The following is a 112,606-nucleotide window of genomic DNA, read 5'->3' as shown; positions in this document are numbered from 1 at the left end:
GAGGAGGGAACAAGTAGAGACAAACAAGTCCTCTACACGATCCTCTATCACTTGCTAAAGGAATGGATTGTCTTAGCGTCTACAATAATACCGTACTTCGCTGAAAAAGTATATCAGAATTTTGTAGTTTCTGATAAGAAGCTTTCGGTATCGATGGAAACTATATCAGAGCCTAAGAGAGACCTTGTTGATTATAACGTAGAGAGAACCGTTGATTTAATAAAAAGTATAGCGGAGGCTAGCTTAAACGCTAGGGCTAAAGCAAATATAAAATTGAGATGGCCTGTTCCTATATCTTATATTTTCCTCAAAGATAATGATTTAGTTAACACTTTATCTAATAACTTAGAATTAGTAAAAACACTATTAAACTCAAAAGACGTTAAGATATATGGTATGTCCAATTTTTATGAGTTCAGCGAGTTGAAGGTACAGCCTGACAGAGGTGCGATAGGGAGGCAATATAAGAGGTTATCTCCTAAGATCATAGAGTATATAGAGAGTCAGAAGGAATCTGTAGCCAAGGATATTATATTCCACGGTCGTCATAGGGTATCTATAGATGGAATTGAAGTTGAATTAAACACGTCCCATATTCACGTTATAGAGGAAGTGAAACCTGAATACGTTTCAGCCTCATTTGAAGGAGGCGCTATTATTTTACCTAGAGAGATTAGTGAAAGGGAAGAAGAGGAGGGCGTAATCAGAGATGTAATTAGAAGAATACAATATATGAGGAAATTAATGAATTTAAACGTAACTGATTATATAAACGTAAATATTGTTCCACCTGCTGACAAGCAAGCTTTAATCCAGAAATATAAGGACTACATTTCCTCTGAGACTAGGGCCAGAGAGATAATAATAGGGAAGGAAGACGGAGATAAAATAAACATCTGGGAAATTGAGGGAGAGGAGTACGTTATTGGTATTAAAAGGTCTAGTTAATGTTCCCTTTTCCAAGGACACATCCTCTAAACGTAGCGGTCTATTCTAATACTTTCGGACTCCGTAATAATTTTAGCGCATTTACTATAGAAATATCAGATTTTATTAGGAATTTAATAATATATAGAGTATCAAAAATATATTTAATAGATTCGTCTAAATCGGAAAATATTCGAATAATAAGAAAACTGATTAAGTATTCACTCAAGCCACCATACCTTAAGAAATATGTAGGTAAAGACAGAGATCTAACCAAATCGGGTTTGTTATATCCAATCAATATTCCATATCATACAGTCTCAACAGATAAGGTGGAAGGCGAGATAAGGAAAATTGAGAGAGGGGATACGGGTATAGAGGGATGCACATGTTCTGATGGAGTAGCGCTTATGATCAACTCTGAAGAATGTAAGATGACAAGGTATATTTCAATATTTTATGACGGCCCTGTATTAGAAATTATATCAGAACGAGATATTAATAACATGGAAAACGTTATAGTTTCCAGTAGATCTGGACTGAACCCTTTAGAGAACTCTAGTTTTCTCAAATCGTTATATCAAAAGAAGGGCATAACGCTTTTAATAGGTCCACCAGAAGGCGGAGTAAAAAGGAAATTTCAAAACCTTCCTGCATTTAATTTTATAACGAAACAAGGCACGTCAAATGTGAGATCTAAGGAAGCTTTGTTTTCAGCCCTCAGTATCTTAAACTCAGTTCTCAGTTAAATGACAACCAGTTAAATTCTTCAAGGAGCTTTACCTTAAGTGTATAGTGTATTATTATACATCAAATTTATTACTGGTCATTTGCGTGATGTGATAGGAGAAGGGGTAAAGGATGGGACATAGAAAGCTGTCTTCGCCAAGGAGAGGATCGGCAGGTCTTAGACCTAGAAAGAGATCTGAAGATATTTTACCGTCTCCTAGGTCGTATCCTGTTTTGAACTCGTCATCCCCTGTTATGTTGGGCTTCATTGGTTACAAAGCGGGGATGACCCACGTCTATATGATTGATGAAGACAAATCTTCTTCCATGTATGGGAAGGAGATTTATATGCCGGTAACTGTGATCGAAACTCCCCCAATTTTAGTGATGTCTCTGAGAGCTTACGCTATTGATGGAAAAGGGGAAAGCATGTCTATAGGCGAGGTTTGGGGGGATTTGAGCGACAAGTCTAAATATATCACGAGAAGGATAAAGAGTTTGAAAATACAGAAGGAAAAAACAGAGCAACAGCTTAAGAAAATAGAGTCTAATCTGGATAACATATCCTTTTTCAGGTTATTGGTTTCCACACAGCCATATTTGATTCCCTCATTAGGCAAGAAGACTCCAGATATAGCTGAAATTCAGATCGGTGGAGGTAACCCTAAGGCTCAACTCGAATTAGGTCTTAAACTCCTAGGTAATACCGTTTCAGTAAGAGATGTGTTTAATGAAGGCCAGCTAATTGATATATTAGGCGTTACGACAGGTTATGGTTTCCAAGGCGTTATAAAGAGATATGGGGTACAGGAGCTACCTAGGTGGCACAAGCATAGAAAAGGGAGCAGGAAAGTAGGGACAAAAGGTCCCTCTTTAGGAACTCCTAGTTACGTTCCACAACCTGGACAAATGGGTTATCATAGAAGGACAGAGTATAACAAGAGAATATTAAGAATTTCAGACGAAATTAATCAAATAAATCCTAAAGGAGGATTCGTCAGATACGGCTTGGTTAGGAACACGTATTTGCTAGTACAAGGTTCTACAATAGGCCCAATAAAGAGACCTCTATTTCTAAGATATCCAATCAGGCCTTACTCAAATCAGCTTCCAGTTCCCAAACTCACATATGTGGATTTGAACAGTAAGCAAGGGTGAAAATATGTTTTATATACTCCAAGAAAAAGAAATTCAGGTATTAGATTTATCTGGAAATAAAAATAAGTCAATACTTCTTCCTTCCATATTCAGCTATCCAATTAGAAAGGATCTAATAAGGAGGGTATTTCACTCCTCATTCACAAAAGGTTTACAGCCTAAGGGAAGAGATCCTATGGCTGGTAAAAGAACTACTGCAAAGAGCTTTGGTATAAACCTAGGGCTTGCAAGAGTCCCTCGTGTAAGAGGAGCGGGAGAAGGTGCTCTAGCTCCAAATACGGTAGGAGGCAGATTAGCTTTTCCTCCATCAACAATCGAAAGGATTCATGAAGAGGTAAACGAGAGAGAAAAGCGCATGGCTATTGTGAGCGCATTAGCTTCGACTACGGTAAAGGATGTGGTAACTAAAAGAGGACACAGATTTACAGGAGAACTCCCGTTAGTAGTGGTCGACGATTTAGGGAAAATCTCAAAAACCAAGGAGTTACAGGACATCTTAATAAAATTAGGACTAGAAGCTGAACTTGAGAGGGCCTCTTATAGACGAATTAGAGCAGGAAAAGGAAAGATGAGAGGGAGGAAGTACAAGAGAACTGTTGGTCCCCTTCTAGTGGTTCACGATTACAGTTTACCAGTGGTTAAGGCAGCGCTTAACTTGCCGGGCGTAGACATAGTGAGCGCTAAAGACGTAAGTGTTATTCATCTGGCTCCTGGTGGTCATCCTGGCAGGTTAGTAATTTATACCGAATCATCAATTAACATTCTGCAGAACAGATTTAAGGGGCTGATCAAATGATTCGGGAGAGTATCTCTACAGAAAAATCAGTGAGGCTCTTAGAGTCTAATAACACGCTAGTCTTAATTGTAGATAGAGACGATAACAAAACAACCGTAAAGAGAGAGGTCGAAAAGACCTTTAACGTTAAGGTAGAGAAGGTGAACATATTAATTACACCTAACGGAGAAAAGAAGGCCTACGTTAAGCTTTCTCCAGAGTTTAAAGCTTCTGATATAGCTCAGAAGCTAGGAATCTTATGAGGGGATAAGATTGGGTAAGAAGTTACTTCAACAAAGAGCTGGAAGGGGGAATATAAACTTCAGGAGCCCTAGCTGGTTAAGACTAGGGAGGGCTAGATATCCTATAATTCAAGGCCATCATATAGCAAAGATTGTAGATATACTACACAACCCAGGCATGTTAGAACCAGTAGCTAAAATAAAAATGGATGATGGTAAACAGTTCTATGTTCCAGCAGTACAAGGACTAGTCGTAGGTCAAAAGATAGAAATAGGTGAAGGGGCACCTCCCGCTCCAGGTAACATAATACCAGCTAGAGAAGCTCCAGAGGGAGCCTACGTGTGCAACTTGGAACTTCATAGGGGTGATGGAGGTAGATATGCACGTACTGCTGGCGTATACGGTATTATAACAGGTAAGACTGAGCATAAAATTGCGGTAAGAATGCCTTCAGGAAAAATAACAGAGATTGACAGCAACGCTTTGGTGACTATCGGGATAATAGCGGGTGGTGGTGTTCTGGAGAAGCCTCTACTAAAGGCTGGGAATAACTATTGGAAATACAAGGTTAGGGCATCTAAGTGGCCTAACGTTAGGGGCGTTGCAATGAATGTGGTTTCTCATCCACATGGTGGAGGTTTACATCAAAGCGTAAGTAGATCCAGCACAGTAGCTAGGAACACGCCTCCAGGAAGGAAAGTCGGTCATATCGCGGCACGTAGAACAGGAAGGAGGGATAGGAAATGAGTTTATATAATGTATTGGGGAGTGGTTTGTAGATGTCATCAGATATAATACCCGTAGAATGGAAGAAGTTTAAATATAGAGGTAAGTCTCTGGAAGAGTTACTAAACATGCCTATGGACGAGTTCATTAAACTTCTGCCTTCTAGAAAGAGAAGATCTCTTAGAAAAGGTTTCACGACAGCTGAGAGATCCTTAATAGAAAAGATAAGGAAAACAAGGAGAGACAACAGATTTGATAAGCCTATTAAGACTCATGTGAGGAGCCTGGTGATATTACCTGAGATGATAGGCTTAAAATTTGCAGTTTATAATGGGAAGCAGTTCGTTGAGTTTCAAATACTTCCAGAGATGATAGGCCATTATCTTGGTGAGTTTTCCATACCAGTGCAGAAAGTGGAGCATGGTGAACCTGGCCTTAAGGCAACCAGATCTAGCCTCTTTATGGCTATGAAAGGGTGATGTATATGGGTTCATGGATCTATCCCAATATACCTCTGGACGATAACAGAGTCGGAAAGGCTGTCATAAAAAATGCTCAAGTTTCAATAAAAGACCTTTATAACGTTTGTAAAGCAATAAGGGGAATGAACGTAAAAGAAGCTCAAGAGTTTCTACAAAGAGTACAGGAAAGAAAGGAATCACTTCCATATTGGAGATATAGTCACGGAGCATCTCATAAGTCTAATATATCTAAGAAATGGAAAGTGAAGAGCGGTAGATATCCAGATAAGGCTGTTAGATATGTTCTAAAGGCTTTAGGAAACGCAATGGCGAACGCTCAAGGTAAAGGGTTAGACGAGGATAAATTGAAAATAGTTCATATAGCTGCGCATAAAGGGTTATTAATTAAGAGGTTCCTTCCTAGAGCTTTTGGGAGGGCTACGAAGAAGTACAACAGAACCTCACATATTGAGGTTATAGTAGGTGAGGTGTGAATATGGTAGATATTAAAAAATACTTCCTGCAAAAATCAATGACAAGAGTGATGGTAGATGAGTTCTTAGCTAAAGAATATTACAACGCAGAATACGCCGGATCAGAAATAAGTAAAACGCCCATGGGGACTAGAGTGACAATATATGCAGGTAGACCGGCCATAATTATAGGGAAAGATGGTAAAACAATAAAGAGATTAGCTCAAATCTTAGAGAGATACTTTAACCTTGAAAGCCCGCAAATAACTGTAGCTCAACCAGAGAAGCCTGAACTTAACGCTAGAGTAATGGCATTTAGATTAGCAGTAACTTTAGAGAAGGGATATCATTTTAGGAGAGCCGCTTTCATAACAATAAGGAAAATAATGAACGCTGGTGCTCTAGGAGCTGAGGTAATAGTAAGCGGCAAGATAACTTCGGAGAGAGCCAAGTTTGAGAAATTGAAAGAAGGGATAGTATACAAAACGGGAAACGGATTAGATGTCATGGTGGACAGAGCAATAGCGATTGCTACTCTAAAGATGGGAATATATGGCGTCCAAGTAGTTATAACTAAACCACTTAGGACAGTAGATAAGATACTGCTTAAAGAGAAGACAGAAACTACATCAGAATCGACCGAGGCCGAAGTTAGAGTAACAAATGTAAGAATAATTGATGAGGGCGGCAATATTTCCAATACAACAGCTGGAGGGGAGGAAGTTGGGCAAAAAAATGAATGAATTAAGGAACCTTTCTGAAGAAGATCTCAGGAAGAGACTTGAGGAGCTTAAGTCCGATTTACTTAAAAGGAAAGCCGAGGCTAGACTAGGTACTTTAAAAAATACTTCGTCCATAAGGAACATAAGAAAAGATATAGCAAGAATTAATACTATATTATCTCAGAAAAAGTCAAATGAGAAAAAATAATTTTTCATTTTACGATCTTATAGGTGGACATTTAAAGATAATTGCTTATTCTGATCACTCTCTTGTTGGAAGAGAGGGGACAATTATCTACGAGTCAGAGAGAACGATAGTCATCAAGGACAAGAGAACTTTCTTTACCATAATAAAAGCAAATGGTATATATGAGATAGATTTTAAAGGACAACACATTACTATAAGTGGCGAAGCCTTAGGTGGTAAGCCTGTAAAAAGGTTGAGGTGACTACATGTCTCAAGTTAAAGTAAAGAACGTGGGGATTCCTGGGGTCAACCCTCCTTCTAGGGAGTGTGATGACAGGGATTGCCCATACCATGGGAGTTTAAAGGTAAGAGGTATAATAATAGAGGGTATATTAATTAAAAATAGAGCCCAAAAAATGGGTGTAGTTGAGAGAACGTATCTCTTCTATGATCATAAGTACAAGAGATATGAAAGGAGATCGAGTAGAATTCATGCTAAGGTCCCTTCTTGTCTAGAAGTAAAGGAAGGGGACAAGGTAGTGATAGCAGAAACTAGGCCTATTGCTAAGTCAGTTTCTTTCGTGGTTCTTGGCAAGAGGTGAAATAAATGCCGGAAAAGATGCAAGTGTTAGGCTCAAGGAAAGGTTTAACTCCAGGACTCCAAAACTACACCAGTGTTAATGTGGCAGATAACAGCGGAGGAAAGGAGGCAGTTATAATAAGCGTTTACGGCTATAGGGGCGCTCTAAGAAGGGTACCTTATGCAAACGTCGGAGATCTAGTCATGGTGTCAGTAAGGAGAGGTTCCCCGGACGTTAGGAAGCAAAAGTTTAAGGCTGTAATAATAAGGCAGAAGATGCCATTCAGGAGACCCGATGGAACTTGGATATCTTTCGAAGATAATGCTGTAGTGATAGTTAATCCAGATGGAACAGCTAAAGGGACCGAAGTGAGAGGACCGGTTGCTAGAGAGGCGGCAGAAAGGTGGCCTAAGGTGGCTAGTTTAGCCACGTTAATAGTTTAAGGTGAAGATCATGGACAAAGTAAAAGTTGTAGCTCGCCTTTCTAATGATCTGATAAAGGAGTACAACATAAAAAGGATAACGGTAAGGAAAGATGACACTGTGAGGGTGATTAGAGGAGATAACTTTGGATTTGAGGGGAAAGTGACTCAAGTTTATCACGACACAGGAAGAATAGCTATAGAAGGTTTGACTAGGAAGAAATCTGACGGAACCCCAATATACATCAGGGTTCACGCATCTAAAGTGGAAATTACGAAACTTAATACTAACGATCCAAGAAGGAGAGAGATTATAAACAGAATTAGCAGTTCAAAGAAAGGAGGTAGTAAAGAAAGATGACTCATATAACAAGATTAGAAGCGCCTTGGTTTCTCAAGGCTAGTAAGAAAGAGTATAAGTGGACAGTTAGAGCTTCTCCAGGTCCTCATCCTCTTAGGAGGAGCATTCCTCTAGGACTTCTAGTTAGGGATTACCTGTCGTTCGCCACAACTCTGAAGGAATCAAAGAAAATAATTTCTGACGGGAAAGTTTTAGTAGACGGAAGAGTTAGGAGAGATTACAAGTATCCAGTGGGCTTAATGGATGTAATCTCTATACCTCATGCAGGTCTTCATTATAGAATAGTCCCGGACAAGGCAAGGTTGTTAAAACCAATCAAGATTTCGGAGGAGGAAGCTAAGTTTAAGTTAGTTAGATTAACTGGAAAATCAATAATAAAGGGTGGCTTATACCAACTACACTTAGAAGACGGACGTAATATATTACTAGGAAATGAAAATTCTGAGCTGTCAAAGATCCCTACACTTTCGACTCTTAAGGTAAGTATCCCTGTTCAAAGTATACTTTCTGTCTATCAAATGAGAGAGGGCGCTCAGGTAATGGCTATTGGTGGTAAAAACGCAGGAGCAATAGGTCAAGTTAAGAAAATTCAAATTGCTCCATATAAAGCTAAGAAATACTCTATTGTGATAATAAGGAATCCTAGCGGAGCAGAATACGAAACTAATTTAGCTAACGCTATGGTTATTGGAGAGGAAAATGTAGAGGTGAGGGTGGAGTAGATGTCGCAAGTTAATTTGCAAGTTAATCCTATGAGGCAAATCAAAATAACTAAAGTAACTGTAAATATAGGGTTGGGCGAGTCTGGCGAAAGGTTGCAGAAGGCTTTCCAATTACTTGAAGAATTGACCGGCTCAAAACCTGTATATACTAAGGCAAGGAAATCGATAAAGGAATTTGATGTGAGGAAAGGAGCCCCAATTGGGGTGATGGTGACTCTAAGAGGCAAGAAAGCTGAAGAGTTCTTAAACAAAGTACTCGCTGCTGTAAATTATAAAATTAAATCTAGCAGCTTTGATAAACATGGAAATGTAAGCTTCGGAATATCAGAACACGTTGTGATTCCAGGAACTAGATACGATCCTGAAATTGGGATATTTGGGCTTGACGTTTGCATAACGTTTGAGAGGCCTGGATTTAGGGTAGCTAAAAGGAAGAGGCAGAGATCTAGACTACCCTCATCCGTAAGGATAAAGAAAGAAGAGTCTATGAGATACCTTACGGAAAAGTTTGGAGTGACCATAGTCTGAGGTGAATCGTATGGGTAAATATAAGCCACCTGCAGAAAAGAAATACGGTAGGGGAGTTCAGTACTGTCGTAGGTGTGGCAGTACTGATTCTGTGATCCAAAAATACGGTATATATCTATGCAGGCAGTGTTTTAGGGAGGTAGCTTATCCCCTAGGTTTTAAGAAGTTGAGGTGAAATTTCAATGACAGTAATAAACACTTTATCAAATTCGTTAAGTACTATCTATAATAATGAAAGAAGAAGGAACAACCAAGCGATATTAATGCCTTCATCAAAGCTGATAGTCAATGTATTAAGGACTATGCAAAAAGAGGGTTACATAGGAGAGTTCGAATACATAGATGATGGAAGATGGGGGAAGATCGTAGTTCAGTTGCTCGGAAGGATCAATAAGTGCGGTTCAATAACACCTAGATACTCATTAACTTATAGAGAAGTCATAAGTCTGCCTGACTATATAAGAAGATACTTACCGTCAAAGGAGATTGGCGTAATAATATTGTCAACTCCAAAAGGCGTAATGACTCATAAAGAGGCGGCAAGGCAAAGGACAGGAGGAGTAGTTTTAGGATATGTGTATTAGGTGAGGTTTATGCAAGTAGTATCAGTAAGGGAGGAAATAAGTATACCCTCAGGTGTTAGCGTTAGTATAGAAGATAAGAAAGTGGCAGTAAAGGGAAAGAAAGGAGAACTACATCGCGATTTTTCCTTTGCAAGGTTCTTAACTATTAGACAAGAGGATAGCAAGATTATATTAGAAGCAACTTTCTTAAATCGTAAGGAAAAGGCCACGCTCTATAGTATAAGGAGACATATTGAGAACATGATAGTAGGAGTTCAAAACGGATATAGATATTACCTCAAGATAATATTCACTCATTTTCCAATAACGGTGAAGGTTGTAAATGACTACGTTCAGATAACAAATCTAATAGGTGAAAAGAATATTAGAACGGCCAGAATAATGCCTGGCGTCAAAGTAACTGTTAAGGGAGAAGATATAGTAGTAGAAGGTACTGATATCGAGAAAGTATCACAAACTGCAGCTAATATAGAATTGGCCTCTAAAATTAGAGATTTTGATAGACGAATATTTTCTGATGGTATCTATATTTATAAAAAGGAGGTAATTTCATGATGTCAGTAAATAAATTAACAAGGAAAAAGATATATAAGATGAAAATAAGGCACAAAAAAATGTTACCTAAGTTTCTTAGATATGACTGGGACAAGTACTATAGGCTAGAGAGACAAGAGAGATGGAGAAGGACAAGGGGACAAGATAATAAGACAAGGTTAAGGATTAAGGGATTTCCAAAGCCGGTAATGATCGGGTTCAGGGCACCTAAATCGATAAGGTATCTTCATCCTTCTGGACTTAGGGAAGTTGTTGTTAATAATGTGGGAGACCTAGAAAAATTGAAGGATGTTAGACAAACTGTGATAGTCAGGATATCATCTAGTGTTGGCCTGAGAAAAAGATTAGATATAATTAAGAGGGCAAATGAGATAGGATTGCGTGTATGTAATGGTGAGATCAAATGACAGAACTTGAGTTACAAAAGAGGTTGGCTGCTGATATTAAGAGAGTAGGTAAAGGTAGAGTAAAGATACCACCTGAAAGTGCAGATGAAGTAGAGGGAGCTTTAACAAGGGACGAAATAAGGAATCTTATTAAAGAAGGGAAAATAGTTATCTTATCAAGTCGGAGAAATAGCAGGGGAAGGGTAAATAAAAGAAGAAAAAGTAGAAAAAGTAAAGGAGAAGGCAGAAAACGGGGTAGTAGAAAGGGAACTAAAGGTGCCAGAGAAAGTAGAAAAGATAAATGGGTATCAAAAATTAGAAAAATAAGGAGATATATTAAATGGCTAAGAGACAATGGAGTGATAGATAGAGGTACGTATAGAATGTTATATATGAAGTCCAAAGGAGGTACATTTAAGAGCTTAAGCGATGTGAAAGTTTTGCTTAAGCAGATGGGTAAGGTAAAGGAGTGATTAAGATGGCGCAAGGTCCTAATTATAAGGTCAAGTTCAGAAGGAGAAGAGAGGGAAAGACTAACTATTATAAAAGGTATACATACGTACTAAATAGGACTGATCGTATAGTAATAAGGATTACTAACAAGCACGTGATAGTACAATTTATGAGATTAAATCCAAAAGGAGATATAACTGTCTCAGCTGCTCATTCAACTGAGTTGAGGAAGTTCGGTTGGAAGGGAGATGAGAACAATTCCTCTGCTTGTTATCTAACTGGATATCTAGCAGGTATGAGAGCTAAGAAGTCTGGAATAACTAAGGCTACCGCGGATATAGGTCTTTTCACTCCTACAGTAGGAGCAAGGGTGTTCTACGCATTGAAAGGCGCAATTGATAGTGGAGTTGAAATACCTATTGGTGATGTGCAAGTTTCAAACGATAGGATTGTAGGAAAACACGTAGCAGAGTACGCAAAAAAGATTGAGCAGGAGGATCCGGAGAAATATAAACGTATTTTCTCTAGATATATCCTAAGAGGGTTAGATCCTAAGGATCTACCTTCTCATTTTAAGGATGTTCTTAGCTCGATTAAAGGTGAGAAATAATGGCAGAAGAAGTACCTGTCTCTAATGTAGAAGAGTGGAAACCGAGAACTAAAGTAGGTCAACTCGTAAAGGAGGGCAAGATTTCATCTATAAGTGAACTCTACGCACGGAACTTAAGTATCGTAGAGCCTGAGATCGTAGACGTCCTATTACCAAACATGAAATACGAAGTAATAGATATAGGAATGGTTCAGAAACAAACTGACGCGGGAGAGCTATCTAGATATAAGGTTCTAGTCGTTATGGGAAATTATGACGGTTACGTAAGTATAGGAGTAGGAAAATCGAAACAGTTGAGGGTAGCAATTCAAAAGGCTATAAGAGACGCAAAGATGCACGTTATCCCAGTTAGAAGGGGTTGCGGAAGCTGGGAGTGCACATGTGGAGAGTCACATAGCTTACCTTTTCTAGTATCTGGAAAGGCTGGGAGCACTGAGGTGGTACTTAGACCCGCTCCTAAAGGTACTGGGTTAGTAGCTGGGGGTGTACTCAAGTCGCTTCTGACATACGCTGGGATAAAAGACGTCTGGTCTTTCAGTAGAGGGGAGACAAGAACTACCGATAATTTCATTTTTGCTGGGTATAAAGCGTTGTATAATACTTACAGGTTCGTAACCCCTCTGGACTGGGCAAGAAGAAGGTGAAGGTTATGGTTTCCATTTTAGCTATAAGGATAAGAGGTAGCGCGGCAACACCTTGGCAGGCCCAAGAGACTCTTACCATGCTAAATCTATCTAAGCAATACAACGCAGTTGTCTACCCTAGGAATGATAGCATAATAGGAATGTTGAGAAAAGTTCAGTCGTATATAACGTGGGGAGAACTAAATTCAGAAGGTGCCAAAGCTCTAATTTCTAGGATCGAAACATCTCACGGTAAACTAAATGATAAAATAATCAAAGAGAAGTTCCACTCCACAGATGAGCTTATCCAGAGATTAGTTCAAGGAGAGGTAAAATTAAGTGAGATCGAAGGTGTCAAGTTACCTATAAGGCTTCACCCTCCAAAAGGAGGTTTTAAAGGGAAAACTAACGCTTTTATTGGAGCCGGTGGAGAGGTTGGTTATAGAGGAGAAAAGATAAATGAACTCGTCAAGAGGATGGTATAGATGGTAGTTAGAAGATCTAAAAGATCAAGGAAAATGAGAGGCCATAGAACAATGGGATGGGGTACAAAGGGTCAGCATAGAGATAGAGGCGCAGAAGGAGGAAGACACATTGGGATGCATAAAGAAAAATGGTCTTGGATAGTTAAATATGGAAAAGATTGGTATGGTAAACATGGATTTGTAAACCCAACTACCAAGAACATAAAAAGCATATCAATAAGGAAGCTATCAGAGCTTATAGAGTCGGGTAAAATTGAGCTTCAAAATAAAGAAAGTGTAATAGAGGTAGATCTGGAAAAGAATGGTTATAACAAGCTCTTAGGTGGAGGGAAAATTGAAAAGCCTATCATCGTGAGAGTGCCTTACGCCACCAATAAAGCAAAGGAGAAGATAGAAAAATCTGGTGGGCAAGTTATTTTAACCTCTCAAAGCTAAAAGTTTTGATTAATGTATGTCACTTACTGACGCTCTATCTAAGTTAGGTCAAGTGTTACCTGCGGTAAAGAAGCCTGTAGACAAGCCTACTTTAAATCAAAAATTGCTTTGGTCCATAGTAGGCGTTGTGGTTTATTTACTGATGTCATCTGTGCCCTTATATGGAATTCAAACCTCAGCTCTAAGCAATTTCTTGTTAGAGCAGGTTATATTCGCGTCTACAGCAGGTACATTGGCTCAGTTAGGTATAGGCCCTATAATAACGGCTGGGCTCATTATGCAAATATTAGTCGGTTCAAAGCTTCTGAACTTAAATTTGAACGATGAAGAAGATAAGGCTAAGTTCACCGAGGCACAAAAAGGTCTCGCGTTCCTCTTTATTCTGTTGGAGTCTTTCTTGTTTGGATTTGCTCTGTCCAGGTCCTCTAGCGTATTTAATTTCAATCTGGCCTTAATTGTAGCTGGTCAATTAATAGCGGCGACGTATTTCATTCTACTTCTAGACGAACTGATCCAGAAGGGTTGGGGTCTAGGATCTGGAGTCAGCCTATTTATTTTGGCTGGTACTATGAAAATAATATTCTGGTACATGTTTGGTATTGTAAATGTACAGTCTCAAAATCTACCTGTAGGGTTTTTCCCATCTCTCGTCACTACTATCGTAACTCACGGAAACTTACTTGAATTAATCGTTAACACGACCAAACCATTTCAGCCTGATTTGGTCGGACTCGTTACAACTATCAGTCTTATCTTCCTGATTATATACTTAACATCAATAAATGTACAGATTCCTATAACTTCACAAAAGTTAAGAGGAATAAGAAGAACCATACCTTTGAATTTCCTTTACGTTAGCAGTATACCTGTCATATTTGTGAGCGTCTTAGGAGCTGATATAGAACTGTTCTCTTCTATGGCGTCTTATATTTCGACATCTGCCAGTAATGTATTAAATACTATACAATCTGCCTTTATTTTCCCTCCACCTAGCTCTACAATACCTCATAGCGTTTATGCAGTAGTACTGGACCCTCTAGGAGCTGTGATATATTCGATAGTGTTTATAGTCCTGGGTATATTATTTGGGATTGTCTGGGTTGAGGTTTCAGGTTTGGATCCAGCTACGCAGGCTCAAAACCTGGTTGATGCAGGCATTGAAATTCCTGGTATGAGAAGCAATCCGAAAATGATAGAGGCTGTACTAGCAAAGTACATCTATCCGTTAGCTTTCTTTAGTTCGCTAATTGTTAGCGTAATAGCAGTAGGTGCGACGTTATTAGGAGTGTATGGTACGGGTGTGGGAATATTGTTAGCCGTGTCCATAGCAATGCAGTATTACAGTCTTTTGGCCTACGAAAGATCTATAGAGATGTATCCACTATTAAAGAGATTGATAGGTGAATGATTTGAAACTGGGTATCGTTACTGGAATACCTGGGGTCGGTAAAACCACTGTATTAAATACTATAAAAGAAATTTTATATAAAGAAAACATAAAATTTTTAATAATGAATTATGGAGATTATATGCTAAAAACTGCAATTGAAATGAAATATGTAAAGAATAGGGATGAGATGAGGAAGCTACCATTAAACATTCAGAGGGAGTTACAGTTAGAGGCCGCAAAGAATATTCATAAGGACGCCTCTTCTCTAAGCGAAGGTCTGTCATTCTTAGATACGCATGCAGTAATCAGAACACCGGGTGGATATTTACCAGGTCTTCCCAAACATATAATAGAAATTTTACAGCCGCAAGTCATATTCCTGATTGAGAGCGAGCCAGAGCTAATATTGAAAAGGCAGGAAGCTGATAAAACCAGAGCTAGGTCAGACTATTCAGATCCTAATGTAATTAAAGAGACAATGGATTTCGCTAGATTAGCTGCAATGTCCTCAGCTGTATTGGTAGGTGCATCAGTGAAAGTTATAAAGAACATTGAAGGAGATCCCTCTATTGCGGCTACACAGATAATAAGATCATTGATGTGAAATGCAAATTCAGTTATTGGAAATTTTTTTATTGTCTATGCTTCTTAATGTTGTTGTATATTTTATTTACAAACTCTTTATATACAAGAGAGTTGTTAAGTACGCCAATACGTTAGAAGAGCTTAATCAGAGGATAAACAAACTAACGTCAAAGAGGAGGGATAAGGTATATAAAAGGTTATATAAAGATATAAAGAAATATAATAATAACCTGTACCTCTTTTCAATGCTCCAGTCTTTTATATTGCTAGGATTGTACCTTGTAGGTCTTGTTTTAATTTTCTCTTTTAATTTCGCGGTATATTTACCGTATCATATTCCAGTATTAACTATTCAAGTATCAAATAAATATGAAGCGCTTGAGGGACCTATACTATTCTATATACTATCTTTTCTCCTATTTACTCCATTATCTCTAAGAAGGCCCAAAGCAAATTTAAGCTGAGTAAAGTAAGATTGCTCAGGTGCGTCTCATGAAACCTTTTCAGAGGACTGGATCAATAAGGAAGATATATAGAAGGGTCCCCTCCGGGAAAAGCAAGATATTAGTAAAGAGGGAAAGACGGAATAAATCTAACTGTGCATTATGCAAGAGACCTCTGAGAGGTGATCTGAGATCGGTGCAAAGGATCTATGGGGGTTATTTGTGTCATATATGTCTGAAAAATTTAATTAAAATGTCAATGAGAGGAAATTCATGATCATAGTAGTGAGCGGCCCGTCGGGGAGCGGAAAGACCACAATAGCTAGATCTATCTCTGCCAAATATGGTTTTAAATTTGTATCAGGAGGTTCAATTTTCAGAGAGAAGGCAAACTTAAAAGGTGTAGATATTTTACAGTTTAACAAAGAAGCCGAAAAAGATTTCTACATAGATAAAGTGATTGATAAGGAGATCCTAAGACAAGCAAATGAAGATAACGTAGTCATAGAGTCCCATATAGCTGGCTGGATACTGGTGAATAAATCATCCGTAAGTATTTACCTGTGGGCCCCGCTAGAAGAGAGGGCAAGAAGAATATCTAAGAGAGATGGAATAACTTATCAAGACGCTTTACTGAGTATAATTAAAAGGGAACAAAGTCATTATTACAGGTTTTGGAAATATTATGGGATAGATATACAAGATACGTCCTTATACGATTTGGTTATAAATACATCGAAACTCACTCAAGAGGGAGTACTTCAATTAATTGATATTTTTTTAAATTTATATCAAAAGAGATAATTTTATAATAAATTAAAATATAATACGAGTTGTAATTTAAAAGGCATGATTATACAATCATTCTAATGAATTTCGGATAACCCTCTGTACTTCATTTAGCTCTATCAAATTTGAGGATGGAATGTCAGGAGTAGAGTCGTTTGTACAACAACTAACCACACAAGTAACTGAGATCGCTTGGAGCGTTTTCATATTGGCCTGGGCCATAGGATGGGCTCTTAGGGGTTCTCCAATACCTATATTTAAGATAAAAAGAACAGGTCAAGATTTCATAGAGGATGCAATAATGGCTGCATTCTGGTTGGCTTTAGGGACGACAGTATTTACACTCATTTCTTATTTCGCAGGACAGTTCTAGGTGTATTACATGGACGTATTTGAGCTCCTGGGAATTTCTGAAGATTTAGCCGGTTTAACGTATTTTATTGGAACGTTAATAATGGCTCTACCAGTACCTATACAAGGGTTGAAGAAGTGGGGACCAAAGTTAATAACTGACGGGATTTACTCATCGATTTTGGTTAATCTTTATGAAACCTTTCTTTCATTGTTAGTCCAGATTGGAAATGTTTTAGGAACAAATTGGAATAATTTCTTCAATTGGGTTTATCAATTATTGGCTAACGAGCTAACAGTCTATACTGTTATAAGGAGTTATTACGCAGCACTCACCTCTGTTCCTTACTCTTCCATAAATCCTATGGTGGGCCCAATAAGTATGCTACTCTCTATAGTATCAGGTTTTATGAGCGTGACTGGTACTTTAATAGTGATTTCAGAGCTAATTTATAATTATGTTGGATTAATAATAGTCATTGGAATATTATTAATGTCTATGCCGTTTAGAATAGGTAGATCTTTTGGTGGCTCAATGATTGGTTTTGGCATGGTCTTTTATATCGGTTTACCCTTATTACCGTCGTTTCTATCAGATTTTAATGCAAACATACTTCAGTCGATTTCGGTTCAATCCAACTATTCTTTTTCTGTAATAGTTACTCAGATTATCCCAATTTATATCGAAGGAACTGTATTAATGCCTCTAGCATATCTTGGCATGTTGGCCTCTTTATCTCTAGGAGTTGGATATGCAATATCAGGAATGTCGTCTAGATTGCCCATACCTTTAGATTTCCTTTAGGTCGATAGCATATGAAAGCCAAAGTTATAATATCTTTAATGGTAATATATACATCTGTTGTCACATACATAGATACAAAAAATGTTATAATATTTTTAGTTTCTATTTTTATAGCAATGCTTATTTTGCTATCAGATAAGATTATTTCTGCCCTTGCGGATTAGTTTGTTTTTTCTCTTTCTTTACCTCTTTATTCATAAAAATGGTAGTCTTCTGTCTTCCACCCATTTTGATCTAAAACGTTAAAGAGTATAACATAATAAGTTTATTATGGGTTTTGAGTTCTTTGATCACACAGCAGATATAGGGATACATGCTTGGGGGGACACTCTTGAAGAAGCGTTTGTAAACTCAGCTCTAGCTGTGTTTGAAGTCATGACCGACACTTCCAAAATTCAACCTATCATCTCAATAGACATAGAACTAGACGGTTATGACTTAGAGAATCTACTTTATAAGTGGATAGAGTCTCTCCTCTATTACTATGACACTGAGATACTAGTTTTTAGCAAATTTCATGTGGAAATAAAAAATCTTCATCTTAAAGCTAAAGCGTTTGGAGAAAAGTTCGACGGGAGAAGACACGAGAGTAGAACAGTAGTGAAGGCCATGACATATCATGAAATGTCCATAAAGTTTGGTAAAAGAGTTGATATAACTTTTGTAGTCGATATATAACTTATGCCGCCGCGGGGACTTGAACCCCGGACAACCCGGTGTCTAAACTAAGTCTTCAGCCGGGTGCTCTCCCGGGCTGAGCTACGGCGGCAGTAAATGATTAGCTTGCCTAAACTTAAAACTTTCGTTATCCACTAAAGCTGTAGGGGTCCGGCGACACCCTAGGAGTACCCTTATTAGGGGGTCTGTGAATTAGGGTCTCCAGGGACCCCAACAATGAACGTTTTACTACTGAGCGGGAACAGGGTGGACAGAGTCATAATAGACGCGTTTAAAGAAGGGCTTGAATCGAGTGGCGCTAATACTCTTATGATGACTGAAATAGTTCATATAGGACTCTCAACTTACAACTGGGAAACTAACGCATTTATAGCTGAAATAATGCTTAAAGAGTTGGAGGAAAGAATAAAACAATTTCCTGGTGATCTAATTATAATTTTATTTTATCCAGAAATTGAATTTCAAGGTAAAAACATAGAATGTATAAAAAAGGGAAGATTATTACTAGTATCTCTTGAAAACATGAGAAAGAGGACTTCGCTTAAGGATTACCTTGAGCATGTAAAGTCTAGTGCTGCAAGTGTGTTAAGCACTCCAAACTTTTGTACAGAACTAAATTGAAGACAATCTAACAAAACCTATCTTTATGTCATGACGGAAAATAATTAAGAAATATCTACTTATAAAGACGGATAGCTTATATAAATAAATCTCTATTTATATCTGTTTAAACTATCATAGTTCAATTCTTATATAGAGAAATAAATGACCTAAATAGTCCAGGAAATGTTTTTAAGCCTGGAGGAATTTCATGAAATTAGACATTGAATGCGGCCGTAGTCCAGCCTGGATTAGGACGCTGGCCTCCCAAGCCAGAGATCCCGGGTTCAAATCCCGGCGGTCGCATTTTCTGAATAATATATAATATCTCCGAGAAATAATTTTCTAACTATTTTAGAATTACAATGATATTAGACTTAGGAAGGGCTATCCTCAATCTTAAGCCCTATTATGCCTCTATCATGGATTACGGAGCCCTTAATTCCAGTTGTTTCTAACATGCCTTCTAACATCTCCTTTAGGTTTTCCAGAATTTTATCGGAAATTAAAGCCGGCGAAATGACCCTTATATAATTGCCATCCTCCTTAACGTATCCAATAACTTGGAGCATAGATTTGCACATTCTCAAAAAACTCTCTTTCTCTTGTTTGAAACTCTCCCTCGAGATAACGCCTAGTCGTCTCCCCAAGTCTCTCCAGTCTCCGTTTTGATTGATAACTGAGAATGGAGCTATTGATATTATCCCTTTATAATTTTGAGCTACCTTACCTAAAACAATCATGAGTTCTTTTAAATCGTCTATTGGTACACCATTTTCTTCTATATCTAAAGCGTTTCTGACTATGTAGTTTGTGTAATCGTAAAGTGTCATCCCTTTCTTATCGGCCAATTCTTGGAGTTTCCTGTGTACATTAGCATCCATAAAACATGGACGTCTTGAAGAAACTCTCCTCTCTGGCATAGCTTAATTAGTATACATATGTATAAAAACATTTTAGATCAGTGGCTGCCCGCTTCTTTCATCGATATCAAGGTTAACTAATTCATCACAAAACTCCTAATAGGGTGTAAGGTTAGATACATTTTAATGATTTTTGCTGGAGTAGATCCAGGATCAAAGACTTATGGTGTTGCTTTCGTTGATGAAATGGGGAGATTAGTTAAATATGAGGAATTTTTAACAGAGTTAGTAGAGAAAGATGCCTACGTTATTGTTAACTATATGCTTAGATATAAACCCGTGCTCATATCCTTACCCTCAGGACATGGGTTACCTTTCATAAGAGCTAGAAATATAGGAGAATTCGAGATTTTTCTAATGACGTTGTCTCTTTCTAAAAGAGGGCCTCTTCACGAGTTTCTACGTGCTTCATATAAGACTAACGGAATTACGATACCTTCTGTAATAGAACTCAATACCGTACCATTGTACAGGAAGAAGAATACGATAGACTTAGGTACAGCCGATAAGGTGGCATCAGCCTTCTTCTATAGAACCCTCTTTGATAGTTTTGTACTCGTTGAAGCGGGTTCCAAGTTTCTCTCGGCGTTAGTCGTAATTAACGGGATAATCGTAGATGGTCTAGGAAGCTCAATCATACCTGGCTCTTCTGGTTTCGTTGATGGTGAGGCTGCATACTTAATCTCTCAATATAAACCTTTAACCAAGTCACTTATATACTGTGGAGGAGAGTTTGAGAGGGCCATTGAAATTGTAGAGATGTTTTCGGGTTATTACTCTAAAATCTATAACATTCCAATAATAGTTTCTGGCAAAAGGAAACATGATGTAAAATTTGGTTTAAAGTTCGATTTTAGATTTAAAGAAGCAGCCGTTGGAGCCGCATATATAGCGTCTGCTATAAGTGGGAACAGATATAAAGAGTATAGTGATATGCTTAATAGCTCTGGGACTCCTGTTGATTATCTGAGCGTAAAGGGATGGGACGAAATTATTTCCTGGATAAAGATGCAGTTATAGATAAAGAGGATAGGATAGGGTTTATACTAACTAATGAAAACCCCCCTGGGTATCTGTTTGGATACTATAAATATATTTATACTGGAGAGGGGATGTGGAAAGGTTATACTAGGATCCTTAAGTATTATGGAGTTCATAACTTAATGACATCACCTCAGACTTTCCTAATAGAACCGTGTTACGGTGTGGAATTCCCAGTCATTTATCGTTCTCGAATCAAATCTCATCTGATTCCAGAAGAAGGATTGAGAAAATTATTAAACAATGAAAGAAAGTCTATTTTTACAGATACGCTATTCTCTTTGGCCGGTAAGATTTCTATAACAAGACTTGGCGTTACTGGTTCGCTTTTACTTGGTATTGAGCATAAAAAGTCCGATCTGGACCTAGTTATCTACGGATGCAAAGAAGCAGAGGATTTCCTCTCAGAATTTAACGGCTTTGAGAAAGATTTAGATTGGATTAGAGAAACTTCTAGTAATTATTCTTTAGAACTAGGCAGTGTGAACACGCTATACGATGTTAGAACAAGAGGAGTGTATCGAGGAATAAGATACTCTTTTCTCTTTGTAGACGATAAACCGGCCAAATATTGTGAGGATGTCTGCAAACCTTTGGGTGTAGTCGATGTGATAGGAGAAATTAAAGGAGATTGTAGGGCCCTCTTTTATCCTAGCGTAGCCGAGCTGTATTCAAAAGAGTACTATCAGATAGTGTCCTGGGAAGGAATATATTCAATGGTTTTGTATAAGGGCGGTAGAGCAAAAATAAGGGGATTGGAATTAGAATGCTTAAATGGTAAAAAGATTCTTATTGGGGACAGAAATGTTAAAGGATATATACAATTATTGTAATGAAGTTGGCCTGAGGCTCTCCCTTGCATCCGTATTGGAATCCTCAATACCAAAGCCAGGTAACGCCAGCCCTCTTCAGGACATTGAGACTGTGAGTTATAAGAGCTTGGTGATTTCTGCACTAAAATTGTTACCGAAATATAGAGAGGCTTGCATTAGAGGATATTATCATAAGCTCCCTATCATGGATTTACTATATCAAGCGGTAGATTCATCTTTCTCACTTCTTGGCACATCTCTTCTCCTCCTCCCCTTAGCATATTCGTCGTCTCTTTCTTTAGATATTAACTCTTTATTGAGCAGAGCTTCGCAACTTATTACTGTAATGAATGAGAGAGATTGGTATTGGTTTAGTAAATCCTTATCCCTAATTTCTCCTAGTTATTTGGGTAGGGCAGAAAAAATGGATTATCGTAAGGAGAACCTAAATATGTGGGAGGTTCTTCAGTGGTCTGCAACTTTTGATTCTATATCTAGAGAGATGATTAAAGGCTATCCACTCACTATGAAGGTATTTGATATGATAAGTCGCAACGTTTGTGGCTCTTTCTATAAGTCCGTTCAGGGAGCATTCGTCCATCTACTCTCTATAGAGCCAGATAGTCTTATCTCAAGAAAATGGGGTCATAGGACTGCATTGGAAGTGTCAAAGATAGCATCAGAGATTTCAATCTGTCCATCCGATAATGAATTAGACGCGTTTAACAAGTTCTTGTTAAGTAAAAAGCTAAATCCTGGGTCTACCGCAGATATAATAGCGGCTGGAATAGGTGTGTATGAAATATATGAGCTCTTTGTTAATGGTATCAAACCTCCCATGCAAAGAAGATGTAATTGAAAGGATAAATGAAATGAGAATGCAGGTAGTAGGCTTAGGGGATGTTGAATGTCCTCAGCACATTATTAACTTTAAGGGGATATTAGGGGAGATGGAAGGTATAACGGCTAGAAAGTATTTAGAAACGAATAACTTAATTATAACAAAGCTTTTAGATTTATCAAGTGATTTTTCTACTCCCTTTGTAATAGTTCACGAGCCGCCATACGGAGTGGGGACAGGTAAGATTTTGAACGTTAATGTGGGTTCAAGATTAACCAGATCACGGATACTGGCCTATAGACCTAAGGTAGTGTTTCATGGGCATTCCGAAGTTCAACGAGAAGTTTATTTTAATGAAACAAAGGTTATATCAATAGGATCAGGCTTTTTGGGACAATTTGTAATATATCAGGGGGAAGGAAAATATATTTATATTAACTTGAATGATTAGTCATTTTGATCTAAAAAGAAGTATTATTCTAATATTTATCATATTTTATAAAATTATTTTAACGTTTATATTGCGGTTTGTCAATATCCTAATCTATGACAAAGATCTCTGATAACAAAGCTAGGAACAGGTTTGAGTTTTATGCAGCTTATTATCCCCAAATATATGCAGGGAAGAAAGCATATACAGTAGACGAATTAATTGAAGGTATCAAAAACGTTGACGGTTTCTCTATATTTTATCACGTGTTTCATCCAGTTTTTTCTAGTCATGCAATTCCCTTAGATGTCCATAACGACTTCGCTTTCTGGATAAGGGAGCAGCTTCACGACGAGTCTTTAGCATATAAGGTTTCGGATGTAGAGGGCGGAGAGCCTAGAACTGTTGAACAAGTAAGAGACGACATTCTAAAAATATTAGAAACTTCTACTAATAAAGTTAGAGCGGAGAAACCTTTTCATTTTATTACATGTAGACCTGTTATATTTAATACAATGAAGGTTGCGAGCTCTATTGATGAATTTATTGATGTACTCTCTAGTATCACAATGAGATCTATTGTATACCATTTCGTCTTCAGGAGAGTTATGGGATACGCTCCAAGGAACGATTTTTCATTATGGCTACAGCAAGAGTTCAATGCGGCTGAGCTAGCTGATGCTCTATCTAAGATAGACCCGCAGACTTATACAAACGAAGAGTCATTAAGAAAAGATATACTAATAAAAATCAGTAAGGTGATCTATTCATGATTGAAAAATATGCAGAGATAATAGGCGAAAATGAGTTAGATGCGTTATTTAAGATAAGTGAGAAGTTAAAAGGAGTGTCTGTTCTCCACGTTAATTCGACGCAAAAAGGTGGTGGTGTTGCTGAAATACTCAATAAATTGGTTCCAATAATGAATGAACTAGGAATAAAAACTGACTGGAAGGTTATACGAGGAGATAATGAGTTCTTTTCTGTAACTAAGAGCTTTCATAACGCTCTACAAAACGGAAAAGGTAACCTAGATAATGACAATTTTGCCATTTATAAAAAATGGCAAGAAATAAATTCTACAGAAGTTCCACTGGATTATGACGTGATATTCGTTCATGACCCGCAACCTGCTGGATTGGTTGAGAAGAAAGGAAAGCAGAAATGGATCTGGAGGTGTCATATAGATATTTCTAACCCTTACCCTCCAGTCTGGGACTTCCTAAAGAATTATATTCAAAAATACGATTCCATGATAGTCTCTTCCCCAGTATTTGGCAGAAGCGACATCAACGTACCGCAGTTTGTTGTACCACCTGCAATAGATCCGCTAAGCGTTAAAAATAGGGAGATATCAAGCTTTACTATAGAGAGAATATTAAGGAAGTTCGATGTAGACCCAGGGAGACCTCTAATTACTCAAATCAGCAGATTTGACAGAGCGAAGGATCCTCAAGGGGTGATAACGGCTTTTAAGGGACTTAAGAAACATATAGATGCCCAGCTGGTCTACTTAGGGAGTCCAGCTTCAGATGATCCAGAAGGAGAAATCGTGTATGAAGAAACATTAAAGGCAGCAGAGGGAGTAAAAGATGTCCATCTTCTACTCCTTCCACCAGATAGTGATTTAGAAGTTAACGCATTTCAGAGAGGAGCTAGCGTAGTTATGCAAAAATCCATCAAGGAAGGATTTGGCCTCACCGTCAGCGAGGCTATGTGGAAAGGGAAGGCTGTAATAGGAGGCAATACAGGAGGTATACCTCTACAAATACTTCATGGATACACAGGATATCTCGTTAATACCCCTGAGGAAGCCACTCATTATCTGATATATTTGCTTAGAAACGACGAAATACGTGAAAGAATAGGAAGACTAGCTAAAGAGCACGTTAGGAATAACTTTCTTATAACGAGAGAGTTAAGAGACTACCTTATGGTAATATTACTTACCATGGGTAAATCTGGCTAATTATTCATATAACAACTGAAGTTTGTCTATAGTGGGGCTCAGGCCGGGATTTGAACCCGGGACCACTGGGTCCACAGCCCAGCGCTCTAACCGAGCTGAGCTACCTGAGCCATGGATGTAGCAACTTCTATAATAAGTTCTTATTTTTAAGCTCTTCCTTGATAGTATCAATGATGTAACGAGCTACTATAGTTTTCTGTTCCTTACCAATCTTCCTTATAGTATTATCTCCTATTATTATTACTTCATTATATTCTGATGAAAACCCTATGTCTCGTCTTGCTACGTTATTTGCTATTATTACGTTAAAGCCATGTCTCTCCTTTTTTATTCTGGCTTTCTCTATTAACTCGTCATCATTATCTGCGGTTTCGGCCGAGAATCCAACTAGAAATGCCTTACCTCTAATTACAGAGGAGATTTTGACAGTCTTCTCTAGTTCTACCTTAGGAACTTCTGTGTGACTATCTATCTTTTTCGATTTAGTGTCCTTGAATTTAAAATCAGCAGGCGCAGCAGCCATGATAACTATTTTATAACCTTTCTCAACTAGTGATAAAACTGAATTTGACATCTGTTCAGTTGTTTCAACTGGTATTGATTTTTTTACAAAATTCTTAGTATTGCCACTTAGGGGACCGTGAACTAGATAAACGTCAGCTCCCCTAAAGTAAGCCTCGTTTGCTAAGCTCACGCCCATTTTACCACTACTAGGATTGCTTATGAATCTAACAGGATCCATATACTCCCTGGTGGGCCCAGCCGTAACTATCATTCTTAACCCTTTTAGATCTTTTCCTCTTAGAAGTTGAACCTCAAAATCTGATACAATGAGGTCTAGGTCTGGATAATGAGCTAGATCGCCTACTACATCCGGTTCTATTACATTTACTGACATCTCTTTCAGCCTGTTTATTGCTCTATTTACTTGAGGCGACACATACATAGGCAGGTGCATTGCTGGGACTACAGCTATTGGCTTTCCGTAACCCATGAAATTCAGTGCGGTGGAAATTATAGGATTATCTGCTATTCCCTCGGCAAGCTTAACCAAGGTGTTAGCGGTAGCCGGTGCTATTAGGAACCCATCATTTTCCTCAGCTAAGCTTACATGTTCAAGTTCCCCACTAAGTCCTATAGTGACTTGATTACCTGTAGCCCACTTTAGCATCTCTGATGAGATCAGCTTCACAGCTTCCTGGCTCATAATTACCTTCACATCGGCTCCTTTTCTCATAAGTGTTCTTGCCAGATCTATAGATTTGTAGAGTGACACACTTCCTGTCAAACCAAGTAAGATAGATTTACCTGACAATTCATTACTTAACGTTCCTACAATCTTCTTAGAAGGATGCATCAGATATCTTCACGCAGTTATATATTCCTCAATTATAAAGCATAATACATGGTCGAGTTTATCGAGGAAAAGAGGGAATATACCATAAGAAACGCTAGAGCCGATGATATAGACTCAATTATCAGAATTAATAGACTAGCTTTACCTGAGAATTATCCCTATTATTTCTTTGTCGAGCACGTTAGAGATTGGGGGGAAGCATTTTTCGTAGCAGTTGTTGATAGCGAGATAGTTGGTTATATAATGCCTAGAATAGAAACTGGTTTTAGTAATTTGAGATCATTCATTCCGCTAGTTAAGAAAGGCCATGTTGTGTCTATAGCTGTGTTAGAGGAGTTCAGGAGGAGAGGAATAGGCAAAAGGTTGCTCCTATCTTCTATGGAAAAGATGAAAGAGATATATGGAGCAGAAGAAGTGTACCTTGAAGTAAGAGTAAGCAATATACCGGCCATTTCACTTTATGAAAAACTAGGTTACAAGAAGGTCAAGCTTCTCAAGCATTACTATGCTGATGGAGAGGATGCCTATCTGATGGCTACATCACTTTGATAACGTCTTAACGCTTTTAGCCATAATCTCAACGGAGCTAAATATTTTTAAGATTTAACAGTTCGCATTAAGTTAAGATCCAAGCCTGGCTAAATAATTCATTAATAATTACTCTGTAAAATAGTGGAGGTAGGGGGAGTAGCGGCGCCTGGACTTGAACCAGGGACCTCAGGGTTTCTCAAGGATAAATTTTACCCCTTATGAGCCCTGCGGCCTACCAGGCTGGCCTACGCCGCTGATTTACCCTACCGAGATTAGGTTATAGATGTTATACTTTTAAATCTTTCCAGATAGTAGATACGAATGAGCTTCAGATGATGAGAAGAGGGTAGAAGGATCAATGAATTGCGCTGGAAATGCTGAGTCAAAAATCGTTACACGTCTAACCTGATTTATGGTACTAAATTAGTTTTAGACTCTATTATCCAAAAACTAACGTTCTTACTAAAGTATTTATAAAGAAGGAGATTTTATACTAAATATAATTTGGACGTTTTCTCACATACCATAAAGCGAGCTTGGATCGTTTTAAGGTTAGAATAATCATTGAAATAATTAAAACATAGTGGTATAAATATAAAGATAAAAACTTTTTAAACTGTACAAGTAATTTATGTTGATCTTTATGCCACCATTTAGTAGAGTACTTGTCTCCAATAGGGGCGAAATAGCTGTAAGAGTAATGAAAGCGATAAAGGAAATGGGAATGACCGCGATAGCTGTATATTCTGAGGCTGATAAATATGCACTCCATGTAAAATATGCGGACGAAGCTTATTATATTGGTCCGTCTCCGGCACTGGAAAGTTACCTGAACATACCACGTATTATAGACGCGGCAGAGAAGGCTCATGCTGACGCTATCCATCCAGGATACGGTTTCTTATCCGAAAATGCAGATTTTGTAGAGGCAGTAGAAAAGGCCGGAATTACGTACATAGGTCCTTCAGCAGACGTTATGAGAAAGATAAAAGACAAATTAGATGGAAAGAGAATAGCTGTTCAGGCAGGAGTTCCTATTGCCCCTGGCTCAGATGGTCCAGTGAGCTCTATAGACGAGGCATTGAAATTGGCAGAAAGGATAGGTTATCCGATAATGGTTAAGGCGGCAAGTGGAGGAGGAGGTGTAGGGATAACTAAAATAGATTCTCCAGATCAATTAATCGATGCATGGGAAAGAAATAAAAGATTGGCAACGCAGGCCTTTGGAAAGTCTGACCTTTATATTGAAAAAGCTGCAGTTAATCCAAGACATATAGAGTTTCAGCTAATAGGAGATAAGTATGGTAACTACGTAGTAGCATGGGAAAGGGAGTGTACAATCCAGAGAAGAAATCAGAAATTGATAGAGGAAGCCCCATCACCTGCCATTACAATGGAAGAAAGGTCAAAGATGTTCGAGCCTATAATGAAATATGGCCATATACTTAATTATTTTACATTAGGTACATTCGAAACAGTGTTTTCTGACGCTACTAGGGAATTCTATTTCCTAGAGCTAAACAAAAGATTACAGGTCGAGCATCCCACAACGGAGCTAATATTCAGAATGGACCTAGTTAAGCTCCAGATAAGACTGGCTGCTGGAGAACATCTTCCATTTACACAGGAAGAGTTAAACAAGAGAGCTAGAGGCGCTTCAATAGAATTCAGAATCAACGCAGAGGATCCTTTGAACGATTTTAGTGGAAGCTCTGGGTACATAACGTACTATAAGGAACCCTCTGGTCCAGGAGTTAGGACGGACAGCGGTGTAGTTGAAGGGAGCTGGGTACCACCTTTTTATGACTCATTAATTTCAAAACTAATAGTTTACGGCGAGAACAGACCTTATGCGATACAAACCGCAATAAGGGCTTTAGACGATTATAAGATAGGGGGAGTTAAAACCACTATCTCTTTATACAAGCTGATAATGAGGGATCCGGACTTTCAGGAGGGTAAGTTTAGTACTGCTTACATATCACAGAAAATGAATTCGTTAACTAAGAAACTTAGAACAGAGGAGGAGATGTTAGCCTCCATTGCCGTAGTTTTACAAAGTAGAGGCATGTTAAGAAAGAGGGCTCCTGTAAGTCAGGTACAGACGAAGTCTGAATCGGGCTGGAAAAGTTACGGACTGATCATGCAGAGCTCCCCTAGGGTGATGTGGAGATGAAGCTTTACAGAGTACACTCAGAGGTCGGAGATACATTCATCATAGCTCAGGACCAGGGCCAGAACAAAGATAAGGTTAAGACTGAGAATAATGAGTTTGAGATCGAGTACGTTGGACAGGGAAGGAGAGAGGGAGAAATAATTCTAAGGGTTAATGGAGAAGAACATAGGGCGGTAATAGATAATGGATGGATTGTTCTCGACAACGCCAAGATATTTAGAGCCGAAAGGATAACAGAGCTTCCTACGCAAGAGGGACAATCTCTTGAAGAAATGATAAAGGGTAAGGAAGGGGAGGTTGCATCACCTTTGCAAGGGAGAGTAGTACAGATAAGAGTAAAGGAGGGTGATGCGGTAAACAAGGGACAACCTCTTCTCTCAATAGAAGCGATGAAGTCCGAAACTGTGATATCGGCACCTATTAGCGGGATTGTGGAGAAGATACTCGTTAAGTCCGGACAAGGAGTTAAGAAGGGAGACATCCTGATAGTAATTAAATAACCTAGAACTTTTTAATCCGGAAGACTTATTGATCTCCTTTTTAATAATAAATTGATGTATTTCGCTAGTTCTCTAGAATATCCTCTTCTTCCTCCTTCTGTAATCACAAATCTGGCCTTGGAATTGTCAACGTAGTAAATAAGGTCCTCAAAGTCAGCGTGATCACTAAACGCTATACCGTAAGAGCTCTTGTCAATTCGCCTTATTGGAGTTTCAAACTCCCAACCGGATAATAGGAAGTTTGTAAACTTTGATATTCTTTTCTTAAATTGATTGAAATGAAGGAACTCAATGTACCAATTGTCTTTTATGATTCCCTGTTCTTTAGCCTGCTCTACTGAAAAAACGTCGTCTATTCTCATACCGTTAGATATCGCAACCTGAGTAATTTCCATGATTTTTCCATCGACCACAAAGGGTGCGATTATCCCATGCTCTCTAAGCCTTTTCATTATTTCTTGGATCTTGCCATGATATCCATATATTCTAACTGGTAGTTTAGTTAGAGCCTCGTTTATATAATCTGCCGTTAATTGTTCAACTTCATCCTTAAACTTCCTAGTGAACTCAGGCTTGCCATATGTAGACTCTATGATAAGAATATCAGGATCTAATATAGGTGTACCTTTTCCTGGGTTCTTAAAATCTCCAGTGTAAGCTATGGTTTCTCCGTTAAGTGTAGTGACTTCGACCTGAGCCGATCCAAAAACGTGATCTGACGGGTGCAACGTTAGTTTTTCCGACTCTATATTGATAGTTACGTTATAACCTAATTCTAATCTCTTATTTTTAGGTATAGTATAACCTAGGGTGTTTAGAACATCCAACGTGGGTTTGGTTGCGATTATCCACGAACACTCGGTCACGCTCCTATTAAGCTGAATAATATGATCGGAGTGAAAGTGCGTTACTACCCTAAAGGCTCTCTTCCAATGTCCATCCACTGTAAAGTTTTCTCCGAGTAGGATTGCCCCATTCCTTTCTACGCTTGCCCTCATTCACAAAAGTATTCTCAAGGTACTAGATATTTTCATCTACTGGTTTATCCTCGATCTTTTTGAGCTGTCTAGAATACATCTCCATGATTTCTTGGTTTGTCGTCGCATCCTCAGGGCTCTTATCATCTCTCCATCTTACGAACCTAGGAAATCTTATGGATAGGCCAGCCTTATCGTTCTTGCAGCATGTATGCAACGGTGAGATGGTTATTTCTGCTCCAATTATCTCAGCCACAATGGCAGGAGATACCCAAACGTCTGGAGACATATTGGAGATGACCCTGGGATGTTTTTCGTCTCTTTTCAGTTGTTCTATCTTTTTCTGTAATTCATCAAGTTCTTGATCACTAAATCCAGATGCTACCTTACATACTGTCTCGAATACGTCTTTCTCGGGATTGTACGCGGCCATTAGTAAAGAACTAAATTTCCCCCCTCTCTTCCCTTTTCCATAGAAAGCTCCCACAACAACTAGGTCAACAGTATCGGCCATCTCGCTCTGATAATCTCTTTTTAATTTAATCCATAGCCATCCCCTAGATCCAGCCTTATATACGGAATCAGGTGAAACGGACTTTATCATTACTCCTTCAGCTCCATCGGCTACGGCTTGATAAAAGTACTCCTTTAACTTATTCACATCATTCACCATAATGTGAGAAGCTATTCGGACCTTATCATTCTCTTTAATTATTGATTCTAAGGCAGCCCTTCTATCTAGGAGAGGCCTTGTTGTGTAATCTTGTCCGTTTAATAACATTAAATCGAAGAGGAAGAGACTAACTGGATACTCATTTATGGCTTGATAGATATCATTTTTCCTTCTACGATGCATGAGCTCCTGAAAAGGTCTCATCTCTCCACTCTCCGGGTCTATAGGTACTATTTCACCTTCTATGATGAAATTATCTCCATTTATGAATTTTTTCACATAATCCACTACATCTATGTATTGGTTAGTTATATTTTCCATTCTCCTAGAGAATATATATATATCCTCACCTTTCTTATGAATTTGTGCTCTTTCTCCGTCATATTTATAGTCGACCAAAGCGTTTCCATTCACCTTCTCCATGATCTCTGCCGGATCAGCTAGCCTTTCTGCCAGCATGGGTCTTATTGGTATTCCAGGCGTCGGAGATATAGTTTTTAGTTTCTCTATCCCGTAAGCGTCTATAATCTTAGCTATCTCCCCTAGGTCAGCTCTCAAATTATAGGCTCTCTCTACTATTGGTCTATATTCAGTAGACCCTCCAAAAGTTATAGCTAGGGCATCTAGGACTGTAGCATCGCCTATTCCAAGCCTAAGTCTTCCCTCTACGAATCTAACAAGGTATTTAGCCTCCAAAGGAGTGGCCTTACGTAGGATTCCAGCGAAAGTCCTTATTTTAACGTCTCTACTCCCTTCTCCGGAGCTGGTAGCTATTTTGACTAAGTCCTCATAAACCTCCTCCACTTCTAGTTCGGAATCATGTGTTGTATTGTTAATAAATGATAATATGTTACTAGACTTTGATTCGTTTTTTAAGGTATAGGCAACTTCTCCTAAATCTCCTATTCTTTTGTAGATTTTCTCAATTTCTTCCTCTTTTTTGCTAAATGCCATAGCAATTGATTTAATCAGGAACTTTTCACCCATGCCTATTTCTGGCATTCCTGCAAAGTCCGGCCAGAGTCTACCCTGAATGATGTAGACGACCTTACTTATTGTGTTCTTGTCTGTGTTCTTGAAGAGATCGGACAACAGAGATGTCAGCTGAATTCTAGAAGATATTTTCTCCAATTTGTCAAAATATTCAGCGATAAGCTTAAACTTCATATAACAATATTTAACAATGAAGTTAAAATAGCATTTGTAGTGATGATTCAATAAGACTGATCGATGAAGTGTCAGAGTTACGCTGAGATAGATGAGGAGCCGTATAGTTTATAACATCACTAAGATGAAGTTCCTCTAAAATGATTCTTGGCGATCGTGATCTTAGGTATTACTTAGAAAAAGGATGGATAAAAGTAGAACCTCTACTAGAGGATAGCGTGAGAGAGAACGGAATAGACATGAGAGTGGGGGAAGAGATTGCAAGGTTCAAGAACACCAATAAAGTTTTCGAAGAGGGTATGGATACAAACGATTTCTTCATAAAGGAACATGGAATAGAGTTCGTCATACATCCAAACGAACATGTCTTGATGGTTACAGAGGAGTACATTAAATTACCTCAGGACATTATGGCGTTTGTAAATATTCGATCTAGCTTCGCAAGGTTAGGTCTATTGGTACCTCCAACTATTGTAGATGCTGGATTCGAGGGACAATTGACAATAGAGATAATGGGTTCCGGCTTTCCAGTGAAGTTGAGAAAAGGATCAAGATTTTTACATCTAATTTTTGCGAAGACTCTTACGCCCGTCGAAAAACCTTATAAAGGAAAGTATCAGGGTCAAAGAGGTGTAACAGTTCCTAGATTTAATAACAATAAATTAAGTTAGGCCATTTTCCAGTGTTTATCTTTGCTATCAAAATAAATACCACCAGCTTTTCTCAACCTTTGAAACAATTCATATTCTTGGTTAGACAGGTATCTCTGCGCTTCCTTTTCATCTGATGTAGGTATCTGAGCTAATTTAGATACAAAACTTTGATAGAAAGAAGGATCAAAGGCGATCCTCTCTTCCGCTGCATATATTATTTTTGCCCCTTGAGACTCAAGTTTTTCAAAGAAGGCATCCGGATTTTTCAAGCTAGTTAGTTTGCTCTCATACATTACCCCCTGTTCTTTCAAATAGTCTATTGCACTTCTCTTAGGTTCTTGAATAGGCCTTCTTTCATCTTTTCTTTCTCTTCTTGATTCCTGCTCATGGACGTTCTTATTTACATTGGCGGCTTCCTTTGAAATAGTTAATTCTATAGAATCTACTCTCTCTGCTAACTCCCCTAATTTCTTTTTTACGTTCAGTAATTCTACTGTAATGGGATTTAACGCTTCATTGATTGATGACTCGTTTGTGTTTCTAACACTCTGACCAAATAGTTTATATTTGACGTATTCAGATATGAGGACAAATCCTTTTTCCCTAGCTTCTTCCTCAATTTTCTTGAACTCTTCATCTGTTAATTTGATAATAAGATTCTTCATCTTAAGGAATATATTATTTTCCGAAAGATAAAAGTCTAATCGTAAAAAAGGGAATCTATGATTGTTTTTCGAGCAATGTGTTAAGGAAGTTTTCCTCCTGTGGTACTCCTATGAACTCTACAGATTCATTAATCGCAACAGTGGGCACGGACATTACTTGATATTTCTCTGCTATGTCTGGATTCTCGTAGGACTCTACGACGTCAGACACTACATTGCACTTGCTAATCTTACAAGCTTCGTATGCGACCATATGTGATAAAAGTGCAGCATAAGGACAGTATGGACATGAAGGAGTTACCATAACTTCAACCTTTATATGGCCGTTTAGTTTCTCCTTAATCGTACTAATAGTCTCAGGGCTTAGACCGCTCTCTCCTTGAGAAAGCCTAACTATAGTCTCCACAAGAGCCCTTATCTCCTCTCCGAGTGGGGCTCCTGTCCATCTAATCTTACCCTCCAAGAAAGCGACCGTTGGAACTCTTGATACTCCATATTTAGCCGCCGTTTCTCTCTCCCTAGCCAAATCGTAGACTTTTATATTCAGTAGACTTTCTCCATTTTTGTTTTTAGGAGCAGCTTGTTTTACAAAATCCATGAACTTCACAGTTACGTCACAATACTGGCAGTTAGAATTGCTAGAATCAATGAATACCATACCTTCAACGCTGTTTCTCATATCCTTTAAAGCGTCTTGAAGGGCATTTTTGACATCTTCTGTAAACAGTTCAGCATATTCTTCCATCTTTATCACTCTTCATATCTAGTTTACTGGGAAATAAAAGTTTATCATAAAGGTTAGAAATTGAGGACTTTTAGTATAGAATAAATCTAATTTAGTGAGTAAAGCAACTTCATGATTTTGGCAGATATTTACATTTGACCTCAGAGGGTTTCACTATTTCAACTCCTCTTCCAGGAGACGTCTCTCTTATAATTAAACCCTGGAACCTTTTTATGCTGACTGACTTATCAAGCCAGCAGTCAGGCATGAGACCAGCCTTTATGCATGTTTCGGCTAGAAACGTTTCTGATTCCCAGCAATATTCAACAGGAACTTGAGGTAATAGGAGCCCAGCATGCGTTATTCCCTTCTCTATGATTAATCCGTCAGTCCCTATTGATATCATTGAAGGTATCTCTTCCCTTTTTAAGGCATTAATAGGTTCAGGCTTAGTAAGAATGGTTATTTCTATTAATATTTTGTCCATCTCGCTTTCAGACAAAGGGTCAAATCTAGGATCCGAAAAAGCTGCAGCTATAGCTGCCCTTGATACTACCTCCTTAATGGGAGCTACTGCTTCGATATAACCAATACAACCCCTTAATTCATAGTTTCCTCCAACGTCAGTTTCAAGGGTTACAAACGCTATCCCATATTTATCTAGTATAGGATCGTTAACGTCTAAGTTCTCGATTTGATTAATTCTTTTCAATTTATGTTCTATTGATCGTCTAGCTATTCTCAATAACTTCGTTCCTTTTTCCCTGTTTACCTCCTCTATCTTTAGTAATTCCATATGTATCTTTCATAGATCTTGCCCTTATAAGGATCTCAGTGATAGTTTCCCAGTGCTTCCCTTTCCAATATTCCTTTTTACACTTAGTGCATCTCCAACGATTTTTATCCAGTTTCTCAAGCACTCCGTTACACTCAGAACACCTAGATGAGTCAGGGTTAACCTCAAGGACAATTCCATATTTTTTTGAGAGAAGAAACAGTACTTTTTCGATTTCATCATCAGGTAAAACTACGAAGCAATCAATGGATGATTTTTCTGCCTTTTTGCACAGAGCTCTGTCACGGGTGAGGATAATTCTGTTTTCATTCTTAGCTATCTTTATTATTTTCCAGTCTTCTGAATCCTTAAAGTAGAGAGTGTCATAACCTAATATCCTTAGCCACCTTGCTAATTTTCCCAACATAGCATCTGCTATGAACTTCCTATAAGACATAGAGTTTAGACTATTATATTGTATGTTAAGATCAGTATTAAAAACCATGCAATAATGAAAGTCATGGCTCCTTTAGTATAGGAAACTCTCTTGAATCCCATCTTGAATTTGTAGGCAGCTACGAATAAGGTTACGATATAACATAGGATTAGGCTAGTCAAAGTAATAATTACATCAGGTATAAACGCGGTTATAAATCCTAGTATACTACCTGCTATTCCTCGTACGATTAATAATTTATCTTCTACATCCATAGAAACATCTTAGGAGAAATGTCTTTAAAGTTGACAAGAAAACAGACCATGAGTTATATAGACTTACTTGCGTGGTTGGTTGAGAACAGAACGAAACTAGAAGGTTGTAGAATAGACAATATTTTTTCTACAAATTTGAACGGTATATATTTATTCTCTATTCATTGTATAAATAATGATTTACAGCTTTTAATTGAGCCTGGAAAAAGAATTCATTTTACTCAATTTAATAGAGAAAAAACTCTAGATTCTAAATCTAAATCTTTAAGAGAGTTGGTAAGAGGTAAAGTAATAAAGAAAGCAGAGATAGTAAACAGAGAAAGAATTGTTAAAATGTGTCTTGATACTGAATATATATACATAGAGTTACTTCCTAAAGGAACTCTTATTATTACTGATCAAGATAACAAAATAAAATTTTCCCTTGAAAGAAGAGAGTTTAAAGATAGAACGATAAGGCCTGGAGAGATCTATAAGTTGCCTACACCTGTCTCAATATCCGCCGAGGAAGAGAAGGAGTTGCTTAAGAAAGGTTCAATCTCAAAGATACTAGGCGTGCCACAGGACTTACTTAATATTCTTTCGATACGAGTTAATACTTTAGAAGATCTGAAAGAGGCGAGAGAGAAAATAACGAAACTTATAGGTGAGATACAAAATGGCAAGATTGAACCTTGCGTTAGCCCGGAAAGCGGAACTTGGCCCATATTTTTTGAGGGATGCGTAAAAAAATCTAGCTATAATGAAGCTTTAGACGAATATTTCACTAACCTTGAAAAACATGAAATAGCTGGGTCAGTAGATCAAAGCGAAATTAAGAAATTAGAAGTTACAATATCTAAACTCTACGAAATACTAAATCAGACTAAACAAGAGGCTGATCTGAACAGAGTTAAAGGGAGGCTAATAATGGAGAATTATCCCTATGTGGAGACTATGATGTCTAACGGTCCTAGTGAAATTGAGATAAACGGAGTCAAGATAGAAATAGACCCATCTAAATCTATTGCAAAAAACGCTGCTTTATATTTCGATAAAGCGAAGGAGCTGGAGGAAAAGATTAAGAAGACCGAAGAGACTATAGTTGAGTTAGAGAGAAAAAAACAAGATTTGCTATCAAAAACTAAAGAGGAGATAGAAAGTAGCAAGGTTCTAATAAGGAAAAGAGAATGGTTTGAAAAATATCACTGGACCATAACTAAAAATGGGTACATTGTTATAGCTGGGAGAGACATAGATCAGAACGAAAGCCTAGTAAAAAAGTTCCTAGGGGACGATGACATATTTCTTCACGCTGACATCCAGGGAGCCCCTGCAACAGTAATCAAGAGTCCCAATTCGATTAGCGACGAGGACTTATTGGATGCTGCGACCTTAGCCGCCTCTTACTCTAAGGCCTGGAAATTAGGACTGGGTTCGATTGATGTGTTCTGGGTATACGGTAAGCAGGTATCTAAATCGCCTCCATCAGGTGAGTATCTACCCAAAGGATCATTCATGATCTATGGTAAGAAAAACTTCATTAAAAATGTAAAACTCGAGTTAACTGTAGGTATTAATACGAAGGAGGGTTTCAGAATCGAGGTAGGATCGTTTAACACTATATCCTCAAGATGTGATGTGTACGTATCGTTAGAACCTGGAGATTCTGATGTTGAAAAGATTGGGGAACGAATTAGTAGGATCTTTTCAAGACAAATGGGTGAAAGTGGAATAAAAGGTCTAAGGGACGAGATAATTAAAGTAATACCTGGAAAATCTAAAATTAAACGTACTAGCGAACATTTAGATCCTAATTAAATTTCTCAAAAGGATAACGTTTCATGTAACTTAAAGAACTCAGAGATTAATTAGAGTATAAATGTCAAGCAGATGGGTCCCAAAGTGGGAGATTCAGAAGATCGAGATCAATAACAGAGAGGAGAGCATATGCTATGACACTGAAACTAAGCTTTACGCTTGTCCAAAATGTGGACCTGAGTGTCTAAAGGGTGGAATTCCCAGGTCCAGCTCATATTTCTTTAATAAAGACGATTTGATAAATCATTTCTTAGCTCATAAATATTTAATATGGGAAAAGAAAAAGCCGAAAGAGATAGAAGAGGAGGAGGAAGAAGAGGAAGATGAAGAGTAGAGTAGTAATAGCGGGTGCAATAACTGTTGATGAGATTTTGAATAAAAACCAACTAATTGAAAGACCAGGAGGATCCCCCATATATTCTGGGCTAGGAGTTGCTACAGCAGGAGGGTTAGCGGGAGCTTACATCACTATAGGTGAGGATTTTAGATTTGAACTACCTAGTTACCTAACATACGTGGAGAAAGTTTCTTTCAGCAAAACAATGAGATTTACGCTTATCATTGAGGACCACAGAAGGAAGCTCATTCTTAGGTTCAAGAACGGTCCACTTATTGTGGAAGAGGAAAAGTTTAACAAGTGGGATGGTGTCATATTGAACCCAGTTTGCAATGAAATACCAATGTCAACGAAATTTTACAAGATACCTGTTGCAGTAGACATCCAGGGCTTTATTAGGAATTGTGAAGAAGGTAGAGAAATATCCTATTCAAAAAAGTTTGAATTAGAAATGAATTCGGACATATCTATTTTCCATGCAAACAAGGAAGAACTGGTTCAAAGTGATATTTCAGTTCAGCGCTTAATGGATAAGGGGTTTAAGGAGATTTTGATCTCAGATGATTTTAACGGTTTCACTTTATATGTAAAAGATGGTCAAAGTCTAAAATTAAGACCGTCTGTTAAGGGTAATAATGAAGTCGGAAATGGAGATTTCTTATTGGCAAGTTACTTTACTTTGAGGCTTAACGGTGAAGATCCGATTTCTGCGTCGAAAATGGCGCTAAAGCTTTCAGACGAGTTTAGCATTCTAGGGCTGAACGTATTGCCTCGTTTAAGCTAAGGTTCGCCCACGACCCTAATCTACCGCATTCCTTAAGGAAGTTAGGACGTTGATAATTTTTTTCACCTGAGAGAATACATTCATTAATATACTTCGTTCTTATAGAGAGTATATCATCTTGAGAAATGATTTTTGATCTCTTCAAATCTTGGACAACTCTCTCACTATCAGGTAATTGTTTTTTGCTATGGAAGCTATATACATAATATAAAGGGGAATTTTCTACATTAATAATATGGGAGAATGTAATCTCAGATTTTCCGTTTATTTGAATGTCCCAGTCAGTTATTCTGTTCTTTAATAGAATCTGAATAATTAGACACCCATAATAGTCTAATTTCTCTTCTATCCCTAAAGTCTTATTTAAGCGACGTCTTGAACCAGTATTAATAAGTTCCTTAAAACTATACACCCCTCTATTTGTAAATAATTTATCATTTACAATCTTTATCGGATATCCTCTTACAATCTTTATTTTACCTTTAATTTTTTCAAATAGTTCTGGAAAATTTCTAACTACTAGAAGCTTGCTAGGCATCAGCCACCTAGGAAAGCTAGAACAAGTGTTACAGATCTTAGATGGCAGATGTTCGTTCTCTATAATCTGTATTTTTGCGCTCAGTTCCTCAATTTGAGCTTGAGGAAAAACTTCTATGATCTCTTTTTCTCGTTCTATTATGGGAGGTAGGATCGTAAATTCTAAGCCACCTATTTTATCAGTAGAATAGAGACCTCCAATCTCGGTCTGCTCTTCAACTACTACAGCCTCTCTGTTCAGTGCTGCTATCAATCCTGTTATTCCTGCTCCTATGACTACACTCAATTTTCCCTATGAGATAAAACAAGTTAGCAGCTTATGACGCTAATGCGCCATCACTGATTACCTTATCGTCCTTTATGATCGTATGCTTATTTGATCTTTGAGGATAAAACTCTCCTCTCAGTAGCTTCATTACTTGCTCTCTAATTTCATCTTCTGTTAGATAGTCAAGGGTTATTTTCACACCTCTAAACTCAATTGTCGGCGAAAAAGAGTCATATAGAAGATCTATATCTATCTGAATGTCTAAGTTGGATACAGCATTTGACGCCTTTAGTGCGTACAATATTGGAAGTATTCCACGATCTCCATGAGTACCAAAGGTCACCTTCAGGACATTCATCATAATATCTCACTTCTGCTACGTATCGCATTTAAAGTGCTGAGTATAATATTACTCCCTAAGTTTTTGAGTGGACGGTTGAGACAACTAGCTTGTACATCTTCTAATCAATGGACTGGACGTAACGTCACAGTTTCATCTCACACAGTACCTTTTTTAAAATCTATTAATTTGTGAACGAAACAGGCAAGTATGAGCTCTATATAATAATGTTAGTCCCGGTGTTACTTTCCATATTTTTTAAAAATCCATTATTGCTACTACTTTCAGCGTTTGTATTAGCTCTTGGGGTCTATAGAGGTATATTTAAGTTTCCAAATTATCGCTTTAACTTTAGACGGGGATCACAGAGGGATCAGATATATGTGAATAAGGATGTGCTCATTTTAGATAAGGAATTTATAAGTTTCGTAATTATCGATGATGTTCCATTTGATTATAGGGACTTATCAGATTCCTCACTTAGATCTACGATTAACGCTTTTCACAAGGTTACTAATTTAAGTTCTCAAATAGATATAATCTTTAGGAAAAAATATATAGATCAAAGAGTTTACACCGAAAGATTGCTTAATAGGATACAGAATTTGAGGATAATTATAGAAAACGATCCGTCTAACGCTAAGGCGAAGAACGAGATAGAAATTCTTCAGTCGATTCTGACAAGATTAGAACAAGGGGAGAAGCCTTTCAGCTATCAGATTGCGTTACTTGTTCATGGAAAGTCTGAGCAAGAAGCCAAAAGTTTGGCCGAAATTTTGATTAGAGGGCTAGGAAGTCTTAACATAAAATCTAGGTTAGCTACAGAGAAGGAAATAAGAGATATTATTTTACTCTCTAGATGTAAGTGCAGGAAGGAGGGGCTACCTTCTCAGATTCCTTTTCTTACTCCTTTTTCCATTGAGAAGATGCCTAAACCGGATAAGTGGAGTGAAGGAATATACATTGGAAGAGATTTAGAAAAGGGAATCCCGATTTTCTGGAACATCGAAAGCTCTGAAAATCCTCATCTCCTAATCATAGGACCTACGGGTTCAGGGAAAACTGAACTATTATTATCGTTAGGTCAACTTATTGCGTTAAATTATGGAATTCCTGTAATATTTTTTGACGTTAAAGGAGATATAAAATCTAGATTGATAAAAAATGGATATAACTTTAAGATTATAAATCCATTTCTACACTCGCTTAACCTATCTAAATTAACGTATGTTTCATCTTCCGTGAAGCCATTATTCCTGGAGAAGGTAATAGGTTTCTCATTTAAATTAAGCAGAGAGGAGAGAGCTATAATTTATAGCGTGTTGAATAGGTATCTTAGGATTAATGATAGCTCCATATCTTGGAGAGATTTAATCTCAGACGAGGAAGTTTGGGAAAGATATCCCTTGAGAAGGGCATTGGAGGTTATTAGTCTATTTGACACTGGAGGTCCGTTCATCTTGGACTCGATCGTTAATGGTTTAAACGTAATCGATCTCACTCAAATAAAGGACGAGAGCCTTAGGAGATTTATCATCTATACTGTAATCTCAGAATTATATGTTAAATATTCTGATATAGTAGACCAGGGAATACGTCTAGCATTAATAGTAGATGAGGCATGGACCATATTAAAGGATGAGGACGAGTACGGAATAGTGGGCGATCTCGTAAAGCGTGGTCGAGGACATGGGATATCTCTCCTTATGGCCACACAGAACGTTCAAGATCTAGGAGAGAATGCAGACGTATTTATGGGAAACGTTGGCGTGCTATGTTTTATGAACAATGGAGATAAGGAATATTGGAGATCTATAGTAAAAAGGTACTCTAATATATTGGACAGTGACGTAGAGGATAAACTCACTTTTATGGGAAGAGGTGAGATGTTAATCAGATTTCTAGGAGATCCTAGGCCTATCTTAGTTCAACATAACCCATTAACTAGAGGCTCTCTCCAAGATTGATTGTACAGACGCTTTGATTCTATTAAGTAACAGTTCGTCTTTTACGCCTGACACCGAGATTTCTTTTAGGTCATCCTTATCTAAAACTATATTATATTCAATTTTATCTGTAATCTTAATATCTTCTAGAATCTTGCTCAATGCGTTCATATAGCTCTTTGGTAATACTAACTTCTTTTTTATAACTATTTTTAGTAACGGTGGAGTAAAGTAAAGTTCGCTAATCACCTCTCCTTTCCTATTTTTTAGGTAGTCTAAGCTAACTTTACCGCCTCTTGACCCAGGGACATATCCGGATTCAATCAAACTAAGTAAATATTCATAATATTCCAGTTCTTTCTTAAGTCCGGATATCTTTCCCTCCAAGAACTTTTTTAATTCGTCTAAGTTAGCTTCCACATCAAGACATGGTTTCAGTATTATTTATAAGCAAGGTATTAGTTATCTTGACAGATGATACGAACTGCAGTAGTAGGAGGTTCGGGCTACACAGGAGGAGAGTTACTCAGAATTCTATCTGTGCACCCAAAAGTAGAGGTTACGATGGTAACGTCTAGAGAATATGCTGGAAAGCCAATATCTTTGATCCATCCGAATCTGAAGGGATTTTTCTCTATAAATTTTACAAATTTTTCACTCGATAAAATAGGAGAAAAGGCTGACGTCGTGTTTCTAGGCCTTCCTCATGGGGTCTCTTTAAACTACGTCCCTAAACTATTGGAAATAGGGTTACAGGTAGTGGATTTAAGTGCTGACTTCAGGCTAAAGGACCCATCTATTTACAAATATTGGTATGGCATAGAGCATCCATATCCAGATCTGTTAAACAAAGCAGTATACGGTCTCCCTGAACTACACGGAGATGACCTTAGAGGAGCAAAATTGATAGCTTCTCCGGGCTGTAACGCTACCGCTACGATATTAGCCTTGGCCCCTGCAGTGAAGTGGGGCTTTACAAGTAACTTAAAGTTCGTTAGTGATGTTAAGGTATCTAGCAGCGAGGGTGGGGCTAAACCATCAGAAGGCAGTCATCATCCGGAGAGACAAAACGCAATAAGACCTTATGAGGCAGAAGGCCATAGACACGCTGCTGAGGCTGAGCAAGAACTCTCGCTAATTGGTAAAAAGGATGTGAAAATTAGTATCATACCTCACGCCATAAGCAGCGTGAGGGGTGCGATGGCATCAGCACATATGTGGCTAGATTCGCAACTGGAGGATATGGAAATCTGGAAAAAGTTAGCTGAATTTTACAGAGGGAAAAAATTTGTTAGGATAGTAAGAGGAGGAATTCATCCGTATCCGGATCCAAAATATGTTATTGGCAGTAATTTTGCTGATGTAGGATTTGCGCAAGAGAAGAGATTGATGAGACTTACTATGTTCTCTGCAATAGATAACCTCATGAAGGGGGCAGCGGGTCAAGCTGTGCAAAGTTTTAACATTTCAAGAGGTTTCGAAGAAGACGAAGGTCTAAGATTACCACCCTTGAGGCCTGCGTGATTATGATAGTAGTAAAGATAGGAGGAAGGGTAGTTAAGAACGCGTTAGATAACATAATTGATAGTATAGCGAGTTATGATGGAAAGCTAATTTTAGTTCATGGAGGTGGAGACATAGTTAACGATTACACGAAGAGGATGGGAATTGAGCCCACCTTTGTAACCTCGCCCGAAGGTATAAGGAGCAGGTACACCAGCAAAGAAGAGCTCGATATATATGTCATGGTAATGAGCTTAATTAACAAGAGAATAGTCACCCTGCTTACTACAAAGGGAAGGAAATCAATGGGCATTTCAGGTGTAGACGGAGCATCGGTTGTTGCAACTAGGAAGAAAAGGATCATGATTTTAGATGAAAGGGGGAAGAAAAGGATCATTGATGGAGGCTTCACGGGCAAGATATCATCAGTTAATACCGTGCTCATTAACACTCTAATTTCATTAGTTGATGTGTTAATAATTTCTCCAATAGCTATAGACATGGAAGAAAGAGTTCCTTTGAATGTAGATGGGGATCAGATGGCGTTTAACGTAGCTAAGGCTCTCAAGCCCGAGGCTTTAATACTTTTATCAGATGTAGACGGAGTTCTCCTCGATGGAAAAGTTGTAACTACTCTAACGAGAGATCAGGCCAAGGACATATCATCTAAGATAGGTCCTGGTATGAATAGAAAGTTGCTTATGGCATCCGAGGCTGTAGAAGCTGGCGTTAAGAGAGTAGTAATAGGATCAGGGTTAGTTCCTAACGCTATCAATTCTGCCCTATCAGGAAGGGGGACTGATATCTCATGAGCGAGAAAATAGACTCAAAGGATATCAAGATTTTAGACGTTCTAAAAAAGAACGCCAGGACCCCTTACACCTTAATCGCCAAAGACCTCAAGGTTAGCGAAGCTGCAATAAGGAAAAGGATAGAGAAGCTTACCAAGTTAGGCGTCATAAAACGATTTACGATAGATTATGAGCTGGAGAATGAAGTGAAAGCCATAGTTATGGTAAAATCAACTCCTCAGATCCCAACTCCTGAAATATCCAAGAAGATAGCTAAAACACCTGGAGTAGAAACAGTATATGAAACCACAGGGGATTACGATATCATTGTGATTGTTAGGGGGATAAACATATCGTCTATAAACAGGACGATAGATGAAATAAGAAGTATACAAGGTGTTATGGGTACAAATAGTACTATAATCCTTAGGACATGGTTTTAGATTCGAACCTTTTATTTTCATAAAAGCTTTTGAACACTAAACTATAGAATGTCTTTCGATCTACAATGGTATCATTAAAATGTCCAGTTTGTGGAGGAGAAGTCCAAGTGGATGATAATGCACTACCAGGAGAAATAGTAGAGCATGAATGTGGAGCCCAGCTGGAGGTTTTTAACGATCATAACAGGCTCTCTCTGAGGTTAGCAGAACAAATAGGAGAGGATTGGGGAGAGTGATATTAGGGATATCCTATGATCTGCTCAGATGGGAAGAACGAAATATAATAGAAGAGGGAAGGAAATCTGGCTTTAAAGTGATACCAATTTTTACAAAAGATGTAACTTTTTTGTCCAGTGAGGACGTACCATACCAAGATGTTGAAGCTATATTGCAGAGAAACACAAGCCATAGTCGTGCTGTTTCAACTTCAATGCTCTTTGAGACAAGTGGGTTTAAAGTATTTAACGATTCGTTAACCCTTTCTAAGTGTGAGAATAAGCTGATGACTACGTTTTTATTAAGAAGTAGAGGAATCCCTGTACCTAAAACTGCTATAGCTTTCTCGAGAGAGAAAGCGTTAGAGGTTGCCAAAAAGTTAGGGTATCCGGTTGTTATAAAGCCTGTAGAAGGTAGCTGGGGAAGGATGGTAGCAAGGGCTCAAGACGAGGATACTTTGAGGAGCTTAATTGAATATCAAGAATTCACAACGTTACAGTATAAGACGATTTACTACGTTCAAGAGTATGTAAATAAGCCTAATAGAGATATAAGGATATTTGCTGTTGGTGACGAGGTACCAGTAGGAATTTACAGGGAAAATGAAAAAAACTGGAAGACGAACACGGCTCTAGGAGCGATAGCGAAACCTCTAAAGATAGATGAAGAACTGAAGGAACTGACGATAAAAGTTAAAGAAGTAATAGGTGGGTTCTTCTTGGGAATAGATGTGTTTGAGGATAAGGAACGAGGATACTTAATAGGCGAAGTAAACGGAGTACCGGAGTTTAAGAACACAGTCAGAGTGAATCAATTCAATTTAAGTAATTTTATTCTACATAAGTTAAATGAGGCGATAAGGAGATGAAATTAGTAACATTTTACGGGAGTAGAGGGCTAAGGATTGTGAGGGGAGAAGGTCAGTACGTATGGGATGACCATGGGGAAAAGTATCTAGATCTGCACTCTGGTCATGGAGTCGCGTTTTTAGGACACAGGAATCCTAAAGTTGTAGAACATCTTAAAAGGCAGTTGGATAACATAATGACCCTCACAACCGCATTTGACATAGACGTTAGGGATGAGATGCTGAGGGAGATAGACGTTCTGAAACCAGACGGGATGGATAACATCTTCCTTCTTAATAGCGGCACAGAGGCGGTAGAGCTATCTCTTAAAGCGGCCAGGAAAATTACTGGAAGGAAGAAGTTCGTCGCTTTTAAGAACTCATTTCACGGAAGAACAATGGGATCTCTTTCTGTCACCTGGAATAAGAAATATAGAGATCCCTTTGAACCCTTGATATCTCCGATTGAGTTTCTAGACTTCAACGACATTGATGGATTGAAAAAATTAGATAATAGTACAGCCGCGGTCATCTTCGAACCCGTACAAGGAGAGGGAGGTGTGATACCAGCTACACAAGAATTCGCTAAAGCGCTCAGGGAGGAGACCGAGAAAAAAGGGATCTTACTCATTTCGGACGAAGTACAGTCAGGATTTGGAAGAACAGGTAAAGTATGGGCATATCAGCACTTTTCGATAAAACCTGATATTCTGACAGCAGGTAAGGCTATAGGTGGCGGGTTTCCAGTGAGCGCCGTTTTCCTTCCAGATCATATAGCAGAGAAGCTGGGAGAGGGCGATCATGGAACTACTTATGGGGGAAATCCTATGGCTCTAGCAGCCGTTAAGGCTGCCTCTGAAGTCCTTAAGGAAGAAAAGGTTCCAGAGCAGGCTGCAATTAAGGGTAATACCTTCATTAAAATGATCAAAGAAGCTCTAGTGGACTTCAGATCTGTTAGAGAGGTGAGGGGGTTAGGCTTGATGATAGGAGTTGATCTAAGGCTAAACCCTGGTACTACAATAAAAGTACTTCAGGATAATCGCGTCTTGTCTCTTAAGGCTGGGCTTTCGACTGTTAGATTCCTCTCTCCTTACGTGATATCTAATCAGGACATGGAGTGGGCTGTTGATGCACTTAGAAAAGGAATCGCTGAAACAGAAGGGAAGAAAGCTTCTTGAAGAACTTTTATCTGTATACACTCCCTCTGGGTCCGAAGATAAAGCACTAAAGGTATTCGAATGGATAGAAAAGGAATTCAACCTAAAGCTTAATGTAACAAAGTCTAACTCCTATCTTCTTGGTAGAGGTGAAATTCTTCTGGCTTCACATATAGACACTGTTCAAGGGTTTATCGAACCTTCTGTTTCCGGTGAAACTATCTCAGGGAGGGGAGCAGTTGACGCAAAGGGACCGCTTACGTCAATGATATTGGCGGGATGGATACTTAACGACTTAGGGTGTGGCGTAGAGATAGCCGCTCTATCTGATGAGGAGAACATGAGTAAGGGAGCCAAAGAACTCCTATCATCGTCTAGGAGGTTCTCTCATATTGTTATTGGAGAGCCAACAAACACGACTCACATTGCGATCGAGTATCGAGGCTTAATGCGCTTGTCTATTAAGTGTAAGGGAAACCCAGAACATTCCTCTTCGTCTCATGACAATGTTATATTGAAACGTATACCTAGCATCATGAAAGTTTCACAGTTGCATTCAGAGTATTCTTTGCCCACCATAGTTCCTACCATTTTAAGGAGCGGAAGCTCAGCTAATGTGACACCCGAGGATCTCTACGTTCATTTCGATATCAGGTTTCCGTACGAAGTCAACTACAATGATATATTATCGAAATTTAAAGAAGAATTCGACGAATGCGATATCGAGATAGGAGAGCTTATACATCCAGTTAAAGTCTCTCCATCTACCCCTTTAGTGAGATCATTGATGAGAGGATTGATAAGACAAGGTATGAGGCCCTCTCTTGTCAAAAAGTCAGGAACTAGCGATATGAACATTTTAGCATCCATAACTCCAAGCATAGCAACTTACGGTCCTGGTGATTCAAGGTTAGAACATACAGAATTTGAGAGAATAACTCTGGATGAAATATATATAGCTACAATGACTTATGTAAATTCACTAGAAGAATTATGCTCAAAGAACTAATGAGGCCTCTCTATCCGCTATACGAAAGAGTACTGTGGAGAGAAATAAGGAACGGTCCTATACCTAACCACGTTGGAATAATACCAGATGGAAACAGAAGGTGGGCTAGATACAACAACTTTTCAGTTAATGAAGCCTATATGATGGGATATAAGAAGTTAAGAGAAGTTTTAATCTGGTTGCTTGACCTGAACGTAAAGAACGTAACAGTGTTTGCTCTATCTACTGAGAACTGTACAAAAAGAACCAAAACTGAGTTAGATATAATAATGGGTTATATAAAGAAAGGTATTAAAGAAATGATATCAGAGGAATTTATAGATAAATATGAAGTCAGAGTTAGAGCTATTGGTAAATTGGAAATGACAAGCGAAGATCTCAGATCCACTGTAAATGAGGTAATGACAAGATCCTCAATTTATGATAAAAGAAAGTTAACTTTAGCCATTTGTTATGGTGGAAGGCAAGAAATATTAGACGCTGTCTCCAGAATGTTGAAAGACTTTGAAAAGGGAGACATTAATACAATAAGTGAGCAGGATTTTAGGAAATACTTCTACGATGAGGAACTAGAGGACATTGACCTTGTGATAAGGACGTCAGGTGAGATGAGAATAAGTAATTTCTTATTGTGGCATCTGGCATACTCTGAACTCTTCTTTTGTGAAGCTTACTGGCCTGATTTTAGGAAAATAGATCTCTGGCGAGCGATCAGAGCCTACCAGAAGAGGGCAAGGAGATATGGAGCTTAATTTTTTTAATCAAGTAACGAAGTAGATGGTGAAGCATAATGGGTGTATATCAGGGAAGGGATCTTAGAAAGATCACAGGTGGCAAGAAAAACATTTCAAGAGGCAAGAGGAAACATGAGATAGGGAGTCAACCAACTGAGACAAAGATATCTAACGAGGATGTAAGAGAGAAAACTAGAGGGCTAGGTGGAAACTTTAAAGTTAGGTTAACCTATGTTTCTTACGCAAACGTGCTGAATCCAGGGGACGGTTCTATTAAGAAGGTTAAAATTCAGGAGGTTTTAGAGAGTAGAGCTAATAGAGAGTACGCTAGAAGAGGCATAATAGTAAAGGGATCTATAATAAGAACTGAAATGGGTAGGGCTATAGTGACATCTAGGCCAGGTCAACACGGAGTTATAAATGCGGTTCTGATCCAGCAATGAGTATGCGAGATTATGAAGGGGAAAGACTAGTAATTTGGTTGGCCTACTTTACCGCTCCAAGCAGAGCGAAAGGAAGAAGAGCTCTGAAGGCTAAGATAGGATTGAAAGAACTAGTAGATATATGTAGGGAATTAGGCCTAGACCCTATAGAGGTCGACAAGGTTCATCCAGCTAGCAAAATAAGAGGTCTTGTTGCGGTTAGGAAAGTTAACTCTAAGGTAAAAATAATCAAGGAGATATCTAGAAAAGTTGGGCAGTTGCGTTCAGACAAACCCAGTTAAATTCCATTCCATTTTACGAGATTGATGAACTCATAAGGATGTGTCACGACAGGGCTTTAAGAGACGAGGATAATTCAGCAGAAAGCTCTTTTACTTTCGCGGTCATGTCTATTTCGTAACACACATGGTAGACGTAGTTACTGGAGGAGCAGGTTATATAGGAGGACACCTTGTAGACAAGTTAGTATCTTTAGGCAGGGACGTAATAGTTATAGACGATCTATCATATGGGAGATACTTAAACCCTTCAGTCAAGTTCGAAAAGACAGATCTACGCTATGGTCATCCTATTATTGAGGAATGCGGAACAGTTTTCCATCTAGCTGCTAACCCTGACGTTAAAACGTCAATGGAGAATGTGGAGGAACATTTTGAGAGAGACGTTAAGGTTACTCTTAACGCACTAGAGATGGCCAGAAAGTCCGACTGTAGATCTTTCTTCTTTTTCTCTTCTTCAACAGTTTACGGAGAAGCTAAAGTACCTACCCCCGAGACTGAAGAGCTGAAGCCAATATCTAACTATGGTCTATTTAAGCTGATGGGCGAGCAGATGGTACAATTTTATTCTAGAAATTATGATTTAATTTCAGTATCTCTAAGGTTAGCTAATATAACTGGTGGACGAACATCACATGGAGTAATTATTGATTTCATTAAGAAATTAATGAAAAATCCAACAGAGCTAGAAATCCTAGGAAACGGTAAGCAAAAGAAAAGTTACCTTCACGTTCAGGATCTAATAGACGCAATTCTTCTCTTAGAGGAGAGAAACAAAGAGCCTTACAACGACTTTAATGTAGGGAACGATGATTGGATTACAGTTGAAGAAATAGCGAGAACGGTGGAGAGTGAAATGAAACTGAATCCAGTACACAGGTACATTGATTCTGGTGATGGTAGAGGATGGAAAGGAGATGTAAGGTTTATGTTGTTAGACATCACTAAGATTAAGAGTTTGGGTTGGAGACCCACCTTGACGTCCAGACAAGCGGTTCAAAGGGCAACTCAAGAGGCCTTGAAATTACTCGGTTATATCTAAGGCGATGAAATAACTGACTTGTGCGCTGATCATTTAAATTATTTTATTATATATATTTAGTAATTTCTAAATCTGTAAAGTTAAAATCTTAACTCTGAAATAATAGGTATTTCTATTTTAAATCTATGTTTTTTATTTGAATATAAATTAAAAGTTCTTGACGCACTATCAGATGGAGTTCTGAACCAAGTATGGTTACGTATAGAATCCACACTGAACAAGCCTCACAGTCTTTTCCACGGATTCATTAGTGAGCTCATCAGCCCTTCTGGACAAACGTGTAACTCTCGGGATCTTAATGAAATTGCCAAATATGTTTGACCGCATTCACCTATTCAATTAAAAGCATGCAGCTAAGGACATTCAAATATCGTTCGTCTTAGGTCTCCATTGCAACAAGTCTGGAACAAGTTTTGATGCGCATAAGAGTTTTAACAAACGTTGTCTTGTTTCCGTTCCATAAGGGCTCATAATCAACAAGTTTTGAAGCCTAATGCGATCATGTTTACTATTTCGTCTGTTCTTTTCTGGTTTTTGTCCTAATGCTTCCCTTGAAGTCCCTTTAATCCTCGAACACGTTTGTCCTAGCCTATAACTGTTTTGAAAGTTCATGCTAAGCATAATAGCTATGTTCTTCCCTCTCTAACCCTGTTTCCTCAGTAATGAACATTTTCCTACTCAATGTCAAACCTTGTTAGACAGTCTCTATAGAAGATTACCACTTTAGATACTCTTTTTCCCTTGCATCTAAAGGTTTCAGAAAGTTGTTCTGTTTTCGTTAAGCCCAGCACTGTTGAAACTTGAAATATTACATAACCTTTCTCCTTAGCTTGATTTGAATGTTTCTGCTTTTCCAAGTGGCCTCCTTGAGTTAAAGATGAAACCTTTTCATGTCCTACGATAACTCTTCCCTCCTTTAAACTAGGGATACGCTTTATTTGACTTTCAGGATCCTCTTATGTCTCTCAATAGTTCTGAGACACCTAATCTCAACTTGTCTATCTAATCGGTGAGCCAAAGTTATGAACTCCAGAAAGTTTTCCCTTCTTTAATCGTATAGAATTTTTCGATAGCTAACATTGTTAAGAAATTTTATCAAAAATTAGACTTATTTACATTGAAACTGTAGCCTATGGTGTTCCTACGTTTACTTTAAATATATAGAGATGACAAAAATATTAGCTCTACTCAATGGGCTCGTAGCTTAGCCAGGTAGAGCGACGGGCTCTTAACCACTATGGGAGGTACCCGTAGGTCCCGGGTTCGAATCCCGGCGAGCCCGCCACATTATCATAATTTTTGATTTAGATCAAAATCTCCATCGTGTAAGTACTCTCATTTTCTACCTTTAGTAATTAGGTATCTAAAAAGATCTATATTAAATGGTATGCGGGGACGGGGATTTGAACCCCGGATGGCCTTCGCCAGCGGATCACCCGCAGGGTCTTGAGTCCGCCCCCTTGGACCAGCTCGGGCATCCCCGCACTAGTATATGATTGTTTTATGGGGGTTAAAAACGCTTCAGCTGACCCTGAGAGAAACATTCTACCCTTCACGTAATCACTATAAAAGAGGTTTTCTTATAATTAAAATTCATATTATTATTTCAGATTGAAAAAGAAAAGCTACTATAGGGATTATTTCCAGGGTGGTTTGATTGGTTTTCGCAAGCTAAGTCAATGCCCTTACCTTATCCCCTACTTTTATATGATTTCTAAACAAGATTAGATTTGAATCTGATGGGAACAGGATATACGTTAACGTTCAGAACGCCAAAGCTTAGGATGTTTATTTAGACATGAGGTAAGTTTAAATGTGGCGGGCCCGCCGGGATTCGAACCCGGGGCCTACGGGTTAAAAGCCCGCCGCTCTACCTAGCTGAGCTACGGGCCCCGCTCTATCTTCATGAGTCCCTCGATATAAATTTTTGGACTGGATGAGCTCAAGTTATGGTTAATAAGGCTAAAGGGAAGATGAATGTGATTCGCAAAGATAAAATCTGATAAGATTTATTCACATAAACTTTATACCAAATCCTTTGATAGGAAAGAATGAAATGGATAGAAAGAGTGTAATATACGCTTCAGTTTTCTCTGTAGCATCATTTGGCGTAGCGGCCGCGATGAGTCTCTCCGCTTCTCTTTATGTGCTGAGCGTATTTTTAGATCCAGTTTTAACTCTAACCATTCCCTTAATAATAATTTCTATAGCAATTCAGGCTATAAATCAGAAAAATGGACCTCTCTTGGTAGGATTGATTAATTCAATTCTCTATGCAGTTTTCTTCTTGTTTTTCCTTAGTGTAACTTTTCTAGTGGTCGGCATAGTAGTTGAAATGGTATCAAGAAAGATAGGTTATAGAGGGCTCAGCGCAGTGGTGATTAATACTACCCTAGCGGGAGGTTTGGCTGGTGTTCTCAGTGTTCTGTTTGGTTTTATTTTCTTAGGCATACCTAAGATTCAAGATCTTTCAATGCTTTTAGTAGTGTTTAGTATCATATATTTCTTGGAAAGCGCAATAATGGGTATAATCTCTAATAGCCTAGGAAAATTCCTAATTAATTCGGGTGTTATCAAGTGAAGTGGAAGGTTTGGTACGCGATTATCTTTGGTATCTCCATAATAGTTTCCTCCTACATATCGCCGCTTTGGAGCGTTGCGTTCAGCCTTAGTGTGCTTTATAGAAAGCGTCTATTTATAGTTGCTGAGACTGTCTCTCTGCTACTGTCCTTTTTTATAGTCTCAGCTTTCCGCGATGTAAGTATTTACGTTTATATCATGAGAGCTTTCACGTTTATCAATGTTTTCCTAGCCTTTTCAGAGCACTTAGATAGGGTATCTATAATTTCCTTACTTGGAGAGAAAGGAATTCCATTAGTAATAACTCTAAGCTACGTACCCTTTTTTTATGAATTGTCAACAAATGTCTTCTTTTACAGGAGGAGCAGAAGGAGGAGATTTAATATAGAGGAATTAGCTAGGCCAATTCTAGTTGAAATGATAAGGGTTGCAGAAAATTTGTATAAGGCGTACACTCTTAAACTATACGGAAACTTCAAGCGAAAAATAGAGATCAATCCTTCTATTCAAGATTTAGTTGCAATTGGTATAGGGGTTGTAGCGCTTTGCTTGTCATTAACCATCCCTATCTATCCGGTAAAATAGAGATTGAGGATAACGAAATAGTTGGGATTCTTGGAAGAAACGGTAGCGGCAAAACTACGCTTATAAATTCCATCTTGTGCGACAAACATAACATATTTTTGAACGGTGTGGATTTCTGTTCCATAAAGGATTACAGCATCCTTTCTGCACTATTTCAAGATCCTAATACTCAGATATTAGCTAATACGTTAGAGGACGAGCTAAAAATAATGTCGTTCTACCATAACGTTAATACGGAAATAGCTCAGAGACTCATGAAAACCTATTACTCGATTAGCTTCTTCAAGCTTTCTGATGGGTACAAGAAAAGATATGCTATCGCCTCAATTCTTTCGAGCAACCCGAAATATGTACTATTTGATGAACCGTTATCAAACTTAGATGAGGAAGGCATCAAATTAGTCTTAGACGCAATACCAAAGGGAAGTGGTGTAGCGGAGCATAGAACGAAGCAGATTATAAATCTGGTTCAAAGAGTGTACTTACTTTCAAAAGCCGTTAGAGAAGTGGAAAAGGATAAGTTACTTGATGATAATTTTTTAAGGAGAAACGGTCTAAGGGGGTTTAAACTGGAACCTAAAAGGAGCGAGAAGCTTGGGGATGACATATTAGATCTGGATATAGGAATAAGGCTAAAGTTAAGAGAAAGTGAGGTACTATGTTTATTGGGTCCTAACGGCTCAGGAAAGACAACTATTTTGCGAAAAATGGCTAAAAATAAAAAGATTTATTCTATATTTCAAAATCCAGATCTCCAGTTCTTTCAAGAAACAGTAGAGAAAGAGGTTGGAGACAATTCAGCATTAGAAATATTCGGAATTAAAGAGTTGAAAGAGAAAAGTCCATTCGTTCTTAGTGCAGGACAAAAGATGCGAGTATTGATAGCATCGGCTTACGCCTCGGGGTCTAAAGTTATCGGATTGGACGAGCCGACTACCGCAATGGACGGAGACGGACTCCTCTCATTTATGAATATGGTGGATATATTAAGAGAGGAAAAACGAGGACTGATCATAGCTACTCACGACAAAGAGGTTGTTCCGCTTTGTGACAAGATCTTAAACTTGGAGGGTTTAAATTCATAATCTGAAAAGGTGAACCAAAAATAATGTTAGGAGCTTTATTGTCTGTGCTCAACTTCGTCGGGATAATCTCCTTCTCTATCTCAGGTTCACTTAAGGCTTTTGAGAAGAGATTAGATCTTCTAGGGGTTTTAGTACTAGGATTTTCAACAGCCCTAGCTGGAGGTATAATCAGAGACGTTATGCTAGGGGTGTTTCCTCCCAGTAACTTGAGGACAATCTCCTATCCGCTTTTAGCAATTTTAGGCTCGTTTCTAACAATCGTTTTTCACAAATACATAGAAAACTTAACCAAAGCGTTGCTTATCGCAGATGCGATAGGATTAGGCACTTTCACCGCAATTGGTTCTGAAATAGCTGTTGAGCACAACCTAAACGTGATAGGTGTGGCAATAATCTCATCTGTGACTGCAGTAGGAGGCGGTGTAATAAGAGATCTCCTTTCAAATGAAATCCCGATAGTATTGAGAAAGGATTTCTATGCAACCCCCACCATTTTAGGTGGGCTGTTATTTTATCCCGTCTATTATGTTCTGGGAAGTGGGTACTCTGTGCTATGGACTTTCGTATTCGTTTCAACTCTAAGGTTAATTGCAATTTTCAGAAAATGGGAACTTCCTAAGGTAGGCTAATCCTTCTTAACGACTTTCATAGCTCAAACAAACTGTCCACAGATAGTTGGTAGCCTCAGTTATGTGTTACGGGATTCAAGAAATATTTTTAATTTGAAGTATATTTTATGTTCTTAATAATTCTTCTTAAACTATCTGACGCGTTTAATGCGATGTTGTTTATACGAGGCTATAATTTTAAAAGGAATTGAAAGCAAATAATGATAACGAAAATATTCGGGGTAAAGCTCTTTTAGGATTATTGAACATGATGCTTGATAACCATGGGAATAGACCCGAACTTCAGGACCTCAAGACAGGTAACAGGGGATCATTCCGGTCATAAAGTTTACGCCCCTGCAGATCCACCTCCAGTTCCAAAAGAGAAGGCTCTGGGTATCCACGGAACGATAGTTGGGGTAGACTTCGATTTGTGTCTTGCGGATGGATCTTGTATTACTGCCTGTCCAGTTAATGTATTTCAATGGTATGATACTCCAGGGCATCCAGCTAGTGAGAAGAAGGCCGATCCGATAAACGAACAGGCTTGTATATTCTGTATGGCATGCGTTAATGTATGCCCAGTAGCAGCTATAGATGTAAAGCCACCATGATTCTACTCTTTTTATTTCCAAAAGGTAAAATAAAGTATTATCTGTCTTATAGTTGATATACAACGGGCTATACATTAAAGCTTGTATTGATGTATATTAGTGATAAGGGATGGAAATTTATTCAAAGTAATCCTAATTTAATATTACATATTGTAAAGGTGGGTATTTCAGAAGGGAGATTAGGAGTGGAATCACCAAGTTAGTAAGGCCGATGCTATTTAAACGGCAGATTTCGATAACAAATGTATGAGAGAACTTTTAGGTGATTATGAACCAAGAGGAAAAGTAGTTCAAGGGCTGGGGAAGTTCATTGCCTTCGGTTTAGACGATCCATTTCACGTAACTACTGCAACAGGATTGGCCTTATATGGAATAGGAAAGATAATGGAGAGGAGAAGCAATTATGGATTACGAAGAGCTAAAATAGACATTGCTTTTACCACATTAGAAATGAAAGAAATAATTTCAGATTTAGCTCAAATGAGGTTAATGTGACCTCTAATTACCACGTTTTACCTAAAGATGTGAACAGTTTAAAAGTAACTTATCGTTATGTTATTTTTAGATATTCTCTTCATTTCAACAACATGATTGTAAGTCTTGTTAACCTTATGCAAAAATAAACTATGAGGTAATTATAATAGCTTATTTTACCTATAGAGAATACAGATATTCATAATAGAGTGAAAATTAGTCCACAAGGTTTAACATTTCACATGGAGATCCATTAAGTACCCTCATAATGGAGCTACAATTCTCTCTTTTACACCCGAGAAAGAACTAGTTTTAAAGACTTGAGACAAAACATAATTAATAGTTCTGAGATATAACTACAATGCTTGACGACATTATAATTTCATTGAGTATCATAGTGTCCATCTGGAGTGTCTACAATTCGTCTTTTGCGATTTATGGGTTAACATGGAAGACTGCAGAGATTAAATCAACCTCAGGCCCTACATTTTCCCTGTTAGTGCCGGTTCGCAACGAGGGAAAAGTTTTAGGGAGGCTTCTAGACAGACTTGTAAACCAGGAATACGATAGATCAAAGTATGAGATTATAGTGATCGAAGACGGATCTGTTGACAACACGTTAGAAGTGTGTAACAGATACGCTGAAATGTACAGTATTGTAAAATGTATTCACCTTGAGAAGGCTGATGTAATTAACGGGAAAAGCAAGGCCTTGAATTATGGATTAAAGATCTCTAGAGGAGATATAATAGGAGTTTTTGACGCTGATACGGTCCCAAGGCTTGACGTTCTAGGATACGTTGCGCAAAAATTCGAATCGGATGCAAGAATAGGGGCTGTTCAGGGGAGGTTGGTACCAATAAATGTAAGGGAAAGCATAATTAGTAGGTTGGCATCATTAGAGGAGCTATTCAGTGAATACTCCATCTCAGGTAGGGCTAGACTGGGACTGTTCGTCCCATTAGAGGGAACATGTAGTTTCATAAGGCGGGAGGCGTTAGATCGAGTAGGAGGATGGAATGAGAACGTATTGACTGAAGATCTCGATCTCAGCCTTAAATTGACAGCGTTAAACTACCTGATCTCATATTCACCATCAGTTCAAAGCTGGAGAGAAGTACCAACTATGTTTTCCTCATTGATCAGACAGAGATTAAGATGGTACAGAGGCAATTTCGAGCTAACTGTAAGGTTATCGAGGTTTAAGATTACTTGGAAACTATTCGACGCTATAATGTTAGTAGGAACACCTATATTCATGGTCTTAAGCTTAGCAAATTACTCGTTAGTGTTTATTTACACATTCCAGGTTCATCTGCTCATAGGATCTATACTGTCGTTTTCTTCGTTATTAACATTCTTGATTATTACAATGATATCAAGGAAGCATATGATTGAGTATATCTACGTATTTTTGTCAGCGCTTTATTTGAACTTCACTATAGCTCTACATCTGATATCAATAATCATGGAAATAGTAGGGGCTCCAAGACAGTGGTATAAGACGGATAGATCTGGGAGGATTACAGTCGATATATCAAGAACCTAGATTATACGCATTTCGTAAAGAATATCATTCAGATCCAAATAGATTAGTTTGTGATGGCTCGAAGACCTGTAGCGCTTACGATAGCCGGAAGCGATTCCGGAGGAGGAGCAGGAGTACAAGCCGATCTAAAAACCTTTACAGTTCTTGGTGTGTTCGGGACCTCCGTGATAACTGGATTAACATCACAAAATACCAGGAAAGTCTCAAGGATTATTGAGGTCCCTCCAGAATTTGTAGAATCTCAGTTTGACGCTATCATGGAGGACTTTGAAGTGAAATATGGAAAGACAGGAATGCTCTCATCAAGCAAGGTTATTAACGCAGTGGATAGGAAGGTTACACAGTATAAAATTAACCTTATTCTGGATCCAGTAATGGTCTCGAAGAGTGGTTATCCTCTAGTGTCAGATGACACAGTTAGAGATATCATATCGTTAGCAAAGAAGTCCATCCTTATAACTCCAAATAAATTTGAAGCAGAGAGACTCACTGGTTTTAGAATAAGAAATCCAGAAGATCTTAGAAATACCGCCCTTCGTCTTTACAAAGACTTAGGTGTTAACGTATTGATAAAGGGAGGTAAAGCGCTAGAAGGCTACGATTTCGCTATCATAGACGGCGATGAGATAGAGTTAAGGGGAGAACTAATAAATACAGATAACCTTCATGGAAGCGGCGACGTTTTATCCGCCTCAATTACCGCGTTCTTGAGTAAAGGTTTAAAGCTCAAGGAGGCTGTGAAAGAGGCCAAGAAAATAGTAACGGAGTCAATTAAGTTCTCCTTATCTTTGGGCTCGGGAAATGGGCCTGTTGATCCGTTCTCAGTAGTTGAAAAGATTGTTAAAATTGAAGAGGCTAGAGAATCTTTAGAGAAGTTAGTAGAATACATTGAAAAGAACAGAGATATTGTGGATCGCGTACTATATCAGGAAGATAAAATGAACCTAGGTTATTTAACAGAATATGGAGACTTTGCCACTTTAGCTGGAGGTATAATACGATATATAAGATGGATAAAAGTTGATGGTCCTATAGTGGTTAACTGGTACTCCAACATCATAGAAAAGGCCTTAAAGCTCACTGGAAAGAGAATTGGAGTGTCCTTCTCAATTACAGATAACGTGTTACACGCCTCTGAGCAGGGTGGGCTAAAGATATCAGAGAGCGGTGTTTATGGTGACCTCATTTTTATAGATGGAAAAAGCGTCCTAGTAGGAGATCACCTAGACGACATTATATCTAAATTAGAGGTATTAAGAAAATGATAACTGTTGTAGGGAGCTATAACGTTGACATGACGTTTAGGGTGGAACGTTTTCCAGTAGTTGGCGAGACCGTTTTCGCTCAGGAAATTCGTGTAGGTCATGGAGGAAAGGGATCAAATCAAGCCGTCTCATGCGCTAGACTTGGAGCTTCGGTAAAGTTTGTTGCCGCTATAGGAAATGATGTAAACGGTGCCAACGCATTAAGATTCTTTCGAGAGGAAAAGATTGACGTCTCCTGTGTTAAAGTGAAGAACACGTTCACAGGAGTAGCGTATATCTTGCTTAACGATAAAGGAGAGGTCATGATAGTGGTTAATAGGGGAGCTAACAACGAATTGTTTCCCGAGGATATAGATGATTGTCTGAAGGGCGATGTGTTACTCACTCAGTTGGAGATTAGAGAAGATGTAGTCAAGAAGGCATTATCCAACTTTCACGGATTGAGAATATTGAACCCTGCACCGGCTGAACTAAAGGATGTATCGATCTTGAATTACGTTGATATTCTTACCCCTAACGAAGTTGAGTTCAAAGAACTCAGCAACTCAGATGATATGATTTACGCAGCTGACGTGTTACTTAAGAGAGTTAGACAAGCTGTCATAGTTACAATGGGTGAGAAAGGATCTGTGATATTCACTAGAAACAAATCAGTGAGAATCCCTACCATTAGGGTAGACCCAGTTGACACAACAGGAGCTGGAGATGTGTTTAATGCAGCTCTAGCGGTATACCTGGAGAAAGGATACGATTTAGAGAGCGCAGTGGAGAAAGCAAATATTATAGCCTCAATTTCAGTTACTACATATGGAGCGCTCGGACCTAGAAAGGAAGAAATCGAAGAGAAGTTCTCGGACATCTCACTCGACTAAATGCCCAGGCTTATGCGATATAGAGGATGCAGATGAGATGAGTTGAGATGAGAGTGACTTTTTTAGGGACTGGAGCGGGAAGCACTATAGGTTCAAGTAGGTTTAAATCGGGGATACTCATAGAAGGAAAGGAAGCTAAGATAGTGTTGGATTTTGGAAGTGGAGTTCACATGAGGCTTGAAGATCTTAACGTGTATCCCGATGCCATTTTCATTACGCACCTCCACGTGGATCATTTCTCTGGAATATTTGATCATCTAGTGAGAAGGAAAATAGATAGCTCTCCAGTTGTATCCATATACTCTCCTCATGGTTTAGCCGATATCATAAACAGTTACAAGAGAACAAATGAAATAGATGCCAAAGTTAAGGAGGATAAGTTACCTGGGGCGAGCGTTGGTGACCTTGAGATATATTCGGTGGAGTCTTGCCATAAGATCTACGCGGTATCATATGTCATAACTGACGGTAATAAGAGGATTTTATATAGTGGAGACACGGCAGAACCCTGTGATCAGATCATGAAGGAATTGAACGGAATTGATATGATTATCCATGAGGCTAGTTGTATAGACGATTGTAAAATTTGGGGCCATACGTCTGTCAAGGAAGCGGTTAAACTTTTTCGATCACCTGTTTTAACTCATATTCCATCTCAAATAGAACATGAGATACAGAGGCTGAGTAATGGATTAATAGCTAAGGACGGAATGACAATCAATGTGTAGGTTTGTAGCCTTCTATGCGACAAAGAGTCTAGATCCTGAGATAATTTCAGCCCTCTTAAAGGCCTCTAGGAACGATATCCTTTCAGAGGGGTCTCATCCGCACGGATGGGGCTACGTGATTTATTCATATGACTATTCGTGGACTAAGATGCACTACTCATCGGCTAAACCTATGTTTAAGGATGAAAACGTGTCCTTTCTATACACTATCAGAGGGGAAAAGTTAGTCGGCATAATTCATGCTAGGAAAACTCTAAAGAAGTTTCTTATGGGACTCTTTCACTCTCACCCATATTACATTAGAGTGGGACCATATGACCTATTTTTTGCTCACAACGGTTCAGTCTCGAGGTCCATGTTCAGTCAACCAGACTTACCTTACACGGACAGCTACATGATATTAAGGGAGATTTCAATGATGTCTTCGGACCCAATAGATAGTTATAACTTAATAATGCAAAAATTGAAGGAAGGTAGTACAAGCCTTAATTCAAGCCTTTTGATATACAGCGAAGCAAAGGGTCCAAGGCTGTTTGTTTACTATTATTTCAACAAGAATAATATTAAAGAAAGAGAGGATTACTACAAGATGTATCGATACAATAATTACGTATTTTCTGGGACTGTAAACAGTTACTTAGGTAACAAAGGTGAAGAGGTTCAATTCGATAAAGTGATAGAACTTACAACATGATTCATCTGAGTTAGTAGGGCTAACGTTCACTGGATTTTTCCTAATTTCTTCTAGAAAATCTATGGAACAAGTTCTTAAGTTAGAAAAAGTAAAAATATGTTTATGAAAGAAGTTCTGGTTGAGGCAAAGATAATTGACTTTGGTAAGTTGAAGGAAATATACAGTGACGTTCTTTACTATACAGCTTATTATAAGACCTTGCAAAAGACGGGCGTTAAAGTTAGTGCTTCACCTCCTCCCCTATTGAAAGATCTGAATGCGGTTTACTCGGCTAATAGGCTAGGACCTCTAAAAATAACTGGAGAGGGATCATATTATAAGATAGAAAAGATAAACGCGTTAGTAAAAGCGGATATGCAGGGTTTTCCATTGCACGCTATAGTGGACTTCAATGACGGAATAAAAGTTCTGTTAGCTTATCCCGTGGATGAACCTATAGTAGGAATTGACCTGGGTATTAGACATTTATTTACAGTCGTCGCCATTGTAAAGGAAGGAAAGGTATACAAGTCAAAATATATTGGTAGTGCAAATATTCTAGATACCTTTACTAAATATATGAGCGAGACACAAAGTTTATCCTACGTTAGGGAGATTAAGAACAAGGTAAAGATAGCCCTCAAGGAACTGTTGGAGTTCTTAATGGAACTAAATCCTAGGATCGTTGTACTTGAGGATCTAAGGTTCTACGACGCGAAGATAGGTAGAGGTTTAAGGATAGTTGAAGACGAGCTGGAAAAAGAGTTGATGGAGAAAGGTATAAGATTCAGGAGAATAGACCCTAGGAATACCTCTAAAATTTGCTCGAGATGCGGATATAAAAAAGGGGAGGTCCTTGGATCCATCTTCGTTTGTCCTGCGTGTGGCTATAAGGCTGACAGGGACTTCAACGCTGCGTACAATTTGGCGCTTAAATGCTACTATACATGCTAAAATTATTTTATATACGTCGTTAAAAATTAAGCAGGTAGCAGTTTTGAAACTATGGGAGGTTATTGAATTATGATAGATTATCAGAAAAGGATAAAAAAAGTGAAAGATCTTATGAAAGAGGATTACATCATACTTGGACCCGGTAGTAACTTGTTCTATTTAACAGGGTTCACAGAAGAGCCGATGGAAAGGCCAATTTTACTCATCATTGGAGAAAACGACTACATGCTCGTACCAAAAATGTATGAGGAGCAACTAAGCTCGCTGGACCTTGAAATTAGGACCTATCAAGATGGTTCGGATCCTTACTCTTTAATTGACATTAAGCCAGGTTCATCCATAGCTGTAGATGACAGTCTATGGTCGATATTTTTGATTTCTATAATACATAGATTTTCCCCTTCTAGACTATCTTCTGCATCAACTATTCTAGGAAAGCTTAGATCAGTAAAGGACGAAAATGAAATTCAGATAATGAGCGAAGGGTTAACCATCGCTGAGAATTCGTTTCTGAAACTCCTAGAAAAGATAAAAGAGGGACAAACCGAATGTGAGATATCAAAAACCCTGGAAGTGATCTTCTTTGAATATGGAGTGAGCCCCTCGTTCTCCACCATTTTAACCTCGGGTCCTAATACTTCCATGCCTCACTTACGATGCACAGAAAGGAAAGTTAAGATAGGCGATCCCATTATAGTCGATTTTGGAATAAAATACAAAGGCTACTCAACCGATACGACTAGAGTTTTGACGATAGGGAGGCCATCAGATGAAGTGAAGAAGATTTGGGCCATTGTTGATCAGGCCGTGAGGCTAGCTGAAGAGAGTTGGTTAGGAATCACAGGAAAGGAGATAGATGATAGAGCGAGAGAACACATAAAGAAAACAGGATATGGGGATCTGTTCATACATAGAACGGGGCATGGAATAGGAATAGATGTACATGAAGAACCTTACATCTCACAGGATAACCATACGCTTATCCCAAAGAATTCAGTATTTACCATAGAGCCAGGAATATATATTCCTGGTAAATTCGGCATTAGGATAGAGAATATGGTACTGATGAGGGATAGGGTTACGGTGCTCAATAAACTAAGTGAAGAAATCTATGAGATCTGATTTAAAGCGTGTTTAAGGATCTCTACTCCTCTTTTAATTTGTTCCTCGCTAGATTTAGTTATACTCAATCTAGCCCAAGTGTCTCCTCCCCTCAAAAAGAATCCCTTAGCTGGCACAAACACTAAGCCTCTTTTCTCAGTCTCTTCAAGTACTTTAAAGGCGTTCTTCTTTAGATCCAATAATAAAAAGAAACCACATTTCGGTTCATTGAAACTGCTCAGTCCAGCATCAGTTAAGGAATCTATCAACGTCTTCATTTTTCTTTTATAGTGGTTGTAAAGCATTGTCATCCTAGAAGTTATGAAGCCTTTCCTCAGAAGAGAGGATATCACGTATTGGTTTATAGTTGACGTTGAAAAATCCAGTTGTTCTAGTAGACTAACCCTTTCGGCGATCTCATCATTAGCTACTATAAATCCTACTCTTAACCCTGGGGCTAGAATTTTACTAAAACTGCTAATATATATAACTTTCCCTGTTCTATCATGATTCTTTATTGGTGAAGGGACGTCTCCAGCGATAGGTCTGTAAGGATCGTCCTCTATTATAAAGAAGTTTCGTTCTGAGGCCATCTCGGCAAGAGCCTTCCTTCTATCTTCACACAAATTCACTCCTCCTGGGTTATGACAGTTTGGTATTACATAAACTAGTTCTGGCCTTATCACCTTGGTCATGGTATCTAGTTCTTCTATTGATATACCATTTGCGTCTATATTTACAGGCAAGACAATAGACGATCTGTGCTTTAATGAGGCAAGGGTCTCCACAAATGTCGGATTTTCTACAGCTATCACGTTATCTTCCAAGAGATACTTTGCGACCAGCTCTATAGCGTGTTGAGCCCCACTAGTTACTACGATACTACCCTTCGAATTCAGCTTTAGTGATGGAAGATACCTCTTTATCTCATCTATAAGTTCGTGTTGGCCTCCAGCGCCAGGGTAAAACAGGGAGGAAGGTCCCCTGCTTTCAATTACTTCATTATATGCATCTCGTATTTGTTGCAATGGAATGGTGTTTGGATCCGGAGATCCACTAGCCATATCTATCTCAACTTTACGCCCTAGTCTAGACCCCATCTCTACAGGTGACAGTTCTATTTCCCTACCGACTCTAGAGACCATCTTCCATCTACCTCGATTTTAGTTCCAACATCTGCTGCTTCAATTTTGTTTAAAAGACATTTCATTACGGCCACATCTTCCAGCCCTATTCCAACCGACTTAAAAACTGAAATTCCATCTCGAACTGGTTCTTTGCCCGAAACGTACTCCGCGAATCCAACTATTTTATTCCAATCTAACATGTTCATTTTTTCAGCTAGGATCAGTTCACCTGATTCTTCTTTAGCTTGCTCAATGTTTTCGACAACTATAGTTTTTGCAGCTTTTATGACTTCTGGATAAAGCTCAATCCTTTCTGGTAAATTAGAACCCATCGCGTTTACGTGGGTGTTCTTTTGAAGATATTCAAGTTTTAGAAAAGGCGAGGTAGCCGTAGTAATTGTAACAACTACATCAACTTGTGATACCAGATCTCTCATATTTTGTACTGTTCGTAATTTAATATCTAGATTAGAAAGTATTCTTTTTGCATAGGCTTCTCTATCAGTTGACCTAGTGTATCCAAGAACTGTTATTCCTTGTTTTAGCTTATGGAAAGCCTCTACCTGAGCAAGGCCTTGTTTTCCTAAGCCTATTATTCCCACAGAGGAGTAATCCTTTTTTATAACATCGGCAGCTAGGACTGAAAGCGAACCTGTTCTCAAAAGAGATAATCTATCTGCTTCTGCAAAAAGGAGCAGTTCTCCATCTTTGCTAAAAAGTAGTGAAATGAAGTTACCTCTGATGTACGTTTTAAACCCTAGATATCCCTCTAAAGCCCCCGCTTGATAGGTTAATGTAGATCCTGAAAAGGAGGTTCTAACTCTCTTAGTGTTTACTGCCTTCTTACTTTCCTCTAGTAAGAAAGCTTCTCGCAGTGTATCATACGTATCTTTAAAAGTCAGGACTTTATGAACGTCTTTCTCTTTAACGAATATCGTCAATAAGGGCCCTTGATAACATTAGCCGAATAGCTTAAAAGTAGTGATGAGCTAACTATCCTATTTATGGAATTAACGCCGAGGCTGCAAGATATTTTAAATATTATAAAAAATAAGGGAGAAATTAATGTTCAAGACATAGCTCTCATTCTTAAGGTTTCGCCTAAAACGGCTAAGGGATATATAAGGGAGCTATCCAGACTGGGTTTCGTTAGCGTGAGCGAGGAGGGTGTAGTCAAGCTAGTAATAAGAACTGATGATCCTATAGAGAAGCTCACTAAAATAATTGAGATACATGAAGGAGAAATAGAGATGCTAAGGAAACAAGTCGAAGAGCTGAGGCAAGAACTCCAAAAACTAAAGAGGAAAGGAAAATAAACTTAGGTCTTAGACTTACACATGTTCCAAACCTCGTCTCCTATCCAATGTAAACTGGTAGCAACTCTTCCCTTTCTCGAACTCAAAGCCTCAATCATCTCTCCTGTCCCCATCATTACGGCTACAGGTTGTCCCTGTCTCGCCTTTACAACTATAAGCGATCCAGGCAATAAATTACCTGAACTCTCAAGCACTCCTGGGGCATAAAGGTCAGCTCCTCTAACTATTGCCTTTACTGCCCCTTCATCTATTTTTACCCAAGGCATATTTATATCATTTTTCTGTAAAAAACATAACGTCGGAATAAGTTTATCGTCAAAGAAGCACAGTACATCATCGAGGAAGTAAAACACTCGTTTCTTATCTTTTCCAATTTCGATTTTATTAGCGTTTATATCTATATTATAAAGCATTTTTATTTTGTTTTTGAATTCTCTCATATCTTTTTGAGATAAAACATGCTTCTGCAAGTTTTATCTCCTTAAGCTAATGCTCTCTCTAGGTTTATTGGCATATAATTGAACTTCTTGCCTAGACATCTTTGAATCGCACTCATGATAACGGGAGTTCCAACTACCGCTCCGGCCTCTCCAACACCTTTAGAACCTGTGGGGTGAGGTGATAGGCCATTGACTACATATCTCCAGCTGAACTTAGGCGTTTCAACTGCAGTAGGTATGGTGTAGTCCCCAAAGTTCCCGTTCTGTAATAACCCGTCACTAAATACAGCTTCTTCGTATAGAGCTTGGCTAATTCCCTGAAGTGAACCACCGTGAATTTGTCCCTCTGCAAGAAGAGGATTTATAACGTTTCCAATGTCATCGAGCGCTACATACTTCTTTACCTTTATCATGCCAGTTTCCTTATCTACACTAATTAAAGCCATATGTACTCCGTACGGAGTTGTCGGCTTTTTCACTGGATAAACTGACGTAACGTCTAAAGGAATGCCTAACTTGTATGCCGATTTGATTGCCTCAGATAGATCGATACTCTTCCCAGTTTTCTTATGCCTTATCTTACCCTCACTGTACTCAATTTCCTCTAGATCTGCCTCCATTGACTTTGCCGCTGCCTCCATTATTCTCTTCTTTAACTCTTGAGAAGCTTGCATAACTGCAGAACCTCCAATCGTCGCAGTTCTGCTACCCCATGTACCAATACCGTCTTCAATGATATCAGTATCTCCCCACTTGACCTCAACGAGTTCCATAGGTATCTCTAGTACGTCGGCTGCTAACTGAGCAAACGCCGTGCCTTCTCCCTGGCCATGAGGTCCAGTTCCTGAAACTACCACTATTTTTCCATCATATTTGGCATAAACTCGAGCTGTTTCCCACGGGCCAAAAGCTGTTATTTCAACGTACATTCCTAACCCAACACACTCTTCACTTGGCGTAGCCTCGGACTTGAGGCTTTCGTAATAGGGTTTAGATTGGTTTAGTATCTCAACGTAGTTACCTGTATCATACGTTATATTAAATGGATTAGTGAAGGGCATATCCTCAGGTCTGACAACGTTCCTCATTCTAATCTCAAACGGATCTATCTTAAGTTCATTGGCGACCTCTTCCATAATACTCTCAATGAAGTACGTTGCTTCCGGTCTTCCTGCACCTCTATAGGACGTTGTGGGTGTTAGATTTGTATTTACACCATATGCTGTAATATAACCGTGCTTTATCTTGTAGGGGCCCGGAAGCATTCTTGCTGCACTCAATATGTTCCCACCATCATCGTCGTTCGCATCAGCGTAGGGTGCACCAAGGTTTCCTATTACTGTACCCATGAGGACCCTTATTGTACCATCTCTATTTACACCTATCTTATACCTTAGCCATTTGTCTCTACCGTGTCCTGCAGTAATCATCTCCTCCCTTCTTGTTGCTATCCACTTTAGTGGAACTCCAAGTTTAAGCGCAAGATAGCTGACGGCGTACTCCTCAGGATGCGTTATTATCTTACTCCCAAAAGCTCCTCCTACGTCAGGTTGAACCACTCTTATATTTGAGATACCGAGAAAACTCACCAAGTTCCTCCTAAGGTAATGGGCTGATTGAGTGGAGGACCAAACGTTAAGTCTGTTTCCATCAAACCAGGCTACGATACCCCTTGTTTCCATGGGTGAGGCTATCACCCTTTGATTATGTAACTCCCCGGTCAAGACTACAGGGGACTTATCAATTTCTTTTAACGGTTCCCCTCCAAAGAATTCCTTCTTTATATGAATATTACTCTCCAACTTAGAGTAAACTTTTACTTTATCTTCCATGGCTTTGAAAGGATCTACCTCAAACGGTAGTTGCTGGTACTCCACCTCGATACTCTCCAGCAGATCTTGAGCTTCATATCTATCTCTAGCGACCACTGCCGCGATGGGTTGGCCTACATACGTTACCTCATTGGATGCAATGGGAAAGTCTCTCCCTGGATTTATTTGTGAACCTAGAAATACGTTCTCTCTACTCTTTACTTTTATAAAAGCGTGAGGTAATTCTGATCTGAGGAACATAACGTAATAAGTACCTGGTAATTCAATGTCGTCAACATAAGATCCTTTTCCTGTAATTAATTTTGGATCTTCTACCCTTTTTATAGATTTGCCAACGTATTTCATTTGTTTTTATCTAACGGGGTCTAATTTAAATTTTCTTAAGTCTGTTGATAACAGCAGGATGTGTTGAAAATATGGACGACTTCTCTTCAAGGTTACCATAAGAGGTGAGAAGTTTCAAGTATTGATCCCTACCTACTAACGTTACTGCATATCTATCCGCTGAGTATTCGAAATACCTTGAGACGAACTTGGAAATTATTATTTCAAGTAGAACAGTTCCTATCCCAAGCAAGAGGTTGTAATCTAGAATTACGTAAATGGAAATTATTGTTAGTCCTATCAACATTAAAAACGTCTTAATGTGATGTTTCCCTTTAATGTGCCCTATCTCGTGCGCTAGGGCAGCTTGTAAATCGTTTTCGTTATTTAAAAGTGCTCTTGTGACTATCACAACTCTATTAGGTAAAGAAAAGGCGTTTACTGAGTCGTCCGAATTGACTTTAACCTTAATTTTTACTCCGGACTTCTCCTCAAGCTGATTAATTGAAATCGAGTCCAAATCATGATATCTTTTAACCATTATGGCAGGAATTATTATGTAAAATAAGGCCAATAAAATCGGAGTGACAAAGGCGAAAGTAATCAGCAACACATTGTATTATGGGCAGTAGTACTATTTAACAATATTTCGTTGCGTGAAAGTTTCACTTTAAATTTTGGTAGAGAATCTCTTGTTATGAAAGCCATATTAATGGAAGGAAGTAAGGCTGTACTTAAGGAAGTTGCGATCCCTAAATTAAATAAGGGAGACGTGCTAGTAGAGATGAAGGTCTGCGGTCTTTGTGGTACTGATATAGAGAAGATATGTGGACAATACACAGCGTCACAACCTATTTTGGGTCACGAACCTGCAGGTATCGTAGTCGAGTCTATGTCAGATTTAGTGAAACCTGGGGATAGAGTATTTGCACACCATCACGTTCCGTGTTACGAATGTTACTATTGTAAGAGAGGAAGCCCTACTATGTGTCCTTATTACAGGAAGACCAACTTAGATCCAGGAGGTTTCGCAGAACTATTTCGAGTTCCAGCATGGAACGTAGAGAGAGGCGGGATATTAGTCCTACCAAATAATGTAACTTTCGAGGAGGCATCTTTCATAGAACCTTTGGCTACTGTTGTGAGATCTCATAATCGTGTAGGGTTAACAAAAGAGGATAGCGTTTTAATTGTTGGTGCAGGGCCCATGGGACTTCTTCATCTCCTTAAGGCCCAAGAGACTGGGGTTAATAACATCCTAATATCCGACGTCTCGGAGTATAGACTTGATTTCGCATCTTCACTAGGTAACGTGATTCCTATAAATCCTGTCAAGGCTAGAGTAGAGGAGATAGTTAGGGGAAACACGGAAGGAAGGGGAGCTGATATCGCTATAATAGCGTCTGGATCTCCCCAGGCCATAATTTCAGGCCTTAACTCGATTAGGAAAGGTGGAAAGGTCCTTCTATTCGGTGTTCCTTATAAGGGAACAATATTGGATTACGATGTCAGCAACCTGCTTAACAACGAGATCTCGATAGTGTCTAGTAACGCTGCAGTAGAAGAGGATACTAGGGAGGCCTTGAGGTTAATCTCTGAGAGAAGGCTAAACGTGTCTAGATTGATCACGCACAAATTTAGCTTAGAGGAGTTCAATGAGGCCGTAAGGATAGCTAAGCAAGGAAAAGCCATAAAAGTAGTAATAACAAACTAGGATAGTAACTAAATAGAGCAATAGTGTCATCTTGAAGAGGATTAGAGCCAGCTCAATATGAGTTGATGTAGGCAGGTCTCCAAAACCTACGCTGTACTGATTCATTTTTTCCAATCTAACCCCAAGAAGTCCTGCTGCGATGCTAATAGGATACTTTGCGTTCGGGCTCTCCATTTTGGCCTCCCTCAATGAGGAGACGGCTTTTCTTACATTCAAACCAAGTAAAAGTCCTGCAAGAAGCATAAATAGGGCTGTCAATCTCGCGGGTATATAGTTTAGAATTGTATCGATCTTAGCCGAGAAGTAACCCTCTCTTATAAGTTCAGCCGTTTTATAACCTACCATGCTATCCATAGTGTTTGCAAATCTTTGAAGCAGTGCTCCAGGTAATCCTAAGAACAGAAACCAAAAAATTGGTGAAGTTATACCGTCAACCATGCTTTCAAAAAGGGATTCGATTGCAGCAGAGGCAACGTGACCCATGGATGCGTTGCTTAGATCCCTTCTTACGATGTTCTGGACTACCTTTCGAGAGTCCTCTCTCAATGGTGAAGCTCTGGCCACAATAGAGTAGAGCAGTCTTATGGAAAAGGTAGTCTTAAGAACGTAAACGAGTATCAGCATCTCTACAATTCTTATCTGCACATAAATTGGGAGTAAACATAACAAAAGCACCGGTACTACGGATGACACCCATATGAAGACACCGTACATTTTACCTCTATAGGGTTTAATCAACTTTTCAGATATTTTCCCAACATAAACTACTGGATGAGCTAATAGAGGAGGTTCCCCAATTATTAGGTCTAAAAATATCGCAAAAATAAGAATTGCAAGCACTTGTTCTCACCTAATAGAAGCAATGGGAAACTCAACGTTATTGTCATACCTGTTAGATCACCTGATGAACCTCCAAGAACCCTTTTTCCAAGTAACGTAAACGTCGCTAAAAGAACAGGCATTAGAATTAATGTGCCGGGTGTTATGAAGGGTAAGCTTTGGATGATTAGAGCTGGCCATTTTCTTCTCAACTTCTCATGAAACATTTTACCTAAATTGCTTCCTTCCATAGGCTTCATAATTGCCAGAGTTAGTAGTCCTACGCTTCTGCTCAAGACTTCAGCTGATATAAGAGAGAGTAACGTAGTTACACCTATCCGAGGAATTGTTCTTACAGCGATGTAGAAAACGATCAGGTAGACAATAGCGATTCCTATTCCGCCTGTACCTATAGAAAAGTCTTTTAGTGCACGTCTCCTCTCTTCTACATTTCCCCTTATCATGAGAGCGTCCCCAAAATCTAGTAGACCATCCAGATGATTAAACCCTCTTACTATCTCTACAACAGGGATCAAGACTAAAACGGACAGATTTCCTATAAGAGGTTTAGCCAAGAATAACGCTAAGAAATCAATGGAACCCGTGACTACTCCAACTATCAGAGGAGCCAGGAACGAGTACTCCACAGTGGATTCGAAATCGGTTTTCCCAACAGGTATTATTGTAAAAAAAGATAGCTGCCCTAGGATTCCCTTTAATACTCTCACATTCTCATTCAATCCATGGCAATTATAATTTCTTCTAGCATGAGCGACTCAGGGAAGTCCTTGCTCACGGCAGTTTTGGTTAAGCATCTTCGAGGAATTCCTTTTAAGGCGCAAAACATGTCTTTGAATAGCTTTCCGACTAAAGATGGTGGAGAGATAGCATTCATACAGGCTTTTCAAGCCATAGGTGGTGGGCTTGCGCCACAGAGGTTTATGAATCCCGTCCTTCTTAAGCCCTCTGGAAAAGGAATAGAGGTAATAGTATGGGGAGAATCACAGGGAAATCTATCTGCAGAAGAGTATTATTCAAAAATAGGAATAATTTGGGAAAAAATTAATAGTGTAATAAGCAAAGAGATGGTAATAGAGAGCGCTGGAGGTATAGGGGAGCCTAATTTCATAGAGAGAGACATATCGGGTTTTAAGATCATGCAGAGAGGTGTTCCCTCAGTATTGGTACTAGATATAGAGAGGGGAGGCGCATTCGCCTCAGCGTATGGGATATATAACATGTTACCGTCATCTGTTAGGGACAAACTGAAGGGCTTCATCATAAACAAATTCAGAGGTGACGAGAAGCTTCTAGACCAAGCGATTTCTTGGTTAGAGAACAGAACTTCGATGAAATATTTAGGGGTTATACCTTACGATGAGAGATTGAGGATAATGGCCGAAGACTCTATGAACGTCTCCGATCTTGGAGATGGAGAGTTGGAGGTCGGTGTCATATCTTATCCATACATGAGCAATTTCAATGAGTTCCACGTGTTTGCCAACTCCAACGCTAGATTGCGATTTATAACTAAGCCATCTCAACTTAGTAAGGCCGACCTGGTTATACTGCCAGGGACTAGAAACACAAAGATCTCATTAACTTGGTTGATAGAAAGGGGTTTCTTGGACGTTTTGAAAAGGAAGACCGTATTAGGGATATGTGGTGGGTTCCAAATTATGGGAAACAAGCTTCTCGATCCTTTTGGACTGGAGGCTGGAGAACCCAGTTCTTATGAGGGATTAGGGTTGCTACCTATCAACGTTAAGTTTAGATCAGAGAAAGTGGTTTCCATAAGTAGGGCGAGATCAGATTTCGGAAGTATAGACGGGTATGAAATACGGAGGGGAGATATAGATTATATACGTCATAAACCTTTGCTCCAGATAGAGTACAGAAACGGAGCTAAAGTCGAGATAGAAGATGGTGCCTGGAACGAGAACTTTATAGGGCTCAGTATTCACGGTTCTCTTTACTCTGAAGGAGGAAAGGCGATCCTTAAGCAGCTTGGAATAAAGATCGGTTCAAGCTCTCTTGAAGACGACATAAAGAAGTCCGTTAACTTAGCTTACGACATAATTAAGGATAAAGTAGATCTTGAAAGGATAGAACAGATTTATATTGAAAATGATCGCAATGAGACATAAATGTTCTCTCCAGAGAAGTTCATTGAAGAGATAGAGCCACAAGTGAAATCAATAGTTGGGAACAACAGACTGGTGGCAGCGGTTAGTGGAGGTGTTGATAGCACAACTGCGGCCGTGATAATGTACAGGATTCTGGGCGATAAGGTCACACCAGTCATGCTCGATACTGGTTTTCTTCGCGAGAACGAGGCTGAGCGGGTTAAGAGTTCCCTTAGTAACATCATTCCACTAGAGATCGAGGACGTATCTGAAATGTTTATGAAAGGACTTGAGGGAATAGGAGACGCGGAGGCTAAAAGGAAAAAGTTTAGAGAGCTATTTTACTCCACCATTTCTAATATAGTCTCGAAATATAACTCTAAGTTCTTAGTTCAAGGGACCATCGCTGCGGACTGGATAGAAACGAAAGGAGGTATAAAGACTCAACATAACGTTTTGGTTCAGCTGGGCATAAACACCGAGAAGACTTGGGGCTTTTCATTAATTGAACCCCTAGCCGATTTATACAAGAATGAGGTCAGGGAATTAGCTAGATACATCGGATTACCTAGAGAAATCTCGGAGAGACAACCGTTTCCAGGACCAGGACTGCTCATTAGATGTGTCGGCGTTTTAACAAAGGATAAACTGGAGGTAGCAAGAAGAGCAAACTCTATAGTTGAAAGAACCCTTTCAAAATATCATCCTTCCCAATATTTTGCAGCCGTGTTTGAGAGGGAGAGTGAAGTGGACCGTAAACTATCCGAGGCACTTTTAGATGAAATAAGGGTATATAAGGTTAAGGCCACTGGAGTTAAGGGAGATGTTAGAAGTTATGGCAAGATAGCTTCCTTCAGGCTAAGAAGAAGTTATAGCGAAATTAGGGAGGTATCTAGCAAAATTACATCAGGCGACTTCACTAGAGCCCTGATGAGGATTAAGGAGGGCAAAGGCAAGTACTCTGTCGCCATAAGGGCAGTGAGCACTGAGGATTTTATGACAGCCGATATACTGGAGTTAGATCCTGATACGCTGATGGAGTTAGCCGAAGAGATTACAAAAGTTAAAGATGTAGGAGAGGTTGTTTACGACGTTACAACTAAACCTCCTGCTACAATAGAGTACGAATAACACGCTCAAAACTAAGCTGGAAGCTTACATCTAGGAATAAATAGTCTTTAGGACAAGACGTTAAGCTGATTGATTAGTTTTCTTAGGCGTTTTTAATAGTATTAAAATGAAAATAGTTAATCAATAAGGTCTAATTTCAAGGAGTAGAAAAGAACGATAAAAATTTATCTTATCATTAGTTTACGATCCCGTATTTAGGAGTACAATTGACTCGTATCTCGGGTCTATCTTAACGTTAACTACTTTTGGTTGTCTATCCCTTTCTAGAACTTCCTTTAGACCTCCATACGTGTCTACAGTAATAGCGCCTATTGACGCCTCTAACTTTTGATCCATGTTTACTGGGTTATTGATTCTTCCAATTGAAGGGATATCTGATTTGAACGTATCCAAGTAAGTTAGACCGTTATCATTGAATATGAGTAACGTCCCTTTCATCTTAGCTAGTCTTTGTTGAATAAGACCTATGTTTTTGATGGCTCCTGCTAGGTCGGTGATACCTATACCGTTTTCATCGCCTGATTGAATTAGCCCAGTAACACCTATGCCCCTCTCTATCATAGATTCGCTAGTAAACCAGACTGGACTATCTATCGGTAGTCTGACCAGATCAAAGGTCGGTGCTGTTAAGTCTATGAAATACTTAGAGAACTTAAACTGATAAAGTAGTCTAGTTACGTCATAAGGCCATAAGCCAGAATGTGGTTTAAGAGTGAAGACTTTTCTGCTTGCAGCAATATCAGATCTTACTTCTCTCTTTATCGGTTCCTTGATTTTTTGTTTTAAAATGGTTATGAGCTCCTTTAAGAACAGACCAGTATCGGCAACTATAGGAACCTGAGGGATGAAAGTTTTTCCTATGTCTTCTCCATCAACGTTATTATGCATTAAAAATCCCTTGTAGCGCATTGACCAGCCCGCCGTACTCAGCTGAGGTAGCCTAGAACCTAAAACCAGTATTGAATCGGCTTCCATAACTATCTTAGACGCTGCTTCCGTAGAAAAAACTCCTAGTCCCTCACCAGCGTAAAGAGGATGGGATGCCGGGAATACGCCTTTAGCTCGGAAAGTCGTTATGACCGGAGCGTCTAACAACTCAGCTAACTCAATTAGTTGAGGAGTTGATCCTGATGCCTTCACCCCATATCCCGCTATTATTACAGGCAGTTTAGAGTTGCCTAACACCTCTGCTACTTTAGCGACCGTGTTCTTGTCTGGAGTTTTCTTTTCTGGTTTCTGCTCAGCTGGAGAAAGGGGAAAAGCCTTCAATTTAAATAGTTCTTCTGCAATTTCAACTAAAGCAGGTCTCATCCTGTTGCTTAAAGCCTCCTTATATCCCTTCTCTACCGTTACAGTTATTTCCTCTATGCTGATTACCCTTTCCTTGAACTTGATGAAGGGCGAGAGGGCAGCTGACACGTCATCTGGCGATCTCAGTTCTCCAACTCTAGCTCTTCCGGTGTCTCTGTAAGATCTCAGGGTCCCTAAGAGGAGGAGTGGTACTGAGTCAGAGAACGCTTGGGCTATAATCTCTATCCCTTCCAAAAGTCCACTTTCAGGGGCACTTATTACAACTCCACCTTCTCCAGTTTCTCTGGCGTAAGCGTCAGCCAAGCCTATCGCGTCTCTGACACTTAGTGAGATGTCAACTTGCAGGCTATACTGATTTAATCTTTCTAGAAGAAAGTCTGGGATTGAAGTCGATGTGAACACTCTCTTAACTCCTATTTCCTTTAGAACGTAAGAAAGAGCCTCATCTCCCATCATTTCCCTTCCAACCGTCTCTTCCTTTCTCTTCGGCTGACTCAAAGTTTGATCGATATAAATCAACTAATGGTCAATATAAACTTAGAGAGCCGGGGGCGGGATTTGAACCCGCGAAATAACGGGTCTCCATCAAGGAAACCCACTGCAGCCCCTAGCGCTATCGATGATAGTGCCGCCTTAGACCGCTCGGCCACCCCGGCAATATAATTCTATGAGTAAAAAATTATAAAGTGATTGCAGTTCTTGAAATGTGGCTTGATTGATTTCGTTCGAAAAGATTGGAGACGTTTTGGACGAGATAAAGAAATTAATCGATTTTGTAATTATAGGGGATACGATAGTAGATCTATCGCTTGGGAGGAAGGGAATTGAGAGCGATCTAGATCTTTTCCCTATAAACTTCAGCGTAATTGTGAACTATGACGAACTTAAAGAATTTGTTAACGATAGAGGCTGGGATTTAGGTTCAACTCCAATAGATACCCCAAGGATAGTTATACCACTTGGAGACGACCAATTGCAGGTCGATATTTATGAGAATATTCAGGACTTCTTCGTACCTTCAATAGTTATTGAAAGCGCGGAGGAAATGAAAATTGGTAAAGGCTTTTTCAAAGTGATAAAGTTGGAGGACTACATTCTTCTTAAGGCTAACGCCTTTAGAGAGGAGGATGAGGAGGAGTTGAAGAAAATTATTCAACTCATTGGTGAAAGGAAGCTAAAAATAGACATGAAAGTCTTAGCATCTCATGTTAAGGACTTTGAAGAAAATAAGGATAGTATAGAGGAGAGACTAGCATCAATAGGACTTAAGCTCTCTTCGTAGGTAGTTCCTTCTTCTTCGGTCTTAAGTTAGTGCTGTGGCATCTTCTGCACTTAGTAGCCCTTATAGAGTTAACGGCTCCACACTGCCTACAAATTTTCTTTATGAATACTCTCTCCTGAACTATCTGAATTTTTGCCTGATCCGTTAAAGGCATCGTTCTAACCCAGTACTTATATAATAGCTAGATTCAAAAGTATTGCGGTAAAGGGAGAGTGGACTTAGAATGAAAATTCCTCTTGATTACCTTTGTGTGCGGAGCGGCCTTCTTTGCGATCGTTGCCAAAACCTAGTTGACAGCGGTCAAGTGGATCAGTTTGAAATTAAGGTTATGGAAGCTCTGCTAGAACTGGAAGAGACTCAATTTCGTGAGTTGAAAGACGCGACTTATTATAAGGCAATAAAGTCAGGTAACCTTCTTATACTCATAGTTGAGAGCAGCCCAACGTTAGATTCGTCCAAGTGGATAAAAATAGCTAGAAGTTTACAGGACAAGCTTAAACTTAAGGTGAGAATCTTAGAGAAGACCACGAGCATCAAGAATAGCGCAGTTCAGCTCTTATCCCCTGCTAGAGTCTTAGGGGTAAATACCCTTTGGCTCCCTGACGGCTCTGTTCAATATGTGATAAGAGTTGCAAAGAACGAGAAAAGATTGTTACCAGCCAACGCTGTGGACTTAGAAAACGCTTTATCAAAGATTCATGATACAAAAGTTAAGATAAGGGTTGAATAATGCTCAGGACGCATTTTGTAAAGGAGATCACACCCGATCTCGATGGGAAGCCAGTTACACTAGCAGGTTGGGTACATAACGTACGCGATCTAGGAGGAAAGAAGTTCATACTGTTGAGAGATAAAAGCGGGATAGGACAAGTCGTAGTAGAGAAATCATCTCCCCCTTTTGAGTTAGCTAAGGAGTTGAGCCAAGAGTCAGTTATACAAGTTCAAGGGATAGTCAAATCAGACAGGAGAGCGCCAAATGGTGTGGAGGTTTCATGTACTGACCTTAAGATATTAAGCAAAGCTAAGTCTCCTCTACCACTTGACGTTTCTGATAAGGTTAAAGCTGATATTGAAGTTAGATTGAAAGAGAGGCTCTTAGATCTGAGGAGGCAGGAAATGCAAGCGATGATTAGAATACAGTCTACCGCAGTTAAGACATTTAGGGAGGTCCTTTACAAGAACGGTTTCTATGAGATATTTACTCCTAAAATTATAGCTACAGGTACTGAAGGAGGTGCTCAGCTGTTTCCTGTAATATATTTTGGCAAGGAAGCGTTTCTAGCTCAGAGTCCGCAGTTGTACAAAGAGCTTTTAGCGAGCGCCGTAGAAAGAGTATTTGAGATTGCCCCAGCATGGAGGGCGGAAGAGTCCGATACACCTTATCACTTAGCCGAGTTCGTAAGTATGGATGTGGAGATGGCCTTCGCCGATTATAATGACGTGATGAACGTTGTTGAGGAGATAATGGTTAACGTATTACAAAACGTTGCTAAGCATAACCAAGAGGATTTAGCTATTCTTGGTCATAGGCTCCCCTCAATAAGTAGACCTATTAAGAGAGTAACGTATAGGGAGGCTTTAGAAATTCTTCAGTCCCAAGGTCTTAACGTTAAATTCGGAGATGATATAGGCACCCCAGAGTCAAGGATACTTAACAAGGTACTAGAGCAAGACATTTACTTTATAATAGACTGGCCAGCATCTGCAAGACCTTTCTATACAAGGAGAAAAGAGGGCGACAATAACATCAGTGAAAGCTTCGATTTAATCTATAGATGGTTAGAACTGGTTTCAGGGAGCAGTAGGAATAACACCAGGGAGGTGTTGGAAAGCGAACTTAGAGCTAGAGGCCTCAATCCTGTTAGCTTTGAGTTCTTCCTGAAATGGTTTGACTACGGAATTCCTCCACACGCTGGTTTTGGTATGGGTCTACAGAGGTTTATGCTAATGTTGACTGGGTTACAAAGTGTTAAAGAGGTCTCCCTATTCCCTAGGGATAAGAAGAGATTAGTTCCTTAACCTTAAGTAAAACTTTTTGGATCTGTGTTCAATATTTCTGAAAGAACTACAGTAGCATACATACCTCTTTCCAGGGAGAACTTTAGCTCCTGGTTCAATTCTATTGATGAGATGTTCATGAACGCCTTTCTCTTTAAAGGCTTTAGACGTATTCCCAGTTCCTCAATTAGAAACGAGTTCTTATCTACCATTTCCTCTTCGAAGACTTCCTTACATTCCGTATCACAAAGCTCTGGTTTAACATGGATTACGATTTCGTCTTTTTCGTTAGTAGTGGAGTTGATCAGTTTTCTCGATAGTACTCTATTAAAGAGATAACTTTGAAACGCCTCTAGGTAAAAGCTCAGCTTAACTGGAGATCTCTTTAATGCTGATAAGCAGCTCCCGCTGGAATTGAGTTCTAAGTACACCTCTCTTTCTTGTTTCGGGACGTTCGAGATCTGGAGTCTATCCGTTTTTCTTTTCATATAATCTTTTCTGAATTGTTTAATCTCTTTCTTCTCCTCTGAGAACGGATATCCTAGAATGAAGTCAACCGCCTTACACCAATCCCTTTGAGATAAGGCCTTCCCGATGAGGTGAGTTATGGGCCTTCTAGTTCCGAACCTTTGATAACCAATGAAGGCCGGAAGAGTTCCTTCCCTCTTTATCATCTCAACCCTCTTTGTAAGTTCGGCTTCATCAGAGACCAAGGTTATCTCAAACCTATTACCCGTGTGATTGAGTTTCTGATTCGTAAATCCTTTAAATTCTATCGAGAAGGAGGAGTTCGAATAACTTTCAATTCTCTTTTTCCTCACGTAAATAAGTTGCTCCGTCGAAGCATTGGCGTCCTTTATACCGAGGTAACCTGGCCTCTCTCCCAATATTTTAGTCAACTTAGCCATTACTGAAAAATGGTCTAATCCCCTCTTCCTCAGCAAATAAACTGCATATTTCCCAGAGTCTACCCCTTTCCATTCATTACACGGTCTTCTATCTATTTCCTCGACTACCTTGAATCCGTCAGGTCGAGGGATTTCTGCCTTAAGCGGTTCCCATTCATGCACCTTAAATTCGATTCCTATGGCAATATCTAACGGGTGCAATTTGGGTCACAACAACTTTAGATCTCCCGTTATTTTATCTATCAGATCGTCAGGTCCAGGCCCTATTCCTCCACATGTTACGGTTCCAGGCTGTATCTGAGTTTTCCCAGCGTCGGCTATGATATAGGTTGGAAGGTTATTGGCCCTAGCCTTTTCGATGCGAGAAATTAACTCATCCAGAGATCTAACTTTCACGACTATCTTAGGTTGGCCTTCTTGGAGCCAGGAGTCGAGCCAATCCCTCCACGTCGGCTTATTTATTGACTCTAACACTAAGCTGACAGCCGCGTGAGCGACCTGCGCAGCCACCTTTCCTTTACCCATCTCTACGTCCACCCTTACCATTATTACCATTTTCATGGAGAGTACTGGCGAATTTTAAGATATTGAAATTGAGCATCTCTTCCAAGATAGATTCCTAAACATCCATATAAAACGTCACTAATCATCATTATGAGGTATGACATCAGAGATTTAGATTTAATAAACCCGGCTTCATGGTTATAGCCAGGTAACTATAATGTCAATGAAACTTAGTTTGAGGGAAGAAGTAGAGCCTCCTGTTTGCTCGAGTTGCGGTAAGATAATACACCCTAGGGAGAAAGGAGCAATATTCTCGTGTCCTAACTGTGGGGAAGTCACCATTTACAGAGATAAGTTTTGCAGATTGCAAGGCGTCTCATACACCTGTCCTAAGTGCGGCTTCGTTGGACCTTAAGGGTGAATAGGAAATGACCGAAGTTATGGTAGTATTAAAGGTGTTCCCAGAAGGAGATGAGACTGATTTAGAAAAAGTGGCTAACGAGCTAGTTTCTCAACTTCCTCAGGGGCATAAGCTGGTTAGAAAAGAGACGGAACCAATAGCCTTTGGTCTAAAGGCTCTGGTTCTCTACATCTCTATGCCTGAGTCCACTGAAGGTGGGACAGATAGATTAGAGGAGCTTGCTTCTGGTATAAGTGGGGTTAGTCACGCGGAAGTAGTAGGAATAACGAGGCTCGGTTTTTAAGGTAATGTATAAGATAATCTCTTTTATCCTTTATGTCAAATATCTACATGATAAGATTTGAGTGCTGGTTCTAGCCCAGAGCAAAAACCATCAAGACGTGAGCTCGCTCTAAGGGTATTTGAAGCAAGACAAAAGGACGTAGGTAGAGGGAAAGTAAGGATAGACGTTGAGTTGCTTGCTCAAATTGACGTGAGCCCGGGAGACGTTGTCGAGATAGAAGGAACTAGAAAGACAGCTGCAATAGCATGGCCTTTATCACCAGATGACGCAACGTCTGAAAGGGACATAATACGAATGGACGGTATAACAAGAAAGAACGCAGGGGTGTCTATAGGAGACAAAGTAATAGTTCGTAAGGCTTCAGTTAAACAGGCCGCCTCTATTAAGCTAGCTCCATCTAATTTCTCAATTACTGTAGATCCAGGTTTCGTGGCTTACGTTAAGAAGAAACTAAAGGAGTTCCCACTTGTTGAAGGTGACACTGTACTCATACCTGTTCTAGGACAAGCAATACCATTTACGGTGATTCAAGTGAGACCAGCGTCTATAGTAATGGTAGTAGACGAAACTAGTATATCTATCGCTGACAAACCTATCGAGCAAACTAGGTATCCTAGAGTAACTTATGAGGATATAGGTGGTATGAAGAACGTAATACAGAAGATAAGAGAACTTGTAGAACTACCACTAAGACATCCTGAGCTGTTCAAGAGGCTAGGGATAGAGCCTCCAAAGGGAATCATGCTTTACGGTCCTCCTGGTGTAGGAAAGACGTTGTTAGCTAAGGCGGTTGCCAACGAAACAGAGTCTTATTTCACTTCGATAAACGGACCGGAAATAATGAGTAAGTTCTATGGTGAAAGCGAGCAGAGGCTTAGGGAAATATTCGAGGACGCTAAGAAACACGCTCCGGCTATCATTTTCATAGATGAGGTTGATGCTATAGCTCCCAAAAGGGATGAAGCGATAGGGGAAGTAGAAAGGAGAGTTGTGGCACAGTTACTTACTTTAATGGATGGCCTTGAGAACAGAGGTAACGTCATAGTTATAGCCGCAACTAATAGACCGAACGCGGTTGATCCTGCTCTAAGAAGACCTGGAAGGTTCGATAGGGAGATAGAGATACCTCTCCCAGATAAACAAGGGCGGCTTGAGATACTTCAGATCCACACCAGGAACATGCCTCTTTCGAAGGATGTGGAACTAGAAAAACTAGCTGATATAAGTCACGGATACACAGGAGCTGACCTATCTGCGCTAGTTAGAGAGGCCGCAATGAACGCGTTAAGGAGATATCTTCCGATGATTGATATAAGCCAGGACAAGATACCTCCTGAGATTCTAGAGAAGATGGAGGTAAAGATGGAAGACTTCATGAACGCATTCAAGGAAATAGTACCTAGCGGAATGAGGGAGATATATATTGAGGTACCGGAAGTTAAGTGGGACGATATTGGAGGACTAGGTGACATAAAGGAGGAGTTAAGAGAGGTAGCTGAGTATCCCTTGAAGTTCCCCGACTATTACGAAACGGCTGGTGTAGAGCCACCAAAGGGCATACTTCTTTTCGGTCCACCAGGTACCGGAAAGACCATGTTAGCTAAGGCTGTTGCTACAGAGAGCGGGGCGAACTTCATTGCAGTCAGAGGACCTGAAGTTCTCTCCAAGTGGGTAGGTGAGAGCGAACGCGCAATTAGAGAAATATTCAGGAAAGCGAGGATGTACGCCCCGTCTGTGATATTCTTTGATGAGATCGATGCCGTTGCCCCAATGAGAGGAATTTCCTCCGATTCCGGTGTTACTGAGAGGCTAGTAAATCAATTGCTGGCCGAAATGGACGGTATTGAGAACCTAGACAACGTGGTTATAGTTGCAGCTACCAATAGACCTGATATCCTAGATCCGGCTCTACTGAGGCCCGGGAGATTTGAGAAGTTAGTTTACGTACCACCTCCTGATAAGAACGCCAGATATGATATCCTAAGGGTACACACGAAGAAGGTAGCCTTGTCTGATGAGGTTAACCTTGAAGAGTTAGCCGAGAGAACAGAGGGTTACACTGGTGCTGACCTCGCAGCGTTAGTGAGAGAGGCAGCTATGCGGGCAATAAGAGAAGGTATGAGAGAGTGCGTGAATAAGGTGAGTACACAATGCGCTCAAAACGACAGAGATTGTAGAGACGCTAAGATGAGGGATTGCATGAAGGGAGCAACAATAAAGGTTGAGAACAGACATTTTGATGAAGCGCTTAAGAAGGTTAAGCCATCTCTCACGCAGGAGATGATTCAGTTCTATCAATCGTGGATAGATAAGGCTAGACAACAGCTTCCTAGACAGACTGTGAAACCTAGCACATTTACGTGAAATTATGTGGAGAGATACGCCACTAATCTATATTATTACAGAAACACTAAGAAAAATGAATGGTAGCGTGAAGGATGAAGATCTTTTTAAAGAAGTGAAGAAAAACGCTAACTATGAGGTGTCTTTTAGTGACTTCCTCAGGGCATTGATGTCTCTCGAAATTAGGGGAGTGATAAGCGTATCGTTAATAAGGGAGAACTCTAGAATGATAACATATCTAGGTGAAAAGGAATAGGAGTAGACTTATCTGACCTTGTTTCCGAGATCAGGAGGGACTTAACTTTCACTGAAATTAAAGGTAAGAAGGTAGCTGTAGATGCGTACAACGCTATCTATCAATTCCTAGCCGCAATAAGGCAGTACGATGGCACTCCACTGATGAACCGTGAAGGAAAGATAACAAGTCACTTAAACGGATTGTTTTACAGAACTGTAAATCTTTTGGAACAAGGAGTTATCCCGATTTACGTTTTTGACGGCAAACCTCCAGAAATAAAGGCCCAGGAATTGGAAAATAGAAGAAAATTAAAAGAAGAGGCTATGAAAAAATTGGAGAGAGCGAAAGAAGAGGGAAAGATTGAGGAAGTTAGAAAGTACTCTCAGATGACCTCTAGGTTAACTTCTAGTATGGCCAACGAAGGTAAAAGATTACTCTCACTTATGGGGATCCCTACAGTACAGGCTCCTTCTGAAGGTGAGGCTGAAGCTGCTTACATGAACTCTCAAGGTTTGGTTTACGCTGCAGCAAGCCAAGATTATGATTCGCTCCTTTTTGGAGCTACAAGGCTAATAAGAAACCTAACTATAAGCGGTAAAAGGAAACTTCCAAATAAAGACGCCTACGTAGAGGTTAAACCGGAAGTGATTGAAGCGGATCTGCTCCTTAAGAAACTAGGCATAACCAGAGATGAGCTGATAGACATAGCCATTCTCATAGGTACGGATTACAACCCAGATGGAATAAAGGGTATCGGTCCTAAGAGGGCCTACAAACTTATCAAGACTTATAAGAGAATCGAGGACATAGACAAGAAGGAGTTTGATCTTGAATTAATTGACTTTGATTATAAAAAAATAAGAGAAATGTTCTTACGTCCTGAAGTGGTACTGCCAAAAGAGCCTCTAGATCTAGGAGATGTAAATGTTCAAGGCGTTGTAGATTTCCTTGTTAAGGAGAACGACTTCAGTGAAGATAGAGTTGTTGCGGCTCTAGAGAGACTTCAAAGAGCTATGAGAGAAGTTAAGGAAAGTAAAAGACAAACTGGACTGGATCAATGGTTTTGACATTTGATAATGACTTTTTAAATTCCTAGCTAAGAAATTTTTATATGCTTTCTCAAGTTCATCATTATTTTCCGATCTTTCTAGACCTTACTAACGTAAAAGTCCTAGTTATTGGAGGGGGTAAAGTCGGTAGTAAGAGAGCTTCAAAGTTTAGAGATTATGGGGCGGAAGTCACGGTTGTTTCGCTAGACTTCTCTGAAGATTTAGCTACAAGGAACGATATAATAAAAGTTAAGCTTGATGCATCAATTTTAGGTGAAGAGTTTTTATCCAAGTATGATATAATCATCACCGCAACTAGCGATCAGTCCTTGAATTCTAGGCTATGTTCCTTAGGTAAATCCTTAAAAAAGTTTTGCAACAATCCTACAAATCCTAACGAATCTTCTTTTATTGTACCTATTTTTTATGAGGACGATGACGTTGGAATAGCCGTAACTACTATGGGTAAATCCAGCATAATGTCTAAAGTCATTCTAGATAAGGCTTTAGAAGCGTTGAAAAACGATCCAAAAATACTCTTAGAGATTAAGGTTATGAACGATGTGAAATCGTTATTAAAAAGCAAAATTAAAGATCCTAGCATAAGATACAATTTATATCATAAAATATTTATTGATAAGCAATTCGAAAGCTTCATTAATGATGGTAACATAGATAGTGCCATGAAGAGGGCTGAGGAGATCATCAATGGATCTAGTTTCTAAGGTGATCAACTCCTACGCAGCAGTAGTCTACACGTATAAAACTATTGGCATCGAGAAGTTGGCCTCTCATTACCTGGGCTATAATGAGATCAAGGAATTATCTAAACACTTCAAAGGTGAGATGACGCTATTGCAAACGTGTAATAGAATAGAGCTATATCTTTACTCTGAGGACGATAATCTAAGTAAAGTCCTTGATTATCTTAATCAAGTTCATAACAGAGAGATATCCTCTGACGCTACGATCTTAAGAGGTAAGGAGGCTATAACACACCTCTTTGAGGTTGCTTCAGGTATTGATTCATTGTCGGTAGGAGAGTACGAAATTCTTAAACAAATTAAGGATTCTATGAAAGAGGCAACTAAACTAGGTCTAGCCTCAAAACATATGCGATGCCTTCTAGAGAGATCTCTTAAAGTCGGGAGGAAAGTAAGGTTAGAAACGGGTATATCAAAGGGGAAAGTGGGCGTTTATTCATTAGCGGTAGAGTATGCAAAGCGTCTCCTAGGTGACATCTCAGACAAGAAAATAGCTATACTGGGGGCTGGAGAGATAGGGACTAAGTTAGCTCTCATTCTGCACAACGAGGGGGTTAAGGACGTTACAATATTTAACAGGACTAATGAGCGCGGGAGAAATGTGGCTATAAAATACGGCTATAGCTTCTTACCCTTAGACTTCAGCAAGCTATCCAATTACGATCTCGTCTTTTCCGCCATATTTTACCCAGAGAAAGTGAGAGCACCGGAGAGATCCGTAGTTATAGACCTGGGATCTCCCTCAATCTTTGAAGGTAAGAACGTCTACACTCTAAGAGACCTAGAAGCGGTTTCTCAAGCTAAACTTGAGGAGAGAAGGAAAGAGATAGATAGCGCTAAGGGAATAATAGAGAACGGATTAAGAGAATTCGAAAAAGATTGCTTAGACATCATCTATGATAATTTCGTTTCCTCCTTCATGTCTAAAGTGGAGCAGATAAGGGAGTCCGAGGTTACTAGAGCGTTGAGAGTATTAGAAACTGAGGATCCGAAGACCAAAGAGGTTCTTGACGCCATGACGAGGTCTATGATTAAAAAGATCTTCTCACCCATGTTCGAAAACCTGAGGAGGGCAGTGGAATCGAACGAGGTAAATCACATTAACTTGGCCGTATCACTATTTTCTTATGGTGGGATATCCGAGGATAAGGCCAAGGAGGTTAAGGCAGAGCAAGAACATAAGGGATTCAGTGGCAGAAACGAGGTTAACGGCAGATAACCTAATCTTACCGGTCTTTATAAAAGACGGGATCTCGCAGCCTGAAGAGATAGGTAGTATGCCCGGAATCTTAAGGTATCCGCCCAACGATCACCTCATAAAGTTTGTAGATGAGAACTTCAATAAAGGTATAACGAAACTAGTTGTCTTTGGAATACCTTCATTCAAAGATAATATTGCTAGTTCAGCTTTTCAAAAGGACGGTGTAATACAGCGATCTCTAAGGTTGTTAAAGCAAACTTTTGGGGAAAAGATAGTTCTAATAGCTGACGAGTGCACAGATGAGTATACATCTCATGGACACTGCGGGATTGTAAACTACAGAGGCAGTAACTACTACATAGATAACGACGAAAGTATTAAAGTCCACGCTAAGATAGCCCTTTCTCAGGCCGAGGCTGGGGCGGACGTGATCGCCCCCTCTAGTATGATGGACGGTGTTGTAGGGGCAATAAGGAAAGAGTTGGACGATAACGGTTTCCAAGACACTCTCATCATGGCTTATAGTGTAAAGTACGCGTCGGTGTTTTATTCTCCGTTTAGAGAGGCAGCTTCTTCCGCCCCCGCTTTTGGGGACAGAAAGAGCTATCAGATGGACCCCAGGAACTCATATGAAGCGCTAAAGGAAGCTAAACTTGACATTGAGGAAGGTGCCGACATCTTAATGGTTAAGCCGGCTCACACCTATCTCGACGTCATAAGGTTAGTTAAGGATACGTTTTCCACATATCCCCTAGCGGCTTATCACGTAAGCGGAGAGTACTCCATGATAAAGGCCGCAGTTAAAAACGGATGGTTAAATGAGAGAAATGCGGTGATGGAAATAACTTATTCGATCAAAAGGGCTGGCGCGGATCTAATACTAACCTATTATGCTCCTCAATTGGCCGAATGGATTAGGGAGGGGACTCCATTTTGAGTCATGATTTATGGGAACAGGCTAAAACCCTATTTGCGGGAGGCGTTAATAGCCCAGTCAGGGCCGGAGTCAAACCGTTTCCGTTCTATACCAAGTCGGGTAAGGGCCCCTATTTAATAACCGAAGACTCTCAGAGACTAATCGATTACGTTCTGGGATACGGTCCGCTCATTTTGGGCCACGCCCATCCGAAAGTTATCGAGGCTGTTAAAGAACAGATAGATGAAGGATGGTTGTATGGAACCCCTAGCAAGACAGAGGTGGAATTAGCTAAGTTGATCATCAAGTATGTTCCTTCGGCAGAAAAAGTGAGGTTCGTGAACAGCGGTACAGAGGCCACCATGACTGCACTAAGGATAAGTCGAGGTTACACCGGCAGAGATAAGATACTCAAATTTGATGGTAATTATCACGGAGCTCATGATTACGTTTTGATAGACGCTGGTAGCGCAGCCACGGAGTTCGGAGTACCCTTTTCCCAGGGAATACCTAAAGAGGTCGTTTCTACAGTTGTTATTTGCCCTTATAACGACTTGGAATGTTCGGAAAAGGCGTTGAGGAGAGGCGATATCGCCAGTGTCATAGTAGAACCAGTGATGGGAAATATGGGAGTTATTCCGCCAAAGGACGGTTTCCTTAAAGGGTTAAGAGAGTTAACCAAAGAGCACGGCACGCTTCTAATTTTTGATGAAGTGATAACTGGATTTAGGTTAGGTTTGGGAGGGGCTCAATCTTATTTTAAGGTGATCCCAGATTTAACCACTCTAGGGAAGATTATAGGTGGAGGTTTTCCAATAGGAGCAATCTGCGGAAAAAGAGAGGTAATGGATTCCTTGACCCCTTCAGGAAGGGTATTTAACGCTGGTACGTTTAACGCAAATCCCATATCTATGAGTGCTGGAATCGCTACTATAAGAGAACTTGAGAGCGGAAATGTCTACGTCAAGACGGAAAAGGCCGCAACTGAACTCGCTGAGGAGATAGATAAAGCAATAAGAATTCCTCACGTTGTGAACAGGGTTTATAACTTTTTCCAGTTTTTCCTTGGAGTAGACAGAGTAGAAAACGCTGCTGACGCTAGAAAAGCTAAACGTGAACTATACGTCAGAGCGCATGAGAAGCTGTTAAAGTCTGGAGTGTTTATACCTCCAAGTCAATTTGAAGCTTTGTTCACTTCAAGTGAGCATAACGATGATATAGTGAATGAAAGCATCTCTAAATTCAAGAGTGTATTGGAGGATTTGGTGTGAAAGTTAGAATAGCGGCGAGAGGAAGTAGACTAAGCGTGAAGCAGGTCGAAACGGTAAGCTCGTATTTAAACTCAAGAGGTTATGAAACCGAGTTCATCGAGGTTAAAACTAGGGCCGATCTCTTCTCCGGAACACCTTTACACGAGATAGGGAAAGGAGTTTTTGACAAGGAAGTGAACGAAGCGGTTCTCATAGGCAAAGCCGACTTAGCTGTTCATAGTATGAAAGATCTCTCTGCACTCCCTGAAGGGCTAAAGATCTTGGCAACACCGAGAAGGGAAAATCCTAGTGATGTACTAGTATCTGACTATGAATTACAAGAAATGCCTGCAGGTTCTAAAATAGGGACAGGAAGCCTAAGGAGGACTAACTTTCTCAAAGTGTTGAGGCCAGATCTTCAAGTCATTAACTTAAGAGGTAACGTTGACACTAGGATAAGGAAATATCTGACTCGTGAATACGATGGTATAATTTTAGCTGAGGCCGGTTTGGTAAGGTTAGGAATAAACGTGAAGAGACATGAACTAGATGTGCATGACTTCACTCCAGAAGCTAATCAGGGAATAATTGCGATAGTTGGAAGGCCTCACCTTACCGAGTTATTAAAAGAGCTTAATGACGAAGCCACTATGACGGTAGCTAGGGCAGAAAGAGAGGTGGTGAAAGTGATAGGAGGCGGGTGTCACTCTCCTCTAGGCGTTCTCTTTCAAATGGAAGATGACAGACTGACTGGAATAGCTAGCTACAGTGATGGCATTAGGAGAGTTTCTGCAAGCGTTTCGGTTATGGACTCTCCTGAAGCAGCGGGTCAGGCTTTGGGAAGAGCTTTGTTGAAGGAGATGAAAAATGCGGGTCTTATATCTTAGGCCTGAAGGAAGCGAAGTGCCACAACTAGATAACGTAGACGTACTAAACGTGCCTCTCTTCTCACCTAAATGTATAGACTATTCTTTTAAATCGGAAACTGAGGCAGTCGGTTTCACAAGTGTGAATTCGGTTAGATGTTTTAAAGATTTTGATAAAATATCAGATTTAAAAGTCTTTTCTATAGGTCCCGTTACTGCCGAAGAGCTACTTAAGCACGGTATACGCTCAGAATATCCATCAAAGTACACTAGTAAAGACCTCGCAAGGCTAGTGCTAGAGAGACAAGTACGTCACTTCACATCTTTCAGGAGTGCTAAGGCTAGTTCTGAAATGAAAGGAATCCTTAATTTAATCTCATACCAGGAGATTTTCAACTATGATCTAGTTCTAAACGAGGCCAAGGTCCAGGACGCTAAAAAGATATTAGAAGAGTGTTCAGTTCAGATGGTTGTGCTTACCAGTTCGTTAATAGCCAAAACCGTAGCTAATTTCTTAAGGGATTGCTATAAAGTAATTAGTATAGGTCCGATGACATCTACAACGCTTAGATCTGTGAAACCGGAGTTAAGTTTCATTGAAAGCGACATATCTACGATAGAAGGAACCATACAAGAAATTGAAAAATTTCTAAGGAGGTGAAACCTTTGGATGACATCCGTGATCTACTCCTTAAAGTGTTAAGAAAAATAGATCCGACATTGCTAGAGGACAGTCTTGAGATAAAGTTTATTCAAAGCTTTAAAGACAGATATGACGTTTTTGGACAGTTCAGGAACCAGAAGGGACTGTACGAATTTGCAGTTAGTTTTGACAGAAAGGGAAATATAAAAAGGGATCATGTCAATATGATTTCTCCAAATAAAATCAGAGATGAACTAGAGAAAAGGATTTATGACAAAGGTGATTGATTGAAAGTATTACTTGTTGTAATAGATGGCCTGGCATATCATCTAACTGAGAGGTTTATTGAAAGCCTTCCTACCTTTCAGGAAGTATCTGAAAGGGGTATCTACGGCCCTCTCGAGAGTACTTATCCCTCTATAACTCCTGTAGCTCTAGCTTCTCTTTTCACAGGGCTTTCTCCAAAAACCCATGGAGTCGTTTCACCTAGGATATTCGTAAGTGGGAGAAAACTTCAATCTAGCATCTCAGCGTTTTCTAGCAATTCTCTTATGGTAGATCCCATCTGGATTGTACTAGGAAAGAAGGGTTATAAGGTAGTGGTTACATCTGCTCCACAGGCCCTCCCTGACAAGTGGAAATTGCCCAATGTTATCTTATTAGATCCATACAAGGCTAAACTGAAGACCTGTTCTGAAAGCACGTTACTTAAAGAAGGTGATAACGAATTCCTTGGTAAGAAGTGGACCGTCAAGACCAATGGTAATGATTATATTTTGCATGTAGAGGGAGAGGAGTTAGTTGTTTCTCAGAACTCTTGGTTAGGTCCATTAGAGATAAGCGGCAAATGTGGGGATGAGGAGCTAAAGGCATCAATATTTCTACACGGCAACGGTCACGGTATATATGTAACCCCTCCTGCTTTTCTTAACTATAAGTGGGGGAATAATAAGGAGATTGTTGATGAAGTTTGGGAGAAAGTGGTTAGGAGAGTGGGGATGGTACTTGATGGAGATTATAAGGGACTTAATAGAGGCCTGATTTCATTCGAGGAGTACATTAAGACGGTAGAACTTTCTTACAATTTCTTTGTAGAGTATTCCCTCTTCCTATTAAGGAGGGATGACTGGGATTTTGGGATAACTTACTTGCCCATTGTGGATAACATGCAACACTTGCTTTATGGCGTGGATGACGGAAGGGCTTTAGATTACATTTTTGAAGCTTACAGATTGGCCGACAAGTTTCTTATGTTACATCAGGGTTTATCTGACAATTTATTTCTTTGTTCCGATCACGGAATAACAAAAATAAAAAGGCGCGTATATGTAAATAAGATATTGGAGAAGATTAATGTGTTAAAAACTGATAACGGTAGGATCGTCTGGAGTAAGACCAAGGCTTACTATGGGGGTGGCGGTGTTATAAGGGTTAACTTAAAGGGAAGAGAGGAAGCAGGGATAGTAAATCCCTCGGAATATCAAAGGCTTGTCCGATACATTGTAAAGAACTTAGAGGAAGTGAGAGACGAACATGGAGACTCTGTGTTCACTGGTATATATGTGAGAGACTCTCCCGCCTCTGAGAGGCAAGGAGATATCGAGCTTAGCGTAAAAGACTACTATTCTCTAAGCGCTAACATTGATCATGAAAGCGAGATCGATGTTGTAAAGCCTTATCAGACCTCCACAGGAGACCATGGATTTTACAGAAAAGAAGATCTATATGGAATAATAGCTGGTTTCGGAAAGGATATTTCTAAAGGAAGGAAGATCAAAGCGAAGATTGTTGATGTAGCGCCAACCATACTCAAACTAATGGGTGTTCAGGGTCATAAGACAGAGGGCAGGGTACTCGTGGAGGCCCTAGAAAATGGAGGTTAAGAGTAAGAGGCATCTCAGAATTAGAGCTCCTTTTGATTGCGAAAAGGGCTTGCCCTATACTGAAGTTGTTGTGGAAGGCAAGAGGTTAGAGAATTGTGAGCAAGTAGTTAATCCACGTAAGTCGGGCGTAAGAATAAGTAGTCTTTATTTACATCGTATTGGATTAATTAGAAGATTTCCTTTCCTATTAGAGCTTATATCTCAGAGGCTCAACACACCTAATAAAATTGTAGATCAGGACGAATTAAATGTAGAGAAAGTTAAAGTAGACACGCTAATTGTAGGTTCTGGAGTATCGGGTCTAATAGCATTAGAGAGAAGTAATGGATTTTTAATTACCAATGATACAATTACAGATTTTCTCATTGATCCGTTAAATCAAGAGACTACTTTATATAACAGAGTAAAACTTATTCTGAAGACCTTTCAAGATAAGATCGTCCCTGGAGATTTCATGGGAAAGTTCTCTGAGGGTTACCTATTAAGATTAAAGAATAAGATGATAATTGTTAATCCGTCTAGAATAATTTTCGCTGTAGGAGGTAGATATCTTCCACCCATCTTTGAGGGAAACGACTTACCTAATGTGATCTCTAGAAGACTCTTCCTAAAGAGAAGAAGCCTTTATAAAAAAATCTTAGTCTTGGGCTCCTCTGACGATGCGATTAAGACTGCTCTGATATCCGGTTCAAAGGTTTTGACGCCAAAGGGAGTGAGGCTATTTTCAAAGAAATATTTGGAACTGGCAGACCAACGCGGGGTAGAGGTGGAAGAGGTAGAACGACTTAAGGTAAAACCTAGGAGCGCTAAGTTACACGTTGAGTGGGATAAAGGGAGCTCTGAAGTGGAAGCGCTAGTATTTGCACCAGTTAAGCAACCTAAACTCGAAGCTATTGCAAATGCAGGTTGCAATTATAGGTTTTATCCAAACATGACAATTTACATGCCTGATCACGATATGGATGGATTCATGAAGAGTTGTGGCCATTTTGTAGCGGGAGGTGCAAGGGGAATCTGGGATGAAGAGGCGTCTGCTATAAGCGCTGAAGCTATATTTGATCCTGAATCTTCAAGCGAATTAAACGCAAGGATTAGGGAAACATCTCTTCACGATTACTACGCTAGGTCCTTCGTAGCAATAAAAAGTCCTTATCTCTTTTCTGAAGGAGGTTATGTGTGTTTTTGTGAAGACGTATTATGGAATGACATGAAACAAGTGATCAGGATGGGTTATTCCAACGTAGAGGCGGTTAAAAGAGTGGGCGGAATAGGGCTTGGGGAATGTCAAGGTAAGGTTTGCACTTATGTGGCCGGGAGTATCTTGTCTAGCCAAACACTCATTACTTTCAGATCACCAATTTATCCTATGTGATGGAGATGAACGTAGTTATATTAGGCGCAGGGAGTCACGGGGTAAGCCTAGCCTATCATCTTGTAAAGAAGGGAGAAAAAAACGTTACAATCGTTGAGAGGCAGAGAATAAACTATGGTTCTAGCGGAAGAAATGCGGGAAGATTTAGGTATCACTTTTACACTAAGGAAAATGTAGAGTTCGCCAAGGACGCAATACCATATTTGCTACAATTATGCAGGAGGCTACCCCTAAATCCAATATGTATGAGAACAGGTTACGTATGGGTATTAGAGGACCAAAGAATTTCAGAGGTGATAAAGAAGATGGATAGTCTCTGGAGATCCTTAGGGGTAGGAGGCAGATTCCTTAATTGCTCAGAGCTCGATTATCTGAAGAGCGAAAGTGAATGCTATCTCGCTCCCCAGGACGGTTCGTTTCATCATGATTACCTGACCTTTGGCATGTTGGAAGATATCAAAAACAGTGTTAAGATTGTATATGGAGATGCAAATAAATTGATAGTCTCAGGAGGAAGAATTTCTGGAGTGAGGATTGAGAATAATGTTATTAACGCAGATGTGGTGACAGTAACTTTAGGGGCTTGGAGCGGTAAGTTTATGGCTGAGAACGGTATCAGGGTTCCTATAGAGCCGGAAAAGAAGGAAATCTTCATTACAGAAGATATAAGATACAGAGTTAAACCTCTGGTCATCACTCCCAGTACTTATTTCTCTCATACCTTGAAGGGAGAGATCATAGGTGGCGTCGAGGATACTAGGGAAAGAGGGTTTCTAGATCTCGATGTATCATTGGGTAGAATGACACTTTTCCTAAAGGACGTAAGGAGGTTGGTGAAAGGAGCTGAGGGGATTAGAGTGTTGAGAGGATGGGCTGGTTATTACGAGATGACACCAGATCACTCTCATATTATGGGTTACTCTAACGAATGGCCAGAAGGTTTATATATAGATGCAGGATACAGCGGTCACGGGATGATGTTTTCACCTTATTCAGGTAAGATAATGGCAGACTTAATACTAGATGATGAAAAAAATAAGTTCATTGATGTGTTCAGCCCGGATAGGTTTAACCTAAACAGGTTGATAGATGAGAGGATGGTAATCTGATCCCGTTGTTTTAATAAGTTAATTAAACGGAGTTTCGTTGATCTTAAACGGTTTGTGATAAAATTTAATAACGAAGTCTATCTCATTTTTTGATATAATGCTAAAGAAGGCCTCTTCAGCTCTACCACTTTTATAAACTTCAATTGTTAAAATGGACTATGGGAAAGTTATTTGGTACTGATGGAGTTAGAGGGGTTGTAAATCAAGAACTGACCATTGAGTTGGCTCAGGGTTTAGGGAAGGCCATAGGTACCTTCTTTGGTGAAGGAAGTGTATTACTCATAGGAAGGGATGCTAGAGCAGGTGGAGATATGATAACGAGGGCTGTGGAGAGCGGCCTTCTAAGCACTGGGGTAAGAGTATATGAAGGGGGCTTCGCCCCAACTCCTGCCCTTCAATACGCTGTAAAGACTCTAGGATATGATGGAGGCGTAATAATAACAGCGAGTCACAATCCAAGGGGGCATAACGGAATAAAGGTTCTTGACAAAGACGGGGTGGAAGTAGATAGAGAGAAAGAGGATTCTATTGAAGAAATTTTCTTCTCTAGTAGATTTAATTTGGTATCTTGGAATAAACTGACATACGATGTTATGCGAGAAGATAAAGTTATTGATACCTACGTCAAGGGTATTCTATCTCATGTTAACGTAGAGAAGATAAGATCAAAGAATTTCAAAGTTTTAATAGATGGAGCTAACAGCGTTGGATCCATTTCTACCCCTCTTATAGCTAGACTTTTAGGGTGTAGAGTTTACACACTGAACGCCAACTTAGAGCCTACATTTCCAGCAAGGAATCCGGAACCCACTATGGACACCTTAAAGGAGTCAGCCCAAGTTTCAGCTAATCTCGGTGTAGACATTACAGTAGCACATGATGGAGACGCCGACAGAGCAATATTTGTAGACTCAAGAGGGAGGATCCAATGGGGAGATAGGAGCGGGGCTCTACTTAGTTGGTGGGCTTCTAAAAAGGAAGATTTTCCTAAAAGGATATTCACAGCTGTATCTAGTTCGTCTCTGGTTCAGGAGTTCTTAAGTAAGTTTGGAATAGAAGTTATATGGACCAAAGTGGGAAGTGTAGACATAGCAAGGAAATTAATACAAGAGAAGGGCATAGCTGGTTTTGAAGAGAACGGCGGTTTCATTTTTCCGTTACATCAATACGTTAGAGATGGGGCTATGAGCTTTGCACTCATGTTGGAGATGATGGCAGAGGAAGGGGTGAGCTCAGCAGAACTTTTCGATCGCCTTCCTCAATATCACTTAGTTAAATCTAAGGTGGATCTTAAACCTGGAATGGACGTAGGTAAGATTTACGCAACAGTTGAGAGGGAGTTTGGATCAGGCAATCATATTGTAAAGATAGATGGAATAAAAATCATATCAAAAGATTTCTGGATTTTAGTGAGGAAAAGTGGAACGGAGCCCATCATAAGGGTAATGGTTGAGGCTAAAGACCAAGACGTAGCGGAAGGTCTAAGTAAAAAAGTGATCAGTTTGATAGGTGGGTCTTCATGAAATATAGGTTAATGGATATACTAGCTTGTCCTATGTGCAAACACTTTCACTTGGATCTTTATGTATTTCAGGAGAAGGAATATCAGAAAAGAGAACCAAACGAAAAGATCCCCCTTTGTGAGATATATTGTAGTTATAAAAACGTTGAAGTTAAGGAGATGGCAAATCCTCCCTGCTTTGAATGTATAAAGAAGGAGATAGTAGAGGGTCTACTTGTATGCCCTTCATGTAACAGATGGTATCCCATTATAGACGAGATACCAAGAATGTTACCTGATAAATTGAGGAAAAAGGACGATCTAGACTTTCTAAGGAAGTACAAAGATAAGATTCCTCAAAAGGTTCTAGATAGCGGTCTCCCATTTAACTTGAAAAATCCCTGAATTATAATAGTATTTTAGTTTGTATTTTAACTTTTTATAATTCATGTTCCCTAGTTTTTCCATAAGAGAGATTTAAATTTTTCCCTGTTATAATTTCTAGTAATTGAGAGAAAATGAAAGACTGAAATTAGTGTAGAGGTCGAAAACTCATGTTAAAGTTAAAATGAGTTTATTAATGCCAATTCATAATCTTTCATTAGTGTAACACATGGAAGGCTCCTTTATTAGTAACCTGGACGAATGGATTAAGATGCAGAAAAATCTTCTTGCCACAATTAAAGAAATGGAAAAAAAGGAGGAGGGTACGTTAGAAGATAGGTTAGACCTAATCCTTGCTTCTAGGCTGGCCTTTCAACATATGATGAGGACTCTTAAGGCATTCGATCAGTGGTTGCAAGATCCAATGATAATTAAGCATATGCCAAAGGAGATGCTGGAAGATGTAAAGAAGACTAGCTGGTTAATTCTTCAACAGCTTCTCGAACTAGACGTGAGGCACACCAGCCAGGCCAAGGAATTGATAACCAAGCTCGGAAAGGAAGGAAAATTAGATCCGTTAATATGGAGTAGACCACCTGTGGAAGAACAATCTAACCAGGCTAGAAGAGGTACGTTCACAACAATGTAGGTTTTTCTAAACTGAAAAGTTTCTTATGTTTTTATTGACGACATTATATTAAGAGATTTCCTTTAGGGGTTTACCTTCTCCTTCTCCCTGACCTTAACTTTAGATTGTATTCTTGGTCTATAGAAGTTATCATCGGTTTGAGCTCCGTTATGATCGCATTAGCTGCGTTTATGAAGCTTTCATCTAAAAGCTGTTTATTGTTATTGAAAGCTTCTTCTCCGTCATTTGTCAACTTCAATCTCTTAGTCTGGTCGCTTTCTATATAACCTAGGTACAAAAGCGATGTTATGTCCTCCTTTACTGTCTGGCTTATTAGGTTATTACCTAATGTCGTAAATTGATGTCCTAAGTTTAAGCCCTTTTGTGAACCTTCGTAAAGTAACGTAATGAGTCCTCTTTCAGTTATACCGCCCACTGTTTTTATTATATAGAGCAGCTGTAGCTTCCTTTTGTCCTCCTTTAGTATAGAAGGAGAAATAACCTGTTTCGACGTGGCCTTAAGCTCTTTTGACTTACCTGGTTGTCCTCCTTGATTAGACTGAGACATTTAATCACCGCATTGGTATAGTTCTTGAGGACAAGATTTTAACTATTTCCTCAGCTACTTTCCTAGGTTCATGGCTCTTAGTTATAGCTCCTCCAACCACGTAGATTGAGATAGGGATGTCTAGTAGTCCAAGAACGCTCTTAGCCGTTAGCCCTCCGGCCACGGAGACAATTCCGTACTTACCAACCTCTTTAATTTCCTCCTTAAGATCTGCAACAGTTATCCCTCTCCTCTTCTGTACATCTAATCCGACGTGGAAGCCGACTATGTCCACTCCTAGCTTATACAGCTCTTTCGCTCTTTCTACGGCGTCCTTTACCCCTATCAGGTCCGCTTGAACCAATATTTCAAGCTCTTTCGCTCTTCTTACTGCGCTCTCTACTGTAGAATCATCCATTGCACCTAAGACTGTCATAATGTCCGCTCTCCCCTTTGCAACAATTTCAGCCTCAACGTCTCCTGCATCCGCAGTCTTTGTATCTGCTAAGATTACGTTTCTAAATTCCCTAAGCTTGATGAGACCTCTAATTCCCTCGGACTTAAGTAAGGGCGTTCCAACCTCTATTATAACGTTTCCTAGGTCAGCAACTTCACTAGCTACCTTATAGGCCGGGTTAATGTCTATGAAATCTAAAGCTACTTGAAGAAACTTCTCCCTTTTCAACCTATCGACTATGTCAGATCTCATTAATGTTATTAAAGCGCTAGGTAATAATTAAGCTAATTCACAATGCATTTAAAATCTCACAAAACGATACTTCATTACTGTGATAATGTAAGTGACAAAGTATATCATTGTAACTGGAGGAGTTTTGTCCAGTGTTGGAAAAGGTACAGTATCAGCTTCTGTAGGGCTTATTCTCAAAAACATGGGATTTAGTGTAAGTATAATCAAAGTAGATCCTTACATTAATGTCGATGCGGGAACTATGAATCCCTACATGCATGGAGAGGTCTTCGTTACTGAGGACGGCGCAGAGACGGACTTAGATCTAGGACATTATGAAAGATTCCTAAATATTAATACTAATAGATATAATAATATAACGGCAGGTAAGGTGTATTTTGAGGTGATCAGGAAAGAGAGAGAAGGTAAGTACATGGGCCAAACCGTCCAGATCATACCACACGTGACCGACGAGATCAAAAGCATGGTTAGAAAGGTAGCCGAGATCGAAAAGGCTGACGTGTTGATAGTGGAGATAGGAGGTACTGTGGGCGATATAGAAGGTCTCCCTTTCTTAGAGGCTATGAGAGAACTTAGGCTAGAGGAGGAGGAACATAACGTTGTTTTCGTTCATGTAGCGCTAGTAGAGTACCTTTCAGTAACGGGAGAGCTGAAAACTAAACCGCTCCAGCATAGCGTACAGGAACTTAGGAGGATCGGGATTCAGCCCGATATAGTTGTAGCTAGATCTGTAGTCGAACTTGACGATGAGACGAAGAAGAAGATAGCGCTGTTTACAAACGTAAGACCCGAGTACATATTCTCAAGCTATAACGTGGAGACTTCTTATCAAGTTCCTCTAGTCTTAGAGAAACAGGGAATTGGAGCTAAGTTAACTTCGAAGTTGAATCTGTCCTTTAGACCTCCGAACTTCAAGGAATGGGAGGAGTTCGTTAATTCCTTGACAAGGAAGGAAGGAAGAAAAGTGAGAGTTGGGTTAGTTGGGAAATATACAAAATTAAAGGACAGCTATCTGAGTATAAAAGAGGCCATCTATCACGCCTCAGCTTCTCTTGGTATAATTCCAGAGTTGGTATGGATAGAGTCTTCTGAACTAGAGAAGGAAAATCCTGAGAGATTGTTAAAACAAACCGATGGTATAATCGTGCTACCTGGTTTCGGTTCAAGAGGAACTGAAGGTAAAATTAAAGCGATCACTTACGCTAGGACTAATAACGTACCGTTTCTAGGTATATGTTTTGGTCTTCAACTGGCCGTAGTAGAGTTCGCTAGAAACGTGGTTGGACTAGAAGACGCTAACAGTACCGAGATAAATCCATCGACTAAACATCCTGTCGTGACGCTTCTAGATGAACAGAAGAGGGTGACTCAATTTGGAGGCACCATGAGACTAGGTTCACAAAAGATAAACTTAGTGAGAGGTACACTAGCTAGCTCAATCTACGGTTCAGATGTAATTTACGAGAGGCATAGACATAGATACGAAGTTAATCCAGCTTACGTGGACGTTCTACAAAAACATGGGCTAATAGTATCCGGTATAAGTGATAACGGTCTTGTAGAGATGATTGAGCTCAAGGACCACAGATTTTTCATAGCCACTCAGGCTCATCCCGAGTTCAAAAGCAGACCTTTAAAACCTGCATCGCTATTCGTTGGCTTCCTCAGGGCCATTACTGACGGTAAGTAAAATAACGATCTTATCGTATTTTGCCTTGACCAATTTCTTCAGACCCTTGTTACCTTCACTATATCTAACTTCAACCAGTCCGGCACTTTCCAGTAGTGCTACCTGAGAGCTAACGTTACCTTTAGTCATTCGTAACTCTTCACTTAATTCGGTTATGCTTTTCTCCCGATCGGAAATTAATCTCAAAATGTTAACTCTAGTTATAGAGGATAAAGCTTCGGTTACCTTTACCACTTCCTCTACGTCAGTAACTGTTAGATCCATCTATCTTATTTCTTCATTTGGTAACTCTCTATAAGAATTTTCCCGTTAACTCTTCAAGTCATTCTTTTATAGTGGTGTAATGTATGATTTAAGGAGGAGATAAGATTTTGCAGGCAAAAGTAGAGAATCCTTTGAAAAGTTTGAGGATGGCTACAAACAAGACAGTCCTTGTAAAACTTAAGGACGGATCTGAATATATAGGTAAGATGGAACAATCTGATGGTACGATGAACTTGGTACTGAGAGATTGCACAGAAATGAAAGAAGGTACAGCAGATCCTATAGCCAAATACGGAAGGGTTTTGATAAGAGGAAGCAACGTCTTATTTGTGAGCATAGACTACGAAAATATCATTAACTCGGGGAAGTAAATTTTTAAAATTGGTAAGGCAGTTGAGGGTCAAATGAAAAACATCCATATAGACTCGTTTAGAACGCTTGAGCCAGATTCGTTACCTGTAGAGTTGGCAGAAAGGAAAGGGACGGGACACCCAGACTTCATAGCGGATTCTGCATCGGAGGAAGCTAGTAGAAAATTATCTCTGTACTATCTAAAGAACTATGGGACAGTTCTACATCACAACCTTGACAAGACGCTCTTGGTAGGCGGACAAGCCTCCCCGAAGTTCAAAGGAGGAGAGGTCATTCATCCCATATATATAGTGGTAGCTGGTAGAGCTACAACTGAAGTAAGGAGCGAGGACGGTGTTGATAACGTGCCTGTAGGAACTATAATCATGGATAGCGTTAAGAACTGGATAAAGGAGAACTTTAGATATTTAGATCCGGAGAAACATGTTATAGTAGATTACAAGATAGGTAAAGGATCTGCGGACTTGGTAGGAATATTTGATAAGGGGAAAAAGTCAGTACCCCTTTCTAACGATACCAGTTTTGGAGTTGGCTTCGCACCTTACTCCAAGTTAGAGAGGTTAGTGTTCCAGACAGAGAGAACATTGAACTCGAAGCAAATTAAGACTCAAATACCTGAAGTAGGAGAGGACATAAAGGTAATGGGATTAAGGAGAGATAAGGACGTAACTCTAACCATAGCTATGGCCGCCATAAGCCCTTTAATTGAAGACAGGAGTCATTACATAGCAGTAAAGGAACAGGTAAAGGACACTGTTCTGAAGTTGGCTTCAGAGATATGCCCTGATTTGAACGTAAAAGTTAACGTGAACACAGGAGATAGGGAGGACCAAGGGATTCTATACCTTACAGTTACCGGGACTTCGGCCGAACATGGTGACGACGGTATGACCGGAAGGGGAAACAGAGGTATCGGACTCATAACTCCTATGAGACCTATGTCTTTGGAGGCTACTGCTGGAAAGAACCCAGTGAATCATGTAGGTAAGTTATACAACGTGGTAGCTAGCCTGATCGCAAAGAAAGCTTCTGAACAGGTCAAGGATGTGAGAAATGTTCAAATAGAAGTTTTAGGACAAATAGGGAGACCAATAAACGATCCTCTGATAATCAACGTTGAGGTGGCGACTCATTCAGGAACTATAACCTCGGACACAAAGGCAGAAATATCAGGAATAGCTGAGGAGTACCTAGACTCATTTGATAAGATAACTCAAATGATATTGGAAGGAAAGGTAATGCTCTTCTAGCTTAAGCTACTCTCCTTGTCCTGTTAGATCTATATTCATCTAAAATTCTTTTCAACTTATCCTCATTGAGTTCATTGTTAGCCTCTCTCTCTTTCATTAGTATCCTAAGGTCTTTGGGCAGGGAATGGTCAACCAATGCGAAGTCTCTGCCAATGTAAATGGTAAGATCAGGATTGATCTCCCATTCATTGAAAAACAGTCTGAAATCCTTAACTTCCAACCCATTCGAGTTCCCTCTAACTATTAAAGAGTTCCCATTTATTACTGACTCAAGGGCTAATTCCAATTTAGATATCCTCTCCGTGTAACTGAGAATCTCTTCTCTCAGTTTGACTATTTCTTTATTTTTTTGATCAATGATATTCTTCAATGCTTCAATCCTTCTATCCTTATCTAAATCAGCATTGTACAGGCGTTTGATTTCGTCTATTCTTCTCTCAAGCATTTCTTTTTCATACAACAAAGAGGAAATAGTTCTTCTTTGTCTAAGCAGTTCGTGTTTTAATGAAGTGTTCTCCTCAGCCAGCTTTTCGTTGCTCAGAGGTTTAACTTCCCTTTTCGTAGTCTCAGTTTTTTGGGGGACGAATAGTTTTCTTTCAATTTCGTTTTCAATACATTCAGCTATAGTGGTTCCATTTATAACACATCTAAAGACATTATTTCTATCCATGTCAATACCGAATCTCTCTATTAACCCCTCGGCTTGTCTAAGTTTCCTTTCTACGTCTCTGTAAGCTACTATTGCAGCGGCTAGAGAGTCTCTGATGTGAGTATCACTAATGTGCAATCCATACTTGGTCGAGAACTCATTAAGGATAACCTGTTTCTCTTCAATTGACAAAGACCTCTCTGGAATGTGAAGTCTAGCCTTAAGCATTCCACCGATCTTCTTAACCGTATCCGGAACCGGGTTCACATCAGTAGCTATTATGGCTGGAACGCCCTTTTCTAAAATCAGCTCAATTATTGATTCCCTATCCACGCCTCTCTTAGTTGTTAAGAGGAGCGGATTTCCGTACATGTCCAGGACAGATATCCCTACTTCTAGCCCAGGATCTAATCCCACTATAATGGGTCTTTGAGAAGATTTTTTAGAGTCTACAAATTCTATTTTATCCTTATATAGTGCCTTAATTTCTAAATTAACGTCGTGTCCACTCATTTTCTTTATTATTCCGAACAAGCTCTCTCTAGGAGCGTAAACTATAAACATCGCTCCCTCCATTCCCGCCTTCGTTCTTCTAACTACCACATCGTAGTCAAAGTTATGTTTGTCTAATTCCTCCTTTACCTTTTTGAAAACTCTTAAGACTAGACCACGTAGATGCCTTTTGTACCTGTTAGAGCTCATCCCTCCAGGCCCTGACCTCCTCCCTTTTGAAATAATTATCTTAGTTCTGTTCTCCACAAACTTGATCTTAGTTCCTGCTCTCTTCATGGCTAGTGTTGCCACTATATATGCAGTTCTAGCAGGCGTTGGTTTACCTTGAACTTCTATGCCGTATTCCTTAGCCACCTCCCTTAGGTCAAAGAACATCCCATTCTTCACATTTACTTGGATTACCTCTAGGTTTTCAGGTAAAAGAGCCAGGAAGGATATAACATCCTTGTCATTGCTACCTAACTCGTATATGTTATCCGTAGCTAGGACGTCGATCTGATACTCCCAGGCCAACCTAATTAGTCTACTCCTGGTGACGTCTTCAGCTTTAAGAATCTCATTACCGTTCTCATCCAGTACAACTATAGCATATCTAGGCTGTTCGGTTGAATTTGGAGATCCCTTTTCTATATCGATCCCCATTACCTTCATGAAGACCCCTTTACGTAATTCATAACCTCTTCTATGTTTTTCTCTATTAAGAACTCCTTTTCAAAATAAAGTAGTATTCTTTCGATATCCCTACCGAGTTTAGTTTCGCTCCTTGTGGCTTGAGGCCAGTCTATTACGATAGTGTCTCCTTGCCCGTTAACCATAACGTTATACTGACTTAAGTCACCGTGGGTAATTCCTCCACAATAAAGATATGCGACCCTTAACGTAGCTAAAACGTTATTAAGAACGTTCTCTGGATTTTCAACTTCCGCCCTATATAGAGGTCTTCCCTCAAAATACTCCATAACTACAGCATTAGTTGAAAAGCCTATCGGAGATGGAACGTACCCCATGTTACTCTTAACGCACTGAAGCGCTTCATACTCTCTCCTAGCGTTCTCTAACGTCATCGAAACCCAGTTCTTTGTTGGAAAGTTCTCAATCTTCTTCTTGAAACTTTTCCTTCCAATTCTATGATATTTTACAACAACGGTATTTCCTTCAAAATCGTAACCGAACATAACTCTACTTTCCTTTCCCTCTCCAATTATTATTCCGAGATTTTTAACTATTTTTTTCGAATAAAGAGATTTAGTTGCAACTATATCCAAACCTGTAAATGTGATTGAAAATGAGTCCTTTCCTCTGATCTTTTTCTTCAGTAGCGCTCCGTTCTTTATTAACCTCAATATGCTGATTTGTAACTCCTTATCTGATAGACCTAGGTCGTCCTTAAGGACATCTTTAGGTATGAACTCGAACCTTTCTCTGTTCTCGATCAGGTATCTCAACACTGTGTAGTCTAGCTTATCTGTTACGGCTACTCTCTCCGCTAGTGTAAGCGAATTCATTGATCTAATAACATTAAACGCTTATCAAGTATTTTTGTTTTCATGAAACGCGAGCTTAAGCTCCCTTCAGTCTCGAGATGATTTAGATGGTGTCATATTCGGTTAGTATTATAACATCTGTGTAGCGCCAGTTATTTGTTTAAAATATTGATAATTAATATAAATATCTCAAACTAGAACCATGAAGCCAAATAATTATGTATTAGGCATAAAAACAAAATTAACCATTAATCGTAACATAAAATTAAATTATCGATTCGGCATTTGCTAACATAGGTCATTATTAGTAACGTGTGTCAAATTAATATATTCGGTTACTTCTTAACGTTATGAATACAGAATGAGACTGTCGATCTTAAGCTCTAAAGGAGGAGTCGGTAAGTCCACTCTCGCAATATCCCTATCAAAGGAATTAGCAAGAAGGAGAACTGACGTTCTTCTTATAGATAGGGATCTAATAGGTTACGCATCTTACCTGGCGGGTATTCGAGGCCCAGGTCTCGTCACGAGTGTGGTTGAGGAACTGGACACAAAACCTTGGAGAGAGATAAAAGTTGAAAGTGGATCTGTCACAATACTTAAATATTTCGGTGATGGACCACGATATAAATTGGATATTGAAAAGCTGCACAGGCAAAGAAATTTGGGTGAGAGGGGGTGGGAGCTCTATAGGGGTTTATTAAAGGCTAAGAGATACTCATTTGTGATAGTAGACAACGCAGCTCTTGTAAGACCGGAAGACGACATAGTTAAACATGAACTTGATACATTCAAGGGAATTTATCCAGACATGCCCATATGGCAGATCTTCGTTTCGGACTTCCTTGACGTAGATATAAAAGAGACTGTGAGGTACGCTAACCTCATTGGTAGCGTCGAACTAGGCAGCGTATTGGCTTTTGTAATAAACATGGTGTATCCAGAGATCTCCACTCGGGTTAACCATTTACTTGATCAAATAGTTAATGCGTTGAAGGCTAGGATGGGTCTCACCATACCCTTTTCAGAAAAGGTGTATCAGTATAACGGTGACTTTGAAAGTTTCCCAATTTTGCCCGAGGTGGGAAAAATGGCGACTAAGATCATGGAAATGATGTGAGAAGGTAACTTATCGATAACCTAGATTACGTTAGTTAATCTTATGTTAAAGCCTCTTCGTTAAAGTAAAGGTTAATACAAAGGTTCTACTTAATTACACTCGTGAAATCTGTCTTTGGACCGGTGATTATAGCTTCATCTGGAGTTTTTTACTATAGCACTGATTATTCAGCCTCGCAGAGAGCGTACGAAATGGCGAAGAGGCTTTATCCAGATTTTAAGGTAAGTTTGATTGACCTAAATAGCGAAGAAAGGATAGATGCTGTAGACGTTGACCCAGACTTTGGCGATATAAAAACTGGTTTTGTGGTTCTTGTTGTGGCTTAGAAAATTTTTTATCCATAGGACATATACGTTATCCAGGACCCGTCGTCTAGTCTGGTTAGGACGCAGCCCTCACACGGCTGAGGTCGAGGGTTCAAATCCCTCCGGGTCCATTAACATTGCGTCTTTAGCTCGTTCATCGCACGAACGCTATGATTTAATCTATCAAATTATAGCGTTAAGTTACTTGGTTTGGTTTTGAAATTATACATTAATAAGGTATTAGTGACGAATTGTTAGAGTTCAATGTTGGCGTGAACTAGCCTAAGGTCCTCCTCTGTTTTCTTCAGTCTTACCATTAGCTCTGCCACTACGCCATCAAGGAACACTTGAGTCGTGTCCTCAAAGAGAGTACCTAAAGGAGCTAACGGTTCAGTTATGCCTAATATCTGTCTAGCGAAGTAGTCCTCATTTTGTGAATATTTAGTTCTTCCAGGTATTTCAACTACCACATCTGCTAGTTTTCCTAAAGGACTATCCTGATAACTCGTTAGGGCAATAAGACGAGCTTTTGCGTCTCTCGCAGCTTCAGCTGCAGTAACTATTAGTTTAGTCCTTCCTGAGCCCGATATTGCAATAGCTAAATCGTTCTCTCTAATTGCTGGCACAATGGTTTCCCCTAAAACGTAAGCGTTATATCCTAAATGAAGGAGCCTCATTGCGAAAGCTCTACCAACTAATCCGCTCCTTCCAGCCCCCATGACTAAAACTTTTCCATCCTTCCTTTCATAGAATTGTTCTAATGTGTCTATCATTTTTTCTGTTTGTTCAGGACTTATTAATTCTACGGATCTAATAATGAATTCTGCTATATCGTACATGGTCTTGAGACTTAAGGGGAGATTAAGGGATGATGGAGGTTCCACCCTATCCGCCAAGGCTATATTTGAAAGACATCTTTTAAAGTTACCTTACTAGTAATTGAACTCTTATAGATAAAATAAGGATATGGATATTTCTATCTTATGAATTTACCTTTTGAATTACCTTTACTGCTTCCTCTGGAGGAACGCTCTCATGAACGACCTTAGATATTGCCTGAGCCATTAGGTTAGGATCTTGAGATTGCCATAGGTTTCTTCCAACCGTAATCCCGCTAGCTCCAGAGTCCATTGCATCTCTTAGCATCTTCAAGAAGTCTAAGTCGTTAGATGTCTTGGGTCCCCCTCTAATGAGAATAGGTGAGAAAGAAGCTTCAACCACTGAAGCAAACCCATTTTTGTCTCCACTATAATCCACCTTTAATAGATCCGGACCTATTTCCGAGGCTAGCCTAGAAACGTATTTTACGGCGGTAGTGTCCTTTACAGAGTCTGATATCTCCTTCCTTACAAATAAGGGTTCTATTATGAACGGTAATCCGTAATCTTCAGCTTCCCTTCTCGCTTTAGCCAGTTGCTCAAGGTTATAACCTTCTATCCTATCGTCGCCATATCCTACAACAAGGTAAGTAACTACAGCGTCTGCGCCAGCTCTTACTGCCTCCTTTACTTCATAAACCATGGAGTAGTATCCTTGGTCATATTTTCTGGCGTCTCTCCACACATTAGCCGTGTCGAGCCTTGCGATAAGCATAGGTGAGTTTCTGGAGTAAAAGTTCTCCTCCACTACCCTAAGCATTGCAGGAGTCATTTGGAGTGCATCAGGGTAGTTACCCATCTTTTTCACTACGCTTACAACGTTCTCGATTCCCTTCAAAGGCCCCATTACAAGTCCGTGGTCCAAGGCAACTACAAAGACCTTTCCTCTAGAGAACAATCTCTTAAGTCTTATATCTAAACCAGTCATATTAGAGGTTGATGAATAGGAAACTTTAATTTTTACCTGAAAACCCTAAGGCGTAGAATTTGCAATGAAGGCTTTCTCTTACAGTTCTAGCCCTACATTTACGTTTCTATTCTGGAGTTTTAGATACTTTCGAACAATTTTCGTAAAGTTTTAGGATGCAATAAATAACTTATCATATCCTCATTATAAATTAAAAATGTATAGATAATTAGGTTAAAATTTCTAATCCTTTTCTTAATAGTTGCCTGGTGTATCCAGTGAAGGCAAGGTTTATGGTTACGAACGGTATTAAGGCTATAACAGCTCTGTAAAACATTATCATGAAGTCATGAATCAAGTTCGCTCCGTGTATGGGTGTTACAGGGTACAGGGAAAAGGCAAGGCCTATGATAATAGAGGACAGGGGAGGAACGAAGGAGTCTGCCTTTGGAATCCTAAACGTGTACAGTTCCTTTGAACTTTTAAATGATGATATTAATATAAGAATTGAATTTATGAGTAATCCAGAGCTTATAGCTAGAGAATATGAAACGGGATCATAGATGTGCAATACCGATAGGGCTACCATAACTAAGATAGACGCTCCTACCCCCAGGGAAGAGAGAACAGCGTTTTGTTTTGAAAGTTTAGCTAATGCCCCCTTTAGTTCTTCTCTAGATTCGGTATCTAAGGTTTGGTCCTTCATGTATACGCTAGTATAAAATAATTGAAAGTATCCCCTCAAGAGGTTTGAAACCGAAAGTATGATAAGTGCAGAGTATGCTGCTGTGTATTCTGGCCTAAGAACGAAGAGTAAAGGCAATCCATCCGTAAGCGCTAGCAGAAGAAAGAAAGACCCTGATAGCGAAAACAACTTTATGGAAGTCTCAATAAGGGAAGGGTCTTTACTTTCGCTTAACTTCAGTATTAATCCGCTGTAAGAAGATGTTGACCAGGCTATTAGGTTAGATATTATTAGTGCAGACTCAAAGTAAGATATTGGGACAGTGTTTCTGACAAGCAGTACCGCGACCCAGGTGAGGGTAGCTTCAAGGATATACTGAACGTAAGGTATAATAAACACCACAGCTTTTCTTAAGGCGCTGAAAGCTACATGAAAGTCTATCTTTAAATTAGCATTAACGAAAAAGGCGTTAATTGCCATTTGTGCCACATAACCTAACACATAAGCCAATATCACAGCTTCTATGGATAGTCTAAGGATAATCAGGCCGTATAACGCTACACCGAGTCTAACTGATTGGAAAATCAGCGAAGCTATGGTGTTAACTCTTGGACTTCTGCCTTGAGAAATGGAATTAAAAGCGTTTAGGGTGTACATCATAAGGATAAGTAGAGATCCTAAATAGAAATAGAAAGGCTCATTGTAATGAGATATGCTAACCAGGAAGGGGGTTAACGCTATGTAGATGACCAGACTAAATAATGAAATTATCATATTTATTATAACGATGCCTCCTACAGGTTTACCTTCGGCAGTGTACCTAGAGGTAATTGAAGATAAAAGATTGCTTGGGATTGTAAAATATCCTGTAATTATTACGAAAATAAACTGCCAAGCACCGAAAGTCTCAACCGAAATTATAGACAAATATCTAGCGACGACTAAGGAGAAGAGGAATGAAATTGGGGAAGCTAGTAACCTAAGCGCGAGGTTGAAAAGCCCTACCCTCACTAGACCCGGTTTTCCCTTACTCACCCAATGCACCTTACTGACGCAAAGAGCCTTGAAATAATAAGGTTTTTCCGTAACTAAGATTCGAACATGTCATCTAGAGCTCTCGCTATATCCCTAATAGAAATTATCCCAGTCAATTTACCTTCCTGGTTTACCACAGGTAAATGTCTTATGTTATATGTACGCATTAAACTTAGTGCCCCAGTTATGGGAGAATCCTCTCTAACCGTAATAAGAGAGGACGTCATTATAACTCCTGCCTTCTCGTCAAGGCTCTTATCGTTTCCTATAGCTCTCACTACGTCCCTCTCTGTAATAATCCCTATTGGTTTACCAGATTCGGTAACTATTATTGAACCAACGTTTTTCATTGTCATCATTTTTGTTACCTCCCTTAAAGTGACGTTTTTCTCCATTGAAACTACGTCTGTTTTCATGTAATCTTTTACTATTTCTTCCATGAGTGATATAAACAAGTTATAATTTTAAAATTAATGCTTTTGGACTTTTCCGTATGTGAACTCTAAAGCTTTAAAATAGTTATCTGGATCGCCGACGTTAAGCCATCTCTCGCTCTCAAGAAGTATAGCGTAGACTTCTCCTCCTTGATTAATGAGGTTTGATATACCGTAAGTTAGCTCTAGCTCACCCTCCTTTACTTCTACTTCCTCTAACGCCTTAATGATCTTACTACTAAAAATGTAAACTGCTGATATCCCAAGATCAGATTTGGGAAATTTGGGCTTCTCCTCTGCCTCCTCGACTTTGAGGAGCTTGTGTCCCATTACTTCACCATTTTCTTTAGCCTTAACGATACCGTATCTTTGTGGGTTTAAAACTCTCCTTACAAGGAGTACAGCCTCAGGTTCGTTCTCCTCAAAGACCTTCGCAGCTTCAACATAGCCTCCTGTGAGTACACCGTCATCTGCGTGAACAACAAACGGATCGTTTGAGACGAAATCTTTGGCTCTCAACACGGCGTCTCCAAACCCTCTGGGAACGTTCTGTGTAACGAAAGTGATCCCTCTTTCTGAAAGATAGTCAATGAGCAATTTACCTTGGTTACCGACAACTATGCACTGCTTGTTCACTCCTATCGCTTCAAGGGAATCTAGTATTAGATCTATTACTGGGCGCATAACGAACTTACCATCTTCCTTTTTAAAAAGAGGAAGTAGAGCTTTTGGCAACACTGAAGTGATGTATTTCATTCTACTCCCTTTTCCTGCTGCTGTGATAACGGCTTTGTTGACTTTCATAAGAGAAGTTATGGGACGATGTAATTTAAATTATTCTGTAATTATTAGTCTGCTAGAACCTGAAATTTTTGTGTATCATCTATCTTATTGATAAATCAAAGATTCAGATCTAAAATCTGTTTTAAGATTTATCTCCACCTAGTTTTGGGCATTATTACGTGCTTGAATCTCTCTAATCTCTCCTTATAAGGGATCAAATCTTTTATCATTATCTTGACCTCTCCTCTAACGTCTTTCCTGGGCCTAAATCCAAGCGATGGAAGAATCTTTATTTCGGGATTGTAATAGTGTTCCTCTTTCTCAATTCTAGGGTTTTCTACGCTTCTTATCTCGGTTTTAAGGCCTAGCTCTACAGCTGCATTCTTGACTATCTGGGCCAGCTCATATACATTGAAAATCTCTGCAAACTGATTAACAACCCTATATTCTCCCTGTTTAGGTGGGTTCTCTATTAAAAGCCTCAACGCCTCAACGCTGTCTTCTAACGATATGAACCCTCTAGTTTGCTTTCCTTTTCCATAAGGCGTTATGGGAAGGCCAAGTAACGCCTCAACGCAATATCTGTTTATAACTGTACCCCAGGTCTCGTCGAAATCGAATCTAGTTCTCAGTTCCTCATCAATGATTTCCTCCGTCTTCGTTCCGTAAACAGGACCTTGCATTATATCGGTAACAGTTAAACTGGATAACATTCCCTTAAACATAATAAGGTAAGTGTCAAAGATCTTACTCCAGTGATAGTAAGAGCCACCCCATTTAGGTGTTGGTATAATGTCCTCTTTTCCGTTTATGACGGCTCTAACGAAAGCGGATTCTGGAATGTCGAAGTTAGGCGTGCCATACTCTCCCATAGTTCCCATCTTTAGGATGTGTATTGAAGGATCTATTTCACTCACTGCGTAAAGTAAACTTAATGTTGATTTCAGGTTGTTCTCCAGCGTGTACCAGGCGTGGTTATAGTCTCTCATAGAAAATGGGGCCGATCTCTGTTCTGCGAAATGTACAACTACATCCGGTTTGAATTTTGAAATAGTGTCTTCAAGTAATTTTTTATCCTTAGCATCACCTACGATGAAGTCAAGACTGGCGTCCAATTTCTTTTTCACTGCGTTAACTCTATCCTTAGGAGATGGCAGGGGAAAAGCCGAATCCGATCCAACTTCCTCTGAAAATCTCCTCGTAGAGAGGTTATCTATCCCAGCCACCTCATGTCCTTTAGCCAGAAGTCGTAAAGCTAAGGCCCATCCAATGTAACCATCTATACCTAATATTAAAACTCTCATACAGTGCGTTATTCACACTAGCCTAAAAGCCTTGCTTGAAAGAAGGATCAAACCTGATACTTCAGCTTCTCCAACATCTGAATTCTCTTGGCAGGATGTGGATGATCACTTACTATATCCGCATACCATGGAACCTTTTCATTTTTCCAGTGTTCGATTAGCTCATCCACATTACCATAAACGTCTTCCTGAGGCGAAGATGCAAAGAATAACATCTTCATGACGTTGTTCTTGTCCTTATACTTCTCGAGAGCTCTCGGATCTACAGTGAGCGTTATCTTAGCTAAAGCTCTCTGAAGGTTTTCCGCTCCATTAGGTATAGTCTTTGCGGAGTTAAGATCAGCGTATGATTCCCTCATTCTATTGATACCCAGCATGAGGAATTGGAACACGAAACTGACTAGTAAAAGTGCTATTCCTATTATCCAAGCGTAAAGCGAGGAGTTCCTCTGACCTCCTCCGCCAAAAATTCCACTCCACATCAGCGAATAACCTATCCAGTATATCAGTGCCGGAATAAGGCCTATAGCTAGCAGAAGCTCTACATCTCTATGTTTCAGATGGCCTAGCTCATGTCCTAATACCGCTTTTATCTCATCCTTGTTTAATATTCTCAATAATGGTAGAGTTATTGTCACTCTTTTTCCAGCTATTGGACTTCCGTAAGCGAACGCGTTAGGGAAGGAGACATCAGCTATGTAAACTTTTGGTGTTGATAG

General features: G+C 39.5%; 135 protein-coding genes and 9 tRNA genes (2 of these 144 running past the window's edge). 104 read left to right on the top strand and 40 right to left on the bottom strand.

Translation table 11 applies throughout. The annotated features are described in order from the left end of the window. From ileS to MCUP_RS09185, 32 genes are all read left to right on the top strand, one after another. Positions 1-948, top strand: the final stretch of a protein-coding gene (gene ileS, locus MCUP_RS09340; protein WP_048057795.1) for an isoleucine--tRNA ligase. 2,202 nt of this gene lie to the left of the window's left edge; the window shows 948 of its 3,150 coding nt (coding positions 2,203-3,150); its start codon lies beyond the left edge, outside the window; it ends in the stop codon at positions 946-948. 263 nt (positions 949-1,211) lie between these two features. After that, positions 1,212-1,676 carry an RNA methyltransferase gene (locus tag MCUP_RS10170; RefSeq protein ID WP_237697994.1) on the top strand — a complete coding sequence of 155 codons (465 nt, stop codon included), beginning with the start codon at positions 1,212-1,214 and terminating at the stop codon, positions 1,674-1,676. Positions 1,677-1,788: 112 nt separating this feature from the next. After that, positions 1,789-2,814 carry a 50S ribosomal protein L3 gene (locus MCUP_RS09330; protein ID WP_013738567.1) on the top strand — a complete coding sequence of 342 codons (1,026 nt, stop codon included), beginning with the start codon at positions 1,789-1,791 and terminating at the stop codon, positions 2,812-2,814. A 4-nt stretch (positions 2,815-2,818) separates the two neighbouring features. Next, the gene (gene rpl4p / locus MCUP_RS09325) at positions 2,819-3,610 is read left to right on the top strand and encodes a 50S ribosomal protein L4 (RefSeq protein ID WP_013738566.1); all 792 of its coding nucleotides are present in this window, start codon (positions 2,819-2,821) and stop codon (positions 3,608-3,610) included. Continuing rightward, positions 3,607-3,852: a 50S ribosomal protein L23 gene (locus MCUP_RS09320; RefSeq protein ID WP_013738565.1), complete on the top strand. Its 246-nt coding sequence runs from the start codon at positions 3,607-3,609 to the stop codon at positions 3,850-3,852. Before rpl4p ends, MCUP_RS09320 begins: the two co-directional genes overlap by 4 nt. 10 nt (positions 3,853-3,862) lie before the next feature. After that, positions 3,863-4,579 (top strand): 50S ribosomal protein L2, encoded by a 717-nt coding sequence (locus MCUP_RS09315; protein ID WP_013738564.1) that lies wholly within the window; start codon positions 3,863-3,865, stop codon positions 4,577-4,579. 32 nt (positions 4,580-4,611) lie between these two features. Beyond that, complete coding sequence (locus tag MCUP_RS09310; protein ID WP_013738563.1) at positions 4,612-5,037, top strand: 30S ribosomal protein S19; 426 nt, start codon at positions 4,612-4,614, stop codon at positions 5,035-5,037. 5 nt (positions 5,038-5,042) lie between these two features. Next, entirely contained in the window at positions 5,043-5,513 is a 471-nt protein-coding gene (locus MCUP_RS09305; protein WP_013738562.1) for a 50S ribosomal protein L22, read from the top strand. A 2-nt stretch (positions 5,514-5,515) separates the two neighbouring features. After that, the gene (locus tag MCUP_RS09300; RefSeq protein ID WP_013738561.1) at positions 5,516-6,235 is read left to right on the top strand and encodes a 30S ribosomal protein S3; all 720 of its coding nucleotides are present in this window, start codon (positions 5,516-5,518) and stop codon (positions 6,233-6,235) included. Then, positions 6,228-6,422 carry a 50S ribosomal protein L29 gene (rpmC, locus tag MCUP_RS09295; RefSeq protein ID WP_048057655.1) on the top strand — a complete coding sequence of 65 codons (195 nt, stop codon included), beginning with the start codon at positions 6,228-6,230 and terminating at the stop codon, positions 6,420-6,422. The genes MCUP_RS09300 and rpmC overlap by 8 nt, the downstream gene beginning before the upstream one ends. Further along, positions 6,409-6,663 (top strand): ribonuclease P protein subunit, encoded by a 255-nt coding sequence (locus tag MCUP_RS09290; RefSeq protein WP_013738559.1) that lies wholly within the window; start codon positions 6,409-6,411, stop codon positions 6,661-6,663. The genes rpmC and MCUP_RS09290 overlap by 14 nt, the downstream gene beginning before the upstream one ends. A 4-nt stretch (positions 6,664-6,667) precedes the next feature. After that, positions 6,668-7,003 carry a 30S ribosomal protein S17 gene (locus MCUP_RS09285; protein ID WP_013738558.1) on the top strand — a complete coding sequence of 112 codons (336 nt, stop codon included), beginning with the start codon at positions 6,668-6,670 and terminating at the stop codon, positions 7,001-7,003. 5 nt (positions 7,004-7,008) lie between these two features. Beyond that, positions 7,009-7,425, top strand: a complete 417-nt coding sequence (locus tag MCUP_RS09280) for a 50S ribosomal protein L14 (RefSeq protein WP_013738557.1) — start codon at positions 7,009-7,011, stop codon at positions 7,423-7,425. A 10-nt stretch (positions 7,426-7,435) separates the two neighbouring features. After that, positions 7,436-7,765, top strand: coding sequence for a 50S ribosomal protein L24 (gene rplX / locus MCUP_RS09275; RefSeq protein WP_013738556.1), 330 nt, complete (start codon positions 7,436-7,438; stop codon positions 7,763-7,765). After that, on the top strand, positions 7,762-8,487 hold the full coding sequence (locus MCUP_RS09270; protein ID WP_013738555.1) for a 30S ribosomal protein S4e: 726 nt from the start codon (positions 7,762-7,764) through the stop codon (positions 8,485-8,487). Before rplX ends, MCUP_RS09270 begins: the two co-directional genes overlap by 4 nt. Beyond that, positions 8,488-9,015 carry a 50S ribosomal protein L5 gene (locus MCUP_RS09265; protein ID WP_013738554.1) on the top strand — a complete coding sequence of 176 codons (528 nt, stop codon included), beginning with the start codon at positions 8,488-8,490 and terminating at the stop codon, positions 9,013-9,015. 10 nt (positions 9,016-9,025) lie between these two features. Further along, entirely contained in the window at positions 9,026-9,190 is a 165-nt protein-coding gene (locus MCUP_RS09925; protein WP_013738553.1) for a 30S ribosomal protein S14, read from the top strand. A 7-nt stretch (positions 9,191-9,197) separates the two neighbouring features. Beyond that, a complete protein-coding gene (locus MCUP_RS09260) occupies positions 9,198-9,599 on the top strand; it encodes a 30S ribosomal protein S8 (RefSeq protein WP_013738552.1) in 402 nt (133 codons plus the stop codon). A 9-nt stretch (positions 9,600-9,608) separates the two neighbouring features. Further along, positions 9,609-10,154 (top strand): 50S ribosomal protein L6, encoded by a 546-nt coding sequence (locus MCUP_RS09255; RefSeq protein ID WP_013738551.1) that lies wholly within the window; start codon positions 9,609-9,611, stop codon positions 10,152-10,154. Further along, positions 10,151-10,561, top strand: coding sequence for a 50S ribosomal protein L32e (locus tag MCUP_RS09250; RefSeq protein ID WP_013738550.1), 411 nt, complete (start codon positions 10,151-10,153; stop codon positions 10,559-10,561). The genes MCUP_RS09255 and MCUP_RS09250 overlap by 4 nt, the downstream gene beginning before the upstream one ends. Further along, positions 10,558-11,013, top strand: a complete 456-nt coding sequence (locus MCUP_RS09245; protein ID WP_013738549.1) for a 50S ribosomal protein L19e — start codon at positions 10,558-10,560, stop codon at positions 11,011-11,013. The genes MCUP_RS09250 and MCUP_RS09245 overlap by 4 nt, the downstream gene beginning before the upstream one ends. A gap of 5 nt (positions 11,014-11,018) precedes the next feature. Further along, positions 11,019-11,603 (top strand): 50S ribosomal protein L18, encoded by a 585-nt coding sequence (locus tag MCUP_RS09240; protein WP_013738548.1) that lies wholly within the window; start codon positions 11,019-11,021, stop codon positions 11,601-11,603. Beyond that, positions 11,603-12,247: a 30S ribosomal protein S5 gene (locus MCUP_RS09235; RefSeq protein ID WP_013738547.1), complete on the top strand. Its 645-nt coding sequence runs from the start codon at positions 11,603-11,605 to the stop codon at positions 12,245-12,247. The genes MCUP_RS09240 and MCUP_RS09235 overlap by 1 nt, the downstream gene beginning before the upstream one ends. Positions 12,248-12,252: 5 nt before the next feature. Further along, entirely contained in the window at positions 12,253-12,711 is a 459-nt protein-coding gene (locus MCUP_RS09230; RefSeq protein WP_013738546.1) for a 50S ribosomal protein L30, read from the top strand. Further along, a complete protein-coding gene (locus tag MCUP_RS09225; RefSeq protein ID WP_013738545.1) occupies positions 12,712-13,146 on the top strand; it encodes an uL15 family ribosomal protein in 435 nt (144 codons plus the stop codon). It begins immediately after the preceding gene. Positions 13,147-13,162: 16 nt separating this feature from the next. After that, positions 13,163-14,554 (top strand): preprotein translocase subunit SecY, encoded by a 1,392-nt coding sequence (gene secY / locus MCUP_RS09220; RefSeq protein WP_013738544.1) that lies wholly within the window; start codon positions 13,163-13,165, stop codon positions 14,552-14,554. A gap of 1 nt (position 14,555) precedes the next feature. Beyond that, the gene (locus MCUP_RS09215) at positions 14,556-15,140 is read left to right on the top strand and encodes an adenylate kinase (protein ID WP_013738543.1); all 585 of its coding nucleotides are present in this window, start codon (positions 14,556-14,558) and stop codon (positions 15,138-15,140) included. Between the two features lie 473 nt (positions 15,141-15,613). Next, positions 15,614-15,841 (top strand): 50S ribosomal protein L34, encoded by a 228-nt coding sequence (locus tag MCUP_RS10250; protein ID WP_048057653.1) that lies wholly within the window; start codon positions 15,614-15,616, stop codon positions 15,839-15,841. Next, positions 15,838-16,368: a (d)CMP kinase gene (gene cmk / locus MCUP_RS09200; protein ID WP_013738541.1), complete on the top strand. Its 531-nt coding sequence runs from the start codon at positions 15,838-15,840 to the stop codon at positions 16,366-16,368. The genes MCUP_RS10250 and cmk overlap by 4 nt, the downstream gene beginning before the upstream one ends. A 121-nt stretch (positions 16,369-16,489) precedes the next feature. After that, on the top strand, positions 16,490-16,726 hold the full coding sequence (cedA1, locus tag MCUP_RS09195) for a DNA import protein CedA1 (RefSeq protein ID WP_013738540.1): 237 nt from the start codon (positions 16,490-16,492) through the stop codon (positions 16,724-16,726). A gap of 9 nt (positions 16,727-16,735) precedes the next feature. Further along, positions 16,736-17,509, top strand: a complete 774-nt coding sequence (cedA, locus tag MCUP_RS09190; protein ID WP_013738539.1) for a DNA import protein CedA — start codon at positions 16,736-16,738, stop codon at positions 17,507-17,509. Positions 17,510-17,776: 267 nt separating this feature from the next. After that, complete coding sequence (locus MCUP_RS09185) at positions 17,777-18,187, top strand: archease (RefSeq protein WP_148230934.1); 411 nt, start codon at positions 17,777-17,779, stop codon at positions 18,185-18,187. A gap of 4 nt (positions 18,188-18,191) precedes the next feature. Here MCUP_RS09185 and MCUP_RS09180 read toward each other — a convergent pair. Further along, positions 18,192-18,278, bottom strand: a tRNA-Phe gene (locus MCUP_RS09180). Positions 18,279-18,403: 125 nt separating this feature from the next. Here MCUP_RS09180 and MCUP_RS09175 point away from each other — a divergent pair. Both MCUP_RS09175 and MCUP_RS09170 read left to right on the top strand, forming a co-directional pair. Then, positions 18,404-18,808, top strand: coding sequence for a hypothetical protein (locus MCUP_RS09175; RefSeq protein WP_013738536.1), 405 nt, complete (start codon positions 18,404-18,406; stop codon positions 18,806-18,808). Positions 18,809-19,017: 209 nt separating this feature from the next. Next, a tRNA-Gly gene (locus tag MCUP_RS09170) sits at positions 19,018-19,093 on the top strand. 71 nt (positions 19,094-19,164) lie between these two features. Here the strand turns inward: MCUP_RS09170 and MCUP_RS09165 are convergent. Continuing rightward, entirely contained in the window at positions 19,165-19,710 is a 546-nt protein-coding gene (locus tag MCUP_RS09165; protein ID WP_048057652.1) for a hypothetical protein, read from the bottom strand. 126 nt (positions 19,711-19,836) lie between these two features. Between MCUP_RS09165 and MCUP_RS09160 the strand changes: the two genes are divergently transcribed. The 6 genes from MCUP_RS09160 (at position 19,837) to MCUP_RS09135 (ending at position 24,803) form a co-directional block, all read left to right on the top strand. Next, complete coding sequence (locus MCUP_RS09160; protein ID WP_013738534.1) at positions 19,837-20,730, top strand: DUF1464 family protein; 894 nt, start codon at positions 19,837-19,839, stop codon at positions 20,728-20,730. Next, positions 20,691-21,584 carry a nucleotidyltransferase domain-containing protein gene (locus MCUP_RS09155; protein WP_048057651.1) on the top strand — a complete coding sequence of 298 codons (894 nt, stop codon included), beginning with the start codon at positions 20,691-20,693 and terminating at the stop codon, positions 21,582-21,584. Before MCUP_RS09160 ends, MCUP_RS09155 begins: the two co-directional genes overlap by 40 nt. Further along, positions 21,556-22,422, top strand: a complete 867-nt coding sequence (locus MCUP_RS09150; RefSeq protein WP_013738532.1) for a triphosphoribosyl-dephospho-CoA synthase — start codon at positions 21,556-21,558, stop codon at positions 22,420-22,422. The genes MCUP_RS09155 and MCUP_RS09150 overlap by 29 nt, the downstream gene beginning before the upstream one ends. Then, positions 22,385-22,855 carry a metallophosphoesterase family protein gene (locus MCUP_RS09145; protein WP_237697993.1) on the top strand — a complete coding sequence of 157 codons (471 nt, stop codon included), beginning with the start codon at positions 22,385-22,387 and terminating at the stop codon, positions 22,853-22,855. Before MCUP_RS09150 ends, MCUP_RS09145 begins: the two co-directional genes overlap by 38 nt. A gap of 95 nt (positions 22,856-22,950) precedes the next feature. Then, positions 22,951-23,607 (top strand): DUF5752 family protein, encoded by a 657-nt coding sequence (locus MCUP_RS09140; RefSeq protein ID WP_013738530.1) that lies wholly within the window; start codon positions 22,951-22,953, stop codon positions 23,605-23,607. Then, complete coding sequence (locus tag MCUP_RS09135; RefSeq protein ID WP_013738529.1) at positions 23,604-24,803, top strand: glycosyltransferase; 1,200 nt, start codon at positions 23,604-23,606, stop codon at positions 24,801-24,803. Before MCUP_RS09140 ends, MCUP_RS09135 begins: the two co-directional genes overlap by 4 nt. 32 nt (positions 24,804-24,835) lie before the next feature. On the opposite strand, the gene MCUP_RS09130 is transcribed toward MCUP_RS09135, so the two are convergent. Both MCUP_RS09130 and coaBC read right to left on the bottom strand, forming a co-directional pair. After that, positions 24,836-24,913 (bottom strand) — tRNA-His (locus MCUP_RS09130). 17 nt (positions 24,914-24,930) lie between these two features. Beyond that, positions 24,931-26,160 carry a bifunctional phosphopantothenoylcysteine decarboxylase/phosphopantothenate--cysteine ligase CoaBC gene (gene coaBC, locus MCUP_RS09125; protein WP_013738528.1) on the bottom strand — a complete coding sequence of 410 codons (1,230 nt, stop codon included), beginning with the start codon at positions 26,158-26,160 and terminating at the stop codon, positions 24,931-24,933. Positions 26,161-26,208: 48 nt separating this feature from the next. Here coaBC and rimI point away from each other — a divergent pair, with 48 nt between their 5' ends. Beyond that, complete coding sequence (gene rimI / locus MCUP_RS09120) at positions 26,209-26,709, top strand: ribosomal protein S18-alanine N-acetyltransferase (protein WP_013738527.1); 501 nt, start codon at positions 26,209-26,211, stop codon at positions 26,707-26,709. Between the two features lie 139 nt (positions 26,710-26,848). Here rimI and MCUP_RS09115 read toward each other — a convergent pair. After that, positions 26,849-26,946 (bottom strand) — tRNA-Met (locus MCUP_RS09115). Positions 26,947-27,334: 388 nt separating this feature from the next. Between MCUP_RS09115 and MCUP_RS09110 the strand changes: the two genes are divergently transcribed. Then, entirely contained in the window at positions 27,335-28,867 is a 1,533-nt protein-coding gene (locus MCUP_RS09110; RefSeq protein WP_013738526.1) for an acetyl-CoA carboxylase biotin carboxylase subunit, read from the top strand. Further along, entirely contained in the window at positions 28,864-29,367 is a 504-nt protein-coding gene (locus MCUP_RS09105; RefSeq protein ID WP_013738525.1) for a biotin/lipoyl-containing protein, read from the top strand. The genes MCUP_RS09110 and MCUP_RS09105 overlap by 4 nt, the downstream gene beginning before the upstream one ends. Before the next feature lie 11 nt (positions 29,368-29,378). Here MCUP_RS09105 and MCUP_RS09100 read toward each other — a convergent pair whose 3' ends face one another. After that, positions 29,379-30,365, bottom strand: a complete 987-nt coding sequence (locus MCUP_RS09100) for an MBL fold metallo-hydrolase (RefSeq protein WP_013738524.1) — start codon at positions 30,363-30,365, stop codon at positions 29,379-29,381. Positions 30,366-30,387: 22 nt separating this feature from the next. Further along, positions 30,388-32,184 carry an ATP-dependent DNA ligase gene (locus MCUP_RS09095; RefSeq protein ID WP_013738523.1) on the bottom strand — a complete coding sequence of 599 codons (1,797 nt, stop codon included), beginning with the start codon at positions 32,182-32,184 and terminating at the stop codon, positions 30,388-30,390. Positions 32,185-32,324: 140 nt separating this feature from the next. Here MCUP_RS09095 and dcd point away from each other — a divergent pair, with 140 nt between their 5' ends. Beyond that, positions 32,325-32,855: a dCTP deaminase gene (gene dcd / locus MCUP_RS09090; RefSeq protein ID WP_013738522.1), complete on the top strand. Its 531-nt coding sequence runs from the start codon at positions 32,325-32,327 to the stop codon at positions 32,853-32,855. On the opposite strand, the gene MCUP_RS09085 is transcribed toward dcd, so the two are convergent. From MCUP_RS09085 to MCUP_RS09070, 4 genes are all read right to left on the bottom strand, one after another. Further along, entirely contained in the window at positions 32,852-33,502 is a 651-nt protein-coding gene (locus tag MCUP_RS09085; protein WP_013738521.1) for a hypothetical protein, read from the bottom strand. The genes dcd and MCUP_RS09085 overlap by 4 nt on opposite strands. A 55-nt stretch (positions 33,503-33,557) precedes the next feature. Continuing rightward, positions 33,558-34,247, bottom strand: coding sequence for a protein disulfide oxidoreductase (gene pdo, locus MCUP_RS09080; RefSeq protein ID WP_013738520.1), 690 nt, complete (start codon positions 34,245-34,247; stop codon positions 33,558-33,560). 109 nt (positions 34,248-34,356) lie between these two features. After that, on the bottom strand, positions 34,357-35,022 hold the full coding sequence (locus MCUP_RS09075; RefSeq protein ID WP_048057649.1) for a TIGR00296 family protein: 666 nt from the start codon (positions 35,020-35,022) through the stop codon (positions 34,357-34,359). After that, entirely contained in the window at positions 34,958-35,458 is a 501-nt protein-coding gene (locus MCUP_RS09070) for a Mut7-C RNAse domain-containing protein (RefSeq protein WP_013738518.1), read from the bottom strand. Before MCUP_RS09070 ends, MCUP_RS09075 begins: the two co-directional genes overlap by 65 nt. Before the next feature lie 272 nt (positions 35,459-35,730). Here MCUP_RS09070 and MCUP_RS09060 point away from each other — a divergent pair, with 272 nt between their 5' ends. From MCUP_RS09060 to MCUP_RS09050, 3 genes are all read left to right on the top strand, one after another. Beyond that, positions 35,731-37,512: an Rqc2 family fibronectin-binding protein gene (locus MCUP_RS09060; protein ID WP_052296645.1), complete on the top strand. Its 1,782-nt coding sequence runs from the start codon at positions 35,731-35,733 to the stop codon at positions 37,510-37,512. A gap of 61 nt (positions 37,513-37,573) precedes the next feature. Continuing rightward, positions 37,574-37,846 carry a hypothetical protein gene (locus MCUP_RS09055; RefSeq protein ID WP_013738515.1) on the top strand — a complete coding sequence of 91 codons (273 nt, stop codon included), beginning with the start codon at positions 37,574-37,576 and terminating at the stop codon, positions 37,844-37,846. Then, positions 37,836-38,633: a carbohydrate kinase family protein gene (locus tag MCUP_RS09050; protein ID WP_048057647.1), complete on the top strand. Its 798-nt coding sequence runs from the start codon at positions 37,836-37,838 to the stop codon at positions 38,631-38,633. The genes MCUP_RS09055 and MCUP_RS09050 overlap by 11 nt, the downstream gene beginning before the upstream one ends. Here MCUP_RS09050 and MCUP_RS09045 read toward each other — a convergent pair. Both MCUP_RS09045 and MCUP_RS09040 read right to left on the bottom strand, forming a co-directional pair. Further along, positions 38,593-39,423: a hypothetical protein gene (locus MCUP_RS09045; protein WP_237697992.1), complete on the bottom strand. Its 831-nt coding sequence runs from the start codon at positions 39,421-39,423 to the stop codon at positions 38,593-38,595. The two genes, MCUP_RS09050 and MCUP_RS09045, sit on opposite strands and share 41 nt — an antisense overlap. A gap of 64 nt (positions 39,424-39,487) precedes the next feature. After that, positions 39,488-39,799, bottom strand: coding sequence for a hypothetical protein (locus tag MCUP_RS09040; RefSeq protein WP_013738512.1), 312 nt, complete (start codon positions 39,797-39,799; stop codon positions 39,488-39,490). Between the two features lie 170 nt (positions 39,800-39,969). On the opposite strand from MCUP_RS09040, the gene cedB reads away from it, so the two are divergent. Next, positions 39,970-41,745, top strand: coding sequence for a DNA import protein CedB (gene cedB, locus MCUP_RS09035; protein WP_237697991.1), 1,776 nt, complete (start codon positions 39,970-39,972; stop codon positions 41,743-41,745). Here cedB and MCUP_RS09030 read toward each other — a convergent pair. Next, positions 41,719-42,144, bottom strand: a complete 426-nt coding sequence (locus tag MCUP_RS09030) for a hypothetical protein (protein ID WP_013738510.1) — start codon at positions 42,142-42,144, stop codon at positions 41,719-41,721. The genes cedB and MCUP_RS09030 overlap by 27 nt on opposite strands. A 54-nt stretch (positions 42,145-42,198) precedes the next feature. Between MCUP_RS09030 and argC the strand changes: the two genes are divergently transcribed. From argC to MCUP_RS08965, 12 genes are all read left to right on the top strand, one after another. After that, positions 42,199-43,248, top strand: a complete 1,050-nt coding sequence (gene argC, locus MCUP_RS09025) for an N-acetyl-gamma-glutamyl-phosphate reductase (protein ID WP_013738509.1) — start codon at positions 42,199-42,201, stop codon at positions 43,246-43,248. Positions 43,249-43,250: 2 nt separating this feature from the next. After that, the gene (locus MCUP_RS09020) at positions 43,251-44,039 is read left to right on the top strand and encodes a [LysW]-aminoadipate/[LysW]-glutamate kinase (RefSeq protein WP_013738508.1); all 789 of its coding nucleotides are present in this window, start codon (positions 43,251-43,253) and stop codon (positions 44,037-44,039) included. Next, positions 44,036-44,461, top strand: coding sequence for an HTH-type transcriptional regulator LysM (gene lysM / locus MCUP_RS09015; RefSeq protein ID WP_013738507.1), 426 nt, complete (start codon positions 44,036-44,038; stop codon positions 44,459-44,461). The genes MCUP_RS09020 and lysM overlap by 4 nt, the downstream gene beginning before the upstream one ends. Before the next feature lie 65 nt (positions 44,462-44,526). After that, positions 44,527-44,697 (top strand): alpha-aminoadipate/glutamate carrier protein LysW, encoded by a 171-nt coding sequence (gene lysW/argW / locus MCUP_RS09010; RefSeq protein ID WP_013738506.1) that lies wholly within the window; start codon positions 44,527-44,529, stop codon positions 44,695-44,697. Next, a complete protein-coding gene (gene lysX / locus MCUP_RS09005) occupies positions 44,694-45,545 on the top strand; it encodes a lysine biosynthesis protein LysX (protein WP_048057793.1) in 852 nt (283 codons plus the stop codon). Before lysW/argW ends, lysX begins: the two co-directional genes overlap by 4 nt. Beyond that, positions 45,542-46,702, top strand: a complete 1,161-nt coding sequence (lysJ, locus tag MCUP_RS09000; protein WP_013738504.1) for a [LysW]-aminoadipate semialdehyde/glutamate semialdehyde transaminase — start codon at positions 45,542-45,544, stop codon at positions 46,700-46,702. Before lysX ends, lysJ begins: the two co-directional genes overlap by 4 nt. Beyond that, on the top strand, positions 46,653-47,690 hold the full coding sequence (locus tag MCUP_RS08995) for an N-acetyl-lysine deacetylase (RefSeq protein ID WP_013738503.1): 1,038 nt from the start codon (positions 46,653-46,655) through the stop codon (positions 47,688-47,690). Before lysJ ends, MCUP_RS08995 begins: the two co-directional genes overlap by 50 nt. Next, complete coding sequence (uppS, locus tag MCUP_RS08990) at positions 47,675-48,442, top strand: polyprenyl diphosphate synthase (RefSeq protein ID WP_013738502.1); 768 nt, start codon at positions 47,675-47,677, stop codon at positions 48,440-48,442. The genes MCUP_RS08995 and uppS overlap by 16 nt, the downstream gene beginning before the upstream one ends. 38 nt (positions 48,443-48,480) lie before the next feature. Further along, the gene (locus MCUP_RS08985) at positions 48,481-48,867 is read left to right on the top strand and encodes a 30S ribosomal protein S8e (RefSeq protein ID WP_013738501.1); all 387 of its coding nucleotides are present in this window, start codon (positions 48,481-48,483) and stop codon (positions 48,865-48,867) included. Between the two features lie 2 nt (positions 48,868-48,869). After that, positions 48,870-49,148, top strand: a complete 279-nt coding sequence (locus MCUP_RS08980; RefSeq protein ID WP_237697990.1) for a hypothetical protein — start codon at positions 48,870-48,872, stop codon at positions 49,146-49,148. Positions 49,149-49,272: 124 nt separating this feature from the next. Further along, positions 49,273-50,187, top strand: coding sequence for an NAD-dependent epimerase/dehydratase family protein (locus MCUP_RS08975; protein ID WP_013738499.1), 915 nt, complete (start codon positions 49,273-49,275; stop codon positions 50,185-50,187). A 1,193-nt stretch (positions 50,188-51,380) separates the two neighbouring features. Beyond that, positions 51,381-51,472 (top strand) — tRNA-Lys (locus MCUP_RS08965). Between the two features lie 103 nt (positions 51,473-51,575). Here MCUP_RS08965 and MCUP_RS08960 read toward each other — a convergent pair. After that, positions 51,576-51,671 (bottom strand) — tRNA-Leu (locus tag MCUP_RS08960). Between the two features lie 332 nt (positions 51,672-52,003). Next, positions 52,004-52,080: transfer RNA gene (locus tag MCUP_RS08955), tRNA-Lys, on the bottom strand. Between the two features lie 145 nt (positions 52,081-52,225). Here MCUP_RS08955 and MCUP_RS08950 point away from each other — a divergent pair. The 13 genes from MCUP_RS08950 (at position 52,226) to MCUP_RS08890 (ending at position 63,296) form a co-directional block, all read left to right on the top strand. Further along, positions 52,226-52,768: a hypothetical protein gene (locus MCUP_RS08950; RefSeq protein WP_013738497.1), complete on the top strand. Its 543-nt coding sequence runs from the start codon at positions 52,226-52,228 to the stop codon at positions 52,766-52,768. Continuing rightward, complete coding sequence (locus MCUP_RS08945; protein WP_013738496.1) at positions 52,765-53,352, top strand: hypothetical protein; 588 nt, start codon at positions 52,765-52,767, stop codon at positions 53,350-53,352. Before MCUP_RS08950 ends, MCUP_RS08945 begins: the two co-directional genes overlap by 4 nt. Next, the gene (locus tag MCUP_RS08940; protein WP_013738495.1) at positions 53,313-54,437 is read left to right on the top strand and encodes an ATP-binding cassette domain-containing protein; all 1,125 of its coding nucleotides are present in this window, start codon (positions 53,313-53,315) and stop codon (positions 54,435-54,437) included. The genes MCUP_RS08945 and MCUP_RS08940 overlap by 40 nt, the downstream gene beginning before the upstream one ends. Before the next feature lie 23 nt (positions 54,438-54,460). After that, a complete protein-coding gene (locus MCUP_RS08935; protein ID WP_013738494.1) occupies positions 54,461-55,066 on the top strand; it encodes a trimeric intracellular cation channel family protein in 606 nt (201 codons plus the stop codon). A 263-nt stretch (positions 55,067-55,329) separates the two neighbouring features. Then, entirely contained in the window at positions 55,330-55,659 is a 330-nt protein-coding gene (locus MCUP_RS08930; RefSeq protein WP_013738493.1) for a 4Fe-4S dicluster domain-containing protein, read from the top strand. 246 nt (positions 55,660-55,905) lie between these two features. After that, positions 55,906-56,154 (top strand): hypothetical protein, encoded by a 249-nt coding sequence (locus tag MCUP_RS08925; protein ID WP_013738491.1) that lies wholly within the window; start codon positions 55,906-55,908, stop codon positions 56,152-56,154. A 340-nt stretch (positions 56,155-56,494) separates the two neighbouring features. After that, positions 56,495-57,682: a glycosyltransferase family 2 protein gene (locus MCUP_RS08920; RefSeq protein WP_013738490.1), complete on the top strand. Its 1,188-nt coding sequence runs from the start codon at positions 56,495-56,497 to the stop codon at positions 57,680-57,682. A 53-nt stretch (positions 57,683-57,735) separates the two neighbouring features. Further along, complete coding sequence (thiD, locus tag MCUP_RS08915) at positions 57,736-58,947, top strand: bifunctional hydroxymethylpyrimidine kinase/phosphomethylpyrimidine kinase (protein ID WP_013738489.1); 1,212 nt, start codon at positions 57,736-57,738, stop codon at positions 58,945-58,947. Continuing rightward, positions 58,944-59,819 carry a ribokinase gene (rbsK, locus tag MCUP_RS08910; protein ID WP_013738488.1) on the top strand — a complete coding sequence of 292 codons (876 nt, stop codon included), beginning with the start codon at positions 58,944-58,946 and terminating at the stop codon, positions 59,817-59,819. The genes thiD and rbsK overlap by 4 nt, the downstream gene beginning before the upstream one ends. A gap of 47 nt (positions 59,820-59,866) precedes the next feature. After that, a complete protein-coding gene (locus MCUP_RS08905; protein ID WP_048057646.1) occupies positions 59,867-60,547 on the top strand; it encodes an MBL fold metallo-hydrolase in 681 nt (226 codons plus the stop codon). Then, positions 60,540-61,241: a class II glutamine amidotransferase gene (locus MCUP_RS08900; RefSeq protein ID WP_013738486.1), complete on the top strand. Its 702-nt coding sequence runs from the start codon at positions 60,540-60,542 to the stop codon at positions 61,239-61,241. Before MCUP_RS08905 ends, MCUP_RS08900 begins: the two co-directional genes overlap by 8 nt. 102 nt (positions 61,242-61,343) lie before the next feature. Beyond that, on the top strand, positions 61,344-62,174 hold the full coding sequence (locus MCUP_RS08895; protein ID WP_048057645.1) for a zinc ribbon domain-containing protein: 831 nt from the start codon (positions 61,344-61,346) through the stop codon (positions 62,172-62,174). 72 nt (positions 62,175-62,246) lie between these two features. After that, complete coding sequence (locus MCUP_RS08890) at positions 62,247-63,296, top strand: M24 family metallopeptidase (protein WP_048057791.1); 1,050 nt, start codon at positions 62,247-62,249, stop codon at positions 63,294-63,296. Here the strand turns inward: MCUP_RS08890 and MCUP_RS08885 are convergent. Beyond that, positions 63,284-64,420 (bottom strand): aminotransferase-like domain-containing protein, encoded by a 1,137-nt coding sequence (locus tag MCUP_RS08885; RefSeq protein WP_013738483.1) that lies wholly within the window; start codon positions 64,418-64,420, stop codon positions 63,284-63,286. The genes MCUP_RS08890 and MCUP_RS08885 overlap by 13 nt on opposite strands. Next, positions 64,393-65,343 carry an ornithine cyclodeaminase family protein gene (locus MCUP_RS08880; protein ID WP_013738482.1) on the bottom strand — a complete coding sequence of 317 codons (951 nt, stop codon included), beginning with the start codon at positions 65,341-65,343 and terminating at the stop codon, positions 64,393-64,395. The genes MCUP_RS08885 and MCUP_RS08880 overlap by 28 nt, the downstream gene beginning before the upstream one ends. Positions 65,344-65,406: 63 nt before the next feature. Here MCUP_RS08880 and sul12a point away from each other — a divergent pair, with 63 nt between their 5' ends. Beyond that, positions 65,407-65,718: a Sul12a family chromatin-organizing protein gene (gene sul12a, locus MCUP_RS08875; RefSeq protein ID WP_013738481.1), complete on the top strand. Its 312-nt coding sequence runs from the start codon at positions 65,407-65,409 to the stop codon at positions 65,716-65,718. Positions 65,719-65,720: 2 nt separating this feature from the next. Here sul12a and MCUP_RS10205 read toward each other — a convergent pair whose 3' ends face one another. Genes MCUP_RS10205 through MCUP_RS08860 form a run of 3 tightly spaced genes read right to left on the bottom strand, consistent with a single transcriptional unit; the run spans position 65,721 to position 68,927 of the window. Beyond that, positions 65,721-66,188 carry a DUF1947 domain-containing protein gene (locus MCUP_RS10205; protein WP_013738480.1) on the bottom strand — a complete coding sequence of 156 codons (468 nt, stop codon included), beginning with the start codon at positions 66,186-66,188 and terminating at the stop codon, positions 65,721-65,723. Positions 66,189-66,199: 11 nt separating this feature from the next. Beyond that, a complete protein-coding gene (locus MCUP_RS08865) occupies positions 66,200-68,335 on the bottom strand; it encodes a xanthine dehydrogenase family protein molybdopterin-binding subunit (protein ID WP_013738479.1) in 2,136 nt (711 codons plus the stop codon). A 25-nt stretch (positions 68,336-68,360) separates the two neighbouring features. Next, the gene (locus tag MCUP_RS08860; RefSeq protein WP_237697989.1) at positions 68,361-68,927 is read right to left on the bottom strand and encodes a M48 family metalloprotease; all 567 of its coding nucleotides are present in this window, start codon (positions 68,925-68,927) and stop codon (positions 68,361-68,363) included. A gap of 84 nt (positions 68,928-69,011) precedes the next feature. Between MCUP_RS08860 and MCUP_RS08855 the strand changes: the two genes are divergently transcribed. Next, a complete protein-coding gene (locus tag MCUP_RS08855) occupies positions 69,012-70,028 on the top strand; it encodes a zinc-dependent dehydrogenase (protein WP_013738477.1) in 1,017 nt (338 codons plus the stop codon). Here MCUP_RS08855 and MCUP_RS08850 read toward each other — a convergent pair. Continuing rightward, positions 69,957-70,868, bottom strand: coding sequence for a cobalamin biosynthesis protein (locus tag MCUP_RS08850; protein WP_048057644.1), 912 nt, complete (start codon positions 70,866-70,868; stop codon positions 69,957-69,959). The two genes, MCUP_RS08855 and MCUP_RS08850, sit on opposite strands and share 72 nt — an antisense overlap. Next, the gene (locus MCUP_RS08845) at positions 70,835-71,575 is read right to left on the bottom strand and encodes an adenosylcobinamide-GDP ribazoletransferase (RefSeq protein ID WP_013738475.1); all 741 of its coding nucleotides are present in this window, start codon (positions 71,573-71,575) and stop codon (positions 70,835-70,837) included. Before MCUP_RS08845 ends, MCUP_RS08850 begins: the two co-directional genes overlap by 34 nt. Positions 71,576-71,590: 15 nt before the next feature. Here MCUP_RS08845 and MCUP_RS08840 point away from each other — a divergent pair, with 15 nt between their 5' ends. Both MCUP_RS08840 and MCUP_RS08835 read left to right on the top strand, forming a co-directional pair. Then, a complete protein-coding gene (locus MCUP_RS08840) occupies positions 71,591-72,994 on the top strand; it encodes a cobyric acid synthase (protein ID WP_013738474.1) in 1,404 nt (467 codons plus the stop codon). Continuing rightward, on the top strand, positions 72,995-74,104 hold the full coding sequence (locus tag MCUP_RS08835; protein ID WP_013738473.1) for a GMP synthase (glutamine-hydrolyzing): 1,110 nt from the start codon (positions 72,995-72,997) through the stop codon (positions 74,102-74,104). 180 nt (positions 74,105-74,284) lie between these two features. Here MCUP_RS08835 and MCUP_RS08830 read toward each other — a convergent pair whose 3' ends face one another. Beyond that, entirely contained in the window at positions 74,285-75,913 is a 1,629-nt protein-coding gene (locus MCUP_RS08830) for a thiamine pyrophosphate-binding protein (RefSeq protein ID WP_013738472.1), read from the bottom strand. Positions 75,914-75,958: 45 nt separating this feature from the next. Beyond that, positions 75,959-76,071, bottom strand: a tRNA-Cys gene (locus MCUP_RS09980). Positions 76,072-76,130: 59 nt separating this feature from the next. On the opposite strand from MCUP_RS09980, the gene MCUP_RS08825 reads away from it, so the two are divergent. Beyond that, positions 76,131-76,697, top strand: a complete 567-nt coding sequence (locus MCUP_RS08825; protein WP_013738471.1) for a nucleotidyltransferase — start codon at positions 76,131-76,133, stop codon at positions 76,695-76,697. Here the strand turns inward: MCUP_RS08825 and MCUP_RS08820 are convergent. Next, the gene (locus MCUP_RS08820) at positions 76,681-76,851 is read right to left on the bottom strand and encodes a 50S ribosomal protein L40e (protein ID WP_013738470.1); all 171 of its coding nucleotides are present in this window, start codon (positions 76,849-76,851) and stop codon (positions 76,681-76,683) included. The genes MCUP_RS08825 and MCUP_RS08820 overlap by 17 nt on opposite strands. 69 nt (positions 76,852-76,920) lie before the next feature. On the opposite strand from MCUP_RS08820, the gene MCUP_RS08815 reads away from it, so the two are divergent. Beyond that, positions 76,921-77,427, top strand: coding sequence for a transcription elongation factor NusA (locus MCUP_RS08815; RefSeq protein WP_013738469.1), 507 nt, complete (start codon positions 76,921-76,923; stop codon positions 77,425-77,427). After that, positions 77,427-78,716 (top strand): aspartate--tRNA(Asn) ligase, encoded by a 1,290-nt coding sequence (gene aspS / locus MCUP_RS08810; RefSeq protein ID WP_013738468.1) that lies wholly within the window; start codon positions 77,427-77,429, stop codon positions 78,714-78,716. Before MCUP_RS08815 ends, aspS begins: the two co-directional genes overlap by 1 nt. Positions 78,717-78,718: 2 nt before the next feature. On the opposite strand, the gene truD is transcribed toward aspS, so the two are convergent. Both truD and pth2 read right to left on the bottom strand, forming a co-directional pair. Then, complete coding sequence (gene truD, locus MCUP_RS08805; RefSeq protein WP_013738467.1) at positions 78,719-79,804, bottom strand: tRNA pseudouridine(13) synthase TruD; 1,086 nt, start codon at positions 79,802-79,804, stop codon at positions 78,719-78,721. Positions 79,805-79,810: 6 nt separating this feature from the next. Then, the gene (gene pth2 / locus MCUP_RS08800) at positions 79,811-80,164 is read right to left on the bottom strand and encodes a peptidyl-tRNA hydrolase Pth2 (protein ID WP_048057643.1); all 354 of its coding nucleotides are present in this window, start codon (positions 80,162-80,164) and stop codon (positions 79,811-79,813) included. Positions 80,165-80,324: 160 nt separating this feature from the next. Here pth2 and MCUP_RS08795 point away from each other — a divergent pair, with 160 nt between their 5' ends. The 18 genes from MCUP_RS08795 to MCUP_RS08710 all read left to right on the top strand — a co-directional run bounded on the left by MCUP_RS08795 (position 80,325) and on the right by MCUP_RS08710 (position 96,979). Further along, positions 80,325-80,522: a zinc finger domain-containing protein gene (locus MCUP_RS08795; RefSeq protein ID WP_013738465.1), complete on the top strand. Its 198-nt coding sequence runs from the start codon at positions 80,325-80,327 to the stop codon at positions 80,520-80,522. 13 nt (positions 80,523-80,535) lie between these two features. Beyond that, on the top strand, positions 80,536-80,811 hold the full coding sequence (locus tag MCUP_RS08790) for an elongation factor 1-beta (protein ID WP_013738464.1): 276 nt from the start codon (positions 80,536-80,538) through the stop codon (positions 80,809-80,811). A 57-nt stretch (positions 80,812-80,868) separates the two neighbouring features. Continuing rightward, positions 80,869-83,175, top strand: coding sequence for a CDC48 family AAA ATPase (locus tag MCUP_RS08785; protein WP_013738463.1), 2,307 nt, complete (start codon positions 80,869-80,871; stop codon positions 83,173-83,175). Between the two features lie 4 nt (positions 83,176-83,179). Beyond that, entirely contained in the window at positions 83,180-83,410 is a 231-nt protein-coding gene (locus tag MCUP_RS08780; protein ID WP_013738462.1) for a hypothetical protein, read from the top strand. Then, positions 83,407-84,459 (top strand): flap endonuclease-1, encoded by a 1,053-nt coding sequence (gene fen, locus MCUP_RS08775; RefSeq protein WP_083808581.1) that lies wholly within the window; start codon positions 83,407-83,409, stop codon positions 84,457-84,459. Before MCUP_RS08780 ends, fen begins: the two co-directional genes overlap by 4 nt. Positions 84,460-84,503: 44 nt before the next feature. Further along, positions 84,504-85,166: a precorrin-2 dehydrogenase/sirohydrochlorin ferrochelatase family protein gene (locus tag MCUP_RS08770; RefSeq protein WP_013738459.1), complete on the top strand. Its 663-nt coding sequence runs from the start codon at positions 84,504-84,506 to the stop codon at positions 85,164-85,166. Next, the gene (locus tag MCUP_RS08765) at positions 85,150-86,424 is read left to right on the top strand and encodes a glutamyl-tRNA reductase (protein ID WP_013738458.1); all 1,275 of its coding nucleotides are present in this window, start codon (positions 85,150-85,152) and stop codon (positions 86,422-86,424) included. The genes MCUP_RS08770 and MCUP_RS08765 overlap by 17 nt, the downstream gene beginning before the upstream one ends. After that, on the top strand, positions 86,333-87,343 hold the full coding sequence (gene hemB / locus MCUP_RS08760; RefSeq protein ID WP_048057642.1) for a porphobilinogen synthase: 1,011 nt from the start codon (positions 86,333-86,335) through the stop codon (positions 87,341-87,343). Before MCUP_RS08765 ends, hemB begins: the two co-directional genes overlap by 92 nt. After that, positions 87,340-88,593, top strand: a complete 1,254-nt coding sequence (gene hemL / locus MCUP_RS08755; RefSeq protein ID WP_013738456.1) for a glutamate-1-semialdehyde 2,1-aminomutase — start codon at positions 87,340-87,342, stop codon at positions 88,591-88,593. The genes hemB and hemL overlap by 4 nt, the downstream gene beginning before the upstream one ends. Further along, positions 88,590-89,459 (top strand): hydroxymethylbilane synthase, encoded by an 870-nt coding sequence (gene hemC / locus MCUP_RS08750; RefSeq protein WP_013738455.1) that lies wholly within the window; start codon positions 88,590-88,592, stop codon positions 89,457-89,459. The genes hemL and hemC overlap by 4 nt, the downstream gene beginning before the upstream one ends. After that, positions 89,440-90,099: a uroporphyrinogen-III synthase gene (locus MCUP_RS08745; protein WP_013738454.1), complete on the top strand. Its 660-nt coding sequence runs from the start codon at positions 89,440-89,442 to the stop codon at positions 90,097-90,099. The genes hemC and MCUP_RS08745 overlap by 20 nt, the downstream gene beginning before the upstream one ends. A gap of 5 nt (positions 90,100-90,104) precedes the next feature. Beyond that, a complete protein-coding gene (locus MCUP_RS09975; RefSeq protein ID WP_013738453.1) occupies positions 90,105-90,368 on the top strand; it encodes a hypothetical protein in 264 nt (87 codons plus the stop codon). After that, complete coding sequence (locus MCUP_RS08735) at positions 90,369-91,964, top strand: alkaline phosphatase family protein (RefSeq protein ID WP_013738452.1); 1,596 nt, start codon at positions 90,369-90,371, stop codon at positions 91,962-91,964. It begins immediately after the preceding gene. Beyond that, complete coding sequence (locus MCUP_RS08730; RefSeq protein ID WP_013738451.1) at positions 91,954-93,336, top strand: hypothetical protein; 1,383 nt, start codon at positions 91,954-91,956, stop codon at positions 93,334-93,336. The genes MCUP_RS08735 and MCUP_RS08730 overlap by 11 nt, the downstream gene beginning before the upstream one ends. Then, on the top strand, positions 93,336-94,445 hold the full coding sequence (locus MCUP_RS08725; protein WP_013738450.1) for an NAD(P)/FAD-dependent oxidoreductase: 1,110 nt from the start codon (positions 93,336-93,338) through the stop codon (positions 94,443-94,445). The genes MCUP_RS08730 and MCUP_RS08725 overlap by 1 nt, the downstream gene beginning before the upstream one ends. A gap of 158 nt (positions 94,446-94,603) precedes the next feature. Further along, positions 94,604-95,968 (top strand): phosphoglucosamine mutase, encoded by a 1,365-nt coding sequence (gene glmM, locus MCUP_RS08720; RefSeq protein WP_013738449.1) that lies wholly within the window; start codon positions 94,604-94,606, stop codon positions 95,966-95,968. Then, the gene (locus MCUP_RS08715; RefSeq protein WP_013738448.1) at positions 95,965-96,351 is read left to right on the top strand and encodes a Trm112 family protein; all 387 of its coding nucleotides are present in this window, start codon (positions 95,965-95,967) and stop codon (positions 96,349-96,351) included. Before glmM ends, MCUP_RS08715 begins: the two co-directional genes overlap by 4 nt. A gap of 208 nt (positions 96,352-96,559) precedes the next feature. After that, positions 96,560-96,979 carry a DUF2153 domain-containing protein gene (locus MCUP_RS08710; protein WP_013738447.1) on the top strand — a complete coding sequence of 140 codons (420 nt, stop codon included), beginning with the start codon at positions 96,560-96,562 and terminating at the stop codon, positions 96,977-96,979. Positions 96,980-97,049: 70 nt separating this feature from the next. Here the strand turns inward: MCUP_RS08710 and MCUP_RS08705 are convergent, their stop codons facing one another. Both MCUP_RS08705 and MCUP_RS08700 read right to left on the bottom strand, forming a co-directional pair. Next, on the bottom strand, positions 97,050-97,526 hold the full coding sequence (locus tag MCUP_RS08705; RefSeq protein ID WP_013738446.1) for a hypothetical protein: 477 nt from the start codon (positions 97,524-97,526) through the stop codon (positions 97,050-97,052). A gap of 4 nt (positions 97,527-97,530) precedes the next feature. Continuing rightward, a complete protein-coding gene (locus tag MCUP_RS08700) occupies positions 97,531-98,214 on the bottom strand; it encodes an orotidine 5'-phosphate decarboxylase / HUMPS family protein (RefSeq protein ID WP_013738445.1) in 684 nt (227 codons plus the stop codon). A 91-nt stretch (positions 98,215-98,305) separates the two neighbouring features. Here MCUP_RS08700 and pyrG point away from each other — a divergent pair, with 91 nt between their 5' ends. After that, entirely contained in the window at positions 98,306-99,904 is a 1,599-nt protein-coding gene (pyrG, locus tag MCUP_RS08695; RefSeq protein WP_048057641.1) for a CTP synthase, read from the top strand. On the opposite strand, the gene MCUP_RS08690 is transcribed toward pyrG, so the two are convergent. Beyond that, a complete protein-coding gene (locus tag MCUP_RS08690; protein WP_013738443.1) occupies positions 99,863-100,168 on the bottom strand; it encodes an ArsR/SmtB family transcription factor in 306 nt (101 codons plus the stop codon). The genes pyrG and MCUP_RS08690 overlap by 42 nt on opposite strands. Before the next feature lie 107 nt (positions 100,169-100,275). Between MCUP_RS08690 and MCUP_RS08685 the strand changes: the two genes are divergently transcribed. Further along, positions 100,276-100,539: a U6 snRNA-associated Sm-like protein LSm6 gene (locus MCUP_RS08685; RefSeq protein WP_013738442.1), complete on the top strand. Its 264-nt coding sequence runs from the start codon at positions 100,276-100,278 to the stop codon at positions 100,537-100,539. Positions 100,540-100,572: 33 nt separating this feature from the next. Further along, entirely contained in the window at positions 100,573-101,790 is a 1,218-nt protein-coding gene (locus tag MCUP_RS08680) for a methionine adenosyltransferase (RefSeq protein ID WP_013738441.1), read from the top strand. A gap of 1 nt (position 101,791) precedes the next feature. Here MCUP_RS08680 and MCUP_RS08675 read toward each other — a convergent pair whose 3' ends face one another. Both MCUP_RS08675 and MCUP_RS08670 read right to left on the bottom strand, forming a co-directional pair. Beyond that, positions 101,792-103,603: a DUF460 domain-containing protein gene (locus tag MCUP_RS08675; protein ID WP_048057640.1), complete on the bottom strand. Its 1,812-nt coding sequence runs from the start codon at positions 103,601-103,603 to the stop codon at positions 101,792-101,794. Further along, positions 103,600-104,457, bottom strand: a complete 858-nt coding sequence (locus MCUP_RS08670; RefSeq protein ID WP_013738439.1) for an RIO1 family regulatory kinase/ATPase domain-containing protein — start codon at positions 104,455-104,457, stop codon at positions 103,600-103,602. Before MCUP_RS08670 ends, MCUP_RS08675 begins: the two co-directional genes overlap by 4 nt. A gap of 340 nt (positions 104,458-104,797) precedes the next feature. On the opposite strand from MCUP_RS08670, the gene MCUP_RS08665 reads away from it, so the two are divergent. From MCUP_RS08665 to MCUP_RS08655, 3 genes are all read left to right on the top strand, one after another. Continuing rightward, positions 104,798-105,556 carry a nucleotide-binding protein gene (locus MCUP_RS08665; protein ID WP_013738438.1) on the top strand — a complete coding sequence of 253 codons (759 nt, stop codon included), beginning with the start codon at positions 104,798-104,800 and terminating at the stop codon, positions 105,554-105,556. A gap of 101 nt (positions 105,557-105,657) precedes the next feature. After that, positions 105,658-105,882, top strand: coding sequence for a hypothetical protein (locus MCUP_RS08660; RefSeq protein WP_048057639.1), 225 nt, complete (start codon positions 105,658-105,660; stop codon positions 105,880-105,882). A 35-nt stretch (positions 105,883-105,917) separates the two neighbouring features. Next, positions 105,918-105,992: transfer RNA gene (locus MCUP_RS08655), tRNA-Val, on the top strand. 123 nt (positions 105,993-106,115) lie between these two features. Here MCUP_RS08655 and hxlB read toward each other — a convergent pair. The 7 genes from hxlB to htpX form a co-directional block, all read right to left on the bottom strand. After that, complete coding sequence (hxlB, locus tag MCUP_RS08650; RefSeq protein ID WP_013738436.1) at positions 106,116-106,700, bottom strand: 6-phospho-3-hexuloisomerase; 585 nt, start codon at positions 106,698-106,700, stop codon at positions 106,116-106,118. Positions 106,701-106,842: 142 nt separating this feature from the next. Then, positions 106,843-107,667 (bottom strand): class I fructose-bisphosphate aldolase, encoded by an 825-nt coding sequence (locus MCUP_RS08645; RefSeq protein WP_013738434.1) that lies wholly within the window; start codon positions 107,665-107,667, stop codon positions 106,843-106,845. Between the two features lie 208 nt (positions 107,668-107,875). Further along, entirely contained in the window at positions 107,876-109,366 is a 1,491-nt protein-coding gene (locus MCUP_RS08640; protein WP_013738433.1) for an MATE family efflux transporter, read from the bottom strand. A gap of 53 nt (positions 109,367-109,419) precedes the next feature. Next, positions 109,420-109,806, bottom strand: a complete 387-nt coding sequence (locus MCUP_RS08635; protein WP_013738432.1) for a CBS domain-containing protein — start codon at positions 109,804-109,806, stop codon at positions 109,420-109,422. 30 nt (positions 109,807-109,836) lie between these two features. Further along, entirely contained in the window at positions 109,837-110,604 is a 768-nt protein-coding gene (locus tag MCUP_RS08630) for a nucleotidyltransferase family protein (protein ID WP_048057638.1), read from the bottom strand. A gap of 128 nt (positions 110,605-110,732) precedes the next feature. Further along, on the bottom strand, positions 110,733-111,887 hold the full coding sequence (gene agl3, locus MCUP_RS08625) for a UDP-sulfoquinovose synthase (RefSeq protein ID WP_013738430.1): 1,155 nt from the start codon (positions 111,885-111,887) through the stop codon (positions 110,733-110,735). A gap of 47 nt (positions 111,888-111,934) precedes the next feature. Then, on the bottom strand, positions 111,935-112,606 hold the 3' portion of the coding sequence (htpX, locus tag MCUP_RS08620) for a zinc metalloprotease HtpX (protein ID WP_048057637.1). Its footprint extends 288 nt past the window's final position; only the last 672 of its 960 coding nucleotides appear in the window; its start codon lies beyond the right edge, outside the window; the stop codon is at positions 111,935-111,937.

Source organism: Metallosphaera cuprina Ar-4 (assembly GCF_000204925.1).
GTDB lineage: Archaea > Thermoproteota > Thermoprotei_A > Sulfolobales > Sulfolobaceae > Metallosphaera > Metallosphaera cuprina.
This window is presented reverse-complemented; position numbering and strand designations above follow the sequence as displayed.

Bases quoted from the DNA above. Each gene is read 5' to 3' on its own strand.
- MCUP_RS09160 (WP_013738534.1), top strand. From the start codon at position 19,837: ATGATTTTTGCTGGAGTAGATCCAGGATCAAAGACTTATGGTGTTGCT.
- MCUP_RS09150 (WP_013738532.1), top strand. From the start codon at position 21,556: ATGTTAAAGGATATATACAATTATTGTAATGAAGTTGGCCTGAGGCTC.
- pdo (WP_013738520.1), bottom strand. From the start codon at position 34,247: ATGGAAGAATATGCTGAACTGTTTACAGAAGATGTCAAAAATGCCCTT.
- MCUP_RS08925 (WP_013738491.1), top strand. From the start codon at position 55,906: ATGAGAGAACTTTTAGGTGATTATGAACCAAGAGGAAAAGTAGTTCAA.
- rplX (WP_013738556.1), top strand. From the start codon at position 7,436: ATGGACAAAGTAAAAGTTGTAGCTCGCCTTTCTAATGATCTGATAAAG.
- MCUP_RS08700 (WP_013738445.1), bottom strand. From the start codon at position 98,214: ATGAGATCTGACATAGTCGATAGGTTGAAAAGGGAGAAGTTTCTTCAA.
- MCUP_RS08780 (WP_013738462.1), top strand. From the start codon at position 83,180: ATGTGGAGAGATACGCCACTAATCTATATTATTACAGAAACACTAAGA.
- MCUP_RS09300 (WP_013738561.1), top strand. From the start codon at position 5,516: ATGGTAGATATTAAAAAATACTTCCTGCAAAAATCAATGACAAGAGTG.
- hemB (WP_048057642.1), top strand. From the start codon at position 86,333: ATGGTGGGATATCCGAGGATAAGGCCAAGGAGGTTAAGGCAGAGCAAG.
- MCUP_RS10250 (WP_048057653.1), top strand. From the start codon at position 15,614: ATGAAACCTTTTCAGAGGACTGGATCAATAAGGAAGATATATAGAAGG.
- cedA (WP_013738539.1), top strand. From the start codon at position 16,736: ATGGACGTATTTGAGCTCCTGGGAATTTCTGAAGATTTAGCCGGTTTA.
- hxlB (WP_013738436.1), bottom strand. From the start codon at position 106,700: ATGTACGATATAGCAGAATTCATTATTAGATCCGTAGAATTAATAAGT.
- MCUP_RS08980 (WP_237697990.1), top strand. From the start codon at position 48,870: ATGCGAGATTATGAAGGGGAAAGACTAGTAATTTGGTTGGCCTACTTT.
- MCUP_RS09260 (WP_013738552.1), top strand. From the start codon at position 9,198: ATGACAGTAATAAACACTTTATCAAATTCGTTAAGTACTATCTATAAT.
- MCUP_RS08770 (WP_013738459.1), top strand. From the start codon at position 84,504: ATGCTTTCTCAAGTTCATCATTATTTTCCGATCTTTCTAGACCTTACT.
- agl3 (WP_013738430.1), bottom strand. From the start codon at position 111,887: ATGAGAGTTTTAATATTAGGTATAGATGGTTACATTGGATGGGCCTTA.
- MCUP_RS09075 (WP_048057649.1), bottom strand. From the start codon at position 35,022: ATGGAATTACTAAAGATAGAGGAGGTAAACAGGGAAAAAGGAACGAAG.
- MCUP_RS09105 (WP_013738525.1), top strand. From the start codon at position 28,864: ATGAAGCTTTACAGAGTACACTCAGAGGTCGGAGATACATTCATCATA.
- MCUP_RS08855 (WP_013738477.1), top strand. From the start codon at position 69,012: ATGAAAGCCATATTAATGGAAGGAAGTAAGGCTGTACTTAAGGAAGTT.
- MCUP_RS08885 (WP_013738483.1), bottom strand. From the start codon at position 64,420: ATGGTCTCTAGAGTCGGTAGGGAAATAGAACTGTCACCTGTAGAGATG.
- MCUP_RS09155 (WP_048057651.1), top strand. From the start codon at position 20,691: ATGGGACGAAATTATTTCCTGGATAAAGATGCAGTTATAGATAAAGAG.
- cedA1 (WP_013738540.1), top strand. From the start codon at position 16,490: ATGTCAGGAGTAGAGTCGTTTGTACAACAACTAACCACACAAGTAACT.
- MCUP_RS09280 (WP_013738557.1), top strand. From the start codon at position 7,009: ATGCCGGAAAAGATGCAAGTGTTAGGCTCAAGGAAAGGTTTAACTCCA.
- MCUP_RS09240 (WP_013738548.1), top strand. From the start codon at position 11,019: ATGGCGCAAGGTCCTAATTATAAGGTCAAGTTCAGAAGGAGAAGAGAG.
- MCUP_RS08670 (WP_013738439.1), bottom strand. From the start codon at position 104,457: ATGAATTCGCTTACACTAGCGGAGAGAGTAGCCGTAACAGATAAGCTA.
- thiD (WP_013738489.1), top strand. From the start codon at position 57,736: ATGGCTCGAAGACCTGTAGCGCTTACGATAGCCGGAAGCGATTCCGGA.
- MCUP_RS08905 (WP_048057646.1), top strand. From the start codon at position 59,867: ATGAGAGTGACTTTTTTAGGGACTGGAGCGGGAAGCACTATAGGTTCA.
- MCUP_RS08865 (WP_013738479.1), bottom strand. From the start codon at position 68,335: ATGAAATACGTTGGCAAATCTATAAAAAGGGTAGAAGATCCAAAATTA.
- lysJ (WP_013738504.1), top strand. From the start codon at position 45,542: ATGAAATTAGTAACATTTTACGGGAGTAGAGGGCTAAGGATTGTGAGG.
- MCUP_RS08920 (WP_013738490.1), top strand. From the start codon at position 56,495: ATGCTTGACGACATTATAATTTCATTGAGTATCATAGTGTCCATCTGG.
- MCUP_RS08635 (WP_013738432.1), bottom strand. From the start codon at position 109,806: ATGGAAGAAATAGTAAAAGATTACATGAAAACAGACGTAGTTTCAATG.
- MCUP_RS09225 (WP_013738545.1), top strand. From the start codon at position 12,712: ATGGTAGTTAGAAGATCTAAAAGATCAAGGAAAATGAGAGGCCATAGA.
- MCUP_RS09050 (WP_048057647.1), top strand. From the start codon at position 37,836: ATGAAGAGTAGAGTAGTAATAGCGGGTGCAATAACTGTTGATGAGATT.
- MCUP_RS08705 (WP_013738446.1), bottom strand. From the start codon at position 97,526: ATGTCTCAGTCTAATCAAGGAGGACAACCAGGTAAGTCAAAAGAGCTT.
- MCUP_RS09020 (WP_013738508.1), top strand. From the start codon at position 43,251: ATGATAGTAGTAAAGATAGGAGGAAGGGTAGTTAAGAACGCGTTAGAT.
- MCUP_RS08725 (WP_013738450.1), top strand. From the start codon at position 93,336: ATGGAGATGAACGTAGTTATATTAGGCGCAGGGAGTCACGGGGTAAGC.
- rimI (WP_013738527.1), top strand. From the start codon at position 26,209: ATGGTCGAGTTTATCGAGGAAAAGAGGGAATATACCATAAGAAACGCT.
- MCUP_RS08935 (WP_013738494.1), top strand. From the start codon at position 54,461: ATGTTAGGAGCTTTATTGTCTGTGCTCAACTTCGTCGGGATAATCTCC.
- MCUP_RS08840 (WP_013738474.1), top strand. From the start codon at position 71,591: ATGGCAATTATAATTTCTTCTAGCATGAGCGACTCAGGGAAGTCCTTG.
- coaBC (WP_013738528.1), bottom strand. From the start codon at position 26,160: ATGCATCCTTCTAAGAAGATTGTAGGAACGTTAAGTAATGAATTGTCA.
- MCUP_RS08835 (WP_013738473.1), top strand. From the start codon at position 72,995: ATGTTCTCTCCAGAGAAGTTCATTGAAGAGATAGAGCCACAAGTGAAA.
- rpl4p (WP_013738566.1), top strand. From the start codon at position 2,819: ATGTTTTATATACTCCAAGAAAAAGAAATTCAGGTATTAGATTTATCT.
- MCUP_RS09235 (WP_013738547.1), top strand. From the start codon at position 11,603: ATGGCAGAAGAAGTACCTGTCTCTAATGTAGAAGAGTGGAAACCGAGA.
- MCUP_RS09305 (WP_013738562.1), top strand. From the start codon at position 5,043: ATGGGTTCATGGATCTATCCCAATATACCTCTGGACGATAACAGAGTC.
- MCUP_RS08985 (WP_013738501.1), top strand. From the start codon at position 48,481: ATGGGTGTATATCAGGGAAGGGATCTTAGAAAGATCACAGGTGGCAAG.
- MCUP_RS09310 (WP_013738563.1), top strand. From the start codon at position 4,612: ATGTCATCAGATATAATACCCGTAGAATGGAAGAAGTTTAAATATAGA.
- MCUP_RS09085 (WP_013738521.1), bottom strand. From the start codon at position 33,502: ATGAAGAATCTTATTATCAAATTAACAGATGAAGAGTTCAAGAAAATT.
- MCUP_RS09040 (WP_013738512.1), bottom strand. From the start codon at position 39,799: ATGATGAATGTCCTGAAGGTGACCTTTGGTACTCATGGAGATCGTGGA.
- MCUP_RS09070 (WP_013738518.1), bottom strand. From the start codon at position 35,458: ATGTCTTATAGGAAGTTCATAGCAGATGCTATGTTGGGAAAATTAGCA.
- MCUP_RS09925 (WP_013738553.1), top strand. From the start codon at position 9,026: ATGGGTAAATATAAGCCACCTGCAGAAAAGAAATACGGTAGGGGAGTT.
- MCUP_RS09285 (WP_013738558.1), top strand. From the start codon at position 6,668: ATGTCTCAAGTTAAAGTAAAGAACGTGGGGATTCCTGGGGTCAACCCT.
- lysM (WP_013738507.1), top strand. From the start codon at position 44,036: ATGAGCGAGAAAATAGACTCAAAGGATATCAAGATTTTAGACGTTCTA.
- cmk (WP_013738541.1), top strand. From the start codon at position 15,838: ATGATCATAGTAGTGAGCGGCCCGTCGGGGAGCGGAAAGACCACAATA.
- MCUP_RS09095 (WP_013738523.1), bottom strand. From the start codon at position 32,184: ATGAAGTTTAAGCTTATCGCTGAATATTTTGACAAATTGGAGAAAATA.
- MCUP_RS08745 (WP_013738454.1), top strand. From the start codon at position 89,440: ATGCGGGTCTTATATCTTAGGCCTGAAGGAAGCGAAGTGCCACAACTA.
- glmM (WP_013738449.1), top strand. From the start codon at position 94,604: ATGGGAAAGTTATTTGGTACTGATGGAGTTAGAGGGGTTGTAAATCAA.
- aspS (WP_013738468.1), top strand. From the start codon at position 77,427: ATGCTCAGGACGCATTTTGTAAAGGAGATCACACCCGATCTCGATGGG.
- MCUP_RS08730 (WP_013738451.1), top strand. From the start codon at position 91,954: ATGGAGGTTAAGAGTAAGAGGCATCTCAGAATTAGAGCTCCTTTTGAT.
- MCUP_RS09330 (WP_013738567.1), top strand. From the start codon at position 1,789: ATGGGACATAGAAAGCTGTCTTCGCCAAGGAGAGGATCGGCAGGTCTT.
- MCUP_RS08795 (WP_013738465.1), top strand. From the start codon at position 80,325: ATGTCAATGAAACTTAGTTTGAGGGAAGAAGTAGAGCCTCCTGTTTGC.
- MCUP_RS08900 (WP_013738486.1), top strand. From the start codon at position 60,540: ATGTGTAGGTTTGTAGCCTTCTATGCGACAAAGAGTCTAGATCCTGAG.
- MCUP_RS09270 (WP_013738555.1), top strand. From the start codon at position 7,762: ATGACTCATATAACAAGATTAGAAGCGCCTTGGTTTCTCAAGGCTAGT.
- lysW/argW (WP_013738506.1), top strand. From the start codon at position 44,527: ATGGTATCATTAAAATGTCCAGTTTGTGGAGGAGAAGTCCAAGTGGAT.
- MCUP_RS09135 (WP_013738529.1), top strand. From the start codon at position 23,604: ATGATTGAAAAATATGCAGAGATAATAGGCGAAAATGAGTTAGATGCG.
- MCUP_RS09250 (WP_013738550.1), top strand. From the start codon at position 10,151: ATGATGTCAGTAAATAAATTAACAAGGAAAAAGATATATAAGATGAAA.
- MCUP_RS09230 (WP_013738546.1), top strand. From the start codon at position 12,253: ATGGTTTCCATTTTAGCTATAAGGATAAGAGGTAGCGCGGCAACACCT.
- MCUP_RS08675 (WP_048057640.1), bottom strand. From the start codon at position 103,603: ATGAAGGTAATGGGGATCGATATAGAAAAGGGATCTCCAAATTCAACC.
- MCUP_RS09175 (WP_013738536.1), top strand. From the start codon at position 18,404: ATGAACGTTTTACTACTGAGCGGGAACAGGGTGGACAGAGTCATAATA.
- MCUP_RS08975 (WP_013738499.1), top strand. From the start codon at position 49,273: ATGGTAGACGTAGTTACTGGAGGAGCAGGTTATATAGGAGGACACCTT.
- MCUP_RS08645 (WP_013738434.1), bottom strand. From the start codon at position 107,667: ATGACTGGTTTAGATATAAGACTTAAGAGATTGTTCTCTAGAGGAAAG.
- MCUP_RS09100 (WP_013738524.1), bottom strand. From the start codon at position 30,365: ATGAGGGCAAGCGTAGAAAGGAATGGGGCAATCCTACTCGGAGAAAAC.
- uppS (WP_013738502.1), top strand. From the start codon at position 47,675: ATGCTCAAAGAACTAATGAGGCCTCTCTATCCGCTATACGAAAGAGTA.
- MCUP_RS08680 (WP_013738441.1), top strand. From the start codon at position 100,573: ATGAAAAACATCCATATAGACTCGTTTAGAACGCTTGAGCCAGATTCG.
- MCUP_RS08690 (WP_013738443.1), bottom strand. From the start codon at position 100,168: ATGGATCTAACAGTTACTGACGTAGAGGAAGTGGTAAAGGTAACCGAA.
- MCUP_RS08995 (WP_013738503.1), top strand. From the start codon at position 46,653: ATGCACTTAGAAAAGGAATCGCTGAAACAGAAGGGAAGAAAGCTTCTT.
- rbsK (WP_013738488.1), top strand. From the start codon at position 58,944: ATGATAACTGTTGTAGGGAGCTATAACGTTGACATGACGTTTAGGGTG.
- MCUP_RS09060 (WP_052296645.1), top strand. From the start codon at position 35,731: ATGTCTTTAAAGTTGACAAGAAAACAGACCATGAGTTATATAGACTTA.
- MCUP_RS08630 (WP_048057638.1), bottom strand. From the start codon at position 110,604: ATGAAAGTCAACAAAGCCGTTATCACAGCAGCAGGAAAAGGGAGTAGA.
- MCUP_RS08895 (WP_048057645.1), top strand. From the start codon at position 61,344: ATGAAAGAAGTTCTGGTTGAGGCAAAGATAATTGACTTTGGTAAGTTG.
- MCUP_RS08790 (WP_013738464.1), top strand. From the start codon at position 80,536: ATGACCGAAGTTATGGTAGTATTAAAGGTGTTCCCAGAAGGAGATGAG.
- MCUP_RS09320 (WP_013738565.1), top strand. From the start codon at position 3,607: ATGATTCGGGAGAGTATCTCTACAGAAAAATCAGTGAGGCTCTTAGAG.
- sul12a (WP_013738481.1), top strand. From the start codon at position 65,407: ATGGAATTAACGCCGAGGCTGCAAGATATTTTAAATATTATAAAAAAT.
- argC (WP_013738509.1), top strand. From the start codon at position 42,199: ATGATACGAACTGCAGTAGTAGGAGGTTCGGGCTACACAGGAGGAGAG.
- MCUP_RS08715 (WP_013738448.1), top strand. From the start codon at position 95,965: ATGAAATATAGGTTAATGGATATACTAGCTTGTCCTATGTGCAAACAC.
- MCUP_RS09110 (WP_013738526.1), top strand. From the start codon at position 27,335: ATGCCACCATTTAGTAGAGTACTTGTCTCCAATAGGGGCGAAATAGCT.
- MCUP_RS08710 (WP_013738447.1), top strand. From the start codon at position 96,560: ATGGAAGGCTCCTTTATTAGTAACCTGGACGAATGGATTAAGATGCAG.
- MCUP_RS08765 (WP_013738458.1), top strand. From the start codon at position 85,150: ATGGATCTAGTTTCTAAGGTGATCAACTCCTACGCAGCAGTAGTCTAC.
- MCUP_RS09265 (WP_013738554.1), top strand. From the start codon at position 8,488: ATGTCGCAAGTTAATTTGCAAGTTAATCCTATGAGGCAAATCAAAATA.
- MCUP_RS09140 (WP_013738530.1), top strand. From the start codon at position 22,951: ATGACAAAGATCTCTGATAACAAAGCTAGGAACAGGTTTGAGTTTTAT.
- secY (WP_013738544.1), top strand. From the start codon at position 13,163: ATGTCACTTACTGACGCTCTATCTAAGTTAGGTCAAGTGTTACCTGCG.
- pth2 (WP_048057643.1), bottom strand. From the start codon at position 80,164: ATGAAAATGGTAATAATGGTAAGGGTGGACGTAGAGATGGGTAAAGGA.
- MCUP_RS08815 (WP_013738469.1), top strand. From the start codon at position 76,921: ATGAAAATTCCTCTTGATTACCTTTGTGTGCGGAGCGGCCTTCTTTGC.
- dcd (WP_013738522.1), top strand. From the start codon at position 32,325: ATGATTCTTGGCGATCGTGATCTTAGGTATTACTTAGAAAAAGGATGG.
- MCUP_RS08820 (WP_013738470.1), bottom strand. From the start codon at position 76,851: ATGCCTTTAACGGATCAGGCAAAAATTCAGATAGTTCAGGAGAGAGTA.
- MCUP_RS09145 (WP_237697993.1), top strand. From the start codon at position 22,385: ATGGTATCAAACCTCCCATGCAAAGAAGATGTAATTGAAAGGATAAAT.
- MCUP_RS09245 (WP_013738549.1), top strand. From the start codon at position 10,558: ATGACAGAACTTGAGTTACAAAAGAGGTTGGCTGCTGATATTAAGAGA.
- MCUP_RS08930 (WP_013738493.1), top strand. From the start codon at position 55,330: ATGGGAATAGACCCGAACTTCAGGACCTCAAGACAGGTAACAGGGGAT.
- rpmC (WP_048057655.1), top strand. From the start codon at position 6,228: ATGAATGAATTAAGGAACCTTTCTGAAGAAGATCTCAGGAAGAGACTT.
- MCUP_RS09255 (WP_013738551.1), top strand. From the start codon at position 9,609: ATGCAAGTAGTATCAGTAAGGGAGGAAATAAGTATACCCTCAGGTGTT.
- MCUP_RS09165 (WP_048057652.1), bottom strand. From the start codon at position 19,710: ATGCCAGAGAGGAGAGTTTCTTCAAGACGTCCATGTTTTATGGATGCT.
- MCUP_RS09055 (WP_013738515.1), top strand. From the start codon at position 37,574: ATGTCAAGCAGATGGGTCCCAAAGTGGGAGATTCAGAAGATCGAGATC.
- MCUP_RS08665 (WP_013738438.1), top strand. From the start codon at position 104,798: ATGAGACTGTCGATCTTAAGCTCTAAAGGAGGAGTCGGTAAGTCCACT.
- MCUP_RS09290 (WP_013738559.1), top strand. From the start codon at position 6,409: ATGAGAAAAAATAATTTTTCATTTTACGATCTTATAGGTGGACATTTA.